At 59.7% G+C, this 88,799-nt stretch carries 65 protein-coding genes and 15 pseudogenes; 36 read left to right on the top strand and 44 right to left on the bottom strand.

What is annotated here, in order from left to right:
• Nucleotides 1-119: 119 nt before the first annotated feature.
• Nucleotides 120-596: a hypothetical protein gene (locus tag NKH80_RS25365; protein ID WP_352706209.1), complete on the bottom strand. Its 477-nt coding sequence runs from the start codon at nt 594-596 to the stop codon at nt 120-122.
• A gap of 176 nt (nt 597-772) precedes the next feature.
• On the opposite strand from NKH80_RS25365, the gene NKH80_RS25370 reads away from it, so the two are divergent.
• From NKH80_RS25370 to NKH80_RS25380, 4 genes and pseudogenes are all read left to right on the top strand, one after another.
• Nucleotides 773-1,111 carry a hypothetical protein gene (locus NKH80_RS25370; protein ID WP_352457937.1) on the top strand — a complete coding sequence of 113 codons (339 nt, stop codon included), beginning with the start codon at nt 773-775 and terminating at the stop codon, nt 1,109-1,111.
• Nucleotides 1,112-2,182: 1,071 nt separating this feature from the next.
• A pseudogene (locus NKH80_RS25375) lies at nt 2,183-2,336 on the top strand (diguanylate cyclase); the annotation flags it as partial.
• 143 nt (nt 2,337-2,479) lie between these two features.
• Nucleotides 2,480-2,692, top strand: a complete 213-nt coding sequence (locus tag NKH80_RS30155) for a hypothetical protein (RefSeq protein ID WP_502895030.1) — start codon at nt 2,480-2,482, stop codon at nt 2,690-2,692.
• Between the two features lie 308 nt (nt 2,693-3,000).
• Nucleotides 3,001-3,285, top strand: coding sequence for a DUF982 domain-containing protein (locus NKH80_RS25380; protein ID WP_023680323.1), 285 nt, complete (start codon nt 3,001-3,003; stop codon nt 3,283-3,285).
• 844 nt (nt 3,286-4,129) lie between these two features.
• On the opposite strand, the gene NKH80_RS25385 is transcribed toward NKH80_RS25380, so the two are convergent.
• Nucleotides 4,130-4,987 carry an alpha/beta fold hydrolase gene (locus NKH80_RS25385; RefSeq protein WP_352778304.1) on the bottom strand — a complete coding sequence of 286 codons (858 nt, stop codon included), beginning with the start codon at nt 4,985-4,987 and terminating at the stop codon, nt 4,130-4,132.
• A 252-nt stretch (nt 4,988-5,239) separates the two neighbouring features.
• On the opposite strand from NKH80_RS25385, the gene NKH80_RS25390 reads away from it, so the two are divergent.
• The 6 genes and pseudogenes from NKH80_RS25390 (at nt 5,240) to NKH80_RS25420 (ending at nt 9,508) form a co-directional block, all read left to right on the top strand.
• The gene (locus NKH80_RS25390; RefSeq protein ID WP_352706213.1) at nt 5,240-6,289 is read left to right on the top strand and encodes a YihY/virulence factor BrkB family protein; all 1,050 of its coding nucleotides are present in this window, start codon (nt 5,240-5,242) and stop codon (nt 6,287-6,289) included.
• A gap of 48 nt (nt 6,290-6,337) precedes the next feature.
• Nucleotides 6,338-6,881, top strand: a pseudogene (locus NKH80_RS30160) (transposase); the annotation flags it as partial.
• 237 nt (nt 6,882-7,118) lie between these two features.
• Nucleotides 7,119-7,466, top strand: a complete 348-nt coding sequence (locus NKH80_RS25405) for a hypothetical protein (protein WP_352457932.1) — start codon at nt 7,119-7,121, stop codon at nt 7,464-7,466.
• A 4-nt stretch (nt 7,467-7,470) separates the two neighbouring features.
• Nucleotides 7,471-7,866, top strand: coding sequence for a phage holin family protein (locus tag NKH80_RS25410; protein WP_352706221.1), 396 nt, complete (start codon nt 7,471-7,473; stop codon nt 7,864-7,866).
• The gene (locus tag NKH80_RS25415) at nt 7,863-8,747 is read left to right on the top strand and encodes a hypothetical protein (protein ID WP_352706224.1); all 885 of its coding nucleotides are present in this window, start codon (nt 7,863-7,865) and stop codon (nt 8,745-8,747) included. The genes NKH80_RS25410 and NKH80_RS25415 overlap by 4 nt, the downstream gene beginning before the upstream one ends.
• Nucleotides 8,744-9,508 carry a hypothetical protein gene (locus NKH80_RS25420; RefSeq protein WP_352706226.1) on the top strand — a complete coding sequence of 255 codons (765 nt, stop codon included), beginning with the start codon at nt 8,744-8,746 and terminating at the stop codon, nt 9,506-9,508. The genes NKH80_RS25415 and NKH80_RS25420 overlap by 4 nt, the downstream gene beginning before the upstream one ends.
• A 712-nt stretch (nt 9,509-10,220) precedes the next feature.
• On the opposite strand, the gene NKH80_RS25425 is transcribed toward NKH80_RS25420, so the two are convergent.
• Nucleotides 10,221-10,730, bottom strand: coding sequence for a ferritin-like domain-containing protein (locus tag NKH80_RS25425; protein ID WP_352457928.1), 510 nt, complete (start codon nt 10,728-10,730; stop codon nt 10,221-10,223).
• Between the two features lie 142 nt (nt 10,731-10,872).
• Between NKH80_RS25425 and NKH80_RS25430 the strand changes: the two genes are divergently transcribed.
• The 4 genes from NKH80_RS25430 to NKH80_RS25445 all read left to right on the top strand — a co-directional run bounded on the left by NKH80_RS25430 (nt 10,873) and on the right by NKH80_RS25445 (nt 13,802).
• Nucleotides 10,873-11,064, top strand: a complete 192-nt coding sequence (locus tag NKH80_RS25430; protein WP_023680339.1) for a hypothetical protein — start codon at nt 10,873-10,875, stop codon at nt 11,062-11,064.
• 320 nt (nt 11,065-11,384) lie between these two features.
• On the top strand, nt 11,385-11,738 hold the full coding sequence (locus tag NKH80_RS25435; protein ID WP_352706230.1) for a hypothetical protein: 354 nt from the start codon (nt 11,385-11,387) through the stop codon (nt 11,736-11,738).
• A gap of 997 nt (nt 11,739-12,735) precedes the next feature.
• On the top strand, nt 12,736-13,119 hold the full coding sequence (locus NKH80_RS25440) for a hypothetical protein (protein ID WP_352473695.1): 384 nt from the start codon (nt 12,736-12,738) through the stop codon (nt 13,117-13,119).
• Between the two features lie 395 nt (nt 13,120-13,514).
• Complete coding sequence (locus NKH80_RS25445) at nt 13,515-13,802, top strand: hypothetical protein (RefSeq protein ID WP_352706232.1); 288 nt, start codon at nt 13,515-13,517, stop codon at nt 13,800-13,802.
• 1,096 nt (nt 13,803-14,898) lie between these two features.
• On the opposite strand, the gene NKH80_RS25450 is transcribed toward NKH80_RS25445, so the two are convergent.
• Nucleotides 14,899-15,162 carry an SDR family NAD(P)-dependent oxidoreductase gene (locus NKH80_RS25450; RefSeq protein WP_352706234.1) on the bottom strand — a complete coding sequence of 88 codons (264 nt, stop codon included), beginning with the start codon at nt 15,160-15,162 and terminating at the stop codon, nt 14,899-14,901.
• Nucleotides 15,163-15,170: 8 nt separating this feature from the next.
• On the bottom strand, nt 15,171-15,569 hold the full coding sequence (locus tag NKH80_RS25455) for a DUF2231 domain-containing protein (protein ID WP_352706236.1): 399 nt from the start codon (nt 15,567-15,569) through the stop codon (nt 15,171-15,173).
• Nucleotides 15,570-16,300: 731 nt separating this feature from the next.
• On the opposite strand from NKH80_RS25455, the pseudogene NKH80_RS25460 reads away from it, so the two are divergent.
• Nucleotides 16,301-16,824, top strand: a pseudogene (locus NKH80_RS25460) (YciE/YciF ferroxidase family protein).
• A 201-nt stretch (nt 16,825-17,025) separates the two neighbouring features.
• Nucleotides 17,026-18,192, top strand: a complete 1,167-nt coding sequence (locus tag NKH80_RS25465; RefSeq protein ID WP_352994332.1) for a glycoside hydrolase family 1 protein — start codon at nt 17,026-17,028, stop codon at nt 18,190-18,192.
• 139 nt (nt 18,193-18,331) lie between these two features.
• On the opposite strand, the gene glf is transcribed toward NKH80_RS25465, so the two are convergent.
• The gene (gene glf / locus NKH80_RS25470) at nt 18,332-19,474 is read right to left on the bottom strand and encodes a UDP-galactopyranose mutase (RefSeq protein WP_352706265.1); all 1,143 of its coding nucleotides are present in this window, start codon (nt 19,472-19,474) and stop codon (nt 18,332-18,334) included.
• A gap of 2 nt (nt 19,475-19,476) precedes the next feature.
• A complete protein-coding gene (locus NKH80_RS25475) occupies nt 19,477-20,649 on the bottom strand; it encodes a glycosyltransferase family protein (protein WP_352994335.1) in 1,173 nt (390 codons plus the stop codon).
• A 399-nt stretch (nt 20,650-21,048) separates the two neighbouring features.
• Here NKH80_RS25475 and NKH80_RS25480 point away from each other — a divergent pair, with 399 nt between their 5' ends.
• A complete protein-coding gene (locus tag NKH80_RS25480; RefSeq protein ID WP_352473704.1) occupies nt 21,049-21,972 on the top strand; it encodes a glycoside hydrolase family protein in 924 nt (307 codons plus the stop codon).
• 187 nt (nt 21,973-22,159) lie between these two features.
• Here the strand turns inward: NKH80_RS25480 and NKH80_RS25485 are convergent, their stop codons facing one another.
• From NKH80_RS25485 to NKH80_RS25505, 5 genes are all read right to left on the bottom strand, one after another.
• The gene (locus NKH80_RS25485) at nt 22,160-23,080 is read right to left on the bottom strand and encodes an ArsR/SmtB family transcription factor (protein ID WP_352706242.1); all 921 of its coding nucleotides are present in this window, start codon (nt 23,078-23,080) and stop codon (nt 22,160-22,162) included.
• Between the two features lie 1,168 nt (nt 23,081-24,248).
• Complete coding sequence (locus NKH80_RS25490) at nt 24,249-24,689, bottom strand: TPR end-of-group domain-containing protein (RefSeq protein WP_352924217.1); 441 nt, start codon at nt 24,687-24,689, stop codon at nt 24,249-24,251.
• Between the two features lie 43 nt (nt 24,690-24,732).
• On the bottom strand, nt 24,733-25,185 hold the full coding sequence (locus NKH80_RS25495; protein ID WP_352803832.1) for a YidB family protein: 453 nt from the start codon (nt 25,183-25,185) through the stop codon (nt 24,733-24,735).
• 341 nt (nt 25,186-25,526) lie between these two features.
• Complete coding sequence (locus NKH80_RS25500) at nt 25,527-26,396, bottom strand: MBL fold metallo-hydrolase (protein ID WP_352706247.1); 870 nt, start codon at nt 26,394-26,396, stop codon at nt 25,527-25,529.
• 1,156 nt (nt 26,397-27,552) lie between these two features.
• Nucleotides 27,553-27,882 (bottom strand): alpha/beta fold hydrolase, encoded by a 330-nt coding sequence (locus NKH80_RS25505; protein WP_352706250.1) that lies wholly within the window; start codon nt 27,880-27,882, stop codon nt 27,553-27,555.
• A 374-nt stretch (nt 27,883-28,256) separates the two neighbouring features.
• Here NKH80_RS25505 and NKH80_RS25510 point away from each other — a divergent pair, with 374 nt between their 5' ends.
• Nucleotides 28,257-28,895 (top strand): hypothetical protein, encoded by a 639-nt coding sequence (locus NKH80_RS25510; protein WP_352994340.1) that lies wholly within the window; start codon nt 28,257-28,259, stop codon nt 28,893-28,895.
• Nucleotides 28,896-28,916: 21 nt separating this feature from the next.
• Here NKH80_RS25510 and NKH80_RS25515 read toward each other — a convergent pair whose 3' ends face one another.
• From NKH80_RS25515 to NKH80_RS25550, 8 genes and pseudogenes are all read right to left on the bottom strand, one after another.
• A complete protein-coding gene (locus tag NKH80_RS25515; RefSeq protein WP_352994381.1) occupies nt 28,917-30,578 on the bottom strand; it encodes a DNA polymerase/3'-5' exonuclease PolX in 1,662 nt (553 codons plus the stop codon).
• A gap of 108 nt (nt 30,579-30,686) precedes the next feature.
• On the bottom strand, nt 30,687-32,585 hold the full coding sequence (gene ligD / locus NKH80_RS25520; RefSeq protein ID WP_352994343.1) for a DNA ligase D: 1,899 nt from the start codon (nt 32,583-32,585) through the stop codon (nt 30,687-30,689).
• A gap of 541 nt (nt 32,586-33,126) precedes the next feature.
• Nucleotides 33,127-33,366, bottom strand: coding sequence for a DUF982 domain-containing protein (locus NKH80_RS25525; protein ID WP_352994346.1), 240 nt, complete (start codon nt 33,364-33,366; stop codon nt 33,127-33,129).
• 8 nt (nt 33,367-33,374) lie between these two features.
• A complete protein-coding gene (locus NKH80_RS25530; protein ID WP_352473718.1) occupies nt 33,375-33,620 on the bottom strand; it encodes a DUF982 domain-containing protein in 246 nt (81 codons plus the stop codon).
• A 474-nt stretch (nt 33,621-34,094) separates the two neighbouring features.
• Nucleotides 34,095-34,349, bottom strand: a complete 255-nt coding sequence (locus NKH80_RS25535; RefSeq protein ID WP_352492321.1) for a DUF982 domain-containing protein — start codon at nt 34,347-34,349, stop codon at nt 34,095-34,097.
• Nucleotides 34,350-34,704: 355 nt separating this feature from the next.
• Nucleotides 34,705-34,932 (bottom strand): hypothetical protein, encoded by a 228-nt coding sequence (locus NKH80_RS25540; RefSeq protein WP_352704262.1) that lies wholly within the window; start codon nt 34,930-34,932, stop codon nt 34,705-34,707.
• A 666-nt stretch (nt 34,933-35,598) separates the two neighbouring features.
• The gene (locus NKH80_RS25545) at nt 35,599-35,796 is read right to left on the bottom strand and encodes a hypothetical protein (RefSeq protein ID WP_023722969.1); all 198 of its coding nucleotides are present in this window, start codon (nt 35,794-35,796) and stop codon (nt 35,599-35,601) included.
• Nucleotides 35,797-36,448: 652 nt separating this feature from the next.
• Nucleotides 36,449-36,628, bottom strand: a pseudogene (locus NKH80_RS25550) (transposase); the annotation flags it as partial.
• 75 nt (nt 36,629-36,703) lie between these two features.
• On the opposite strand from NKH80_RS25550, the gene NKH80_RS25555 reads away from it, so the two are divergent.
• Both NKH80_RS25555 and eruA read left to right on the top strand, forming a co-directional pair.
• Nucleotides 36,704-36,955: a DUF6074 family protein gene (locus tag NKH80_RS25555; protein ID WP_352457909.1), complete on the top strand. Its 252-nt coding sequence runs from the start codon at nt 36,704-36,706 to the stop codon at nt 36,953-36,955.
• Nucleotides 36,956-37,862: 907 nt separating this feature from the next.
• Complete coding sequence (eruA, locus tag NKH80_RS25560; RefSeq protein WP_352975217.1) at nt 37,863-41,969, top strand: NACHT domain-containing antiphage protein EruA; 4,107 nt, start codon at nt 37,863-37,865, stop codon at nt 41,967-41,969.
• Between the two features lie 251 nt (nt 41,970-42,220).
• On the opposite strand, the gene NKH80_RS25565 is transcribed toward eruA, so the two are convergent.
• Nucleotides 42,221-45,691 carry an AAA family ATPase gene (locus NKH80_RS25565; RefSeq protein WP_352994351.1) on the bottom strand — a complete coding sequence of 1,157 codons (3,471 nt, stop codon included), beginning with the start codon at nt 45,689-45,691 and terminating at the stop codon, nt 42,221-42,223.
• Complete coding sequence (locus tag NKH80_RS25570; protein WP_352706254.1) at nt 45,688-46,947, bottom strand: metallophosphoesterase family protein; 1,260 nt, start codon at nt 46,945-46,947, stop codon at nt 45,688-45,690. Before NKH80_RS25570 ends, NKH80_RS25565 begins: the two co-directional genes overlap by 4 nt.
• Nucleotides 46,948-47,396: 449 nt before the next feature.
• Between NKH80_RS25570 and NKH80_RS25575 the strand changes: the two genes are divergently transcribed.
• The 4 genes and pseudogenes from NKH80_RS25575 to NKH80_RS25590 form a co-directional block, all read left to right on the top strand.
• Nucleotides 47,397-50,219 carry a TrlF family AAA-like ATPase gene (locus NKH80_RS25575; protein WP_352901790.1) on the top strand — a complete coding sequence of 941 codons (2,823 nt, stop codon included), beginning with the start codon at nt 47,397-47,399 and terminating at the stop codon, nt 50,217-50,219.
• 185 nt (nt 50,220-50,404) lie between these two features.
• Nucleotides 50,405-52,015, top strand: coding sequence for an AAA family ATPase (locus NKH80_RS25580; RefSeq protein ID WP_352994355.1), 1,611 nt, complete (start codon nt 50,405-50,407; stop codon nt 52,013-52,015).
• A gap of 1 nt (nt 52,016) precedes the next feature.
• Nucleotides 52,017-52,856, top strand: a complete 840-nt coding sequence (locus NKH80_RS25585) for an HNH endonuclease (RefSeq protein ID WP_352901796.1) — start codon at nt 52,017-52,019, stop codon at nt 52,854-52,856.
• Between the two features lie 237 nt (nt 52,857-53,093).
• Nucleotides 53,094-53,195 (top strand): annotated as a pseudogene (locus NKH80_RS25590) (nucleotidyltransferase); the annotation flags it as partial.
• Between the two features lie 72 nt (nt 53,196-53,267).
• Here NKH80_RS25590 and NKH80_RS25595 read toward each other — a convergent pair.
• The 4 genes and pseudogenes from NKH80_RS25595 to NKH80_RS25610 form a co-directional block, all read right to left on the bottom strand.
• Nucleotides 53,268-55,598 (bottom strand): DEAD/DEAH box helicase, encoded by a 2,331-nt coding sequence (locus NKH80_RS25595; RefSeq protein ID WP_352994358.1) that lies wholly within the window; start codon nt 55,596-55,598, stop codon nt 53,268-53,270.
• Nucleotides 55,507-56,829 carry an ATP-binding protein gene (locus tag NKH80_RS25600; protein ID WP_352706976.1) on the bottom strand — a complete coding sequence of 441 codons (1,323 nt, stop codon included), beginning with the start codon at nt 56,827-56,829 and terminating at the stop codon, nt 55,507-55,509. Before NKH80_RS25600 ends, NKH80_RS25595 begins: the two co-directional genes overlap by 92 nt.
• Nucleotides 56,826-60,482 carry a TerB N-terminal domain-containing protein gene (locus NKH80_RS25605; protein ID WP_352994360.1) on the bottom strand — a complete coding sequence of 1,219 codons (3,657 nt, stop codon included), beginning with the start codon at nt 60,480-60,482 and terminating at the stop codon, nt 56,826-56,828. The genes NKH80_RS25600 and NKH80_RS25605 overlap by 4 nt, the downstream gene beginning before the upstream one ends.
• Before the next feature lie 297 nt (nt 60,483-60,779).
• Nucleotides 60,780-60,998: pseudogene (locus NKH80_RS25610) on the bottom strand (hypothetical protein); the annotation flags it as partial.
• On the opposite strand from NKH80_RS25610, the gene NKH80_RS25615 reads away from it, so the two are divergent.
• The 4 genes and pseudogenes from NKH80_RS25615 to NKH80_RS25630 all read left to right on the top strand — a co-directional run bounded on the left by NKH80_RS25615 (nt 60,994) and on the right by NKH80_RS25630 (nt 62,845).
• Nucleotides 60,994-61,647 carry an SMC-Scp complex subunit ScpB gene (locus NKH80_RS25615; RefSeq protein WP_502900997.1) on the top strand — a complete coding sequence of 218 codons (654 nt, stop codon included), beginning with the start codon at nt 60,994-60,996 and terminating at the stop codon, nt 61,645-61,647. The pseudogene NKH80_RS25610 and the gene NKH80_RS25615 sit on opposite strands and share 5 nt — an antisense overlap.
• Before the next feature lie 61 nt (nt 61,648-61,708).
• A pseudogene (locus NKH80_RS25620) lies at nt 61,709-61,995 on the top strand (transposase); the annotation flags it as partial.
• Nucleotides 61,996-62,066: 71 nt separating this feature from the next.
• A pseudogene (locus NKH80_RS25625) lies at nt 62,067-62,222 on the top strand (ATP-binding protein); the annotation flags it as partial.
• A 266-nt stretch (nt 62,223-62,488) separates the two neighbouring features.
• On the top strand, nt 62,489-62,845 hold the full coding sequence (locus NKH80_RS25630) for a hypothetical protein (protein WP_352453730.1): 357 nt from the start codon (nt 62,489-62,491) through the stop codon (nt 62,843-62,845).
• Nucleotides 62,846-62,983: 138 nt separating this feature from the next.
• Here NKH80_RS25630 and NKH80_RS25635 read toward each other — a convergent pair whose 3' ends face one another.
• The gene (locus NKH80_RS25635) at nt 62,984-63,952 is read right to left on the bottom strand and encodes a glycosyltransferase family 10 domain-containing protein (protein WP_352453731.1); all 969 of its coding nucleotides are present in this window, start codon (nt 63,950-63,952) and stop codon (nt 62,984-62,986) included.
• A gap of 611 nt (nt 63,953-64,563) precedes the next feature.
• Between NKH80_RS25635 and NKH80_RS25640 the strand changes: the two are divergent.
• Nucleotides 64,564-65,612 (top strand): annotated as a pseudogene (locus NKH80_RS25640) (site-specific integrase).
• 242 nt (nt 65,613-65,854) lie between these two features.
• Here the strand turns inward: NKH80_RS25640 and NKH80_RS25645 are convergent.
• On the bottom strand, nt 65,855-67,516 hold the full coding sequence (locus NKH80_RS25645) for a tannase/feruloyl esterase family alpha/beta hydrolase (RefSeq protein WP_352509878.1): 1,662 nt from the start codon (nt 67,514-67,516) through the stop codon (nt 65,855-65,857).
• A gap of 190 nt (nt 67,517-67,706) precedes the next feature.
• Here NKH80_RS25645 and NKH80_RS25650 point away from each other — a divergent pair.
• Nucleotides 67,707-68,024: pseudogene (locus NKH80_RS25650) on the top strand (integrase); the annotation flags it as partial.
• Between the two features lie 2 nt (nt 68,025-68,026).
• Here the strand turns inward: NKH80_RS25650 and NKH80_RS25655 are convergent.
• From NKH80_RS25655 to nadE, 3 genes and pseudogenes are all read right to left on the bottom strand, one after another.
• Entirely contained in the window at nt 68,027-68,284 is a 258-nt protein-coding gene (locus NKH80_RS25655; protein ID WP_352453904.1) for an aminopeptidase, read from the bottom strand.
• Between the two features lie 661 nt (nt 68,285-68,945).
• Nucleotides 68,946-69,545 (bottom strand): annotated as a pseudogene (locus tag NKH80_RS25660) (histidine kinase dimerization/phosphoacceptor domain -containing protein); the annotation flags it as partial.
• 320 nt (nt 69,546-69,865) lie between these two features.
• Nucleotides 69,866-70,197: pseudogene (gene nadE / locus NKH80_RS25665) on the bottom strand (NAD(+) synthase); the annotation flags it as partial.
• A gap of 1,013 nt (nt 70,198-71,210) precedes the next feature.
• Here nadE and NKH80_RS25670 point away from each other — a divergent pair.
• The 5 genes from NKH80_RS25670 (at nt 71,211) to NKH80_RS25690 (ending at nt 76,987) form a co-directional block, all read left to right on the top strand.
• Nucleotides 71,211-73,277 (top strand): carbamoyltransferase family protein, encoded by a 2,067-nt coding sequence (locus NKH80_RS25670; protein WP_352994383.1) that lies wholly within the window; start codon nt 71,211-71,213, stop codon nt 73,275-73,277.
• Nucleotides 73,278-73,848: 571 nt separating this feature from the next.
• On the top strand, nt 73,849-75,033 hold the full coding sequence (locus NKH80_RS25675) for a glycosyltransferase family 9 protein (protein ID WP_352994363.1): 1,185 nt from the start codon (nt 73,849-73,851) through the stop codon (nt 75,031-75,033).
• A 533-nt stretch (nt 75,034-75,566) separates the two neighbouring features.
• Entirely contained in the window at nt 75,567-75,851 is a 285-nt protein-coding gene (locus NKH80_RS25680) for a type II toxin-antitoxin system TacA family antitoxin (protein ID WP_352453587.1), read from the top strand.
• Nucleotides 75,852-76,361 (top strand): GNAT family N-acetyltransferase, encoded by a 510-nt coding sequence (locus NKH80_RS25685; RefSeq protein ID WP_352502717.1) that lies wholly within the window; start codon nt 75,852-75,854, stop codon nt 76,359-76,361.
• Nucleotides 76,362-76,558: 197 nt separating this feature from the next.
• Nucleotides 76,559-76,987 (top strand): hypothetical protein, encoded by a 429-nt coding sequence (locus NKH80_RS25690; RefSeq protein ID WP_352994366.1) that lies wholly within the window; start codon nt 76,559-76,561, stop codon nt 76,985-76,987.
• Between the two features lie 626 nt (nt 76,988-77,613).
• Here NKH80_RS25690 and NKH80_RS25695 read toward each other — a convergent pair.
• The 13 genes and pseudogenes from NKH80_RS25695 to NKH80_RS25755 form a co-directional block, all read right to left on the bottom strand.
• On the bottom strand, nt 77,614-78,009 hold the full coding sequence (locus tag NKH80_RS25695) for an FMN-binding negative transcriptional regulator (RefSeq protein ID WP_352453596.1): 396 nt from the start codon (nt 78,007-78,009) through the stop codon (nt 77,614-77,616).
• Nucleotides 78,010-78,054: 45 nt separating this feature from the next.
• Nucleotides 78,055-78,855: pseudogene (locus tag NKH80_RS25700) on the bottom strand (class I tRNA ligase family protein); the annotation flags it as partial.
• 82 nt (nt 78,856-78,937) lie between these two features.
• On the bottom strand, nt 78,938-80,908 hold the full coding sequence (gene rlxS, locus NKH80_RS25705) for a relaxase/mobilization nuclease RlxS (protein ID WP_352502719.1): 1,971 nt from the start codon (nt 80,906-80,908) through the stop codon (nt 78,938-78,940).
• 193 nt (nt 80,909-81,101) lie between these two features.
• Nucleotides 81,102-81,788, bottom strand: coding sequence for a lytic transglycosylase domain-containing protein (locus NKH80_RS25710; RefSeq protein WP_352624434.1), 687 nt, complete (start codon nt 81,786-81,788; stop codon nt 81,102-81,104).
• Nucleotides 81,776-82,324, bottom strand: coding sequence for a signal peptidase I (lepB, locus tag NKH80_RS25715; RefSeq protein WP_352994369.1), 549 nt, complete (start codon nt 82,322-82,324; stop codon nt 81,776-81,778). Before lepB ends, NKH80_RS25710 begins: the two co-directional genes overlap by 13 nt.
• On the bottom strand, nt 82,321-82,785 hold the full coding sequence (locus tag NKH80_RS30165; protein WP_502900998.1) for a helix-turn-helix transcriptional regulator: 465 nt from the start codon (nt 82,783-82,785) through the stop codon (nt 82,321-82,323). Before NKH80_RS30165 ends, lepB begins: the two co-directional genes overlap by 4 nt.
• Nucleotides 82,742-83,067 (bottom strand): annotated as a pseudogene (locus NKH80_RS25725) (DUF736 domain-containing protein). Before NKH80_RS25725 ends, NKH80_RS30165 begins: the two are co-directional and overlap by 44 nt.
• A gap of 545 nt (nt 83,068-83,612) precedes the next feature.
• A complete protein-coding gene (locus NKH80_RS25730) occupies nt 83,613-85,337 on the bottom strand; it encodes a ParB/RepB/Spo0J family partition protein (RefSeq protein WP_352994371.1) in 1,725 nt (574 codons plus the stop codon).
• A 77-nt stretch (nt 85,338-85,414) separates the two neighbouring features.
• Nucleotides 85,415-85,834: a DUF2958 domain-containing protein gene (locus NKH80_RS25735; RefSeq protein ID WP_023800968.1), complete on the bottom strand. Its 420-nt coding sequence runs from the start codon at nt 85,832-85,834 to the stop codon at nt 85,415-85,417.
• 14 nt (nt 85,835-85,848) lie between these two features.
• The gene (locus NKH80_RS25740; protein ID WP_352502724.1) at nt 85,849-86,052 is read right to left on the bottom strand and encodes a hypothetical protein; all 204 of its coding nucleotides are present in this window, start codon (nt 86,050-86,052) and stop codon (nt 85,849-85,851) included.
• Nucleotides 86,049-87,011 (bottom strand): ArdC family protein, encoded by a 963-nt coding sequence (locus NKH80_RS25745; protein ID WP_352994374.1) that lies wholly within the window; start codon nt 87,009-87,011, stop codon nt 86,049-86,051. Before NKH80_RS25745 ends, NKH80_RS25740 begins: the two co-directional genes overlap by 4 nt.
• A 248-nt stretch (nt 87,012-87,259) precedes the next feature.
• The gene (locus NKH80_RS25750; RefSeq protein ID WP_352994377.1) at nt 87,260-87,679 is read right to left on the bottom strand and encodes a hypothetical protein; all 420 of its coding nucleotides are present in this window, start codon (nt 87,677-87,679) and stop codon (nt 87,260-87,262) included.
• Nucleotides 87,680-87,737: 58 nt separating this feature from the next.
• Entirely contained in the window at nt 87,738-87,965 is a 228-nt protein-coding gene (locus NKH80_RS25755) for a hypothetical protein (RefSeq protein ID WP_352783949.1), read from the bottom strand.
• Nucleotides 87,966-88,068: 103 nt separating this feature from the next.
• On the opposite strand from NKH80_RS25755, the pseudogene NKH80_RS25760 reads away from it, so the two are divergent.
• A pseudogene (locus NKH80_RS25760) lies at nt 88,069-88,674 on the top strand (IS1595 family transposase); the annotation flags it as partial.
• Nucleotides 88,675-88,799 lie beyond the last annotated feature (125 nt).

Raw genomic sequence — 88,799 nt, forward strand, 5'->3', positions numbered from 1 at the left:
TCCGGCGCATCTGCTCCGGCGTCAACATCAGCAAATCACTCAAGGCGGCACCTCCTGCCACCTTGAATCACCCAACAGAGATCAATTCAACAAATTAATGGGTCCTGACCCTAGCTGGACTATTGCTCGACCGGAAGCGGCTCGTGCTGCGGCTCAGCGTGGTGGAAGACCTGTCCAAGATCGCGCGCGTCGAACGTTTGGCCGCAGACTGGGCAGTAGACCAAGTGCTTCGACTCGTCCTCTACCGGCCCGTCATGCGGCCTGCCCTCATAGCCTGTCGCGATGTTGTCGGTTCTAATCCGGGGCAACGACAGTGCCTTTCGTCGTTTTGGCGGCCGATATTTCTCCATTAGCCGGACCTTGTCACGGTCGACCGTGACCAGCGGCCCGAGGTCGATAGTCACGGTGTCCTCGTCGATGCGCGTGACCTCGCCTTTCAGGTCGATTTGCTGGCCTCGGTTCACCTTGGTGTGGTCGATGATGGAATGTGGGAAGTCGTAACCTGGGATCGAGACCCTTACGCGGTCCTCTGTTACCCGCGTCAGAACCCTGGCCGTAATCGCCACCTGGTCACCAATGCCTATTCTCCGAGCCATGCCATGGATTCTGGTGCGGGCAGTGTCTTCTTCAAGAGGCCTCTAATATACGCCGGCCATCCTAAGGCTGACCTACGACCAGAGTTACAAAAGTTGAACTTCACCGGGGAACACTCCTTCTGTCTGCCTGTTCAATTTGCCAGGCGCATCCCGCGCATTCAGACAGGAGAAAGAAGATGAAACGCATCCTTTTGGCTTCGGCCGTGCTGGCGGTGTCGGCCGGGCTTTCCTTTGCCCAGACGACGAGCGGAACTTCGAGCGGAACCTCGACCACCACAACCATGCCCAGCACGACGGATCAGGGCACCGGCACGACGAGCAGCGGGACCAACATGTCCGGCGATCAGGGCACCGACACGACCACCACCAGCGGCACCACAAATCCGAACTCGGCCAGAGACTGCGCGCCCGGCCAGCAGACTGGCAGCGCTCAGCAGGCGGCGCCTGGTCAGCAGGACACGACAGCCAACACCGCCGCGCCGGGCCAGGTGAAAAAGACCGACGAAGGTTGCTGATTGGCACATCGGCTCAGGTTGGGAATCACCAGCGTGTGGCTGGCTGATCTCCCCCGACCACCGCCTGAACTCAACTCGGCTGGCGAGCAAGTTCCCGCCAGCTCAACGTTCTGATGCTGAAAATACTGGACCAGATCTATGCGGTCTCACCGTTAGCGCCAGCGAAGCGACGACACCGGGGCGGGACAGGCGGGGCCGCTACAGCTCCAGGCTTGTCTTCCCGGTGCGCACGGCGTCGACGACTTCGCGCATCGAGTCGAGGACGAGCTGCCGACGATCCGCATGCGGATCAGCAACTCAGGGTCGATCGAGGGACGGCCGACCGGGCAGGCCGCACCCTAATACCCAAGCGGAAAGGCCACGCCCACGCCTGGACACGGCCAGTGTATATCGGCGGGCTGCTTGCCAATGAGCTCTAGTGATGTCGAGCGCCCGCTGCGCCGATATGAGCGTGGAGGCCACGAACAGGCGTATCAAAGGTCTGGCCTGATCGCGCCGGCTGATGATGCGCATAAAGGCCTGGGGGCCAGGCATCAGCGGCTCGGCCGTCGCCACGATCTCGGCCTGCCGCCACTTGTAGAAGGGCGCCAGATACTGGCGGATGGCCTTTTAGCGTAGCGTCATGCTGGAGCGCCAACGGATCGGGATCGATGCCGTCAAAGGCGACAAGACCAAGTACCCAGGACGGAAGCCAGCAGCGATGGGGAAGCGCGACAAGATCGTGAAGTTGGATGCCGAGGGCATGACCAGAACAGCGATAGCCAAAGGAACTGGGGGTCAGTGAGCGGAGCGTTTATCCGGCGCTTCAGGGGACCGGTGAGCGCCTATAGGTGACCACTAGGACTACGAGGCGAATTAGGCCCCACCAGACTATGAAACGCTCCTCTCCTAAGCTGACCCGCGCTCTTCCGTATCTTGACCCTCAGCTTCAGACGCCTGTCGAGGAAGTGTTCGACGCTGGCCATCACCCGTGCGCCCGCACGCTCGCTGCGAACATAGAGGGCAGTCGTCGGCGTAGCGAACGAAGCAGTGCTTGCGTCGCTCCAGTTCCTTGGCGAGTTCGTCCAGCATTCCGACTTTGAAACATGGCTGATTTCCACACAGTCGCGGCGGGGCAAGACCGGCTTTTAAGCGGTTGAGACGGATCATGGATGGTCGCTGGCTCTGGATGACGGAAACGGATCAAAACGACGGCTGGATGCTCTGCATAGCCAACGAGATCACAATCTGCGGCTTCGGAAGCGAGGCTAGTCTCCATGACGTCAGGGCACGCCGCCGCTTCCGGTCTGCCAGTCTGGCGCATGTGTCAACAGTTCCGAGCCGAAGCACTGCACCGCCCTCCCAGCCAAAGAAAGTTGGCTCGCCCGACTGGCAGAAGAAGGCCTCGATGCTTCGCGCCTTCGCGGGGCCGTCAGCCAGACCATCGCCGGTGAGCCGCCGAAGGAACGTGGCATCCTTGCCGCGCTGCGCCGATCCCGCTGCCGGAGCCGATCTCCAGGTCAAGATCTGATGCGACATCTGCTCGATACAAACCGCCTCGGAGCCCCTGCTCTAAAGGACGGCCCAACGAAACGACCATAATCTTTTCATCTCCTCCCTCACAGCCGTCGAATTCGTCGCGGTGTGCTTGAGAAGCCGTCGGGCAAGCGGCGTGACGAGCTCGAAAAATAGTTCGCGGCGTCGGACGGTGCACAGATGCTTTTTGCCGGCCGGGTCCTGTTGTACGACGAGAGGATGGTCCGGCTAGGCAAAGTGCCGGGCCCAAGGAGAGCCAGCTCAGCCTCAATCGAATCGGCCAGCGGTTCTTTGAATTCGCGGTAATCCACATTCATGCAACCACTGCCCTTGTCTTCGCGTTTAGCTGCGTTCAATCGTGGGGAGCGACAAGAATGCGGGCCTTCAGTCCAATTACAATCTGCCTCAATCGCAACCTGACGGTGGTCGCGTCCATAGCCGACGCAATGAAGGTGCTTCAGCAACCATGGCCTAGAATGGGAAAGCCGGGGCGGCTCAACGCGATCCGAATGGTCGAGGAGTCCCTCGCCGGGCATTGCAGCCAGCAAGCTGCGCTCGAGGCCTTCAAGGCGGCGGCGGCTGAACAGGGACTCCTTAGAACAAGAGGGACCACCGCAGGTCTGGGGAAAATTGCGCGGATGGTTGAAGATCTGATGTGAGGTCATGCCGGCCTCGCTAACACTGAAGAGCCGCCCCACTTGAAGCCCGAAATACTGCCTTCTCCCGCGGCAGCCGAAACGCCTCAAACGGGCTATTAGCCTGGACGTGAGAAGGCCCTGGCTTCGTCCGGGACAGCCAGGACCCAAGTCGCGGCGGTGGCAACTAATCTGGTGGTGGCCGTCAGATGGTTCAGCCAGGTCGGCACGAGAACCGAAGATAACCGGGACTGTGCCGGCGTCGGCATTCGCAAAGAGGGGCACTCTGCATCGTTCTCGATGGCTAATCAGCAGGAAGGAACGTCTTGGCCTCTTTGGCAGCAGCCTCGAAGGCCTGACGGACCTCCACCGGGGTCAGCCGCCCCTAAAATGCGTCGGCGCAGGACTGGATCGCCAGCTTCCACTTCGGTCCCCTCTTCGGCCAACTTCATGTTCCTCGGCGGCTCCCTTGACGTGGCTCACCCCGTAGGTGAGCCCAGGTCGGTTGGCCCTGACGTAGACCGGAGGGGATAACCAGTAAAGTGCCATGAGGGGGAACTTAGGCGGGAAGAGCCCGTTGACCAACCCAGCTGTAGGCGCGGATAGGGGAACGATGTAGGCCCCTCGCGGGTTTAGAGGTTGCAGCGGTCGTTCTTCGGATGTGCAGCCGCTGTGGCGGGGGTCCGTCGCCTTGCTGGCGGCGGGCTCCGCAAAGCGCGGTGTTGGTCGGAGACAAGGGAACCTTATACCGCAATCCAACTTAGCTAGTTGTAATGTCCCCTCCTCTTTTGCAGCAGCCAGGAATGCCCTGCAGGCCTCCTCCGGCTCCATCTGACGCTGCCCCCAGTTTCTATCCATTTTTGAGTCCTCAGCCCTCCAGGAACGCCAGAAGCGCCGCATTCACCTCGTTGCTCTCTTCGCGTTGAACCCAATGCGTCCCCTTCTCGAAAGTCTGCAGGCGGCCATCGTCGCAAAGGGCGAGACTGCGCTTGGCCAGCCCGGATTCCAGAGCCTGGTCCCGCATCCCCCAGATTACAAGAGTGGGCGTCGTGATCCGCTCCTTCAGGCTCGGGCGAAAGCGCAGGGCGCGATACCAGTTGAGCATGTTGGTCAGCGCCCCCGGCCGCTCCCAGGCCTGCCGATATTCTGCAATCTCCTCTTCTTCGAAGGCGCCTGCCCGGCTGGATGTCCTGAGTGCTCGTGCGAGCAAGGCCGAGCGGCGCGCACCCAAAACGGCTTCGGGCAGCAAGGGGATCTGGAAGAAAACCGCGTAGCTGCTCCGCAGAAACTGCGTCGGAGATCGCTGGGCATGGGTAAACAGCACCTCGGGATGGGGCGCATTCAGGATGACGAGCTTGTCCAGGCGATGAGGCAAGTTTGCCCCGGCGGCCCAAGCGACGATGCCGCCCCAGTCATGGCCGACGAGGTGAAACCTTCCGATGCCGAGCGCGTCGGCCAGGGCGACGACATCGCCGAGGAGTTTGGGGAGCGTGTACTCGTGGATGCCCTCGGGCTTGTCGCTGGTGTTGTAGCCCCTCTGGTCGGGAACGATGACCCGATATCCGGCGGAAGCGAGCGTACGGATCTGCCGTCTCCAGCCGATCCAGAAGTCCGGGAACCCGTGCAGGAGCATGACCGGCTTACCCTCGGCAGGCCCGGCCTGAACGACATGAAGCCGAATGCTTCCGGCGTTGACGAACTGATGTTCAGGCGCGAGTGAGATCATGGCTGGCAACGTGGGCTCGTTAAAGTGATCCAGCGCAATGAGGATTTAGATCAGGCTGCGTCGTCCCGACAACATGCACGCTCAGCCGTCGCATCCTCCGCCAGATGGGCATGGGAGCCGAAGGGCCAAGTGGGGATGGCGCAGGTGTTGGTACAGGCGGCGGATCTTTATTTGTAAGCGCAGGTCTGCACCTGCATCCTTTGGCGCTATTATACGTTTGCCCCGCGAAGAAGATGCTCCGGACCGGCGGCCATGTCGAAGAAAACAACCGAGGACGCTTACGAAGGTCAAGTGCAACTTGAGCGGCGGGCCGAACGGGAGAGCCGCGGACGCAATGCCGAATGGCCGTCAGAGATTCCCAGCCGCGGCTGGAAGGACGTGCTGTGGCGGGTCTTCGCTGAGCTCACCGAGGACCGTGTTATGCTTATCGCGGCCGGGGCCGCATTCTATCTGCTTCTTGCCCTCTTTCCAGCACTTGCCGCCTTCGTGTCCATCTACGGTTTCGTCGCCGATCCTCAGACCATCGCTGAGCACATTGCGTTCCTTGGCGGCGTACTGCCTTCGGGAGGTCTGGATATTATCAGATCTCAGCTTGCGTCCTTGGCCGCTCAGAAGGCTGGCGCGCTCAGCTTCGGCTTCATCTTCGGCCTTGCCGTCGCACTGTGGAGCGCCAGTAACGGCATAAAGACGCTATTCGAAGCCATGAACATCGCCTACGAGGAGAGTGAAAAGCGCGGCTTCATCCACCTGAATCTCCTGGCCTTGGGCTTCACACTTGGCGCCATCCTCATTGGTATCGGCTTTATCATCTCGGTGGGGATTGTGCCGGCCATGCTTGTGCTGCTGAACCTCGGCGGCTGGACCGAAGCCCTTGTGCGGATCTTTCGGTGGCCGATGATGCTGATCATGGTGGGCGTCGGGATCACGCTGATTTACCGCTACGGACCCAGCCGGGAAAGGGCAAAGTGGCAATGGGCGACATGGGGCGCCTTCCTCGCCGCTGTGGTCTGGATCGCAGTCTCGATAGGCTTCTCCTATTATCTTGAAAACTTCGCCAACTACAACGCCACGTATGGAGCTCTTGGGGCAGTCATCGGCTTAATGATGTGGACTTGGATTTCTGTGATTATCCTGGTTGTAGGTGCGGAGCTGAATTCCGAGATGGAGCATCAGACAGCGATGGACACCACCACAGGTGCGCAGCAGCCGATGGGTGCGCGAGGTGCCACGGTCGCCGACACACTGGGCGGACCGGCCGATGCCGCCGACCAGCAGTCGCGTTTGGACGAGCGCAACGCGTAGCGCGCAGATCAATTTGCACGCCATCGTCAAGCGGCTGCAGCCGAGCGTGAGCAACGGCTCAAGGCGCTGGTCGCCCGGCTTGCCCAGGTGACTGGCGATCTCACCATCCAGAAGCAACGCAAAAGCATCGTCGCCGATGCCGAAACCTCGCCAGCCTCGACGAGGTTCATTGTTCTGCTCAAGCATCAGAGCCGCCGACTTGAAGGGCGAGATCGCTCGCTACTCGACGACGATCCGCTGTGGGCCTGTCTCGATCAGGTCTTCGGTTCGGTCAAGGGCCCCGCGTACTCCTGATGGCCGAGTTGTCCGAGATTGACACCTTTCCAATAAGGCCATCGCCAAACTCGTGGGCTTGGCGCCGATCGCCAATGACAGCGGCAGACGCAGCGGTCGAAGACCGGTGCGCGGCGGCCGTAAAGGTCCGCGCTCCATCCTTTTCCTCATCGCGCTCACCGTCGCCAGATATGATCCCCCCGCGCCTTCAGACAGGAAAGGAAAGATGACTATTCGCATTGCGCCCGCCCGCAAGCTACCCATCATTCCCAATGCAAAAGCACGCGATGCGCGCCACGAGTTCGCAAACGCAACTTGACACCCCAGATAGTCACTCATTGGGAACCAACGTGCCTTACCTCCGTTTGCTCCTCGAATGGAGGAAACCATGAACAACCGGAATTCTGAACGGCGTCCCCCGACTGCGGTAAGAGCTGGTGACGGTACCTCGGAAGACATAGGAGCGACCGTAAGCGGCACGTTATCCAAAGCGTCCGACATAGCGCAAGGGGCAGCGGAAACCGCCAAACGGGCGGCCGTTGGTGGCGCGTCCACCGTGACCAATCAGGTGAAGGAGATGTTGGACCGTCAGGTCGGCAGCGGCGCCGAGGTGATGGGCCAACTGGCGAGTTCGACCAAGCGTGCGGCCGAGGACCTCGACGCAAACGCACCGATAGTCGCTGGGGTCGTGCGCACCTTCGCGAATAGGCTTGATGGATACGCAGACGACCTGCGAGACAGGTCCGTCGATCAGCTGGTTCTTGCAGCGTCCGATTTGGCGAGGCGCAAGCCGGGTTTGGTGTTTGGGCTGGCCGCCGTAGCGGGCTTTTTGACGTTCCGCACACTGAAGAGCGCGCCTCCCGCACCAGAGTCCAACAAGGGAAGGCGGCAGGGAGCGAACTGATCTGATGGCACAGGAACAACTGAAGAATTCGCCTCTCCCTCAAGCGCTGTCGGCAGTGTTGGCGGACGTCGCGGACCTCTTTCAAAAAGAGTTGCGCCTGGCGCATGCGGAGCTGTCCGCCAACGTCTCAACGAAGCTCCAAGCAGGTGTGTGGATGTCTGCTGCTGGCGGGCTGGGAGTGGTCGCCGCTCTGCTTCTAGTGCAAGCCCTCGTACTTGGAATAGCCAGCTTAGGGATGGCCCTGCACTGGTCGTGTCTGATCGTCGCGGCCGCAACGGCCCTCGCCGCTGGTTTCGCCTACTATCGGGGCCGCGCTGATGCGCAAAAAGAACTTCTGCCGACACACTCCATAAGCCAAATAAAGCAGGATATTGCGACAACCAAGGAGCAATTAACATGAGCCGCAATTCACAGGTCCAGGATTTTGGAACGAAAGAATGGCTTCTCAGCTCCGCTAGGAACAATCCCGAAGGCCTTCTGCTCGTCGCAGCAGGGTGCGCGCTGCTAATGCGCAGCCGCAGTTCAAGTGCCGGGCATCGCGAGCAATCCCGTGCAACCGACGGGCGCCAAAATGCTCCGCACGTACGCACCGCCAGCGGCGGGGCGTCCAAAGCGCAGGAAGAGGCTAGCGAGACAGCAGAGGCCATGCGCGACAATTTAGCCGGCATTGGGGAGAAGGTGAGTGAAACCGCAAGTCAGTACGCATCATCCGCCGCGTCATACGCAGAACAGGCCGGTCGCTCCGTATCCGAGAAGTCAGGGCGCGTGGTGCAGCAAGCCCAATCAACGTTGCAAGACACGATTGGCCGCATGGTGGAAGAACAGCCATTGGCTTTTGTTCTGGCCGGCTTCGCAGCTGGTGCCGCTATAGCTGCTGCTTTGCCGGCCAGCGATGTCGAGAGGCGCACGCTCGGCCCAGCAGGAGAGCGATTGACGGATGCTGCTGAAAAAGCTGGGGAACGCTTGAAGTCCTCGACAGCAAAGGCGGGCGAACGGCTCAAAAGCGCCGCCGAGGAACATGGGCTGAATTCGGACGGCCTGAAGGAGGTCGCAAGGGACGTTGCGGGCGCCTTTGGAAGCGCCTTGTCAGAAGAGCAATCAAGTGAACCCGTGCAGCCGCCTTCGCCAAGCCCAAGTGGATCGAGCGGTTCATCCACTCCGGCCGCCAAGCTGCAGCCGGGCAGCGCCACCCCTTCGGAAGGAATAACGGCCAAATCGCAGCGGTCGGGCAACGCTCGGTCGAGCAAACCTGCCCGCCCCGGTGGCAAGAGAGATTTATGATGGCCGATCCGCAACTTGAGCATCTTGAATACGAAGTTGAGGCTGCCCGGGCTAAGCTCGCCGAGGACTTGTCGACACTTCGGTCGCCAAACACGCTCTCCGAATTTACCGATGATTTGAAACACGAAGCGCTTGAGGCAAAGGATGCGCTGGTGGAGAAAGCAAGAGCCTCAATGCAATCGGTGGCGCAGGCGATTATTGACGATCTCAAGGCCAAGGCGGCTGCCAATCCGAGCGCTGCTTTGGCGATTGGGGCCGGTTTGGGGTGGCGTTTCCTCCGCCATCCGCCGATCGCAACTGCACTCGTCGGAGCGGGATTGATCAGCTTGTTGCGGACCAATTCAGCCCGGCCACCCAGCGAGCAGCAGGTTGATCACCTATCGTACGCCAAGGAGCGCCTGAAGGAGCAATCTAGCGATTTGGCGGAAAGCGTCAGTGATTTCGCTCTTGAAACGGCTGGCAAAATAAAACGCGAAGCTGCCGAGTTGACCGGCGTGGCCAAGGAAACTGTTAAAGAGAAGACAGAACGTCTGGCTGCGGGTATCCGCCATAGCGGCGTTGGGCCGCACCAGGGCGAGACTGTCGCAAAAGCATCCGCACCCTTCGATGAAGCTTCGTTAGCTGTTCAAGACGCATCGGGCAATGAGCATACCGAGGACAAACTCCTTCTGGCGGCGGCGGGTTTGGCAGTCGCCGCGGCTGTCGGCTTTGCCTATCAACGACGTCTGAATGAGCAGATGGACACCGACCGAACTGGATGAGCGTAGACAGAGGTCATTGCAGAGAAACAGTCGTCCTGAAGGCAAAGTATGATGCCGCGCTCACATTTATCGAGTCCCGACGAGTTCAGCCATCGGATTGCATATTCTGGAACCACGGACGGCGCGATGACGATGCGCACGGCGGAGAAGATCGGACAAAGCGGTCAACCCCTTCGAGCATGATGATCGTCGGCCGGTCGGTCACGGCCTTCAGCGAAACCGCCAGCGACCGGCTGAAGCGGAATTCACCCCGAAAACCGTGCAAGTGCTGCCGACCCCATAACGTGAGCGCAACGGCGCGCTCTGTCCGCTGTCAGGACGAACTTTCTTCGATCCGGCTTGGCGCTGCCGGTGCCCGCGCACGCACTGCTCAGTGATCAGGGACGAGTGTTCTCGGGCATTCCGCTATCGCGACCTCGTTTCGAACGTTTTAACACGCCCCCTCAAGCTTGATCTCGCCGAGCGCTGCGCTAGCCCTTCCGATCTTGGCTAGTGCCAATGCGTATTCGACCAGGCTTGCGCAGACGAACGCTTCAACTCTCTAAGAAGTGACGACGCCGCAATATTAGCATCGCTCGTCGTTGCAATTTCTCGAAATGCGCAGCTCGACGACCGCCTGCTAGGCGTGTTCGTTGCCCAGCGTTCACGAAGGGGGACGCGCTAGCGGACGAATCCCGATCACCCAGTTCACGGTCACTACGTTCCTACCCGATCACCGCTTGGCGCTGTCGCTGTCCGCTTCGGCCCGCGCAAGGAACTGCTCGGTCGTCGAGGGAAGACGGGTTTTCAGCCAATCCGCCATCGCGACTTCCTCTCGCAGATTCTCTTCGCAAACCCGAAGAGCCTCCGTTTCGCCGAGCGATCGAGCAGCGGCAATCAGGATCGTGTAGGAGGCGATTTCCATGTGCTCGAACGTGTAGCTCGCGAGCGATCCTTTCATCACCTCGTCTCCAGCGAAGACGCCGCTCAGCGATTGCGCCATCGCCGTCAGCTTACCGCCAGCGTCCTTCATCGTGGATGAACCCTCGTCCATCTGATCGAGACAAGTCTTCAGCCGGGCAGCCTGCTGCTTCGTCTCGTCGAGGTGCTGTCGGATCCGGTCGCTCAGCTCGGGATAGTTCTCGATGCGACCCAACTGCCCGTTCAACATCGTTTCGGCCTGCTCTTCCATGGCATGGGCATCTCTAAGCCATTGGACAAACCATTCGCGGCTTTCTGACATCTCGAATCTCCTTTGCGATCTAAGGAAACTTTCAGAAGAGGACATTGTTCCGGAGTAGAGCCCGCCGAACGGGCCTTGACCGTCGCAGAGATCAGCGTCGTGGCGGGTCTCAATTCACCTCGCGAAAATGCTGCAGCGATGCGTGGAAAAGGCCAAGATCGCGGAAGATCGGCGCAAGGAAAACGGCCCGTGGACGCTCGCCGCTGCGCCGCTCCATCACAAAGTCCAACTGGCACTGGCCGCTTCCTGGCCATCCGACGCGGCGACATACGGCGACATATTGAAGGTCCCGCATGGCATACTGCGACCGCTGCATGTCGTTCCTGGCAAGTAAGAACGGCAAGCAGATGAAGCTACCAGCGCTCGGCGAAGCTGAAGTGGATTCTCGACGAGGCGCTGATCGCGGCCGCTGGCGCTCCGCATTGAGCCTTGTGCCTCACCGCGCCACCGCAGTCACAAGGAACGCGACGGCCTCTCCGCTCATTGATTGCTTTTCGACTCGAGCCGCCGTCATGAGGTTCTAATATACGCCGGCCATCCTAAGGCTGAGCTACGACCAGAGTTACAAAAGTTGAACTTCATCGGGGAACACTCCTTCTGTCTGCCTGTTCAATTTGCCAGGCGCATCCGGCGCATTCAGACAGGAGAAAGAAGATGAAACGCATCCTTTTGGCTTCGGCCGTGCTGGCGGTGTCGGCCGGGCTTTCCTTTGCCCAGACGACCAGCGGAACTTCGAGCGGAACCTCGACGAGCGGAACCTCGACCACGACGACCATGCCCAGCACGACGGATCAGGGCACCGGCACGACGAGCAGCGGGACCAACATGTCCGGCGATCAAGGCACCGACACGACGACCACCAGCGGCACCACAAATCCGAACTCGGCCAGAGACTGCGCGCCCGGCCAGCAGACTGGCAGCGCTCAGCAGGCGGCGCCAGGTCAGCAGGACACGGCAGCCAACACCGCCGCGCCAGGCCAGGTCAAAAAGACCGACCAAGGTTGCTGATTGGCACATCGGCAAAGGTTGGAATCACCAGCGTGTGGCTGGCCAGTCTCCCCCGACCACCGCCTGAACTCAACTCGGCTGGCGAGCAAGTTGCCGCCAGCCGAGCATCAGTTGAGGAACCTTTGCGCTTGCTTGTGCTTTCAGTGGGCACGCCTGGCTTCTGTTTGCTTTCGGTCAGATAGATATCCGCCTGCTCGCGCATCTTGCCTGAAGGGAGCTGCGGCCGCGCTCAGAGGAGAGCCGCGCTGTATTGCCGATAGCGCTAGAGCGAAGAAGCCCTACGGCACCGGCAGTTGGACTGACACCAAGTTGGCTCCGAGAGCGCTGGGAACAGCCTGGCACGGCACGTTGCTCAGTTTGGACCTTCGCAAAGGATGCATGGAATGGCGAAAGACGTTTCTCGCGAGGAAGAGCAACGCGGCACCGGAAAGGTCCTCATCTGGGGCGCCGCGATCGCCCTTGTTCTCTTTGTTGCCCTGCTGGCCATATTCGTTCTGGGGTAGTCCTGACTGCTGCAGCAGGATCTAACTTGGGTGCACGACGTTCTGAGCCTAGAGAGCTGCAGAGCCTACTTGGATCTTGAGCACCGTGGGGTTGAATGCAAGCTCCCGTGTGGTGCAACTGACTGCTAGGCTTTCGCGGTTTGGTGTCCTCTTCGGTTTAGATGCCGCGGGCCGACGTCACAGCAAGTGCGGCCTTCAGGCGCTGCTCCCGAAGCCGCGGTCTTTGCGTCTCGTGCCGCACGCTCAATGTCGGTCAATCCTCGTGCAGCATCCGAGGCGCGCTCGTCTCTGGCTTGTCTTTCTTTCTCGGTAGGCAACTTCCTACACTCCGATGTGCCAGCACAGTCGGCTGTCGGCACCCAACCATGGTCGCCATATCGTATTCCACGCCAAACAGAAAAAACCCGCCTCGACTGCCGCTGAGCGCGCGCATCCCCGCCTCTGGAACGCTTCAAATACTTTGCCGTTGTTAAAGGCACCTGCAGGAGCCAGGCATGAGAGTATTCCAACGAATTTTGCCGCTCGCCGTGTTCGCGTTGCAACTCTTTGCCGTGCAGTCATTTGCTCAGACCGAGCAGCAAGATCTTCCGGGGCAAGGCGCATCATCGACAACCGAAGATGCCGAGGATGTCGGCGTCGACGTTTCGCTTGGCAGGCACGAAGTGAAACAGCAGATCGCACGGGAGCTTGGAATCTCTGAGGTGGAAGTGCCTCTGGCAGTTCATGTGCCTATCGAGCTCGCCAAGCGGGTCTGCGAGAAAGAGGTATTCGACGCACGCGCCAATGTGAACCGAAGCTGCACCGCGACGAAATACATCCCGGAAATTGCCGAAGCAGCACGAAATCGTCCGCAAACCTCTGCCGTTCCGGAGCAATAGGCGAAGACGAATACTATGGGATAAAGAAGGGGTGCTTGGCTACTCTGGGCGATCGACAAAGCGCCGCCCCGAAAGTGTGGAGCGCTTGCGCGTAAGTTTTCAGGCAGCGTCGATACCGCTTGGCTTCCCCAGAGGATGAATCAGTTTGGGGCCGTATGCTTCGACAAAAGGCGCACACCAGATTGCGAAGGCAACCTTCGACCGGTAGAGGCGGACACTGCTTGTTAGCAGCATCTTGAAGATCGCCAAACTGACGAGCTTCTCTGGTCAGCATAGTAGCTTTTTGAGACTCCCGGCCCTTTTAGGTATACTTTCCCCTGACTGTCGGCAATTGTTAGGGCGTCGTCAGCTGTGAGCGACCATCGCGCTTCCGCCCCGATCGGGAGACAGCGCAGATGGAAACCTCGTTCAAGAACGAACTGTTGCGGCGCCTGAGCGCGCCGGATCTGACATTGCTGCAGCCTCACCTCGAAGGCCGTCACTTGGGACTGACGACGCACCTGGAGCAGGCCTCGGTCCCGATTGACACCGTCGATTTCTTCGAGAGCGGTCTCGGGTCAATGGTGGCGAAGCTTCGGGCTGAGGTCGAGGCCGAGGTTGGCCTTATTGGCTTTGACGGTATGACCGGATCAGCCCTGGTCGTGGGTGAGGACCGGTCCCCGCACGATTGCTTGTTCAATTGAAGGCTGAAGCTATTGCTATAGACGCGCGTTGGCGGATCGTTCTTATGGGCAGCCCGAGGCGGAATACATCCGACTGATCGGGACGCCCCGTTGCTCATGATGTCACCCGTGCTGCCCTCTCTCCCGTCGCTGACCACATTCGGGAGGTGGCGATTGGCACCTGTCAGGACGTTCTGGCAAGGGTTGTCCAACGGTATGAAACCGCAGTGTCGATTCAGGACAGGATCGTTGAACATTGCAAGGAGGTCGGATTAACACTGCAAGCAGATGAAGCTTTTTTGCAGGCCTTGTGGTTGTCGCTGGCGAAGGCCAGGACGGCCTTGGAGCGTGAGGTCCCCCCAGCACCGCTGCATGCGCACCTGGCCGGCCGCTCTAGTCCTGGACAATTGCCGACCTCGTCGCTGGTCAGCATGCCAGAATGTCGATGCCGGAAGCCATGAGGACCCCGATTGAATGTTCTCATTCGTTTGTGATCGGGGGTGCAAGGCAATCCGGCTCCAGCGCATGTTGGCCTCAGGAACAAACCGCGGTCGCATCCGTTCAGCATCGCGAAGGACGAGACGGCTGTCCACGGCCTTTCCGGTACTGCAAAGGAGACATGACGTGCTCGGTCCGCAGAGGGGGTTTTCGAAGACCATCTAAGGCTTCGCGCCGCTGGCGACATCGAGGAGGATCTTAGGCGCAACTATGCTGTGGACGTGGTCCCCTTGACCGCGAATTCGAATTTAGAGGCCATGATGCCGTCCGCCTGTCGTCCAAACGCCTGCGCGAGCAGCTGCCTCAAGGTGAGTTCAACTACATCGCAAAACAGGTCCGCGGCCCCTATACACTGCTGATCTGGTCGGCAACTTCGTCCAGGTTCGACGCCATTGAGGGCGCCGACAGTTCCGTCATTCAGGACGGCAAGATTGTCTTCCAGTCCATTCACTACAGGTTGCACCCCAAGGGGGCTGGGGAAGCCGGCGGGCTCTTCCACTCACCGCATCCGACTGGTCACAAGCTTTGTTCAGTACCGGCGCCATCCACCAGAAACGTCCTGATCACACATGCGGCGGGATTTCCTCGAAGCGGCCGAAAAGCAGGACTGCGGCGCAATTCACCCACACGTCGATCCTGCCGAAACGCGACACGGCAAAGCTGCGCATTCTCCACGGGCCGCATCGTCCGCCATATCGGTGGCAAAGGTCAGCGCCTCACCGCCCAAGCCGGCGCACTCCTTGGCGACCTTGTCGAGTGCGTCCGCGTTTCTTGAGACCAGCACTAGCCGTGCGCCTTTGCGCGCCAAACCCAGAGCAGTCGCTCTGCCGATGCCGCTCGAGGCGCCGGCGACCACGACGACGGCTCCCCGCAGTTCGGCCATTCGTCAACCTATCGGGATAATTCCGGGCGGGAGTTGAGATCCTCACCCTCTTCGGGATGGACGCCTACCCTGTGTTCGTAGACAAGCGTTCCGCCTTTCCAGCCGGTGTAGACGAGCAGCAGAACGACAATCGTTGATAGCGCCAGGCCCCAGGGCAAGGCGCCCTCGGCGGCACCGGCGCTTAGGCGCAGCATGAAGCTGGCCAGCGCCAGCACCACGGCCACGACATTGCCGACCATATGGTGCCACGCTGCATTGATGGACCGCACCCTTGAATTTCCAAGAAAATCGGTAAAGCCGGCCAGCGCCGCGGCAGCGCTCATCAACAGGACAAAGCCGGGCAACCAGAAGGATGCTTCGGCCCAGAATGCATTTCCGGTGGACCAGATGCCGCCGACGCCGTGCAAAACCGCCGGCCCTACTTGTTCTTTTTGAGGAGACGAGCTTCCCTCAGGATTGAGCCGCGATCGAAGCCGACCAGCGACATTATCTCGCGTATGTGGTGTCGGATACGCCTGACTCTCGCGCGAGCTCGCTGACGATTTCAGATTTCGGGCCGAGCCGCCCTTGTTCTTCCGCCATTACACCAATGCCTCGTATTGGGCCAAGAGTGCGACAGTCGCTCGCAAGCGTCAGCGGCCATGTTGTATGCTGACGATTTGCTATTGTACGGTTCCGGACCAATTCTAGCCAGGGGATTCGCTCAGGTCTGCACTTGCCGTCCAAGCGCCTGCCGGGAAGCCGACAGTAGTTCTTCCTCGTCCACTAGTCCGGCCATGTAATTTGCAATGATCCGGGACGCCAACGCCTTAAGCGCTTCTCCAACCCTCTCGAACTCCGAGAAGAGATCGGGAACCTTGATCAGGTGCGGGCAAAGGTCCGTTGCGAAAAATGCGGCCGCAAGGACTCGATGACAGCGGAAACCCTGCAGGCAGACGATCCTCATACCGGAACGTCCGCAATGGACGCGGAGCCGAGATGCTCAAGCGGGCCGCTGTGACGCGGCGGACTAGAATCAGGGGTCAACCGACCGTCGCTCAACCTGTTGGCTGCCGGTGTGCCGTGGCCGAAGGAACAACAAGAGACTGGTCCAGTTAGAGCCATGGATGCGTCGATAGAAATGAAAGAGGAGATGACAATGGCGACGAAAAAAAGCTCTCAGGGCAGCTCCAAAGGTTTGGAAGACCTTTTCCATGATGGTCTGAAAGACATCTACTACGCCGAACGCAAGATTCTGACGGCGCTCCGGAAAATGGCAAAGGGCGCGGAGTCCGAAGAGTTGAAGGCGGCGTTCGAAAAACACGTGACGAGACGGAAGGTCAGATCGAGCGTCTGCAGCAAGTTTTCGACGCCTTTGGCAAGAGAGCCCAAGGGAAAACGTGCCCGGCGATCGACGGCATCATCGAAGAAGGACAGGAGATTTTGGAGGAATTCGAGGAGGCTCCGGCATTGGACGCGGGTCTCGTGGCTGCAGCCCAGTCCGTCGAACATTATGAAATAGCGCGCTACGGGACTCTTGTCACATGGGCCGGGTTACTTGGCTTGAAAGACGCCGTCCCGCTACTCGAACAGACGCTCAAGGAAGAAAAAGCAACCGATGAGGCGCTCACCCGACTAGGCGAAACAGGCGTCAACGAACGGGCGATGCAACAGGCCGCATAACTTCGGATCGACTCGACGCGACCGCGGCCAAGGCAGACGAGATTGGAGCTTGGTTGTATTCGCCAATCCTGGCACACGCGTATAGGCCGCCGAGCCGTCGACGTGGTTGGTAGCCGACCGGTTTCGACTAGCCACCGGAACTGACAATGGGGGACTGCGAATGCGATTACTTGCCCACGTCTTGGGCGACAGGATGTTGGTATGAACGAGGATACCGCTCGTCGGCCCACGGCAGGCTCTTCCGGGTTCGACAGCTTTTTCATGGCTGGTTTCGAGTGTTCCTCCCACAGGCGCGCCGACGGGGCCCGTCTTGATCTGATCCGCGCGACCTCACATGACATCCATGCACATGGCGACTATCGCCGTTGTGCCGAGCTTGGGCTTCGCACGATCCGCGACGGCTTGCGCTGGCACCTGATTGAAACGGCGCCCGGAGTCTTCGACTGGTCGAGTTGGACGTCGGCGATCGAAGCAGCCCAGGCGGCCGGGGTGCAGATTATCTGGGATATCTTCCACTATGGCTCGCCAGACCATATCGACCAAGGTGGCCCGGGGTTTATCAAGGCCTACGTCCGTTTCGCCGCGGAAGCTGTTCGGGTTCATCGCTCCGCTACCGGGGTGGCTCCCCTGGTGTGCCCGATCAACGAGATTTCGTTTTTTGCATGGGCTGTGGAGGTCGGCTATTTCCCCCGCGTCGGGCCGAACAAGCGTGGATGGTTCAAACGACACCTTGTCAGGGCAGCGGTCGCCGGCGTGAGGGCCATGCGGGAGGCCGAACCCGGCTGCAGGTTCATCTGGGCTGAACCGCTGATCCATATTGCTCCTCGTGACCGTACTCACCCCGAGCGGCGGCGCGCCGAAAATGCTCGCCAGGGCCAATTCGAGGCGTATGACATGCTGATCGGGCGCGTGGAACCGGAGTTGGGCGGCAGCGAGGACGTTGTGGACGTCATCGGCCTCAACTTCTATCCGCACAACCAATGGTACTTGAATGGCCCAACGATACCGATGGGGCACCACGAATACCGTGCACTTTCGGAATTGCTGGTCGAGGTCGCCGAACGATACAAGAAGCCGATGTTCATCGCCGAGACCGGCGCCGAAGGTTCAGGGCGGCCAGCCTGGCTTCACTACGTTTGCGACGAAGTGCGCGATGCGACGAGCCTCGGTGCACCTGTTCAGGGTATATGCCTGTACCCGGTGACGGCCTACCCAGGTTGGGACAATTCGCGCCACGCCGAAGTCGGCTTGTTCTCCACCATTCATGCGGACGGCTCGCGCACTGTTCGCAAGCCACTTGCGGACGAGTTGGAGCGCCAGCGCCAATCGTTCTCGGCGTTTGAGGAACAACAAGCAAGCGCGCTATAGCCTCGCTGATACGAACAGTGCGCGCTTTTCAGCTGCATCAACAGCACAGCATATCTAGAGCTGTTCGCCGAGAAGCCGAGAAACATCGTTGGTCTCTTTGGCCGTGGGTCGCCCGACGCCGGTCAGGCCGGCGCATCATTCACTCGGCCGCCTCGCGCTGCGTCGGCGTGACGAGCATCCCGTTTGCTGGCAGGCGTGTCTGAATGCGCCCGAACGTAGCCAATGCCTGGCCGACCACCTGATCCATATTGTAATAGCGATATGTTGCAAGACGTCCGACGAACCAGACCTCCGGGCACGCCGCGGCCAAAGCTTCGTATCGTTTGTACAAAGCCTCGTTTTCGGCCCGCGGCACCGGGTAATAAGGATCTCCGACGTCGGTGGGGTATTCGTAGGTGAGGCTGGTCTTCGGACTCTTCTGTCCGGTCAGATGCTTGTACTCGGTGATCCGTGTGTATTTTTCCGTCTGCGGATAGTTGACGACGGCGACCGGTTGAAACTGCTCGCAATCAAGCGTCGTGTGCTCAAAGCGCAGCGAACGGTAGGGCAAGCGACCAAGCTTCCAGTCGAAATACTCGTCGATCGGACCGGTATAGATCATCTGCTGGAAGGGGATCTTGTCGCGAATTTCGCGGTAGTCGGTCTGCAGCATGATCTTGATCTTGGGACTATCCAGCATGCGCTGAAACATGCGCGTATACCCGCCTGCCGGCATGTTCTGGAAGCTGTCGCCAAAATACCGATCGTCGCGATCGGTCCGGGTTGGGACTCGCGCCGTCACTGACTTGCTCAACTGGGAAGGGTCGACACCCCACTGCTTCCTCGTGTAGCCGCGGAAGAATTTCTCGTAGAGCTCTCTGCCTACTGTGCTCACCACGACGTCCTCGGCGGTGCGGACTTCTTTGACCGTTTCGCGTCGGAAAGCGAAGAAGTCCTGCAGCTGCTCGGACGTCAATTCAAGGCCGTAGAGGCGGTTTATGGTGTCGAGATTAATCGGTATCGGCAGCAGCTTTCCATCGACAAGCGACAGCACGCGATGTTCGTAAGGCCGCCATTGCGTGAATTGCGACAGATAGTCGACGATCGATTGGGCGTTGGTGTGAAAGATGTGAGGCCCGTAACGGTGAATTAGTATTCCCGCCTCGTCGTAGCAGTCATAGGCATTGCCGCCGACGTGATTTCGTCGGTCTATAATCAGGACGCTTTCCTGCCGTTGCGATGCGATACGCTCGGCCAGCACACTGCCGGCGAAACCGGCCCCTACGATCAACCAGTCGAACACGCTCACGCCCTCCTCAGGAATGGGACGACGCTCTTCATCGCATGGGCGCGCTCGATGTGGGCAGCCATCGCGCTCCAGGTCTTCTCCCAGGACATGTCGGCGAGGTAGGCGTCGGCCTTCTTCACCAGGAAATCGCGGGGGTGGGCCAGGATCGAGCGAAGCTTGGCCTCGATGTCCTCCGCCTCGACAATCTCGACAAGGCCTTCGACGCCGTAGGTACGCACAACGTCGACGATCGCCGTGGACAACACCGGCAGTCCTGCCGCAAGAAACTCGGGAGTCTTGGTCGGGCTGATGTAGCGGGTCGCTTCGTTGAGCGCGAACGGCATCCAGCCGGCACTCCAATGCCTGAGATAGTTCGGCAGGTCTGCATAGGACTTGCCGCCCAGCCAATGCAGGTTGCCTGCCGTGGGAAGGCTCGCCCGATCGATCTTGACGACAGGGCCGAGCATGACAAAATGCACGTCTGGCATTGCCGCAGCCGCATGCGCGATAAGTTCAAGGTCGAGCCGTTCGTCGATGACCCCGAAGTACCCCACCCTCGGGTGAGGTATGTCGGCCTGATCGAACGGGTCTTCACCTGGCGCCCTAGCCTGATGGAAATGGGTAACGTCGATGCTGCTCGGGAAGGGAAAGATCGCCCGATGCAAGCTGCGCTTGGCCTCGTAGAGGCTCTGCCCGCCCGTGAAGACGACATCGGCACGTTGCAACAGCGCCTTTTCCAACTGCGTCAACTCTGCGGGAGCGTCTTTGAACGCGGAGAGTTCATCCATGCAGTCGTAGACGCAGACGTCACAGGCGAGATGATCGCTGAAGCGTAGCGCCATGGGCGTGTAATACCAGGTCGTCAATCGGTCATGCGGCGTGGAGGCGAGGATCTGATCGACGAACCTGCGCTGGATTGCGTCCGCCCTGGTCGCGGAAGTACCAACTGGGATCAGCGGCGTCACTATTCTGATCTTGGGGGTAATATTGTGCACCCGCATCGAAGGGTGGCGCCTCTCATCGAAGATCGGCTCTTCGAAGTAAATTAGCTGTTGCTGTTTTGACGCCAGGGTCATAACGTGTTGTGGTCTCTGATATACGAAGTTCCATCGGAGGTGTGAAAAGCAAATTAAAATAGACGGTTGTACAGGGTTTTTTGGTGTTTTGGCCCGGCCCGCCGCCATTTCCATGTAGATTATCCTTCGATATAGTTACAAAATGCCTCGACTAACAAAAGTCAATCGAGGCAGCTTTGACATGAAGTTCGCAGCCTTCTATATAACTTCCATCCCGATAAGTTGTTCCATAGCTCCAAACTGTCTCGGGCGAGACCAGCCGTCCGCTCCACTTGCGACGGCTCGACAGAGAAGGGGCGAGCCGGCCGCCCCCATTCGATCCACATGATGAAGCCCCTCGCGTCAGGTCGGGCTCCCCAAATGTGGCCCTTTGCCACAGAGCGGTTCAAATCCTTCAATCGTTCAACAACCGTTCATCAGCGGAGCTATAAATACGCTTGGAATCGATTCATCTGAGTCGCGCCGGTGGTTCATTTGAATGGAGACCGAGACGAATCGAGGGATGGCTGGCGAATGAAGATCGACTTTGAAACCAACGTCTTTCCATTGTTTCACCCGCAGGTTGTGGATGATCTGAAGGACCCTTGTCCGGTGTTCGACGGCACGCTCTGGCACGTCTTCGGCTCCAGCGGCACCGTCACAACAGAGAGCTGGAAAATCCTCCACGCCACAGCGCCGGATCTTTATGGACCCTGGACAGAGCACGAGGCGATCGTTTTGCCGGTAACCGGATCTGGCATTGCGGCGCCCGGCGTCATTCATGAGTGCGGCGTCTTCCACATGTTTATCCAGACCGAATTCATGAAGTCCGGCGGACGTTGCGAGCACGCGGTGTCCAATGACGGCTTTCATTGGGTGGTGCTCAATCCGGCGATATTGTCGCTGCCCGACACCGATGAGGACGGCATCTACGATCCCCACCCCGCAATCGTCGGAGGCAAGCGCTATATCGTCTATTCAGGCATGCCCAAATTCACCAGGGTGCCCCAGCCTGATGTCTATCTGGCGCGCAGCCAATCCGATTCCTGGTTCGGGCCTTGGAAACGTCTCGGCAAGATACTCGATCATCTCGACGTGCCACATCACAATGCGCGCGAGCACCCCGATTACGAATGGGGGATCGAAGGCGCGCAGCTCGTCGAGCTGCCGGACGGTCGTGTGCTTCTCAACGCCACCTGCTTCCTCCCCGAAGGTCCGCGCGGCAGCCGGCAGCGCGTCTTCTTCGCCATCGCCGATGACGTCAAGGGCCCCTACGTTTCCGTTGGCCCCGTTCTCGACCCTGGTGAGCCCGGCGAGAATGGCCATTCGACGGTGATGATCGACGGCCGGCAACTGACTTTGTTCTACCAGAGCAGGCGTGAGGCGACGAACCATCGCTGGCGGTTCGGGTTGGCAAAGTGTGACCTGGATCGGCATATACTTTCGAGAGTTGCCTAGATGGTAAGTTCCGGCATTTGCCGGAACGGAGGATGAACGCTCTGGCTAGTAGGTGATACGCAGCCAGTCGGCGAAGCTTGCGACGGGGCATCTATTCACCTCAGGCAAGCGGTCGCCTCATAGACGACGTTGCCAGCTGCAAATCTGGCAGTGGACCGTAATTGCGCGCAGCACGCCGCCAGTGGATTCACGCGGTTTTGATCCTGAGCAGGATGTCCTGATCGTAGTTTCCAAAGCCCTTGCCGAAAATGTTGATCCCGCCGGGGCGCTTGGCGTCGTCCTTGACCCCGATACGGACGCGGATTGAATGATGGCTCTTCAGATCGAGTGCGGCGAGGCCGGTTTCGGAAATCCTGAGACCGTCGACATAGGTGCCGTCTCTGGCAATTCGCCAGTTCTTCAGCTTGCCGTATTGCGAGCCCTTGAGCTTCCACCAGGAGGGCGTGAAGACGCCGCGCTTGTCGCCGAAATCCCCCGGCGACGTCCAGGTGCCGACATCGACGCCATTGATTGTCAGCGTGATGTCCGAGGGCCAATCGGCGCTGGTGCCGGGCACTTCCGAGGACAGCTCTAGCGCCACTTCGAGTTCGGTGATCTCGGCATTGGCGAGCTTGGCATTGTTGGGGAACTGGTATTCGACAAAACCGCGCGTGAACCATAGCAGACCGGCTTTCATGCGGTCCGGATCGAGGAAAGTGTTCGGCACATCGAGCAGACCGATGATGCCGTCTGGCGAACAAAGGCCGCAGGGCGCGGTAACCTCGAAGCCGGTATAAAGCCCGATCGGCATCGACACTTCGATCGCGTCGTTCTTGACCGCACGATATTCGCTCTTGAACACGACGAGCACTTTTTCGGCGGTCGGATAGCAGATTTTCCGGTTGCCTTTCTTCGCTCTCTCGGTGCGGATCAGCCCCGCATCCTCCAGCACCTGGATGTTGGTCGAGACGGTCGACTGCGGAAGCGACAGCACGGCAGCGATTTCGTTGACATTCATCGGCCCCTTCTCATGCAGCAGTTTCAGCATCGAGATCCGCGCCGAGGAGGCAAGCCCCTTGAGCACGGCAATGCCTTCCTCAGGTTCGATCACCAGAAAATTGCGATTCATGAAATCGCCAGTCTATGCTCGTGACAGAGGTTATGGCTTCGCTCATTGCAACGGCGCTGACCGAAACGCCGAGCCGTTGATTTGGTTACATTAAGCCCTCGACCGTCAGTATGCATCGCAAGCCGTACCCGCAAGGATGGTGCGACATGTCTACATTTGTTCTCCGACCGCCAGCTCCTTGTAGTGCGGGGGTGCTTGTCAGTCCGTGGCCTCGATTTGCAGACGACTAGATGCTGGCAGCCACAAAGAGAGGCAGAAGCCGAACACGGAATTGGGGCCGTTCCCCTGGCCAAATCCCCCAAGATACGGGACCTCGACGTCGATGTTAGCCGAACCGGCGCGGATGGATGCACAGGATGCGGTTCGCTGAAGTGCGTGCCGCCGTGAAGTAAATCATCGGATTCGCCACCCGATAGAGTCGGGACGGGGTTCTACCTATTGCTTTTGAGCATGATCTTTTCCGAAAATCGCGATTCCACTTCTTCGGGATCGCGCCAGTGCCGGCCTACTTCACTGCTGGCCGCGGCAGCGACCCTGTCCACCATGGCGAGAACAGCTAGCGGTGCGGTGTGGTGGACCATGTGGCCGGCCTGCGGGATGATATCGACAAAGGAACCAGGAATCTCCGATTGTAGTTAGAGCCTCGGCTTTCGCATCGAACAACCGGTCGCCGGCCCCGGCAATAATGCCGGCAGGCATCAACAGGGTGAAGCGGCCGCCGGCCAGCGCGTCGGCCAGCATCAATCCCGATTCGGCCGCGATCGACCGCAGCTGTGAGGCCAGCTGGCGATGTCCTTTGCCGACGAAGCAAACCCCGCAGAGACGATGCCGGGGCGAAATACTTGCCCATGGCGAGCGGCCAGGTGAGCAGCACAAGCAGCGGCAGCAAAATGTGGGTGAAAACACCACCGGCGACAGGCAAGGCCGGCAGCCCGCCAGTGCAAGGCCCAGGCGCGGCGGCAAGAACGGACCGATGAAGACTCCCGATCGAATCGTCGTCCGATCGAGCTCATCGACTCGCCCGCCTGCCATCGAACCCAAATCTCAGGCGCTGAGCGGCCGAGTAGTAGATGCGACTTCGCTGCTTCATGGCTCACACTCCATCTTTCAGAAAAGAGCGTGTGTTGCTGCGATCAGTTGAATCCGCCACCCAAACCGAACGCGGCTGCTAGGCAGGCCGAAGCTTGTGCAAGTACAGCTGTGCGTCACAAGGCAAGTGAACTAAGAAGCTGCACGAACCGCGGGTGATCGCGAATGGCGTCGAAATGACTTCGTGACGGATTCGTTCCAATACGTTCTGACTCACGCTTCCTCCGACGGCTCTTTCCAGGTACCGCACCGCTTCCTCCACTTCCCCGAGCACGGAATACATGCAAGCGGCGTTGTACTGCGTCACGAAGTCGTCCGGATCGATCGCCAGCGCTCTGGCCAGCCAGGAACGCGCCTTCTTCCGCTCACCGATATACGCGAGCGAGGGCGCCGCGATGCAGCGGTGCCGCATTTTCAGGATGGCGGCCAGTTGAGCGTTCGGCGCGCTCGAAACAGACCCTTGGTTCGCGAGCGGATGAAGGCGATCGCGCAGGAGCGTCCCCCCGTGTAGAGTTGCCACCCTGGATCTCGCCTTGGGCCGGCTGCATTCCTGGCTGTGTTCCCTAGGATACATTGTCGAGCAGGGTCGACTTATCCAAGCCATGTGTCGGCTCAGGCGGCCATTCACCATTCGGCGTCATCTCGTTGACTGTCTCGGGTAGATCCCGCGCAATCCTTCTGATTAGCTCGTCGCGCGAAAGACCCGTGTGCATCAAAATGGACGTGAGTGTACCTTCGTCCATTGCCGCTTCGACGTCCCTTGGCTCGATCGGTTGGTTTGGCCCGCTGCCAACCCACGAGTCGACCTTCGATCCTGCCCCCACCTCCCTGAACCGGTCGAGGATCTCACCAAGGTCAGCCCTCGACACGCCATTCGTTATCTGAGCCAGAATTCTGCGTTGCGGGTCGTTTGGGTTAAGATACCCCGCTCCCGGAATCAATTCACAGAGCTTGTCGCGATTTTGGTATGCCAGAACGCCAAGCATGGCGATCGCCAATCTTCCCAGATTTGCCATTTGGTCTCCTCCACGGTTGAGCGAATCGAAGCCAAGTCTCGGCGGATGCCGACGCGTGTGGGCTCGAACAACTTCTTGCCGGTCGGCTCGCCGGCGGAGAGGGCGCGTCCTCGGGTACTCTTTTCCATCTGACGTCTTCTCCTGACGCAGAACTTCGGGGCGCTTGGCCGCTGTCGCCTGCGCCGATCGAACGCCCTAACCCGGCGCCTTCCGGGTTTGTTCCGCTTGTCAGAGTTTGTCGGCGACGGTAGGGGCACGACCCGACGGGTAACTCTACCGGCTCGAGAAATAGAGTCTGCCCAACTTGACCATACTTCAGAACGACGGCGGCTCGGTTAGCCTCAGCTACCTTGGACTGCCGCCGGCTCGCGCACAAATTTCAATTTCGGCGGGACGGCGAACACCCTGAACCGCTCAGCCAGGCTGTCAAGAGCGTGACGCATGCCCACTCCCGCAGCAGCCGCACCGTGTCCACTGATGACCATCCGCGGGTTCAGGGCAGCCAGGTGCTTCACGGATCTTTCCGCCGCATCCCAGTCCGGCGTGAAGTAGCGCGGCGGACCGTGCATCTCAAGATCCTGAACGGCGACCTCATAGACTGACTCCTGACCGGTGGTGATGAAAGCGTCCCCTACGATCAGCGAGCGGTCCTCCTCGCGCCAGAGCGAGATATGCCCAGGCGCGTGCCCGGGTGTGTGTAGCCATCGCCATCCGGGCATTCCGGGGATCGATCCGTCGGCAGGTAGGAGTTCCAAACGGTTGCCAAGATCAATTGGCCCCCGTGGAAAAAGCGGCGAAAGCAGCGCCATCAGTCCACCCCCGACCCACGGATCCGGTGGCGGATAGGACGCGGTTCCGTCCAGATAGGGGCGCTCGAGTGGATGCGCGAAGACAGGCACGTCCCACCTATTCGCGAGGTCTAGAACCGTTCCCACATGGTCGAAATGGCCGTGGGTCAGGATGATCGCGGCCGGCCGTGCGTTCGTGCCAAACCGCTTTTCCGCGACCGCAAGAATGCTGCCGCGGGACGTCGGCAACCCGGTATCGATCAGCATCCAGTTCCGATCTCCGCTGCCCGGTGCGCCGAAGAACACGACATTGACGATTGCTAGCCGCAAATAGCCCAAGTCCGGTGCGATGCTCCAAGCGCCGTCGCCACGATCCTCGCGCCTGGCGTGGTCGATCTCGGAAAGTCGAATCTGAACGGTCATGTGATCCCGTGCCTCTCTTGTTGCTGAGCAGCCGCTCGAGTCGATCGGCGGCGGTGGTATATCGCCCCGAACTTGGCACGGCCCTCCTTGTTCCTCCTTCGCCACCCAGCTCCGGACAGTCCACCACAGGAACAAAGGCTCGACCAAATCGGTTCGGCATTACCCGGTCGCGCCAGGACGAGCTGGACTGAGCAACGAAGATGGCGCGCGCCCCATTGGATGCGGTATTTCGCCAACGCGGTTCCCGGTCCTAACAAGGCGGCCGAGTTCGAAGCCGACTGCTGAAAGAAGACTTCGAATGAGCGAAGTGGGGCGTATGGACGAGCACCAGGTGGAGGCTCCGGTTCCGCAAGCTTCGCCTATGACTGGTCAAGTTGGGCGCCAATGGTCGAGGCGGCCCGATCGGCAGGTGTCCAGGTTATCTGGGACATCTTCCATTACGGATCTCCAGACCATGTCGATCAGCGATCGCTGCATTTCATCGATGCCTATGCCTCGTTCGCGGCAGAAGCCGTGAGCGTACAGCGTTCGATCGCCGGAACACCGCCTCTGTTGTGTCCCATCAACTAGATCTCCTTTTTCGCATGGGCTGTTGAGGTCGGCTATTTCCCGCGTGGGGCCGAACAAACGTGGATGGTTCAAGCGGCATCTCGTGAAGGCTGCCATCGCGGGTGTTCGTGCAATGCGGGAGATCGACCCCGCCTGCAGATTTGTCTGGGCCGAGCCCCTTATCCAAATCGCTCCTCGTGACCGGACCCGCAGCGAACGGGGTCGGGCCGAAAACGCCCGTCAGGGGCAGTTCGAAGCTTACGACATGTTGCTGGGCCGCGTCGAACCTGAGTTGGGCGGGAGCGAAGATGTTGTCGATGTCGTGGGCCTGAATTTCTAGCCGCACAATCAATGGTAAATAAACGGGCCGACGATATCGATGGGACACCATGAGTACCGCGCTTTGTCGGAAATGTTGCTCGAGGTTGCTCATCGGTACGGTAAGCCGATGTTCATTGCCGAGACCGGCTCAGAGGGATCCGGCGGGCCGGCTTGGCTCCACTATGTATGCCGCGACGAGGTGCGTGCCGCTATGGGTGTCGGAGCATCGATTCGAGGGTATTTGCCTGTACCCGATAACGGCCTACCCGGGCTGGGACAATTCGCGTCATGCAGAGGTGGGGTTATTTCGGCCATCCACCCGAATGGCACACGCCGCCTCCGTCAGCCCGTCGCGGACGAACTGGTGCATCAGCAAGATCTGTTCACGGCAAACCGGACGCGCTGATTGTGTTGCGACACACCGCAAGGGCGAGCACCGAAGACCAGGGCAAATTACGGTGTATTCCTCAGCCAAAATCGGCGCCACGCGATCCCAAGTGGCATGGGTGCGAGGATGACCGTGCAGCATCAGGAAGCGGTGGCCCCTTCCACCAACCCGCACTCTGAGCGTCGCTTCCGGAAGTTTGATCTGCTCCAGCGAGAAACCTTCAAACATGCAACTCCCTCCATTCGCAACATTTGCCAAACGTGTAAACGGAGAGGCAGTTCAATGTCGGCTTCCGCGGGATCTGAACTTGCCTTGTATTCCGCGAAGAGGTCGTGAGCCGAACGGCGGCTTTAACTGGTCCCTCGGCAATAACCGGACGGACAGCAAACGGCCCCCAAAAAGCCGCCAGGCGGCGACGCGCCTGATATCGCACTTCGAGATCAACTCTGCCGTTTCCTGTTAGCCGAAGTTGCAAACGGCCCCGCTCACAATCGTGGTTGCGCCTTTGGGCATCGTGGTTCAGACCGCTGGCGGATTAGAACTCATATTGGCTTTGCGATCGGCTCATCGCTGCCGACTATCGGGGACCTATATAAAGGGGCATGTCCACGCGCCGTAAAATCAATGCAACAGCGAAGCTGATTGGAGAATGGCCTTTGACCCCGGCTGCAACGCTTGGATCGTCCGTCAGAGCGAGGAGTATTTTTCTCGAAATATGCGCCCGCCTTCCAACGGAGTTCAGGAAACTGCTCAATATCGAGTCCCGCGTGCTTACCCTGCGCCTGTCTGAGGGCGCCGAGAATGATGTGCAGGTGGTATTCGGGATCGTATCCAAAGCACTGCAGAATATCGAAGAACTGCCCGTAATCCCCCGTGAAATCGAGGACATTCTGACGATCTCGACGGCCGAACGGCACCGCTGGCTGAAAGGTGGTCGCTTGCAGAGCGCCGGGACGAAAACGGTGAAACTCCGCGGGCGGGCAAGGAACATCACCTTTCACGTGTTCGACCCGCAGCACGTGGAGGATGTGCTTGACCGCGACCTGGTTACGGTCTGGCGCGAACAGGACGCAGCGACAGCTGCAGACAATAGGCGGCGAGCCGCGGGGAAGGCCGCTATGAAACGCGCTCAAAGAAGCGGTCGCGGAACTGCAGCTTCAGCTGGCTATGGCCCCGATGAGAACTCGCACTCCAGTTTGCGCGGCTGGGAAGATTTTGAGAAGGACGGACTACTGCGCTGATAGGCCGGGCGCACAAGCAGTTTAGGACGTTTGCCTGCGCCGTGCGAGATGCGCAAGGAGGGCCGTCAAACGCATCGCGTTCAGGACCCGCTTCGCAGGGACACCGCCCTTGCGCGCCATCTCGACACCCCAATGCATGTGGTCGAGCTCGCGGATCGAATGAGCGTCCGGATTGATGCTGAAGATGCAGCCCTGATCGAGTGCCTTTTGATGCCAGCGCCAGTCGAGGTCGAGTCGCCACGGATGTGCGTTGATTTCGACAGCGACGCCGTGTTTCGCACACGCTTTGAGGACTTTGTCGACGTCGAGATCATAACCGGGCCGGCGCAACAGCTGGCGACCGGTCATGTGCCCGATGATTGTCGTCCGAGGATTTGCGATCGCCTCAATGATACGCCCCGTCTGTTCCTTCTTGGGCAACTTGAAGCGGCTGTGCACGCTCGCGACGACGAAATCAAAGTGCTCCAAAATATGATTCGGGTAATCGAGCGAGCCATCAGCCAGGATGTCCGCCTCGATGCCCTTCAGTATGCGAAATTTTCCATTGTATGCCTTGTTCAGCCGGTCAGCTTCGCGGTGCTGTTCAGCAATCTCCTGCAACGAAAGGCCGCCTGCGTAGTGAGCGGACTGCGAATGATCGGCGACACCATAGTATTCGAAACCGCGCTTGCGCGTGGCTTCAGCCATTGCCTCAAGCGTTTCGGTGCCATCGGATGCGGTCGTGTGAGAATGCAGGATGCCATGCAGGTCTTCATCCCGAATGAGGGCGGGTAGCTTCTGCTTTGCCGCCCGCTCAATCTCGTCCCTGCCTTCGCGCAATTCAGGCTCGATAAACTGCAAGTCTAGAGCTTGGTAGATTTCTTCTTCTGTCGCTGACGCGATCAGCTTTCTCCCGCGATGAAGCCCGTCGGCGTTTAGGGTGAATCCCTTGTCGGCCGCGAACGTCTTCAGTTGCTCAAGGTGATCTGCCGAACCGGTTGCTTCGAGCAGGCTCGCGCCAAAGTGCTTCCTGTCCGTGACAACAAGCCTGAGGGTCGTATCCTCGATTCCAATCGACTTTCTGCCCTGCGCTACCAGAACGAAGTCGGAAACGAGCTCGCAACCGCGCCGGAAGTCACCTGCAATTTCGACGCGCGAAAACTCTGGATGCTCTTGCTTCACCGATATGACCGCATGTTCGAGAAGAGCGGCGGCCTTGTGCAGGTGAAGTTGCGTTTCGCCGCTTCGCACGATGGCCAGGTTCTGCAGCAGCTTTGTCTGAAGCGCGGCGCCGAGGCCTTTGATTGGGCGGATGCGGTCTTCTCTTGCTGCGGCCTCGAGCTCCGCCAGCGAGTTCACGCCGAGCGCCTGATGAAGCTTCAGTATCTTATCGGGACGAAGCCCAGGTATGGCAAACAGCTCCATCACGCCCGCTGGAACATCCTCGCGCAGCTTCTCAAGGCTTGGGTGCGTGCCGGTTTGGTAAAGCTTGGTCACGATGTCTGCGATCGCGTCACCGATCCCCGGGATCTTGGTGAGGGCGCCGGCAGCGATGATCCGATCAAGCGGCTGCGACAGCGCCGTCAGACTGTCTGCCGCGCGCAAGTATGCCTTTGTGCGATAGGGATTGTCGCCGCGCATAGACGCCCGTTGCGCGTATTCCCTCAAAAGACTGGCGGCGGTCCTCGGATCGATTTTTGCCATGGCTTCAGCCAAACGAGGCCGATCTCCGCAGGTTCCAATCAGGCAAGGCCATGAGCGCCGCGTTGCCGTTTAAATCCCGGCTTTACTGCCTTCTTCCCGCGTCGGACGCTACAGATTGGGCAAGGATTGGTCAGCGCGACCCCATCCCGCCAGAGCTTTGGAGGCTGCGCGTTTCTTTAATTCAGGAGCATCGCCCACGTGGAAATGAGAGGGCGCATCTATTGTCTTCATCTCCGCCCACGTGATCGGTGCCGCGACAGGAGCGCCCGGACGTGATCTTGCGCTGTAGGGCATGATCGCGGTCGCCCCGCGCTGATTGCGTAGATAGTCCACAAAGATGCGACCCTTGCGGCGCGCCTTTGACAAGACGGCCGTGAAATGGGCCGGATCGCTCTGGGCGACCGCCTGCGCCAGGCGAGACGCGAAGTCCTTCACCTCTGGCCACTCGGCGCCAGGGGTGAGGGGCGCGATGACGTGCACTCCTTTGCCTCCCGTCAGCATCGGGAAAGTCGTAAGTCCCAGCGATTTAAGGATAGCACGGAACTGAAAGGCAGCGGCGCGGACAGCCTCAAAATCGAGGCCTTCATCGGGGTCGAGGTCGAACACGAGGCGGTCGGCCTTTTCGACATCCTCGATCCGAGCTCCCCATCCATGCACCTCAATCGTTCCCATCTGGACGCAAGTCATGAGTCCATCGGCATCGTCGACATAGAGATATGGTTCCTCGTGCCCGTCCTTCTCCGTGATGCCGACGTGGTGGACTTTGTCGCCAAAGCTGCCGGCGTCGTGTTTTTGGAAGAAGCACTTCTTCGCGCGGCCCTGTGGGCATCGAACCAGACTGATCGGCCGGCTGCCAACCCAAGGAAGCATGATCGCCGCGACCGCTGCGTAATGGTCCGCAAGCTGTCCCTTGGTGATGTTGGACTCCGGATAGATGACGCGGTCACGGTTACTTATCGCGATGGCGGTTGTCGCAGACGCGGCGAGATCGGCTGCATGACGTTCCGTCTCGAGCACGACCGCCTCGGGGTTCTTGTCTTCGCGGAGACCAAGATAACTCGGATGTCGCAACGTCCCTTCGTTTGTCATTTCGGTGAAGGCAATCTCAGCGACCAGTTTCGGACGGAGCCAGTGTGCGCCGCGCACTTCGGCGCGTGGTGCGTCGACGGTGGCGGCCTTCTGCTCGAGCGGCGCCATGATCTTCAAGAGACGAAGAAGTTCAGCGGTATCGAAGCCGGTGCCGACTTTCCCGGCGTAACGCAGCTTGCCGCCGTCATGAACGCCAAGGATCAAGGACCGAAACGCGCGGATCTTGTCGGACGGCGTCCAGCCGACAATCACAAATTCCTGCCGCCTGATGCATTTGATCTTCAGCCAGCTTGCGCCGCGGGCCGCCACATAACTCGAATCCGCGAGCTTTGAGACGACGCCCTCAAGGCCGGCTGCGCAGAAGCGGTCGAGCAGCTCTTCTCCGCGGCCGAGAATATGGTCGGAGTAACGAAGGACCGGATTTTTCGCAGGCAAGATCGCCTCCAGCTTCGCCTTGCGCTCAACAAGAGGAAGCCTTGTCAGATCTTCGCCGTCGAGCTGCAGCAGATCGAACGCATAAAAGTCGATAGTCGCCGGGGCACCCTTCAATGCATTTTGAAGCGCCTGGAAGTTAGATCTTCCTTCCGCATCGACAACCACGGCCTCGCCGTCAATCAGGGCGGAGCGCACCTTGAGCTTGCGAGCCTCGGAGAGGATCGAGGGAAAACGCCTAGACCAGTCCAGACCAGATCGTGTGTAGGCTCGCGCCTCGCCACCGCCGACGGCAACGAGAATACGATAGCCGTCGTATTTCATTTCATGGATCCAACGATCGCCGGCAGGGACCGTGTCCACGAGCGTTGCGAGTTGGACCGGCCGGAAGGCGGGCGGCGCTAAAGTGACCTCGTCACGAGCGGGCGACTTCGCTTGACTAGCGCTCGACGCATTGATTGCCTTACGCGACGTTGCCTTGACCACTCTGACCTAAACCATGCTCAGAGACGAAACAGCGTTATCCGCCGTCCAACGCGCGACTAATTCTTTAGTTTCGCTGCCGCCGTTTTGAGCTTTTCGGGATCATTGCCGACGCGCTTGATTAGCGCCTCGGCCTGAGGCCGTGCTTCCTGCCTCCGGCCCTTCCATTCCCGATTTTCGCGCACAGCTCACAGGCAACAATCAAGAGCAGGAACGTGCCCTCAAATGCCGCCACAGCGTATCCGGTTTCTGCCATCGGCTTTAGAAGCCTCATATTCCGGTTCCGGTCCATATAGTGTGCGTTCGGTTTTGAATCTTCTCGTCGAACCCATATTCGATTGACGATTAGTCGACGTGCCCCATTGACGCCAAGTACCTCGCCCAGAGCAGCTCCGATGCCAGTTTCAAGAAGTGCAAAATGGCCCATAAATGCGCCGACCAGAGTGAATGCTCTCGTATCCGGGTCTATTTCGAGCAGCGCGGACTTGGTCAGCATTAGACAGCCTAACGGGTCCTTCCCAACATAGCCATGGGCACCGGCCTGCTACTCACGCAGCACCCTCTCCTCCTTGGCAGCAGCCTCGAAAGCCTGACGGACCTCTTCCGGAGTCACACGGTCCTGAAGGGCGTCGGCGCACGGTTGCACAGCCTTCCGCCACTTAGGTCCCCTCTTGGTCCACTTCATGAGTTCCTCGGCGGCACCCTCGACGTTGTTGCACCCGTAGGTGACCCCAGGTCGGTCGGTCTTGACGTACACCGGAGGGGAGAACCAATGGGTTGCCACGACAACTCCTACTCAGGGGAGAGATACACGTTGGCTTCCTTGGCGGCAGCCTCAAAGGCCTTTCGTATTATGTGGGGGTCAATCGAATCGCCCTCCAAGGCTGACAGGCAGAGGGTCACCGCCTTGTGCCAGCGAGGCCCTCGCCGGGTCCACATCTTGAGCTGCTCAAGGGCTTCCTTCGCATTGTTGCAGCCATGCCTGACACCGGTTTCAGTCTTCACGAACACCGGAGGGACGAACCAGATGGGCGCCATGATACCTCCTACTCAGGGGAGAGATACACGTTGGCCTCTTTGGCAGCCGCCTCAAAGGCTTCACGCACCTCATGGGGGACATCCTGCCCTCGAACGCGTCGACGCAGGATTGGACCGCCTTCGTCCACCTCGGGCCCTTTGTGTCCCATGCCAGGAGTTCCTCGGCGGCTCCCTCGACGTGGCTGACCCCATTGCGAATGCCCGGACGTTTCGTCTTCACGTAGACCGGGGGAGCGAACCAGAGGGGACCCATAAGAGGGAACTTAGAGCGGGAAGAGCCCGCCGACCAACCCCGCTTTAGCTGCAGCTAAGGGAACGATGTAGGCCCTCGCGGGTTTAGAGGCGGCAGCGGGATTACTTCGTGGATGTGCAGCCGCTGTGGGGGGGTCCGTCGCCTCTCATCTCCATGCTTGGCGGCGGGCTCCTTTCGCGAAGGCGGTGTGAGACACCTAGAACCTTATACCGCAATCCAATTTAGCTGGTTGTCATTGGGGGGAGTAATGTCCCCTCCTCTTTTGCAGCAGCCAGGAATGCCTTGCGGGCCTCCTCAGCTTCCATCTCGTCGAAAATCACGGCCATGCAAACGCGCACCGCGAGGTCCCACCAAGGGCCACGCTTGGTCCACTTCATCAGCTCCTCGCCGGCTGCTTCGGCGTTGTTTACGCTGCGGATGATCCCGGGACGCTCGGTCTTGACCGGGACCGGAGGGTTGAACCAGTGGAGAGCCATGCGGTCACTCTTTGTCGGCCCGATCAAGTTCCTCCAGCAAATACTTTTGCTCAGCCCAGTTCCCGTTCTACAGGCAGAGTGAGCAGGTTGCGAAGGTAATTACGGATTACCTCTGACTATTGAAATGGCGCAGGACGGGCGCGCTTCCGTTGCGATGCCACAGCGGCTGAAGTTGGCTGACAGCTACTCGCGACCGTCGATAGCCACGCAGAGGCCCATGGCAGTTGCTGCCTCGACGATCGCCTCGGTTAGTTCTTCGTTGGAGGCCACCAAATAAGACGCAGTCTCCCGAGCTTCGCGTAGTGCCGCTTTGATCGAGACCGTGTCGCCACGGTCCGCCCTGTTGAGGAGGCGGTTATTCGCGAAGATCGAACCCGACGAACAGGCCAAAGGCTGGGGCAAGATCGACAATAAACTCCACCAGCTCGCAGTCAGTTTCCGCCAGATGTGGCCCGTCTCGGCGCACCGCTGCGATAGTTTCTTTGACGGAGATGATTTGACCGCGACGGGCTTGTAAGATCAGCTCGTGAACAAGGTGTTTGGCAGTCACCTTGTCGGGTCGGCAGTTCGTCCAAACGTTCATACAAGGCCTCCCACCTCAGCGAGAACCCAAGGGAACATTCATGATCCTCCGTCGAGAAAAATCAAGAAGAATGTTTGATAACTTCTGAGTGGGAATCAGGGGGACAAGCACGAAGCGAGCCTCTATACTCTTTGACCCGACGCTCAGCCAGCCGGCTAGGGACCTTCTTCCGTCGGGCCCTGTTTGGCCCGATCAACAGCCGCAAGTAATGACTGTAGGGTTGGCGGCAGTTCTGGTTCGACCTCCAGATTTAAGAACGTTTGTACGTGATGACGATAGCCTTCGGAACGGATCAGTTTCCGAAACGCTTCGGAGACAGACTGATGGTCTGCTTTGTTGCTCGTTGTCATGTTCGGGAAGTCCGTCCCAATGAGCCGCAACTCGCCCGCAACGAATGGGTTCCATCAGGAGGTCGGAATATTTGGCTGAAATTTCTGAGCGGGAGATCGGATAACTGGCTCGCGCGAAGACCCCCCGTGCCCCTTCGTTTGCCGCAGCATTAATCCTCGCTCTTTGAACTGAAGATTCGTGTCGATCTAGCGTCGGTGTTGCACATCGTGAACCTTGGAATGCTTCTGTCCAATGTTTGCTCACGCTGTGATGCCAACGGGCAGGCTCTTGCGGCAGGGTGCCGCAAGGTCGCGACGAATGAAACGCCGGCCCAGTTCAGCCCGCGCGACGTCCTTCAAAGCTGGGGGGATCGATCTTCACCAAGCGGTCTGCGGCCTCGACCGCAGTTCGTATCCTGCTGCACAGCGCGAGATTTTCCGCCAGCATTTCTTCAGTGCGTTGAAGCGCGAGCTCGGTCCGGTGGATGCGCTGCCTGGCATTGGCAACTTCCGATGTCAAAAGATCGGCCGCCATCCCGTGGCCGTGGGGTTGCATAGTGTCCATCACTTTCTAATACATGGGGGGCGATATCGTTCCTTGATGTCGGGCGAAACGGCGGGCCGCAGAAAAGCGCGATGTGCCGAATGACCAAGGCTCCCTGTCAAAACAGCGCCAGAAACAGGCGAACGGCTTCGGCCGCTCTACATCCCACGGCAGAGGCGATCACGGGTCAGAGGGCCATTGATCTGTTCAGGTACGACTACAACGCAAGCGAAGACACACTCAGGCGGCTGGTGATCAAGCATCGTCTTCACAACCAGACAATGCCCGGTGCTCCGTGGAGAATAAGCGCTCCCGGTTTGGCTATGGCGCTCGCCGGCGATGATGACGCGCTTGCGCGGTTGAGGCGGGACGATCGCGAGCATCCGGACGTAACTCGGTATTTCAAGCGGCTCGGCATCCCGCGACCCTGACCTGTTATCAAAAGTTGTGGTCGCGGGACTGTCTAAAATAGACATTAAGTAGATGTCGCGGCCCGACAGGGCTCCAAGAGCGAACCGTTGCTGCCTTGCGCATCGCCCTCTAGGCCGCCGGCGTCGAGTTCATCCCGGAGAACGGCAGCCGCGCCGGCGTGAGGCTCCGCAAACCTTAGGCGTAGACTCGTTACTGCGCAGCCACACACCTACTTTTGCCATCGGACGAAGCGGTTGCAACAGGTGGTGCGCGGGCCATAGCGCTGAGGCAGGTCGCGCCATGGAGCACCGGAGCGCAGCACCCAGAAGATGCCGTTCAGCACGCGCCGATCATCAACACGTGGCACACCTCTTGGCTTGTTGGGTAGACGCTTTATTCCATTGCTGACCATTGTCCAAAAGCGCTGTTAACCAAATTTTCTCACCCGCCAATGCTTATTCGCGCGACTGAAGGGGTGAGGTGATCGATGTGTGATTCAAACATAAGCGCGTTTCCGCTGCATCGGCGGCGGAAGTTGGTCGAAGGGATCGCCCGGGTCCTGGAATCCAAGAACGGGAAGGACGCGAACGCCTTCTGGCGCAACACCGCCAAGGCAATTCTCGTTCAACTGTCCGAATCAGGAATTGCACCCGGGGTCGCCGAACAGGAAGTTGGAACGCTTCTTCATGCTGTCTTGGGCGATATAGCCACCCGGAGTGCAGCGAAACTTGCGCAATAGCATCGGCTCACTACGATATCTCCGCGTGGAGACACCCCGGGGGCTCCGCAAGCGTAGCACCACTGTATCCGTCAAATGCAAGGTTTCTCAGTGCGGATGAAAAGATCACCGCGTTCGTCGAAATTATGCGCGCGAATGTGCTCTCGGGCGAGATACGGTCCGCCTCGCCTGTCCGGCGGTCATCGACCAAATCGAGGTAGGCGATGCGGAAACCCGCATTCACGAAAGGCCGACGGACCTTTTCCACGAACTGAACCCGCAAAACCAATGAGCCGCCGTTGAGTTCCACACTGCCATTTTATGCGACTTTCTAGGCACAAACCATGAACACTGCCGCGGCGTGGTTATTGACTTGCATGTTCCGAAATGACCGCATTTGGGGCCGTGAGCCGCCGTCGAGGAAGGGTTTCATCAACGGCGGCTTGGCGCCGACATTGTTGAAAAAGTCCGACGCACCGCAAAGTCGCCACCGATATTAGAATCCAGTTCCACCCCGGCGCGTTGCACGGAAACAGGATTCAATTTTGGGGTCTCTGCGGAACGCCATTCTACGAAAGTGCCGCAGGCGACCGAGGCGCGGACTTTTTTCAACACTATCAAGCGGACTTTTCCTTGAAAGGAATGGTGATGGCCGCTTCTGATGCGAGCTGATCGGGAACATCGAAACATCCCGTTGGCTTCACGCAGCTTCATTGGATCGGGAGGCCGTTCTTTAGGGACCGGCCCTGCTTCTACCGTTGAGTAGGATCGGGAGGCGCTTCCGGTTTGTGGGGGATAAGGTTGCCGAGCCGGAATAGCTTTTGTTATTGTTTTGTCCTTTTGCAGTTTGGCGGGCTAAATGCCCAAATCTGTAGGGGCCTTGTGAATTGGCGTTCCAGCGTGGATCGTCCTTGTTTTTGGAGGAGCATTGCCGGTTTACATCCCCCGCTCTCTGTCGGTCGAAGACCGTACCTTCACCGAAGAAGCGCTGCTTCGTGAAGGGAGAGTTTTTGTTGTCTTGGCGGAACCGGGCGCGGGGAAGACCGAGCTCTTGGACAAGCTGGCTGAGCTCCTTCAGACGACCCGTGTCAGGGCTAGCGTCTTCAGGAACAAGCCAGCCGCGACAGGCAACGGTCCGCTCGTTATCGATGCCATGGATGAGGTTGCTCGCATCGACACGCTTGCAACCGACAGGATTATTGCCCTGGCCAGTGAGAACAGCATTTCCACTATCGTCTTTGCCGGGCGCTCTGCTGAATGGGACAAGAGCCGCACCGCCTATGTCGAGGAGTGCTTCGGCGTAAAGCCGGTCATTGTTCGGCTGGAGCCGTTCAACGAGGACGAGCAGCGTCTCCTGTTCAACGCAAGGTTTCCGGGAGAGGATTTCGGCGCGTTCGCGCAGGAGGCACGCCGGTTCGAACTTGAGCCGCTGTTGGGAAATCCGCAATTTCTGCAGCTGCTCGGCGATGCGTACCTCGAAAGCGGCCGTGTCTTCATCTCGAAGGCGAAGATATTTGCGGACGCAGTGCGCAGGCTGGCGCACGAGACCAATGTCCAGCAGCCAAGGCAGAAAGATAAGCCACCCACCGATGAGATCGTGGCCCTTGGCGAGGAGGTGTTCGCGAAGCTGATGCTCTCCGGCGCCAGCGGCATCGCGACAGTCGAGCCTCTGGCGGATCGCGACTACCCCTATATCAACAGCCTTTGCGGTGAGGGCGCTTCTGCCTCGTATCTCATCGACACGCGCCTGCTGAAACCCTCCGGGGATACTGACAGGCACGAACCGGTGCACCGGATCGTCGCGGAATACTGCGCAGCGGGTCATCTGGTGAAGCGGATCGAAAACCCTGCTGATCGATTGTCGCTAGACCGCGTTCTGGCCATAGTGGCGCCAAACGGCGTCATCCGCGACGAACTTCGTGGCATGGCAGGTTGGATGGCTGCCATGGGCCACGAGCCATTGCAGCTTACTGTGATCAAGCTCGATCCCTACGCCGTCCTGGCGAACGGCGATCCGAGTCAGCTGACGCCCAGATCCAAGAAGGAGTTGCTGGTGGCGCTGGATGCGCTCGCCGACCGTGATCCGTTGTTTCGTCGCAGCGATTTGTGGCGCCGATTCAACGTCGGACACTTCTTCACTGCTGATATCCTCGACCGCGTGAAGACGATCCTTGCAAAAAAGAGCACGTTGCAGGCCTTAGTTCTGGAGCTGCTGATTGGGACAGAGGCGGCTACAACACTTGCTCCCGAGCTTTCCGCGCTGGTCACCAATGCCGGTGTTGACGTGGACACGCGAAGGCTTGCGTCTGAAGCCCTTCTGAGTGTCACAACTTACGATCCGACCTCGGATTTCACTGCGCTGCTGGCGGAAGGATCGCCCGCATCGCTCGAAGTTGCAGCAAGGACCGTGACCAGACGCGGTGTCCAGCCGGTCGGTGCGACGTTTGTAAGTTCGCTTCTTGAAAAACTCACCGCGCTCTATCCGCGGCCGAATGTGCGCGACCGCGATGGGATTTCGCTCTATTTCATTGACCTGCTGATCCGGTCGTTCGAGTTGGCCGATGTAGAGCGTTTCCTTGATGATCTGACGACAAGTCTCAAGTGCACCTGCACCCCAAAGCATGCGTATAGCTGCACATGCAGGCACGGGAAGAGTAAGGTCGCTGCCAAGCTGCTGGATCGGAATTTCGAACTCAGCGAAGGCAGAACGCAAGATCCGGCTCATATCTGGTCCTGGCTGAAGGCTCTGCATTTTCAGGGCCAGGTCGGAAGTGATAGTAGCGTGGCAGTCAAGCATCTCTCGCAGGATACCGAGCTGCGTAGGACGATGCAGCGCATGGACGTGGATGGGGTCACCGGCGAAGATGCAGCCCACGAAGCGGTCATGCGGCTATATTCAAGTCATGTGCATTCCGGACTCCGCATGCATGAAGGCGATGCGGAGGCCTTGAGCCAGCACGCGTTCGATATCGGGAACGCTGATCTTTGGGGTGCGCTTCTAGTCGGTTACGACCGCTGGAGCAAGAACAAGGGCCCGAACCCGCTGCGAGCCCTGCAGCGACAACAGAGCCGAACCGCACGGGCTTTTCTCGCCGCACGCTCGCTCTTAGAACGGCGACGCCAGAACTACAACCGGATCGAGCGAAGAGGCCTCCATGTGCGTAACCGGAAGCGGTGGCGGCAGCGTGAAGAAGACGTTGTAGGCCAGAACCGTGAGCATTTGCGTGCTAACATCGCCGCAGTGGAAGCGGGCCGAAACTGGTTTTGGCTGAGGCAATTTGCGCAGAAGTATTTGCTGGAACCGGATGAGTTGAACGGTCTGGTGGATGATCCGGAAACGCCTCTCAAGGCTTTGCGCAACTGCTTCCCGTTGCTCGACGCATACATTCCTACTGTGGAGGCGCTGGGCCTGCGTAAGCGTCCGGACATAGCCGAGGTGCTTCTCGCGGCATGTGTCGTGCTCTATCGCGACGGCAAGGACCTGAAGGAAATCGATCCGCGTATAGTAGCCGCAGCGAAGGCGGAAGCATCATCCTATCCGACATTTGCGGAAGGGGAAGCTGAGGAATTTGAGGCCGCGCTTGATGCCGCGCTGTTCACCGCGGACGGATCGGCCGAAGCTTTTGTCCGAGCTTATATCGAGCCGCAGCTTGTCGCAGGCGAAAACCATCCTCAGCGTTGCTACAGGCTGGATCAGACGCGAGCGTTTCAGAATCTGCGCAAGACATTACCGCTAGAATGGCTGGAGCGCTTTCCGCAGACGTCATTCGAAGCGGCAAGCACCCTGTTCAACATGGCGTCGAAACACGGTGACGACTCCGAGCTAATCGCGCTGATCGACAAGCGTCTTGCTGATCCGGTCATTGAGAACAAGGAAGACCCGGAAGTTGAAAAGCGCAGCAGAGCCCGGCACACCTTCTGGCAGCTCAACGCTTTCCTCTACGACACGCCGGGCCGAGCGGCCGCGTGGGACGAACTCAGGCGCGATCCCAAGACCATCTTCGCTCTTGAGCATCGATTGGGACGTTTTAACGAAGACAACGACGTCGACAAAGCGCCTGTGACGGCTGAAATGGTGTTCAAGATCATGGACGCCTATGTTGGGGTCTGGCCCAAGGTTCATCTTCCGAGCAGTTGGGGCAGTGACAACCCTGAAGAGGAAACCGCTTATCGGTTCCTGCGCGACCTTATCTGGAAAGTGGCTGAGGACGCTCCAGCGCGTCGCATCGAGGTGCTGGACCGAATGATCGCCGATCCGCGATTTGTGGACTTCAGGGGGGCCGCCCTTACTCTTCGTGCCGAAGCCGGACGGAAACTTGCCTTGCAAGATTTCCGGGCTCCATCGCCAGCCGATATCAATGCGCTTCTCGATCGTGGCGACGTGGCCTCCGTCGAAGACCTTCGTGCGTTGATGGTTGAGCAGTTGGGCCAGCTTCAGCAATGGCTGATCGGTTCGGAAACCAACCCGCTGGATTCCTTCTACGACGGTGGCAAGCGGCTGGATGAAAATACGGCTCGCAACCGTATTGTCGATCAGCTTCAGTCATCGATGAAGGCACTCGGCCTTTCGGTCAACATCGAGCGATATATGGCTGGCGGTAATCGCTGCGATATTACGGCGTCTGCGGTGTTCGGCGGAGCCAATCGCCTTCTCGTAACCGAGGTGAAGGGACAGTGGAACGACGAGCTTTATACGGCTGCATCGGCGCAACTCGATAAGCGTTACGCGATCCATCCGGACGCAGCCAAGCAGGGTGTTTATCTCGTGCTGTGGTACGCCAACGGGGAAAAGGTCGCGAAAGTCCTCGATCCGACCATTACGACCGCCACCGAGCTGAGAACGCGAATCCTCGAGAAAATGTCCGACGATCTCAAAGCGAGAATCGATGTCGTTGTGCTCGATCTGTCGCGACCCCTGGCGGGGCCTAAGCCCGCAAAAAAGGCCACAGGCAAGACCGCACCCCATCGCAAAGCGACGCCGAAGTCATCTTCGCCCCGGAAGAGGTCGGTTCCGAAGCCTGCCGGGGATAAGTAACGTTCGTTGGCCTCGAAGCGCTCAGCGCCTTGAGCGCTTCGCAGGCAGCGGTATCCGGAGAGCGCCCAAGGAACGCGGCGAAGCGCCGGACATGACGAACGTGGTCCTGCTGCGTACGGCCGCGAAGCGAGGTTCGTGCATGAGGCGCAAAGCGGATGCCAAAGCCGGCGCTTGGAATGTCGATTTGTCTAGCTAAGGGGAAAATATCGAACAGCACGGTATTTCAGCAACGCATCAAGTAAAGTCCAATCTCATCCGAGCTCATGGATCGCCACGCCCGGCACTACAGTCTTGGCGATCTCGCACAGGTGCTGGTGATGTGTCAGGTAAATAACCTGTCCGGCACTTGCCATCTTCCCAAACAGCCGGAAAACCTCCTCGGATCGGAAATGGTCGAAGGTTTCCATTATGTCGTCGGCGATGAATGGAACTGAGGGTCGAAACTGAGCAAACTCGTAGTACCCGGCCAGCCTGAGCGCCAGGTAGAGTTGAAAACGCGCACCCTTTGACAGCGCGTCGGCAACCTTGGATTGCCCATCGCGCTGTAATGCGATGAGTACTTCCCCACCCTTCACCGGTTGAGTTGTCAGGCCAGAGTACTGGCCGCGCGTCATGAGAGCGAATGCGTCTGATGCGCGCTCCATCATCCCGGAGCGATGACGCTCGCGGTAGACGCGCAGAGCATTTCCAGCCGACAATATTCCCAGTTTCAGCTCGATATAGCGGACGGCCTTTTCCTCGATTTCCAGAAGGACGGTGCGCCGTTCGGCATCTATCCGGGCAACAGCGCTGTCGCCGCCAATGGCGTCCAGCTTGTCAGTCGCGCGCGTCTGCCGAATGAGCTGTTGCTGTATCGCCTCGTCAGAAGCGCGAAGCCGTTGCTCGGCTTCAGCCTTCTCGACTGCGAGGCTGTCGAAATCGACAGCATCCAATATTGAACGCGCTTGCTCGAGCCCTTCCGCAGCGAGCTCGGATGACATTTGCTCCTCAAGTTCGGCCACGGCTGTGCGCAGGCGATCCCTGTCGCGCAGCAGTTCGTCACGTTCCACGACCTCGGCTAGGGTGGCCACGTTAAAAACACTCAGGACCTCGTTCTTGCGGCGCTCATGTGCGGAAATTTCAGCATCGAGGATCTCGCGACTATCCTGCAATCGCTTCAGGTCATTGACGAGGCTTGCCTTGGCCTCCCGCGTGCGCTCGGCGCGCTCCAGGCGCTCGGCAAGCCGAATCGCCAGCTGTTCCGGGTCGTGGTCATCGGCTGCCTCGCCCGCTTCGGCTGCAACGGCGGTAACCTCGACCAGGAAATTGTCCCTGTCGGCCTCCATCTTCTCGATACGGAGTTGCATGGCGTCCCGGTCCTGAAGACATTTGGACAGTTCAGCCAATTGATCGAGGACGCCGCCGACGCCGGGCGCCGAGATGCCGCTCTCGAGCCAGGTGCCCTTGAGCGCTTCGGCAACGCCGGCTAGCCATTCATCCCCATGCCGCTCTGCGACTTCGATGGCTCGGCGCCTGGCGGCCAGATCCTCTTGCCTTGTGCCAACGGTATTGAGCGCCTCGGCACGCTCAGCGTCCACCTTGAATTGCCTGTCAAGGAACAGCTCTGCCACGGCCATGACCGTCTCCAGGCTGTCACCAGGGTCCGAACTGACGCCGACGCTCGCCAGCGCGCTGCTCAGCTCCCCGTGTATTCGGCCTCCCTCATCAACTGCCCGCTCGGCCTTCTTGCGTGAAAGCTCGACCTCCTCCCAGGCCGCGAGCCCATCGATGTAGGCAGCAATGCGATCCTCGATCAGTTCGATCAGCTGTTCGGGGGATTTCTCCGGAATTTCTCCAAGCAGGGGTCTTGCGGCTGCAAGAATTTCCGAGAGCACGGCCTCCCGATCTGACCTGTTGCGTTCAAGTTGGTCGCGCCCATGCGCGATGGTGGCAGCGGTTTCTGCGAGGTTGCGGTTTGTGCTGCGAATCTCAGCGAGCTCCCGGGCGTTGGCCAGACGGCCTGCTCCGGCAGCGTCGTCTCGGGCCAGTGCTGCCGCGAAACTATCCGCCGTTTCGCCAGTCAGGTCATCGCGATGTCTTGCCCAGGCCTCGTCCCGGGCACGCCGAATGGCGTCCGCCGCGTCATCGTCGGTGACATCGACTGAGGCACGAAGCGCATCCAGCCGCGCCGCAAGCAGGTCGTGGTTGCCGTGGTGTTCGGCAAGGCGTTCGGAGAGAACGCCCCTGCTCTTCCCGAGCTCTGCTGCCAGCGCCTTCCATGCGCCAAGTTGTCCGGCATTCGGAATGGCGAGCCTGGCCAATGCCTGAGCATCGCCCGACCAGGGATGCAAGCGCGCGATCGCGGCCTCCCATCGAACTGCACCCGCATCCGCGGCCTCGCGTGCCGCCTTGGTTTCCCTCATGTACCCGCTGGCCCTTGCCGTCGACAAAGCCGAAACCAGCCTTGCCCTGGCAGGCTCGGGCACGGCCCGTTCTTCGCCGACCCGCTCGCGTGCCGCATGAAGTGCATCAGCAGCAGCCGCAGCCTCCTCGCGCGCAACGCGCACGCTAGTAACGATCCCGGATCGCTGCTCGACCATGATGCGCACAGTGCCAATGGTTGCAGCAGGCAAGAGCAGCTTGGCAGGATGTGGCTCCGAGGACCTTCCAAGCGCGGCAAGGCAGGTCGCCACGGTATTGTCGAGGATTTGCAGCTCCGTCCTGCGACTTGGAAGGTCCAGGCCGGCCGAGACGTGGCGCACCTTGCGGTCAGTCAAGCCGCGAACCCGTTCGGAAATCGCAAGTATCACCGCGTCCACATCGACCGAGGCGATTTTCGTCGTCACCCGCGCGAGCTCGTCCACACTTGCGGATAGCCGCGTTCTCAGACTGGCATCGGTCTCGATCATGTCGGCGACGCTGCCCGTCCAGGTCCGTGACGGGGAAGCGATTTCAGGCAACTCGGCTAGTTGGGCTTCCTTACGTCGGATATCGGCAAGGATCGGGATCGCGCGAAGATATTTGGCGATGGTATCGAGCCGAGTCGACAGTACCGACCGTTCGGCGATGCTGCGGTCGTATTTTTCTGTCGCGTCCAGGCGCTCTGTCTCGAGAGTTTCGAACGTCGACGCCAAGGTGTCGATCGCCTCCTTCCCGGACTTCAGTTCCGCAAGCCGCTTCTTGAGCAGTGCAAGCTCGGTTCCGTGTGCCTGCTTGCGATAGAGCCGGTCTGCTTCGGCCTCGAGTACGCTCAGTATATCGCTTGCGTGCCCGAGCCCGGCGCTGGCGGTGAACAACAGCTTGCCCAGGTCGCCGCGCGATTCCAGGATTGATTTTCCACCTGCTTCCAGCGTTTCGTCGTCCAACGAGAACATGGTCTCGTATGCATCGCGAGACAGCCCGGCGAGATGTGCTGATATCGCCATTTCGCTGACTGGTTGGCCATTCGCGTTCAACAATGAGTTGGTGCGCTGTTTCGTGCGTGTGAACGTGTGCTCCGCGCCGCCGAGTTCGAGCACCCCGCCGATCCGCATCGCGCTGTACTCGTGCAGGAAATTGTAGCGGCTGCGTTCCTCGATGCCAAACAGCAGGTCGAGATAGCCGGAAAGCGCGGTCGACTTGCCGGCCTCGTTCAGGCCGAAGACGATATGCAGGTCGGGACCGGATTCCGGTTTCGGCCCGAAGTCGATCGCTCTGTCGGTGAATTTGCCATAACGGATGAGCTCAAGTCGCCGGAGCCTCATTGTGATCCACCGGCCTTCAGGCGGGCGGTGACCAGGTCGGCGCCGTTGGCAAGCACCCTGTCGAGGAACAACTCCAGCTCAGCCTCGTCCTTACCCGCGAAATCGCGCCCGTCAGGCGGAAGATCCGCGATCATCTTCTGTACCAACGCCCTCGCCTCGGCACGGAAAGCTTCCGAGCTGGCATCGGCACGCATGGATTGAGCGAGTTCGAAAATCGGATCAGCGACGCCCTCAGATGTTTCGGCTGCGGGTGGCGAGACGTTAAGTTCGAGCTTCTCCACCCAGGTTTCGCCAACCTGTTCCGCGACCTGCTCAGCTTCCGCGAGCAGCAGATCCCGGTCGCGGATCAGTGCCCACGACAAAGGCGACATGCCGCTCAGACCGAGGCGCACCACGGCATGGCGGGATCTGACGGAGGCCCGGATAGCTTCGAGCGCGGATCGGACACGCCCGACGACTTCGGACCATTCCACCGTTACGGTCAGGTCAACGCTCACCCGCTCGAATTGCGCGATACTGGTCAGCCTTTCCTCGATCTCGATGGTGCGGTCGTCTCGTATCGTCACCAGCGTAACGGATTTCTCTCCGTCCTCGTTGATGTCCCTGCCCTGCGGAATTCCTGGCATCACCACGGTGCTCGCCCCAGGATGGACGTGGCGGACATGGATGTGCCCGAGCGCCCAGTACTCGAAGCCATGACTGTGCAGGTCGGCGACGTTGCAGGGCGCGTAGACGTCGTGGCCGGGCGATCCGGCCAGGCTCGTATGCATGATGCCGACATTGACCGCGCCTTCACGCGGAGCTGAATACTTGGGAAGCAGACTGTCCGGCGCCTTTGGGCTCGCGAAGCTCAAGCCGTGGAACATGACGTCAAGCCCGCCGGCTGTCTGCAGCGCTGACTGGGGACGGCCGCCGAAGATCGTGACCGTGTCCGGGAACACGAGCTGTTTCGATATCCGCGACATTGCGTCATGATTGCCACGGATCTTGAAAACCCTGATGCCGGCCTGGTGAAGTCGTGTCATCTGTGACGCCAGAAACCGCGCCGTTTTCATCGACGTCTGGTCGCCATCATAGAGATCGCCGGCAATGACCAGGGCATCGACACGTTCCGCAAGGCAGAGGTCAACTATGGAGATGAATGCCTGACGGCTGGCGTCTCCGACAAGTTCGGCAAGGTCGGGGTTTCGCATCGCCAGCGAACGCAGTGGCGAGTCGAGATGAATATCGGCCGTGTGTACGAATCGAAATGCCATCGAGCGGTCTCCGCCCACGAACATATCGATGTTCGATCGCGGTCCGATAGAAGAATTTCACGACACGCGGTGTTGGGTGTCCAGACCAGGTTACTGTCAATGGGCGCTTCCGCCGCTATCGTGTTAGAGGGTGCGGTGGTCAAAATTCGACACGCTATCCCGGCAACAGCGAGCGGAGTACGGCGGCGAGCGTTTCCTATGGACACCATTCTGGCTCAGCCAACTTCAAGACGTCCTCTTCGTCCTTCCCGTCGACCAGGAGGAGCGCGACGAATAAACTATCTCAAACCTCTCTCTTTTAGGGGGATTATTTTGTAGAGGGCTAGTAAATTCGGCTCCTTTAGTTGAAAGAGCCATATAGGCGAATACTGTCGCGGGCAATCTGCGTACGCTTGTTTGATCTACCGGCAATATGTCCCGGCGCTGGTACGCTTGGCTAGGGAGGGAATATGAGCTTTGCCTCATGGAGAAAGTGTGATTTTCAAATTCATACGCCCCGCGATCCTGCTTGGGTCGGGGTAAGGACTGTTGGGTTAGGCGAACCCACAAAGGGAACTGGCGCCCCAGCAACGGCGCAGGACGTTGATGTAGCGCGCAAACAGTGGGCGAATGAATTTCTGGATCAATGCTTCGCCGGAGGTTTGAATGCCATCGCCCTCACCGATCACCATGAGATGGTGTTTGTCCCTTACGTTCAGCAAGCAATCGCGGAACGAAAGGCGGCCGATGCCCAATTTGACTTCTGGCTTTTTCCAGGAATGGAGCTCACAGCGGCTGGTGGGAAGCAATGCCTGATCATCTTTGACGCCGACATTTCGGAGGATTGGCGCAGACAGGCACAGGGGAAGCTTGGCATCGTCTATGCCGATCTTGACGAAAAGCACGCCAAAGGTCCAAAGGTCACCCAACTCGCCTCCCACTACGCCGATATCGGCGCCGAGTTGGATAAACTCGAAGGGCTTCGCGGCAAGTACATCGTTCTACCGAATGTCTCCCAAGGCAACAGCCACACAGTCTTGACCGACGGGGGCCACGCGGATTTCCGTCGTATGCCTTATGTCGGCGGCTATCTTGATCAAGGCCAAACGCACTCCACGCTGGGGAGCAAAAACCAAAAACGGCTTTCCGGTCTCGACAAGACTTGGTGCACGCGGGAGATTTTCCCGCTTCCAACTTCGGACAGCCGATCGGCCGATTTTTCGATGGTTGGGTCAAACAGTACCTGGATAAAGCTCGCAGCTCCGACAGCGGAGGCAATCCGCCAAGCATTCCTTGGTCACAAATCCCGTATCACCATCAAGCCACCCCAACTCCCTTCCCTCGTGGTGTCTGAGATCGAGATCGACGGCTCCGCAATTTTGGAGAAAACTAAATTCCCTTTCAGCCCCGAGTTCAACTCCGTCATTGGCGGACGGGGCAGCGGGAAGAGCTCATTCCTTGAATATGTGTCCTTTGGCTTAGGCCGCAGCTGCTATGATGTGGAGCGCGACCATTATTCGGGAACACAACGCATGCGTGATCTGATCAACGACACGCTCATTGCAAAGGGTGCACGGGTCAAGCTAACTGTCACACAGGACAATGCGGCTTTTGAGATTGTTAGGGGTCCTGCCACCGCCTTTCAGCCGACGATTACCTATCCCAACGGCTCGAAGCAGACTGCAACGGTCAAAGAGCTTCGGGCACTATTCCCTGCCGTAGTGTATAGCCAAGGCGAGCTCGCAGAGATTGGAAAGCAGGCAGGCAAGAAAACCCAGCTTTCGGACTTACTCCAGTTTGTAAATCCGGATTACAAGCGCGAAGACGACCGCCTGACCCTCGACATTGAAGCTGCCAAGGTCACGGTCAAGGGCGGCGTACAAAGCCTCGCTGCGCACTGGATATTGCAATCTCAACTGCGCAAGCTCACCACGACCAAGGCGTCGCTCACTCAGCGCGTCGAAGCACTTGAAAAGACGCTTCCGGCCCTGTCCGAAGAAGATCAGTCCATTGTCGCGTATTTCGATAAGGCGAATGACTTTGAATCGAAGCGGCTCCAGGCGTCAAAACACGCGGACCAGATAGTCGAAGAGCTGGACAAATCGATCACGGAGCTCGTTAACGAACGCGATCTAGCGACCGATTTGGCAGATGACTCGGCGGCAATCCGCAAAGGCTATGGCGAATTGTTTTCAACGTTCAGCGCCGGCATAAAACAGTTCAAATCCGATATGAGAGCCAAGCGCTCAACATTGGCTGCTGCTGAAACCGAATGGGCGGCAAATTTCAAGGTGGCAAGGACAGCAAGAGACGAGGTTCTCGAAAAGCTGGGTGCACACAGGACCGCTACAAGCCAGATCATCAAGCTTCGCGAAGAGATCACCGACCTGACCAACCAGATCGGCGATTTGGACGCGAAAATAAAGGCCAATGGAGACCCGGCCGCCGGTTTAGATGAAAAGCTCGTTGCCCTCAGAGCACTAAATGATCGTCGTACGGAACGGACGCAGGAGTGGGCGAAAGAGATCGAGCGTCTGTCGAACGGGAAAATCAAAGCGATCGTAGATGCGGCGGGCGACGTTTCGGAGATCAAAGACGCAGTCGATCTTCTCGCCAATAAAACCGGATCACAAGAGGCAACCCGTCTCAAAGAATTGGATGATGCGGTTGCCAAAGACACGCCCATAGCGTTCCTCGACAAAATGCGCGCCGATAGCCTTTCGCTGTTGTATTGGCGTCAGATAGGCGCGGCTAGCGGTGAGAAGCAGCCAGATAGTGCAGTCTTGTTCGGAGTGCTTGGTGACACAGATCGCATTCGCGCGGCCTTGAGCGAAAAACTGGACACGACACGGGTAGAAACAGTTGCGGCCGCACTTCCGAAGCCCATGATTACCCTCTCCTATTCAGATGGCGCTAAGGAAATTGCCTTCGAAAAGGCTTCGGAGGGCCAGCGTGCGGCGGCGTTGCTCTTTATGCTTCTAGAGCAACCTGGGGGGCCGTTGATCATAGACCAGCCCGAAGGCGATCTCGATAATCGCATCATTGCTGAGCTTACTGACAAGCTGCACACTGCAAAGCAAAACCGGCAGCTCATTTTTGCCAGTCACAATGCAAACATTGTCGTCAATGGATCGTCAGAGTTGGTTGGCCATCTTGACGTAAAAGATACAGGCGAACGCCAGTTTGAATGCGCGGGTGCAATCGATACGCCATCGATTTGCAAGGTCATTACCTCCACCATGGAGGGCGGTGAGAAGGCATTTAAAGACCGCCAAAACAAATACGGGTACTGATTTTGGAGGCCGCCGTTCAGGTGTGTCTGGTGTAATCCGAACTCACCTGTTTCCCATCGTCGATATACTTCACTCGGCTCCATCACCTTCGTTGCTTGAGCAAGAGGGCGACGCAGAAGCAACTGATAGAAAAGTGCCTCAGCTATTGCGAGGAAGATGGCCCTCGCCTCGGAGCTTTCCTGACCATGACCGACTTTACAGTTTTTCCTCCTTCACGTGGTGATCCGCCGTCCTTCACAGGAGTGGCATTGCTGCAGGACCGGTGGAACGACTACAGTTTTATGACTCAGTACCACCTTGTGGTTTCGGTGCCGGAGTTCAGCGGCCTGATTGGAGCAGTGAAGATATTACGCCGCAGTCAGACCGAATCTGACGATCTGCAACTTCCAACTGGGCCTCTCTCGCCACTCGGTGACGACTTCGTTTCGCTCGGACAAGAGCTTGACTACTACGAAAGACTGGCCGGGTTGCCCGAGACGCTTCGCCAGGAGATTCTGGCCTTTCTCCGCGATGCGCTAGCATTCCCACAGCACGCTGAGACGTTCGCTACGGAAAAAGGATGGAGTACCTCCATCCTGCGATATGTTGACTGGGACAGCTTCCGCCGTGACGCTGCGGTTCTGCTGAACCGCGACTACGATCGCGTCGCGCGCCTTGGCCTAGAGGTTTCCTTCCACGTTGAGGGTTGGGTCGATCCGCTTCGGATCGATTTCAAAGCGCCCGGTGGTCATTTGTTTTGGGACACGAGCGTGCTGCCCGAGAGAGTTGCGGTACTGATAGGTCGTAATGGTTCGGGCAAGAGCACACTGCTTTCGCGGCTTGCGCGCGTGCTCCACGCCTCCCAGCGCGAACGCGCGAGCGAGCCGCTGAAAGCACTCGGTGCGATCTCACCTCTCGGGATCGGCTTCACGCGAATAGTCAACGTCGCCTATAGTGCGTTCGATGCGTTTCAGCTCCCCGGGGTCGATTATCGTGAGCGGAAACAGATTGTCGACGACCTAGAGCGTGGCGTTGGCCGCTATCACTATTGTGGCCTTCGCGACATTGCATCGGAAGTTCGTCAAGCGGAAGGCATAGGTGACATCGATGGCACGCCCATCCAACCGCAGGACCTTGATCGGCAAGAACGTATTATTCTCAAGACGAGTGAGCAGCTGTCTAAGGAGTTCGGAGCCATTGTTCTTCGCATCAAGGAGAGCGGCCGGCAAAACCTCTTCAACGAAGTCTGTCGCGTTCTGGGTTCAGACTCATCGTTCTTCGATCTCGGCTCCGATCCTGCTGCCTCAATTTTCGAGTACGCTGTTCCTTGGTTTCGTGTCTGGAGCACCGGCCATAAGATAGTTATGCATGCCGTCGCGTCGCTCGTCGCCTATACCGAGCCTAAGTCAATCGTCCTAATTGATGAACCCGAGAGCCATCTCCATCCACCGCTACTAGCAGCCCTCATGCATGCGGTACGCATCATTCTACGGCAGAACGATGCGTTCGCTGTTGTCGCAACACACTCACCTGTGGTGGTACAAGAAACGCTCGCTCGCCATATTGCGATCGTTCGGCGGTCGGGAGCGGAAATAAGGATATTCTCACCTCGCATAGAGACTTATGGCGAGAGTATCGGCGAGGTCACCAACGAAATCTTTGGCCTCAACGTCGACGCGACGGATTTCCATAGCGTGCTGTCTCAGCTTGTAGACACCGGGCTTTCCCTCGAAAGCATTGAAGGCCTGTTCGAGCGTGGGTTGAGCCTGCAGGCTAGGGCCTTTGTGATGACGAAGCTTGCGAGCAAAAGGACCTGAAATGTGGGTCATCACTCCCCAACAACTCGGCGACGTTGATGAAGCGCTAAATGCCGCCCTAACACTGACGAACGGTGCCGCAGTCTACGCGATGTCACCTGCCGAGCGTGCAGCATTGCATGAGGTCTACCAACTATACGACGCGTGTCTCGGTCAACCACATTTGGACCTTACTCCAAACGTGCTCGATACCGCTCGTCCCCACATGCGCTCGGCATACGATCAGGTCCAAATTGGTGGGCGCCTGGCAGCGCTCCGTGAGCAACTCTTAGCGTCGACCGATCAGTGCCCCTATTGCGGCTTTGGGGAACCGCGCGACCTAGATCATTACTTACCCCGCAGCGTATATGGTGAGCTCGCGATATATCCTCGCAATCTGATTCCAAGCTGCAGTCCATGTAACAATGCAAAGAGAACGATAGTTCCTGGCCTGGGCCCAGCGCACGGCCCTGGATTAATACACGCGTATTTTCAAGATTTGCCCGATATTGAGTTTCTGAAGGCGCAGATAACGTTCGAAGGTGGTGCTCTAGAAGTACGGTTTTGGATCGACAGCCCTGATTTAGAGGCGGATCTCGCAGCTAAACTCGAATTTCAACTCGGTCGACTAAAGTTGAATGAGCGGTTCCGCAGCCAAATTAATAAATTCCTCTCAGAGCAGCGTACCGCTATGCGCATGTTCAACGAGATCAGCCCTGAACTTTTCGCACAGTACCTTGGTCGCTGCGCAAATAGTCTATCCGGATCGTTTGGGCGGAACGATTGGCGGGTTGCACTGTTGCGCGCGCTATCCGAACATCAAGAATTCTGCACTGCGCCAGAGCTGTATATTGGACTATGAGTTCCTCATTGTCGTCGGACGCATCCGGCTAGGTTGCTACAACTCACCTGCAGCATTCTTCATCCGCTCCAGATGCTCCACACAGATTTGTTCCGCAGACTTCTGAAGCTCCTCCGTCCGCTCGCCCAACTAGACAAGCGCTTCCTCGGTTATCTCGGAGTGCTCGGAATACCGAGCTTTGACATAGGCCTCGTTTAGGTTGTTGAACCGCGCTGGCGCATTTTCACAATCGCATGCGAGCCACTGACGATGAAGGGCTATCGCAGCGATTTTGATCTGCTGGCAGTCGTCAACAACAACAAGCTCGCCGACTTCGCTTACTGGTACAAGGCAGTCGACGTGTCCGTTATAGCAGCCTTCGACATATACGAAAGGCTGCCAGATCCGAGTGCGAGCTACCGATCCCGGCGGTTACGCGACTTCATGCGGCGTATGACTTCCCAGTGTGTTGGAGGCGATCAGGGGCAAGTCCTTGGCGCTGATTCTTTCCACCATTGTGACCAGTGTCATTAGGTCGTTTGTGAGGAAGTTGTCGAACTTCGCCAATGCGGGTTGCGCTAGTCGTACAGCCAGGTCTTTTCCGTGTGGCGCCGGCGAACCGGCTATGTCCTGCAGCGTTTGCATGGCCTTCTCCGCTTCGCATTCCTGAAGCTCAATGGCATGCCCGAAATGCGATGCTCTAACCTCGCGCGACAGCAGTGCCAGGGTCAGCGTCTGCAGTTTCCTGGTTCCGACCCAAGGGAAAATCAGGACCCCCTCTCCATGCGTAATGATTGAACGACGATTCAGCTGCAGGTCCAGGAACGAACTGCGCGCCTCATCCAGCAGCCGCTTTGCGGCGGGATCGAGATATGGATAGGCCTCGTCGGATGCGAGAACCGTGCGCATCGTTGCCACCACATGATCGTGGATCGCCGCCCCCTTGCCATTGAAATGCGGTGGCTTTCCCGCCCGTGTCGGCTTGACCATGATGACCCGAGCGCGATCGTCGATTTCGCTGACTTGCCAGCGGCGCCCCGCAAAAATGATGGTTTCGCCACGTGCAACCGGGGAATTCAGCGGGTAGGTGCCGAGTGTGCGTGCATCGTGAATGATGCGGTACTCTCGTTCCGTGGCGAAAACAGCATAGAATTCGTACGATTCCGTGATTTTTTCCCCGGTCGATCCGATCATGAGCAAGCCTTCCGGAGACTGCTCAAGCAACTGGTTTTCAGGTGTGGCCATGCACCGGAGCAATTCGGCAAACAGCCTCCTGTCCACGGCTCGGAAGGGGCCGCGCTCGCATAACAGTTTCCAGGCGACCGTCGGGCTTACGCCCCCCGTCTGTGCTATCAGTGCCATCACTTGATGGAGGAGCGTTGAAAGATGCAGGCCAGCTGGCAATGGCGGCTCACACCATCCCCCCCGCAGGCACTCAACCATTGCAATCGACTGAACCAGATCCAGGCGTAAGCGATCAATTGGGTGTCGCCCCTTACCAATGGGGGGCTCGATGACGAACATGCGCAGCGTTGCGGGCTTTCCGGCCCTGCGGCCGGATCGGCCAAGGCGCTGGCGAAGTGATGCGACCGAAAAACCGGGCCCGATCTGGGCGATTGTCTCCACCTCGCCAATATCGATTCCGAGTTCCAGGGTGGTGGTCGCGACCGCCGTGGTCGGGCGCGGATCGTCTCGAAGTCGCGCTTCGACCTCCTCGCGCATTGCCCTTGCGAGATTGCCATGATGCGGGAAGAACTCATTTGGAAAGCTCGCTTCGTCGCACATCGAACGCAGCATGTCGGCATAAACCTCGACATTGGCGCGAGATCCGGCAAACAGCAGATTGCTCTGGCCGCGCAGCAGACGAAACAAGTCGGCCGCAAGCGCCGCTGGGACCGTCGGTTGTTCGAAAGGTTCGGCCGACTTTCTGGGCGGATCGCCATCGTCTGATGTGACCGTGAGATCGCCCGGGGCGGTGCCGTCCAGCAGATAACCCCGGATCTGCAAACGGACCCCGTTTCCCTCGTCCTCGCCTTCCACGATCGTGACGCTGGTCCCTTTGCCGGGCCGCAGCGCCTCGGCAGCCAGGCTCATGTCGCCAAGTGTTGCCGACAGCCCAATTCGATCGATGCGGTCTCGCGCGGTCGCCACTTCGATCCTGTTCAGGATCGACTGCAGCTGCATGCCACGCTCGGTGCCGATGAAGGCATGCAACTCATCGATGACCACCGCATCGAGGCGCGAAAACAGCTGCGTAACCTCACCGCCCCTGCGAACGAGCAACGCCTCCAGCGATTCCGGCGTGATCAGCACGATACCTGACGGGCGTTTCCGTGCCCGGGTTTTGGCGTCCGCCGATACGTCGCCATGCCATTTGTGCAGGAGGACGCCACTGCCCTCGCACAGGCTCTCCAGCCGCCGGTGCTGATCGTTGATCAATGCCTTCAGTGGGCTGACATAGAGGATGGCGAACCCATCGGCGCTGCCTGCGTGCTCGGCATACCGGGTCAACAACGGCAGGAAGGCGGCTTCAGTCTTGCCGGCGGCAGTGCGTGCGGAGATCACGACATCGCCGCCCGCGAGGATGGCCGGAATGGCTTTTTCCTGGACATCACGCAGGGACGACCATTTCCGCTGCCATATCCAGCGCCTGACCGGCTCGGAAAGCGTGTCAAATGCGGAGGGTTGCAAGCTCGTCGTCCGATCCGCCTTCGACGTCGTCGATCGCCTGGTCGCCAGCACTGCCTCGATCTTCCGCGACATCCATTGCGCCGAGCATCTCTTTCCAATCCGTGCCGGGGTTTTGCTGCAGGATCGCGAGCAGATCGACGAAGGCCTTCACCGTGTTGCGCGGGGTACGAAAATAGGCCTCGCCGATCCGGTTGGCGCAATGGTCCATGAATGCGTGGAGCGCCTCATCCGGTACGAGCCATTTTTCCTGATCGCCCGCCGCAAAGACGTCGCGTAGCCGCTCCAGGAGATGGTAGAGTTCTTCCGGCGTCAGGTTCGGCAGATTGACCACCGGACCGGAATAGTCGGCAAGGCCATTGCCGGCAAAGCTGTTCCCGGCAAGGCGGGACTGCAAGGCCTCGTAAGAGTACAGGCCGCGCCGCGTGTCGAGCAGGAATTCCGGCGTCCCGCCCAATATGAAGCCGATACCCTGCGTCGTGCCCTGCAGAACATCGTTGAAGATGCGCAGAATCTGCTCGTAATTCTGTTTGCGGGCCTGGGCGCTCTGCAGCTTGTAGAGATTGACGAGTTCGTCGAGACAGATCAACAGGCCGCCGAAGCCAGCGAGCCTTGTGAAACGGGCGAGCAGTCTCAGGCCATCATAGAAGGACGCGTCGTCGATGATGGTACGCACGCCCAGGTCGGCCCGCGCCTCTGTTTTGGTCGTGTATTCGCCGCGCAACCAACGCAGCGCCGCGTCCTGCAAATTGCCATTTCCTTCCTCGTAACCGCGCGCATAGGCAACGATCACGGTTGCGAAATCATATCCGCCGACCATCTCGCGAAGGTCGCCAAGACCGTCCTTGATCGCGGTTTCGATGGTCGTCCCGCTGGAGGAAGCCCGCTCCGACGCTTTCTGGATGTAGCTTTCCAGAATGTTTCTGAGCGCCCCTCCGTCTGGAGCAGTGCGGGTCGCCAGGCTGGTGGCAAGCTCGGCATAAAGCGTTCGCGCCTGTCCACCGGTGGCATGGATGCGTCGGTCCGGAGAGAGGTCGGCCTGGCAGACGGCGAGCTTGCGCTGAAGTGCGATCTGCCTGATGAGGAACAGGAAGAAGGTCTTGCCGGCACCATAGGCGCCAATGACGAGACGGATGCTCGAGCCGCCATTGCTGATACGCTCTATGTCCTGAATCAGCGCTTCGATCTCGCGCTGGCGTCCGACCTGGATATGCTGGAGCCCGATGCGCGGTACGACGCCGGCACGCAAGGCACTGATGATGGTGTCTCGATCTCTCGGTTTGATCGGTGGGGTTTTTGTCGTCATGCTGACATTCCTTCGACAGACACGGTAAGCGACGGAGGCTGGGGAATAGTCTCGGGAAACAGGCTGGTGTTGACGGTGACAGGGTCCTCGCCGTCCAGGACGAGTTCATCGAAGCGGTCGAGCGACCAATCGTTCAGTGCTTGCTTCGCCGCGCCCGGCATCAGATCGGCACCACGCACCAGACGCTCGAAATCCGAAGCTGTCCAGTTGTCCTGCTCGATCAGTTGCGACAGAAGCCACGCATAGCGTCGCTCCAGTCCGTCGAAGCGCGCGTCGCCATTGGACGTCTCGATTTCCTCGATCGCGGGCGGAAGCTCGATCGGCGGCTCTGCTTCGTCGACGAAGATATCGGCAAGGACGCTGGACGTGCTCCGTGTTTCGCGTCGGATCGCTTCCAGACGCGAGATGTCGACGCGCATCGCAGGCGCTCCAGGAGGCGCCAGCGACACCGGAGTGCCCGGCGGCTGGATCCCGGCGGGGATAACCAGGGGAAGATCGTCACTTCCGTCACGCGGCTTGTTCTGCGGCGCAACACTCCCATGCAGTCGCGAATACAGGGAGTTTTCGTCGAGATCCATCAGCCTGAACAGTTTCTCCAGCTGCGACACTTCTCGTGCGTGAAGGGTTCCGTCTGCCGCGGCGACAGCCACCAATTCATCGGCAAGGTCTTCGCGGCGGTCCTCTGGCACGTCTCCTATGCGTTTGGTCCAATCCACCACGCGGCTGGCATCGGCTGCGCAGACGGTGAGTTCGGCTTTGAGGCGTACACGTTCGTCCCTCGACAGACCGGGCGCTTCGTTAATCCTGCCGAAGAGCCTGCGTTCCTCCAAGGGGTGAAGGAGACCGTCGGCGAAAGCGATCACCATGCCGAGCATGATTGACAATTGCATGGGACGGTAGTGGTCGCCGGGCTCGAGGTCAGCTTCGGCTTCACGCTCCAGAGCAAAGACCATCGCCAGTTCGTCTGGCTTTGCCGACTTCAGGGAAAAGGAAGGGTCGGCGGTATGGCCATAGCCAAAGGCGGCCAGAATTGCTGAGAGTTCCTTCTGCTTCGCCCGCGCGGAAATTTTGTTGGGCTCCATCCCGGCCAATTCAGCGAGTTGTCGCATGGGTATCAATATTCCATCACGCGCTAGTTCCTGGAGCCGGCTCAATGGGCGACCAGCGAGTGTTTCACAATTCTTCACGCGCAAACCCAAGGGCAGCTGAGCCGCAGCCGCAAGGCTAGGCCTCAGTCCCTCCGAACGGCCGAGCATGCGGCTGTAGTTGTCGAGCCGATCCGTGCAGTCGTCGAAGATGCGGCGTGCACCGCCTATCGGTTCGCTGCGGTTTGTGATGTCCGGCAGGTCACCGCCAAAGGCGCGGATTGCAAGATCGAACGTCCCGCTGCAGGCACGGTAGTTGACCTTCAGTTTTCGTACTCCGGCGGCCGGAACGCGCACACCATTTGGATATTGCTTCTCCACCGCTTCCGCGAACAGCTCTCGCAACAGAGTCTGTGCCCGTCGCGCCGGCGTTCGCACCCTCGTTTCGGGGTCGGCTAGGACGTAAGCCAACAAAAGGTCCGGCTCGATCGCCTCTCCGCTGCGCACCCGCATCCCGAGGGCGACCTTCAGCATTATCGGGATCTCGTAGCTATTTTCCTCGACCTCCAGATCAAACTTTTCTGGCAACCGAGCCGATTTTAGCTGGTAGGCCGAAAGCAACGCACCAGCATAACGCTTGAACGAACCATTCCCTCCATACACCTGCAATAGCCGGCAAACCTCGGCAACGACACCATCGGCGTCGGGTGGGCTTTCTTCCAACATGAGGCGGCGTTCGAGACCGTAGAAGTAGAGGAACACGTATCCGATATAGGCGTCGGGATCGGATCGCGATCCGGCAAGCCAGTCCAGAAAGGATTTTCGCGCCGGGGGCGAAATGCTCAAGTAGGACGGCCAGTAGCCCATCGTCTGACCGAGCGGATCGCCGTGAGCGCCCACGGTCAATCTCGGGTCGATCAGGCAGTTCTCCGGGTCGGTTGAAGTGCCCTGCCTCGGCAGGTGCTCGCCTACATAGATCATGCCCCCGGGAATGTCATGGCTTCCCACCATTGCTGCTGTATTCGCAGGAATCCAATGTGCCGACTGGCGGGCGGTGGGGCTCGCTCGCACTGCGGGTAGCCGGTCGAACCACCGCGGCTGGTCCGTTCGGGCCGTGTTGGGAACAAGCATAGGGCCGCGTTGCCGAATGAAATCCGAAACCTGAGCATTGTCCGATGCGAGCGATCCATCGGTTGTGGTCGTTACCGGGGTGACCTTGGTGGTTTCAATGCTTTGCCAACCCGTCTTTGCGGGAGCGGCTGAAGGATTGGGCAGTGGTTTGGGCGGTCTAATGGCTCCGCGTTGTCTGATGAAGTCGTGGACAGCTCTATTATGTGCGGCGACAGAAGTCGCAATATCTGATGGTAAGGCTTGTTTCTGTTCGACCGGTTGTCTTGCAACTGCAATATTGGCTGGAGCGATCAGATCGTTCCGAACCAAGAGGTGCCTGTTGCGTCTGGCCGATTGGTAGAGACCGCTATCAAGTTGGCTGCCCTTGCTTTCGGAACCCGACGGCTGCGTCTGATCCGTTGCGGCCGTAGGGGGAATGAGAACAGGACCGCGTTGTCGAATGGATTCCGCTATCTGAGCACCATGCGATGCGAGCGATCCCGTTGTCGTTACCGGGGTGACCTCGCTGGCCTCTATGCTTTGCCAACTCGTTTTTGCGGGAGCGTCCGGCTGCCTGGCTGAAGGATTGGCCCCTGATTTAGGCCATCGGATTGCTCCTCTCTGTCGGATGAAATCGTGGACGGCGGCGTTGTGTACCGCAAGAGAAGCCGCAATATCCGCCGGCAGGACCAGCTTTTGGTCGACTGGCTGCCTTCCAGCAGCATTGTTGGCTGGAACCATGCGATCGGTCGGGCCATGGAGGCGATGCCTATCGGTTCTGGCCGACCGGTTGGGAGTGCGCTCAGGTTCGCTGCGCTTGCTTTCGGATGCCGTTGGAACCGACTCCGCTGCTGAATTTCTTCGGCGTCGCCGCAGGAAGAAGAACGCGGCTGCGATCCCTAGCAGGCCCAAATAGATCAAACGTGGCGTTGGGCTGGTTGGCCTCTCTCTGACCTTGTTGGGCTCCGGCGCCAAACGATCGGATTTGGCTGAAGCCCCCTCCGTATGCGTCAGCAAAGGCGGTGCCTGGCCGACATCGCCACCAGCTTTCCCGGCTTCCACGTTACTTGTCTCTGGAGTTACCGTCGTTGGAACACCAGGCTGCTCCAAACTCGAAGGGCGCGCATCCGTGGCTATGGGCGTCAACGGGCCACGCGCCACCTTGGGTTTCGGAAAAAGCGCCGCTGACGTCGCTTCGTCCAAAGTACCCGTCTGAGGAAGATTGCTCGCTTTCTGGAATGCCTTGAGCGCACTGATGGACCGACGTCCCCAAATTCCATCCGCGGTGCCGAGATCGTACCCATGTTCGGTAAGGGCCTGTTGAACCTGCCGCGCAGAGTATCGGGATTCCTGGGCAGTGGCGGTGCCTGCAACACTCAGCACTGTCGCCAAGGCGACAGCCACCGTCCAAGGAAATGGCAACCTCATCCCGTTTGCCCCGCCGCCCCGTTTAAGCATAGCTGGGATAAGTTCCTTTGAGAACTCGCGCTGTTACATTTCCTCCAAATGAGAACGGAGGTTCAACAGCAGAAACTGCCGATCTCTTTGATTGCACTCTTCCCCCCTCGAACTCGTCCTCGTTCAGCCCGAACAGAAGCTCCATTCACGATAGCCGATCTGGACAACGGATGGCTCTAAGGCCGGGCCAAACGAGGCCGGGCTGAATTTCGACCGATGTCCGAAATATGCCCGCAAATTTCGGACAATGCGCCACCTGTCGGCCTGCCCACTGCCTATCGCCGATCGATCTATTGATCATGTACATGCAAACGCAGCGGTCGTTCCGTCGTCAGCGTCCAGGTATTCGTCGGCCTCGACTTCAACGGCCTCTTTGAGGCTGGCAAAGTCGGACATGATGTCACCAGCCAGCAGCTTCTCCTTGCTCAGCAGTCCGGCATCCTCCAGCGCTTCGAAATCCGGCAGGTCGCGCAGCGTGTCGAGACCGAACTCCAGCAGGAATTCTTTGGTCGTGACGCATCTGACGCGGCCGGCCTATGCCGATGCCATCGGTGCCGCGGTCGGCGGAAACGAGCGAGCCGTGGATCTGACACAATCTGAAGTGCTGGTGCTGATGTGTGTGGCGTACTTCCAGCCGATCACCCCCGCCGAGCTATCTTCCTTCTTCGGCAAGGAGATCAGCCGCGATCTCATCGGTCATCTGCGCGGCGCGAAGCTGATTGCGTCCGGTCCGCGCAGCCCGACGCCCGGCGCGCCCTACACCTACGCCAGCGGCCTGATGACCATGCGCGCGCTGGAGGCCGCGAAGGCGCTTGAAGCCGACAGGATCGGCTGCGCCGTTCTGCACGTTCCGACGATCAAACCTCTGGATACGGAGGCGATACTCGCTGCCGCGCGCCGTTCGGGACGGCTGGTGGTGGCGGCGGAGAACCACACCATCATTGGTGGCCTTGGCGAAGGCGTTGCCGCGCTGCTGATGCGCGAGAGAGTGACCCCAGTCTTTCGCCAGATCGCCCTGCCCGACGAGTTCCTCGACGCTGGCGCGCTGCCGACGCTTCACGATCGCTACGGGATCTCAACTTCCGAGCTCGTGCGCCGCGTCCGCATTTGGAGCGAAGGAGAAGTAAGAGCTCTCCCCACACAACAGTTGAGTCATCGACCTTGACCTTGCCCCTCTTATCTAATCCGGTTTGAAGTTCGTTCTGGCCCATCGAGAGGACCAGGACATGAAACGTAGCCGCTTCTCTGAAGAGCAGATCATCGGAATTTTGAAGGAACATGAGGCCGGGGTATCGGTTGCCGATCTGTGCCGCAAGCACGGGGTCAGCGACGCCTCGATTTACAACTGGAAGGCCCGCTTCGGCGGGATGGATGTCTGCGAGGCTCGGCGACTGAAGGCTCTGGAGGACGAGAACACGCGGCTGAAGCGGCTTCTGGCCGACGCCATGCTCGACAATGCCGCGTTGAAGGATCTTGTGGGAAAGAAATGGTGACGCCCGCGGCCAAGCGGAAACCTTTCCAGCGACCAGATCGATCAACTTCAACGCCGACTGCAACGGACCAGGCGATCAAGGAAAGGTGCATCATGAAGCATTCGCGGAGCCGACAATAGCCGACGCCATTCTCGACCGGATCATCCACAACGCCCATCGCATCACCCTCGAAGGCGACAGCATGAGAAAGCAAAAAACACCGCCGCCCTTGACCGGCGCCGAAAACGGCGAAATCAATCGCAAATGACTTCAACCAGGCAACCGAGCGCCGACCCCATCCTGCTGTCCGCGAATTAGTGAAACTGCTGTCCGCGATTTAGCGGAACGACTGTCCCGTTTTTGCGAAATACGCACGTCCGACGCAGCTTGCGTTGACAGAGGCGGTTTTACGCGCAGTTGCAATAGCACTTCCGCCGGCCTATTTTTGTGGAGTTCAATTGTGGTTCGGCCAAGGGCGCTTTGGGCGCCGGACCGGCCCCGTGTAAACCTCATTAAAGAGAGACGAACCCTGCCATGGAAGAATTCTTATCGCGCATCGCCACTGGTGCCGGCATCGGCCCGGCTCTCGCAGAGAAGGCCGTTGGGTTAATGCTGGGTTTCCTGCAACGCCACGCGGCCGACGGTCCCGTTGCGCGCATGATCGCGGCCATTCCCGGAGCTTCGGAATTAGTGGCGAAGTATCATGGCAACGACCCAGAGGGCGGAGGCGGCCTCATGGGGCTCGGCCAGCAATTGATGAGTGAGGGTCTCAGCATTCTAAAGATCGCCGCCATCGCCAACGAGACGATCGCCTTCGCCAAGGAACATGCCGGCGACGAACTCGTGGACGAGGTCCTCAATTCCGTTCCTGGCCTTCCCCAGTTCGTCTGATCAGCGGCAGCCGGGGGCGCATGACCTCGTGCGCCCGTGCCGGCCCGTCTGCGCAGGTAGGCATTCTCCGCCGAGCGCTCCGTACCGATCTCGCCAGACCACCAACCGCCGGGCACGCGAAGCGAGCGTTGGAGTACTTCATTCGTCTGTCCCAAAATCGACCGCAGGCGAACCGATGTGTATAACTTCCGGCGGTAAGGGTTTATCGTGAACGCTTTCGATGAAGCCCGCGAGATAAGCAAACGTATTGTATTTCTCAAGAACCAACCGCTTCGCCTCTTGTATTGCGCCGCGACGCTCCTTCCAGAGGTCCGAGTCGATGATTTCTTGAATTTTTTGGATTACGTTCTTGTCCTCTGGGTCAATCAGAACCATTGAGTCGGAAGGGAAGAACCTCGTGATTGCCGGGCTGCCGTAATAGATCGGCATTGTTTCAGCAACGAAGCAGTCCATAAGCTTCTCTGTAAAATAGTAATCAGCACGAGTATTCTCGAAAGCTATACTGTAACGGTACGGTGCGAGTGCGTCCCATTTATCTCCAATCAGCCGAAAACCTCGGCCGAACAGGTCAAAATCGAGCTCCTCTCTCAGCCGTTCCAGAAACGCCAGCCGATATCGATGCCCTTTAAGCAGGGCGATGTTACTGGTAATCCATGAGAGCCGAAGCGGCTTGTCCACGACTTCGCTGACCAGAAGTTGGTCATATGTCTTTGTTACAGACCAAGACCGAGTGATAGGTGGAGACAAAACGAATCGGCGCTCTGCATTCTGCCGAGCAGCCAGCTCTGCGTCAGACGTCAGGACGATGGTATTTTTCCCCTGCCCTTCATGAAATGCGCGATGAGCTTTCGTCGGCGGTTCGCCGATTGCAAAAATTGTCCTGTTTGGACTCGCCTCGATATCAACAGGGAGCCCAAAAATAGAAGCAGAGTTAAAGACAATATGCCAATCGGGCGCGAAGGATGTCCTGCGTACAAAAGCGACATTGTTCCAGATTCCACTGCCCTTTGGAGTGAGATGGTGGATTGCATCATCCAAAACGCCCCAAGAATCCAGACATGTAGCAACAATGGGCGCCGGACGTTCCGTCAACAATTTGGTCGACAAAGCAGTTCCACCCCATTCACTTCCGTTGGACCGGGAGCAACTCGTGCATCGGGCGCAAGACCTCTCTGCACCTGAAATAGCTCGCGATCCTGATCGGTATCAAACACACGATTCTGTGCGACTTCGCGATTCTGTGCGACTTCGCGCCATTCGACAACTCATCTCTAAGACCGCGGGAATCCCTTCACTCGTGAAGGTACTCAATCGCCATTTCGGATTGCGGTAAGATTGGGCAGCATAAACCTTCCGGGACCCGCTGTCGAGGCAATTGTCGCTTTGCACCTAACCAGGTTCTTCCTCACTTTGTGTGGTGATCAGGCCGGTTGAGTGGCAGCATGCGTGCCCTCTAAAATATGGAAGTTGACTACATTCTTATTATTAATCGGGATATACGACCAGTTTAGAGGCGGCTCGCCTCTCACAGGCGACGTTTGCAGCGGCGACGGCAGATCGAGATATTGGCGGGTTGATGCCGGGGCTTTGTCCGAAATCTGTGGTCCGATTTCGGACGAAGTGACGGTCAAGATGTCCGAAATATGCTACGAATTTCGGACAAGCTTCATACACAAAGCGCCGCGGCTTTGCCCGACATCATCGATATCGTCATGCAGATGGGCGATGCCGACCTAGCCTCGTCCCCTCCCCTTCCAGCCATTGGCAATCCCAGCCTGCCTGCGCATCTTGAGGCGCTCGCCGGCCGCGCGCGCGATTATATCGAGGCGGCGAGTTCGGCCAACACGCGCCGCGCCTACGCAGCCGACTGGAAGCATTTTTCGAGCTGGTGCCGGCGCCAAGGCATCGAGATGTTCCCGCCCGATCCTGAGGTCGTCGGGCTCTATATCGCCGCCTGCGCGTCAGGTACGGCCACTGGCGACAAAGAGCCCAACACCGTTTCAACCATCGAGCGCCGGCTTTCGTCGCTCTCCTGGAATTTTGCCCAGCGCGGCCAGCCGCTGGACCGCAAGGACCGGCATATCGCCACGGTGATGGCTGGCGTTCGCAACACCCACGCCTCCCCTCCCCGGCAGAAGGAAGCGATCCTGCCCGAGGATCTGATCGCATGTTCGAGACCCTCGACCGCGGCACGCTGCGTGGTCTGCGCGACCGCGCCATGCTGCTTTTGGGCTTCGCCGGCGGCCTTCGCCGATCCGAAATCGTCGGCCTCGACGCCGGCAGGGATCAGACCGACGACGGACGCGGCTGGGCCGAGATTTTTCCCGAGAAGGGTCTGCTTGTCACATTGCGCGGCAAAACCGGCTGGCGCGAGGTCGAAATCGGCCGCGGCTCCTCCGACGCCACCTGCCCTGTGGTCGCTCTGCAGACCTAGCTAAGACTGGCGCGCATTGCGCACGGACCGCTGTTCCGGCGCGTTGCTGGTCAAGGCAGAGCCGTCGGTGCCGATCGCCTGAACGACCAGGAGGTCGCACGCCTGGTCAAGCGCGCGGCCCTGGCCGCCGGCGTGCGCGGCGATCTGTCGGAGGGCGAACGGGCCAAGAAATTCGCCGGCCACTCACTGCGCGCCGGCCTCGCCTCGTCGGCCGAGGTCGACGAATGCTATGTGCAAAAACAGCTCGGCCATGCCTCCGCGGAGATGACGCGAAATTATCAGCGCCGGCGCGATCGTTTCCGCGTAAATCTCACCAAGGCGTCCGGGCTCTGATGCCCCCGTTTTGTCCGCTGGGATGAGGCGGTCAGATCTCAGGCGATAACAATTACCTCATCGAGCACAGCGAGCGCTGTGTCCAAACTATCGGCGGCCGACGCTTCGTAGTCAGGCATGATCATCAACTGCGTTATGGCACGGCCCACAAATTCCGGGTTTAGCTTTTCCAACCGATCCTTGGTCCGGGAGACCTGTTCCGGGAATGCGCGCAGATTGAAGCGAACTAATGACGAGGTCTCTTATCCCCGACACGAATAGCTCGCGATCTCATCGGGATTTCCCTTACCGCCATAGGCAGCTTGAGTGGGATAAGCGCAGATCGGCTGGTGCTTGCCGGGGAATGCCTTGCTGCCAGCCGCGAGAGAATCCGGAGCCTTGTCTTGGTTTATCCAGCCCTCGATGGCGGCCAAAGGATCAAAGTCGTCGAAGGCTTGGCCATCGCCGCAGTGGGTCATCCCCGGGATTATGAACATGCGCACGAAACGGCGAGTCGCTTCCAAATCGCCGCCGCTTGTGACCTCGACGACTTGCTTGTACCAGCGCACCAGATCGTTGGCTGAGAAGACCGGATCGGAAAGTCCCTGAAACAAGAGCAGCTTTCCACCGTGGGCAGCGAAGCTGGCGAGATACGTGCCGGTCGCATCATTGAGCTTGGCCGTATCCGCAACGCGTGCCGGATCCTTGTCGAAGTCGAACTTCAGGGGGTCAAAATTCGGCGCCGGGGGCGTCATGAAGTAGTATTGAAGCGAGCGGGCTCCCAGAACGATGTTATTTGCATCCGACTGGGAAGTGGGGGAATTGCCCAGCTTCCACATTCTCCAGTCCGCGCCCGCAACGCCCGTATCATATGGCCAATCGCTGTAAAGCTTTTCCCCATCGGAGCTTTCCGGACCCGCGAACGCGCGGCTCATGGCCTGCACTTGACCAGCCGTGAGGCAGCTGTCCGTCTTATCGCCTTGGCAGGACAGGACCTTTGGGTCGAACCGGCACTGCTGCCAGGCGTTGATGACGCCATCCTCAATGCCATCGCGGGCATCACAGGCAGCGAGAACCGCCTTGGCGACGATGTTCAGATCCTGCTGGGAGAAGGCGCGGGATAGAATAGGATGGCCGGCCTCATCCTTGGGAGCGATGCTCATGTACTGGCGAGTATCCCAGGCTTCGGCAATGTTGGCGGCACTGAGACGAAAACCCGGGCTACCTGCAACAATGCCGTCGAACTCGAGCGGATATCGCTGAGCCGCTATCAACGCCTCACGACCGCCATTCGAGCATCCCATGAACACCGACTTTTTCGGAGCCGCCCCATAGAACTTGGCAATCACCTGCTTCGAGACCGAAGTGACTTTGCCAATGGAGGCGTACGCAAAATCAATGCGTGCGGCTTGATCGACCCCGAAAGCCGGATCGGGGCTTGGGTGCCCGCCATCCATGCTTACAACAGTGTAGCCGCGCAAGAGCCCGGGAGCCGCGGTCGAGTTCCGGCAAGGAATGGTCCCGACGGCCGGCGCCAGGAAGCCATCAACTGCGCCGCCGCCCTGGAAAAGGAACATGTCGTTCCAGGTCGTCGGAAGACGCACCTCAAACCGGGTGCCATATGATTGACCATCGACCCCCTGGCGTTTCCCGATAACACCTCGGACAAGGCAGTGCCCGCCCACTTTTACCGCCTGAGGCGAGGCGCCGGTGAATGCAGTGAAGGGATCTGCGGGGATCTCCTGCGGCTTTTGAAGGCTAGCCTCGGTAAAGATCACGCTTGGAATTTTGAGCTTGGCGATGGACCGGCACGCCTGATCCGACGCGTTTGCCGCCAGTGCAGGCGCACATACACATATGATCGCCAACATCAGTGCCAGCGTGCACCCGCGGTCCCGCAGCTTGAGCCCGTTAGCCAAGAACATACCCATCCTCCCTGGATGCGCCCGATAGCCCGAAAGCTGATCGCATTGGTAGCTAGTTGTGAGCTTTCAGTAGCTTGTCCATCCGGTCCGAACCGGGAAAGCTGAGATTGTCGAGCTTCAGTGACTCCAGGGGGACCGGATGAACATTCATAAGAATACCGGTCTGACGCCGCTCGGTCGAGAGCGGATTTTTTGCGCCTGGGCGCGCCGGCAGCACCTCGGAGGTGTTGCCGCCTGATCCGCAGACCGTCGGCCTCTACATCACGGCCTGTGCATCCAGAAAGGTTACAGAGACAAGAAACCAAACTCTGTGGCGACGATCGAGCGCCGTCTCTCCTCCCTGGCGTGGAATTATACGCAGCGTGGCGAGCCGCTCGATCGAAAGGACCGCCATATCGCCACCGTGCCCGCCGGCATCCGTAACAGCCACGCAAAACCGTCTGTGCAGAATGAGGCCATACTTCCCGAAGACCTGATCGCCATGCTGGAGACGGTGCTCCGCAAGACCCATCAGGTCGCCCCAGGCCAGAGCAACCGGCTCGTCCCCGGGGAGGACGAAACGGTCGACCACTCCGCTTGTTCGACTTGTGTTCGGGCGACTATCCCGGCTTCTATGCATCGCGCTTCGGCGCGGCGAGCTTTGTCCAACGCGCCAAGCCTTTGAACCGAATCGCTGTAGACGGAAGTCGCGGCGAGCTTCGCGTTGTTGATCGGAGCATCGAACCAGGCGTCGTATCCGCGGTATCCACCCCATCGTCTGTCGCGCAATCTGTTGGCGAGCGCGTCCTCAGCCGTTCGATCGCGGCCGTCTTTGCCGCAAACTATTATATGGCGGCCGCCGATGCCATTCGGGCGCGCAATATCTCAGGGGTTGAAGGATCGTCGATCAGTTTTCCGATGTCTTGGCGGGCCGCGATGATCTGCACATGACCCTACAAAGATTGCGCGTAGTAGGAAATACTGGTGCAACTGGTCACCCCAGGCGTCAGGATAATCGTAGAACCAATCGAACGAATGCACGCATCGCGGTTTGCCTACAGCACTGCTCTCCTGTCCCGATAGCGCAAATTCGCGGTTACCTCCGGCCACGAACAGTCGGACCAATTTTATTTGTAGGTTAGACCTTCGTCCTCGGCAAGATTGGCCAAGCGATGACTCGCTGCTGAATTGCCGGCCCGCGCGTGATGAGCGCGAAGGCGTCAGGTGCCCCCGCCGTCAAGACTCAAGCCGCAACGTAATCAGGCGGGAGTGCCTTCCGCTAGGTGGGGATGGACTGGCCGCCGAAGTCAGAAGCAGCAAGCCTGGAGCATAATGGAAGACCTCGACCATGTGAAGCAGGCCGTGAAGGGCGACCTAGCCTATTTGCAGCCACCTGCTCAAAGCCGCGACATGAAGCCAGCCGCCAGCCTGCTAGTTCGACAGCAACCGTTCAGCTTGCTGCCGCCGACCGCTTGAAAACGATGGTCACCTTCGTCCCTTTGTTGGCGCTGGACTCGACGGCTAGCTGCGCCTTGGCGTTCTCGGTTAGCGATCGCGCGATCAGCGCTCCGAGCTTGCCTGGTTTGGGCCACACCTCGCCTTCCGGCAGGCCGATTCCGTCGTCCGCCACTATAACCCGGCAGCCGTCGCCATCGACGACGCTGTGCAGTGTTATCGTGCCGCCATCGCGGCCCCGGAACGCATGCTTTAGTGAATTGGTCAGCAATTCGTTTACGACCAGCCCGGCCGGCATGGCGACGTTTATTGACACGGGATATGTATCCACCTTCATATCCAGCCGGATCCCCTCGACTGCATGCGAGCTCATCACCGCGGACGCGATCTGGCTGAGATAGACGCCAAGATCGACCTCCTCCTTCGGCTCGTCGGCCGTTAGCGTCTGGTAGAGGATCGCCAGAGCGTCGACGCGACCGGCGAGCCGCTCAAACCGTCTCCGGTCGGCCTCGGTCGCGTTGCGGCTTTCCAGCCGGATCAGCGCGGTGATCATCTGCAGGTTGTTCTTCACCCGGTGCTGCAGTTCGCGCAGCAGTCACGCATCTGACAACCAGCTCTGCATCGCGTAACGGCCGCACGTCCAGCATTGCGACCGGCCGAAGGAGAGCGGCAAGGATCGGCTAGAATCCAGGTGCCTGGAATGTCGAAGCGACCGGTCAAGTGGGTACGCTGCGGAAGATCGATAGAGCAGGCATTCAGGGAGAATGAGTTCGCGTGCCGGCCTCGGCGATACGTGCCGACACTGTCAACCTCATGACCGCATGCGGGCTGAAAGAGCAGCGCTTCGCTCCAGCGGTAATTCAGGCCGCTAGCTGCCTAACTGCGGCAAGCCCATCGATCGTGTATGTTGAGACGCTATTGCCGATGCCTAAATATCGAACCCGTCATGGCAATCGTTGTGACGGGAAGCGCTCGCTTATGGGCTGTGCTGGAATGCGCATGAAGTATACGCCTGTGCGCCGCCTCGTTGATCTCTTGGCCTTCGAGGAAGTCGTCAATCTCATCGTATGTGAGACCGGGACGAGGTTCTCCAGGTCGGCGGTCGGGATCTTTTCAACAAGATCAGACGGAGCGCCCAGATACACTGCCAAGGCGCGAACTCTGCGCTTGTTCAGCCCGGAAAGAGGAAGAATGTCTGCGGCACCATCGCCGAACTTGGTGAAGAAGCCCATCAAGGCCTCGGCTGCTTCGAAGCGACTTCTGAAAAAGAAGTGTGGGTTTGCTCTCATACCCTTTGCTGAAAAATGTTGTCATAGAGCGCATGGAATGCCACGCGCTTCGAATCGGAGTAGCCATCCGGGAAGCCTGAAGCCCCTTTGAAGCGCATGTCCGGCAGCTATTCATAGCGTGGATGACTTTGATCGAAACAAACGATTTCATAACTCTTCGGAAATCTTGCATGGACAAAAGCACGTCCGCACCGGTCACCCATCCAAAGGAGAAAATCTTCCATGCGCCCTGACGTGCAGTGGAGGTCGTGCCGAGAAGTGAGTTGCAACTGGCCGATCATGTCGGCGGTTCGACGCTAGTCGTCCCCAATGTTCCTGAGCTGCGAAGTCTTGCAGGCGAGCCAGCTGCCCAGCGCGATTCTGCTTGTGGCGGGCTTTTTGCCGCAGGCAGTCCGCTCGTTTGGGCAGCGGATTGGAGACCCGGCCGGCAGCGCTACCATACAACATCAGCGCACTTTACATCTACGCGGTATTGCCGGGCTTCCAGTCGGTGCCATGTTTGGCCGACGAATGACGCGATGCGGCCTCCTGCACAAGCGAAGGCGTTATCGGATGTGCGACCGGGAAGCAGGCGGACAGTGCAGCACATGTCAGTCGCCTGTGCGACGGTCTTTCGGGGAATGAAATCGGGCCAGTTCACGGCGCGGCATTATTCGTCAACAGCCGCCCCTTCGCAAGGATATAGGCAGCCCGCGTCACAAGTTCGTGCTGCAGATGAAAACGGCATCGCCGGCATGCAAGTCAGCAGCCGCTCAAGATTCGATGATCCAGCCAAGCTCTCGGCGTCATGGAATGGCAGGCGCCACGATCGAAGCATCTCATGTTGATTCAGGCGGACCCTTATGAGGCGTTCTTTGATGCCGGTGATGCCTGACAGGCGGTTGCAGCTGCAAGCGACAACGCGGCCTATTTAGTTGGAAACGGTCTGAGGCAGGCCAATTTGGCTTGCCCGTCACTATGTGGAGAAAGAAATGCTGTGTCTAGGAATTAGCGGCGGACTTGACCAAGTCCATGAAAACCGATTCGAGCTTCGGAACGCCTTTATGCACGATGGCGCCGCGGTGCTCGTCCGAGACGGACGGGTGATAGCAGCCGTCGAAGAGGAACGCCTCAATCGGATGAAACACTCCAACAAGCTCCCAATTCGTTCGATTCAATACTGTCTGTCAGCGGCGGGGGTTCAGCTCAACGACATTGATCGTGTCGCGCTCTACGCCAGCGAGCCCTATGCCAACGCCATGCTTGAAGGTATGTCCGCATCCCACCCGGACATTCTCTCCATTCCGTTGGATGCTAAAACGTTGGTGCAGGATCTGTTAACGCGTGAGTTCGGCACTAAGTTGGACAGTTCGCGTATTTCATTCGTAAGTCATCATCAGGCGCACGCCGTGAGCGCCTTTGCAATGTCGGGCTTCGAACAAAGTCTCATTCTAGCGATTGATGGCTCTGGTGATTTCCTATCGGGCCTCTTGGCGGTAGGGTCTGGCACAGAAATTACGCAACTCGAGGCTTTCCCCGAGAACAATTCTCTTGGGCTGTTTTATCTCGAGACGATCCGCTATCTCGGCTACGGCTTGTTCGACGAGTATAAGGTAATGGGACTCGCGCCCTACGGCGACCCCGCTCCCTATCGCGAGCTCTTCGAGCAGTTCTACGAGCTCTCCGCCAACGGCGGTGGCTACCGTGTTCACCTCGACCGCATCGGTCCGGCGTTGCTCCGCAATATCGAGGTCAGGCGAAAGGGAATGCCCTTCACCCAGCAGCATCGAGATGTGAGTGCGTCACTGCAGGAAGCGCTTGAGCGGATCGTGTTCCACATTCTCCGGCATCACCGTGAGGCCACCGGCATGAAGCGGTTGTGCCTGGCGGGGGGGGTGGCCCACAACTGCACGATGAACGGTAAGCTGCTGTATTCAGGGCTTTTCGAAGACATTTTCGTGCAACCCGCGTCTCACGACGCTGGCTGCGCATTGGGAGCTGCGCTGATAGTCTCTAACGAGATGGGCCGCCCCGCGCCGTGTGAGCGACTGCAGGGGGTCTATTGGGGTCCTGATCTCGGGAGCGAGCGCGCCGTGCAACAGGAACTGAATGCATGGGCCGGACATCTCGAGGTTGAACGCTCTGATGACGTGGCAAGCAGTGCAGCCGACTGGATCGCCAACGGCGCCGTGATCGGCTGGGTGCAGGGTCGTTCGGAGTTTGGGCCACGTGCGCTGGGCAACCGCAGCATTCTTGCCGACCCTCGGCCCGCCGCAAACAAGGACCGGATCAATGCGATGGTCAAGAAGCGCGAAGGCTATCGGCCCTTCGCGCCATCTGTGCTGGAGGAGGATGCGAGCGAATTTTTCGACCTCCCGGACGGTAGGCACGAATTTCCATTCATGAATTTCGTCGTTCGCGTGCGTGACTCAAAGCGCGCCTTGCTCGGTGCCATCACGCACGTCGACGGTACCGCTCGCCTGCAAACAGTATCGCGCAACGCCAATCCCGCGTACTGGGAGGTCATCAATGCGTTCAAGAAGCGCACAGGCACTCCAATTCTGCTCAATACGTCCTTTAACAACAATGCCGAACCGATCGTGGATTCGGTTGCAGACGCGATTGCCACCTTTCTGACGACAGAGCTGGATGGACTTGTGGTCGGGCCCTTCCTGGTAAAAAAGCGGGCTGCAACGCTGCAGGATTGGACTGCGCTTGCGGTTTCGTTGCCGCCCTATGTGTCCCTCCATCAAACCCGCGCTTACAAAGCGCCAGATCGTCGGGAGACTCACTGCGAGATCAGCACGACCCACTTCAGCAGTGACAGTGTACGAATTTCACACGACTTGTTTAATCTGCTGATGCGGATTGAGGGCGAAGCCGTGTTGGGAGATCTCCTCAATACAATTGCGCCGGATCAGGATAAGCGTGAAGCTCTGATGGAGGGCCTGCGACGGCTGTGGGAGCAGCGCCTCGTTCGATTGCATCCCTCACAAGCTGCTCGCATGGATCAAGACTGCGATCAAACGCTGGACCAGCATAACAGGCTCTCAGCGTGATAGAGGTGCCGCTATCCAAGCTCGGCGAATAATGGTGTTCATCGATGCCGCCTGCCACCTCACCGCTGGCAGGCAGTCGACTTCATCACAGGGTTGATTCGTCCACTTCACCTTGGACGACCGGACGCGCAGAAAAAAGCGGCTGCGGCGGGTCCTTGCTAGCGACCGTGATGCGGGACCACGTGCCCGAGACGGTCAATGCGGCCGGCGGTGTCGTCGCCGGCGGCGACGGTCGCATTCAGGATCAGCATCGACCAAAGAGCGAGGCCACTGCCGTTATGCTCCGAGATCTGGGGACGGCGGCTTGGCGATCACCGTCTACTCGGCGTTGCCGAACTCACTGCATGCGAGACCGTGACGAAGCCCTTCACATTGCGGGTCGGGACATAGCTGGCTTTCTTGGCGCGCTACCATCGCTAGAGATGCAGACTTCGCCCAACAGCTCCTGCTGGAGCGCGGCTTGGATCTGATGGCAGAATTCTTGCGGAGACGCGGACAAAGTGGGGAGCACTCCAACCTACACACGCGTCACTGGGCTATCAGTGTTGACCGTATAATCTTCGGAATGGCAATGGCATATTTTACAAAGCACGACGGCAATCAAATTGTATACCGCAGCTGGGAAGAGCCGGAACAGTCAAGCGCAAGGATGAGAATTTTGGTCCTCAAGCTTGATCATGTCGGCGACTTTTGGATGTCTCTAGGGCCTCTAAAGGACCTTCGTCAGCGTTTTGCGCATGCCCACATTACGCTGGTGGTGGGAAGCTGGAATATCGCTACTGCAAAACAGTTCGACCTCGCCGACGATCACGTTGCTTTTGACTTTTTTCCTCGCAACCCAAAAGTCAAAACGCGCAAAGAAGCCGCGGACATAAGGCCGCTGCTGACCGGCGAGTTTGATCTTGCCATTGATATGCGTGTTCCGGAAGAAACAAGGCCGATCTTGCTTGAAGTTCCCGCCAGGCACCGTGCGGCGATAGTTGATCCGTACAGCATGCATCAGATCGATATTGCGATAGCGCCATTCAATCTGAAACTGCGCAGAACCATTTTCTACAAGCTGGTCCAAAAAATAGGGCTTGCTAACAAAATCCCCCGTAGATGGCTTGATTGGTTCATTGACCGTAAGCAGGTGCGTCTCCAGCATGTGTCAGAAATCCTCCTCTTTCTGGTCGCAAAGGCAGCTGCCTATTTCGAAAGCGGAGCGGGTCACCCACAGAATTCGACTACAGGCAATGCCCCGATTGTCGTGGCTCCGTTCTCCAATTCCAGCCTGCGAGATTGGCCGATTGAAAGTTTTGGCAAAGTTGTCGCTGCTCTTTCGACCCGTGGTGAGGTGGTCCTCGTTGGCCGTGGCGAATGCCTGGAAGCGCTTGAGGAGGTTGCGAGGATCGCTAGGGAACGTGGGGCCGCGAACATTCGGACGGCTGTCGACTTGTCAGAATTGGAATTCAATTGTCTCGTGAATTCGGCCGCCCTCGTCGTTTCGAACAATTCAGGCACCGGCCATGTCGCTGCCCAGCTTGGCCGCCCTACTATCGGCATTTTCACGGCGTCACATCTACCGGAGATTTGGGGGTTTCGAGGTCCCTTGGTCAGCATGCTTATGAGTGTTATTGAATGTCGCGGATGTGGTCTGGACCAAGTGCGGCATTGTCCGGTCAAAGTCCGATGCAAGTTCGACATCACGCCGGATCTCGTGATTGCCGAGGTAAACGCCTTGATGAATCATTGTAAGGGTACGGCACAAGCTTAGTGGCTCGCGGTCACCACAACCGCGATTGCCCAGCCCTTGTCGCTGATTCAATCGCTACAATCATCTAAAGGCCGAAATTCAGAATCGAATCGACTTGTTCGAAGGACCGCAGTGGCGATGTCACATTGGCCGACAGGTGGCATAGAGCGGCGCCTGAGAATGAAAGTGCCGCCGCCCAGCCTTCATAGCCGTTCCTCCTTTGTGGCGTGACGGCCCGAAAGTCGCCATCGCGTCAGATGTTCATCAGCTTCGGGATAGCCGGGGCTCGTCCGGCGACAGTCATGGCAGCGACTTCGCTTCTGGACCCGCTCATCCGGCCGCCAAAAACAAATGCGCTTTCTAACTAATTGATCCGCCGGAGCTGACCAAAGCCACCTTGCTCTGGGTTGCGGCAATGGCGACTGGGGCGAGAAGCCGAGAAGAACCGATGCGGCGAGAAATCCTGAGACCATCCGCCGAGACGTCGCCAGGGAACGTAGTATTGCGTTCCGCGTTACACTAACGTATATACGTCCGCAGCACAGGAGCGCGCCATGGCCACCACACCCACCAGGAAGGAAGCACCCGTCTCGATGCGGTTTCGCGACGATGATCTCACCATCATCGACCGCGGCGCGGAGCTGCTCGGCCTGTCGCGCACGGAGTTCATGCGGCGCGCCGCGCTGCACGAGGCGCAGGCGGCCATCCTCAACGAAACCGTCATCCGCGTGTCCCCGGAAGCCTATGACGCCTTCATGCAGGCGATCTCAGCCCCGGCCGCTGCGCCCCCGGCGAAGGCGGCCGAGCGGCTGCGTCGGTCCCCGCCCTGGGACCGCTAGGTGGCGCTTTCAGGCATCGAACTCCTCGACCACGCACACCGCCTCGACAGCTTCGATTGCGGCAAGCCGGCGCTCAATGCTTGGCTGGCCGGCTTCGCGCGAACGAACCAGGCCCGCGGGTTTACCCGCGTCCTGGTCGTTCACGACGAGGGAACAGTCGTCGGGTATTACGGCCTCGCGCCGGGCGTGATCCAGCCAAATAGCGCACCGCGCGCCATCCGCACCGGACGCCCGCCCGATCCGATCCCCTGCCTGCTGATCGGACAACTCGCCGTCGACCACCGCTATGCCGGACAAGGCGTCGGTAGCGGCTTGGTCAAGGACGCGCTGTATCGCTGCGTCGCCGGCGCCGACATCGTCGGCGGCCGCGCGGTGGTGGTGCGGGCGATCGACCACGAGGCAGAGCGCTACTGGCAGAGCTGGGGCTTCATTCCCGCGCGGGACAATCCGTCGGTGCTCATGCGCTCGATCCAGGACGTGAGCCTCTGGCTGGCCGACAAAGGCCACTAGCTCCGCGCGCGTAGCGCCTCCGGAAACGGCAGGTCTGCGCGCCGGCCTGCCGCCGACCGGGGTCTAGTTGCGGCGTCCCGCCGCTCCCCGAGCCGGCTTCGCCGTCTCGGCGTTCGGGTGACCCCTCACGCAGGGCCAGAGGGAGACGGCGGTCAGAGCGAGGGAGCCCTGGAGAGAAGGGAAAGTCATGAACGTCGATGATATTCATAGGGGGTTCACGCGAGATATTTGAGCTGACGGAACCTGCCATCGCTCGGATCCGCCCAATCGTTGTTGCCGTGCACGGCGTGCTGATTGGCGACGCGTCTGGAGCCGATGCCGAGGCGCAGGGCCTGCTCGCGGGCTACGGCTACAAACATGTCGGGGTCTTCCATGCGGCCAAGGAACCCCGCAATGATCTGGGCGACTGGGCTGCCTACCGGGTCCCGTCTCCTGAAGGTGCTAGAGGATACTGGATCTACGCCGCCAAAGACCGGGAGATGGCGCGCGCCGATTTTGGGATGATAGTCTGGGACGGCGCATCACCCGGCACGGCCATCAACGTGCTTCGGCTCGCCATGGCGAACAAGCCGAGGTCATCTACGATCTGGCCAGGGGCAGCATGGCGACTACGCACCATGTCGTAGACTGGTGCGCCATTGCTCCGCGATGCCGGTCCAGACATTCGGCGCGCCAAGCCGAAGCCCGCATGACGCGAGGCGAGCGCCTGGCGTTGCCGGGATGATGTACGCGCGGTCCCGGCGGGTCCAACGCGATAGGCTTGATCCGGCCCCGCGCCCCCAACTCCACTTGTATGAACGGCCGGGGCCGGCCCTTTTCGAAACCGGCTCACCGCCGCGTGGCGTTGTGCAGGATGATTGTCTTGACCCGTCTCGCATCTGAAGCGGGTGCAAGCCTGCCGCACATGCCGCTGCTTGGTCATGCGAGGCATCGCTACCGTGGGGCGTGGCGTTCGCCGATCTCCAAACCGCTGTGCCGCCATACCGAACACGCAAGGCGGTTTAACCGCCAGGCTGCTGTTCAAGGTATTAACGACGCAGGCGGCATGACCGGAGAGACTGGCGGGGTAAGCAGCTTCCATCGATCCGGCGGCATTGCGGATGTGGCTGGCGATGGCGGCCTGAGTTCTTGTCCATCTGCCGCATAGCGGGTGGTCAGATGCTGGTCGCGTTTCCGGCGAGCCGAAGCATTTGTCTCTCAAGGTCACCCGTTGGAAATCCAGCACCAGCGGCTTGTCGGGACAAGATAGTTGCTATTGGGATTTGGCCGCCGCAACCGCGAGCATCGCTTCTCCCATCCCATTGACGCCTCGGGCATTCAGCATTTCACCAGCGTTCTGAATGTCGCGCACCTCTTTGTTCTGGCTGAGTTTTGATTTACCAACCAGGCTGGTGATCTCGATTTCCAGGGCGACGATCGCCTTCACCATCGTGTCAATGAAGTCCTTCGGCGCGTCGCCCATCTTCCACGGGGCAGGCTGCGAGGCTTCATGCATGTGAGTGAGCTTCGCCACGTTACGGCGCACATAGCGCTCATCATCCCGGACAGTGATGCGTCCGTGGGCGTGGACGACGAGATAGTTCCACGTCGGCGCCTGGTTATGGAATTCATGCTTGCTTGGACCAGTTCGGCGAGATGTAAGCGTCAGACCGTCGAGCTCGTCCCGGACCGCATGGCGCTACGGCGCCACCTCCAGCCCGGCGAGACAGTCGTCATTGTCCGTGAGGGTGACCGCCCCTCTATGGTGAGAATATTGATCGCCGGCAACTTCTGGCGCCTGCCGACCTCAAATTCGTTGAAGTCGTGCGCCGGCGTGATCTTGACCGCGCGGCTGCCTTTCTCCGGATCAGAATACTCGTCCGCCACCACCGCGATCCTGCGGCCGACGATCGGCAGAGGATGAGGTTCTTGCCGACAAGATGCCGGAAACGCTCGTCGTCGGGATGCACCGCCGACCGCCATATCGCCCAGCATCGTCTCCGGGCGGGTCGTCGCCACGGTGATGAAGGTTTAGGATTTTCCGGATCCAAAACCTCGCCCTCGACGGGGTAGCGGAAATGCCAGAGATTGCCGTTGACCTCCTGCTGTTCGACCTCAAGGTCGGACTCGCGGTCAAGAGCTTCGGGTCCCAGTTGACAAGCGCTTGTCCTTGTAGGTCAGGCCTTTCCTTGTAGAGCGTGACGAACACTTCGAGCACCGCCCTGGACAGGCCCTCGTCCATGGTGAAACGTTCTCGGCTCCAGTCGGCCGAGGCCCCCAGCCGCTTCAACTGGTTGAAGATCGCGCCGCCGGATTCGGCTTTCCACTCCCAGACTTTCTCAATGAACTCGTCGCGCGTCAGGTCACGGCGGTGGATCTGCTTCTCCATAAGCTGGCGCTCGATCACCATCTGCGTGGCGATGCCGGCGTGATCCATGCCGGGCTGCCACAGCACGTTCTTGCCGCGCATGCGCTCGAAGCGCACCAGAATGTCCTGCAGCCATTTATCCCTCGCCAAATCAATGCCGCGGGCAATTAGCAGGCGAACTCCGTCCGGACTAAGTTCAACGCGGGCAAAAGAAGTTGTGTAGGCCATGTCACGAAATGCTTGGTCCGCTTCTCTGCCGGCCGATGGTCCATGAAATCCCCTCTGCACGCACGACGCCGGAAACCTCCTTGCCGATATGATGCTCAAGCACCGGCCGCCATGGCACCAGCGTGAACTCGCGCGATTTCTCGATGACAGCGTATTTTCCGCCGGCGAGCTCGACGGAGCGGCGGAGCGTGCCTTCTATTCGATCTCCACTCTGGGCTTCAGAATAGGGCAGACCGAGTTCGTTCGACAACTGGCCGGCCACGCGGTTCAACTCGCGTTGGCGCAGCATCGAAAGCATGTTCGCGCGATAGATGACCCGATCCTGGGCTTCATGCGCGAGACCTTGCGCGATCAGCCACTGCTGTCGACGGGCCTGGACCTGACGTACTTCGCGACCGAACCCAGAGTCACGCAAGGGCTCAGGATGAGCTGATACGAGCTCCTGGTCGATCCAGGTGGCGCCGTCGAAGCTGACTTGGCTCTCCAGCAGCATTGATGAGAGCTTGTCGACGACAACAGGCTCGGCCCTCGCTCGCTGACGCTCGTAGCCCGCGACGCGGTCGAGATGGTCCGGCGCGATAGTCCATGTGCCGTCCGGCTCGCGCTCGACACCACCGGTCGCCCGGCGGATCGCCTCCAGTCGCCGCACGTGCGTTTCGGCAAAGCGTTCGGTGGCCGACGGGTCATGCTTGAGATGGATATCGATGCTGTAGCGCCCGTCATGGGCTGTGGCGATCTCGGCAATTGTGCGGTCGACTCGCCTTGGCCCGGTGTCGCTCGGCGTGACCCGCACTATGCAGCCCTCTGGCGTCGGTTGGGTGGCCTCGCCTTTGCCGATATCAACATAGTGGCTTTTGCCGTCCACGCCGTCGACGACGAGGTAATGGCGGTCAGTGATTTCGTCGGCCAGGCCGCGCGCAATGATGCGGCCGACGACAGGCTGCATCTGCTCTGCAGATCGATCATGGACAACATAGTCGGCGGCACTGCGGGCGAGCCCCTTGCCGGTCAGTTCGCGGTGCATGGTCTTGATGATGTCGCCCCGCTCGCCGATGCGGCGCAGTGTCGCTTCAAGCTCGCCATCAAGGCGCCAGCGGCCCGAGCCGACTTCCTCAGCCAGACCCATCCGCTCGAGCTTGCGCAGGCGGCCCTGGTGCAGCGTCTGGCGAAACGTGTCTCGGCTGGCCGGTGAGACATGCCCCTCATGGTCGCGCATGCGGAGCAGCTGCCGATCGATGCTGGTGAAGCGTTCCCGCTCCATTTCCTGGCGCAGGCGTTGCTCGATCTCGCGGTCCGTTCTCGGGCCAAGGTCGAGGCTGACCAGCTCGGCCGCCCGTTCACGGATTCCAGACGAGATGTAGTCCCGCGCGATGACGAGGTTTTCGTCGCGGTCGTCCTTGCCGCGGACGATAATATGGGTATGCGGATGACCAGTGTTGAAATGATCGACGGCCACCCAGTCGAGCCTAGTGCCGAGGTCTTCTTCCATCTGCGCCATGAGGCGCCGCGTGAGCGGCTTCAGGTCATCATACTCGATGCCGTCTTCAGGGGCGACGATGAAGCGGAACTGATGCCGGTCGCCATCGGCACGATCGATGAAGGCCTTGCCATCGACGCGGTCGCTGTCGGCGCTATAGAGCTCGCCAGGCTCGCCTTCGCGGGTCACGCCGTCGCGCTGGAGGTAGCGAAGGTGTGCACGTGCCCCGTCAACACCCTTGCCGGCCAGCTTGACGATACGGGCCTTGACGACGGCGCGCCGCTGCCGAAACGCCGCGTGGGGGTCGCGCGCTCTGAGAACGGCGGCAGCAGCCCCGCCGCGCCCCGCCCGGCTTCCGATGAAGCGGCCACGGCGACCGCTGCCGCCGCCGGCTCGGTTGATCGCGGCGCGGATCTGGCCGGCGAAACGCTTGCCTGCCTTCGAGCCGCGCGATCCGATTTTGCCCAGGCTCGGCTTGAACTCTTCATCCTGCATTGAGCCTCCTAGTAATCTTAAGCAATATCAGAGGTTTGTCGGCTGCAGCTCTCCTGACGCTGAAGGCAGCCTCCGTGGAAAACGATGTGCAGACAAAGACTTCGCCGCCTCCAGGAGGCGATGCCTTTATCTTGCCTTCCGCGGACCTGCCTCCCTGCATCCCTGCCCCGCCCGACCCACGGTACCCCTGCCCTCACCTGCGATCCGGCCGGCCTGACCTTGCTCGCTCCGATCCGAGCGGCACCACAATTTGGCCATTCGGATCGGTCGCGGAAACACCGTTTCGCAGGAAAAACAGCGACTGCCCGGACGGGATTTCCGGCGCTTTTCCGGAACGGGATTTGCCGGTGAACGCGTCCATGTCGGCGGCCGAGATCCCCGCCGCCTTGAGCTCTTCCAGATACGAAACCGTCTCGCTGGGCAGCGGTCGCCCACGCTGCAAATGCTGTTCGTAGCGGTCCGGCCCAGCGTTATAGGCGGCAAACAGGCCGGGAAAGCCGAAGCGGTCATACATGGCGCGCAGATAGGCAGTGCCTGCCAGAATGTTGTCGCGAGGGTCGTGCGGATCGGCCCCCAGGCCAAGCTCTGCGCGCATCTCCTCGTAGGTGCCGGGCATCACCTGCATGAGGCCAATGGCGCCGGCGTGTGAGGCGATCGGCCGTCCGTCCAGCATTGTCTGCCCCCGGCTTTCGGCATCCATGACGGCATAAATCCAGGGCTGTGGAATGCTGAAACGCCGGCTTGCTTCGGCTACCAAGGGCTGCCATCTTGCCAGCTGCGGACCACGGGAGATGGCGGCCGGCTGAGCGTCGGTCGCGGCGGAACAGGCGCATGGCGCTATCGCGACCATGCCCAGCATCAGGAGGGTTACTCGGTCCATAGCGGCACCAGCCTCCCGACAATATTTTCGGCCGGCACCGGCCCGAAATAGCGGCTGTCGAAGGAGCGGTTTCTATCGCTGCCGAGCAGGAAAAACTCGTCGGCGGCGAGCTTGCGGCAGGCATTCCACCAAGGCAGCGGACGGTGCTGCGTGTCGGTTGCCAGCCGGCGCGCGACAATCTCGCCGCCGATGATGATGGCGTCGCCGAAGGCGCAGACATGCTCGCCAGGCAGCGCGGCAAGGCGCTTGACCAGCGGCACGTTGCTGGGCAGATAGAAGCGTTCGGCGGCGAGATCGGCGACCGGTTTTGGCGGGCGGACGAGCACGAGATCGCCACGAGCCGGCGATCCGGACGCGACGCGATAGAGGCCGACCGGCGCACTGGCCGAGGCGTTCCAGACCAGCCAGGGCGATGGGTTGTCGAAAGCGGCGAAGCCGATCAGGCTGAGGCCTATTGTGGCCACGGCGATCGTCTTGCGCGCCCGAATGCGCCGCAGATGGCTGCCGATCAGACGGATAGTGGGACGCCGGCTCATGAGCGGCCTCCCTCACCGGCCGAGCCGGAATTGTGCCCGCCATCCTCGGGCCTGGTCTCCTGCGCGCGTCCCTTCGACCAGTCGTCGAGCTCGTCGATGTGATAGCGGACATAGCGGCCGTGCTTGCGAAATTGCGGGCCACCGCCCTTGAGCCGCATCTTCTCCAGCGTACGCTGGGATAGCCCGATATAGAAGGCGGCCTGCGCGGTGTTGAGAAACGGACTGCCCTTCTTCGCGCGGGCCGCGCGTTCGTTTTCGTCGTCCATGATGGTCCTCGTTTCGTTCCGGACAAGCGAAGGCGAGGATCGGCGAGGGAGATCGTTTTGGGGACGGGCGAAGAGTGGGGGGCGAGTTTTCGCCGCCCCTTCTTGAGAAGAGCCCCGCGCCGGTTGCGGCGCGAGGCTCGAGGCAGGCGGTTCAGTCGACCGGGTTCCAGATGATGGCGTATGTGTCGTCATCATCCTGGCCGGCGGCGCGGCCGAGATTGGCGTAGAGCTTGCGCGCGGGCCGAACTCCGGGGCGGCAATCGACAGGCTCACATATTCCTTGCCGGAGGTCTCGCCGGTGCGGATCCAGCCGGCCCCTACTTCGACCCCTTGCGTCAGCACCCGGAAGTCGGGATGGGTGTCGGCGCTCTTTGCCTGATTGGGCACGATGTCGATGTCGGCGCGCACGCTAAGCGTCCTGAGCTGGCCCTTGTAGCCGCCGTTTTCCTGTTTGGTGACGTATCCGATCGCGGTCATTTCAGTCTCCTTTTGGTGCTCGCCGGGGACCATTCCCCTGCGATGGCGAGACCGTGATGGGCGCGTCCGGACCGCCGGAACCGGGACGGCCGCAGCGATAGCGGAGGACCCGAGCGGGCAGCTTTTTTGAAGCGAAGCGGCGCGAGGAAGCCGCCGCAGGCGGCGGGGAAAAAAGCTGCTGGCGAGGGTTTCGGGCGGGCCGGATCCGCCCATAGGTCGTCAAGCCAGCCGCAGGGGAATGGTTCCTGAGACACATGGAGACAGGTGGCGCGATCCGATGACACAAACGAGCAGGCGGCATTACAGGGCGCTGGCTGCGGGGGCTCTGTCGCCAACCGGATCGGTAATTGGCCCATGCGCGGAGCGCCTCGGCAAGCAACCCGGCGTGGTGCAGGGCTGCCGAAATGGGGGCGAGTTGGCGTCGGGATTTCTCGCGCGCGGCACTGGCTCGACAAGACGACCAATCGGCAGCCGGCGCCGTCCGGAGCGGCGCGCGCAACCTGAGCGGCGGCACTCGAAAGAACCGCCGCTTGGGTCCTGATCGATTATTCGCGGACGAACAGCGGCTGCACTTGTGCCCACTGATCGGCGGTGCGGAAACCGCCGCGGCTGGTGTAGCTTTCGGCCGGGAATTTCATCCAGCGCGGCAGCCAGGTCTCGACCCTGAGGCGGCCATTCTCGCCCGCCAGGAAGTCACGGATGATCTTCTTTTGCGTCTTGACCTTCTCGGCGACATTGCCATCCGCGACCAGCTTGCCGCCGACCTCGGCCAGCATCGAATTGGCGATTTCCTTGTTGCGCAAGAGGTCGAAGAAGGCGTCGTCCGGTTGCCACCATGCGCCCATATCGACATTCAGATGGTTGCCGAGCGCCTCGATGACGGCGCTGCCGGCTGCAAGCGTATCGGCCATGACAAGGGTGAGAACGCGCATGACATCGTCGTCGCAGAGCGCCAAGAGGCGCGAGAAGACGCCGGCGATAGCAAAGGCGTCGCTATTGCCGCCGGCGACCACGCCACCATCCTCATCCGGTGATCCGAGCAGGGCCAACACCTCGCGCCGCTTTTTGCCGAATGCAGCTTCGGCCTTGCAGCCGGCAAGGCTGGCAGTCACCGTTTCGTTGACTGCGCGCTGTGGCTCACGGCGCACCTGCCACAGGCCGGAACCGGTGATGGCGTGCGCCACCACGAGGCGCAGCGCCACGGCGGGATGGTCGAGCATGGCCGCGCGCACAGCGGCATGGCGATGCAGATCGACATAGTTCTGCATCGGGCCGGTGACTTCAGGGCGCGGCGGCTTGGCGGCTGTTTCTTCTTGCTCACCGCCCTCGCGGGCGCGGCGGGCTTCCTTGCGTGACAGCCAGCCCTCGTGACACTCGACCTCGCCGCGATACGTGACCGCGATGAAGACCTTGCCGCCCTTCTTCTTCGGGGTCTTCTCGTGGTCCCATGGGTGGAAATACTGGCCCGGTTCCAGCAGCACCACCTCGCTCCAGCCGTCGTTGAGATAGGTGTCGCGTCTGGCGGCAATCGCTTCGTTCTGCTTTTGCCAGAACAGGTCGGCATCGGCGAAATAGCTGTCCTCGCCGAACAGGTCCGAGGTGATCAGGCCGGGGTATTCGTCGATGGCAAACAGCGCCACCTTGGTGGAAATCGACTGGCCGCCGAACAGCCATTGCTTCAATTGAAAGCCACGCGGCGCGTATTGATCGGGATCGGCACAGAGTGCCAGCCAGTCCTTCTGCTGCGCCTTGGACGCCATGGTGAGATGGCGCACCGTCTCGGCGTCGATCTCCTCGCGGCGATAGGCTTCGCGGATTTTGGGCAAGAGGTCGCCAAGCGCCAGAATGCGTTTGACCTTCAGGTCAGTGATGCCGAAGGTCGCAGCGATGTCCGGAACGGTGCGGCCTTGCCTGACGAGCCGCGAAAACGTCTCCCATTGCGATACTTCGTCAGGATCGAGGCGGGCGAGGTTTTCGATCAGCGAAGCTTCCATCGCATCGGCGTCATCACCGTCCTCCATGATGGCGCAGGGCAAGGGATCGCCTTCGCCGCGCTCGTCGGCAAGCGATTTCGCGGCGAAATAGCGCCGCCTGCCGGCAACGATCTCGAAGGTTTCCGGCTGGCCGTTGGGCCGCACAAGGAGAGGCACCAGCACGCCGCGCGCACGCACTGACGGCAGGATGTCGGATATGTCGGGCGCGCGTTTTCCATGGCGCATGTTGAGCGCGGAAATATTGAGCTGATCCAAGGGGATGTGGGCAAGCTGCATGGTTACTCTCTTTCGCTTTGGTTGAGGTTGTCCCGCCGCAGAGGCCGAAGGCCGGCGCGGCGGGACGGTTTTTGCGCCTATCGGCGCTGCTGTTCCGCCGTGTCGGGCGGAAGCTCGGAATGGGGCTTTGACAGGGCGTCTGCTGCCTGCCGCAGAAGTCGCTCGGCCTCGGTGATGTGGCCGCAAATGCGGGCGGCTTCGGCATAGACGGAGAGCGTAAAGCGCGCCTGGAAATGCAGGTCGCGCTCGATGCCGAGGCCAAGCGGACCTTTTACGGATGCAAGCTCGGCCAGACTGACGCTGCCGAGTTCGGGGAAGCCGAAGCCGAGATCGCAAAGGCCGAACAGCGTGTCGCCATCGGCGTCGAGTTCGCTCAAAAGCCACGTCGCGGCACCTGTCGGATTAAACAGTTTCACAACGGGAAAATGGTCGATGTCGGCGTCGGCGGCGCCATTGGCGAGCAGTCGTGCGCGCAGTGGATCGGTGATCAGGATCATGGAAAGACTCCTTGTCAGAACAGGTCGAGTTGATTTCTGCTGGCTTCATCGAAGAGGCCGATATCGAGCGGTTTTTGCGCCGCGCGCGGACACATCGGCGCGTCCATCAGGAGGGTGAGCCGATCGCGCGTGGTGATCGGCCGAACGCCGGGAATGAGCAGCTGCTCGCCTTGCGGCGTCGGCTCGGTCGCGGTCAGTTGAGGATCGCGCATCGTCATGCCGCAATCCCTTCCTGCGACTCGCCTTCGGCATCGGCCTGAAGGCCAAGCAGGAAATCGGCGGCCTTGGAGGCAAGACTGGCGGCACGGAAGATCGCGCGGTTGTCCTCGCGCAGCACCTTTAGCCATGAGCCGATGTAATCGGCATGACGCACGGTCGGCTCGATACCGAGATTGCTGCAGACGAAGGCGGCAGTGATTTCGGCGACCAATTCTTCACGCGCGTAAGCCTTGGAGCCGAACGAGCCGGAGAGGTCGCGAGCAAGCCGCGTCGGGTGGCCGGTCCAGTGGCCAAGCTCGTGAAAGCAGGTCCGGTAATAGTCGATCTGGTGATGGAACGCCGGCTGCGGCGGCACCTGAATGTGGTCGCTGCCCGGCATGTAGAAAGCGCGATCGCCGCCGACCCTGAAATCCGCACCGCTGGCGCGAATGAGCGTCTCGGCCTGCGGCACGATCTCGCACTGAGGCAGCGGCTCGGCGGCGGCATAGAGGTCTTCCGGAAGATTATCGCACTGCGCGACATTGAAGACGGTGAAGCGCTTCAAAAAAGGCACGGCCTGTGGTTCATCGCCCTCGTGGCGTGCGCGCTCCTTCTCGTCCTTGGGGACAAAGCGGTCGGCATGCACGATGGTCGTGCCGCGCTCGCCCTTCCTGACATTGCCGCCAAGCACGAGCGCCTGCCGGAAGGTGAGCCAGTTCTGGCTGGGATAGCTGCGCTCGATCACCGCGCCCCACAGGATGAGGATATTGATTCCGGAATAGGTGCGCCCCGTGGACGCATTCTTCGGCAGGCCAAGGCCTGCCTTTGCCCTGCCCCATGGCTTGACCCATGGCACGGTGCCGCGCTCCAGTTCGGCAATGATGCGGTCGGTGATCTCCTGATAAAGGCTGGCGCCGGGGCGCCCGCCCTTGCCTGCGCCAGCCTCTCCGCTGGCGGAACGCTTGCTGTTTGCATGCATCGTCTCATCCTCCGCTCGCCAATCGCCGCGCCTTTCCCCGGAAGCGGGGTGGGCGGCGAGTCGCGACCGGAAAGGCCCGCCGTGGGAGGCGGACCGCATCCGAAGGACCGGAACGAAGAGGAGGACCCTGAGCGGCACGCGAAGGGTTGCGGGCTGCCGCGGCGGGCCTAGAAGGGAGTGCCGCCCACCCCGCGCCACCGGGAAAGGCCAACAGACAAACCCCGCCGCCCGCAAGGGCGGCGGCCGTCTCAGCCCGAAGGGCTGCCCACGCCAAGGGGCGAAGCCGAATGGCCGAGACCGCCTGAGCTTGCCGAAGAAAAGCGGGCTCGGTTCACGAGCACCTGGTGCGCGTCGTCAGGCGCGCGGGCGCCCGCCAGGACGGCAGGCTGGACAGATTTTTCGCACGGATCATCGTCAAGCGCCGCAGTTACGTCGAGAAACTCGACGACGTCGCCGCCGTGCGCGCGGTTTCCTCCGAACAAAACCAGCGCTCGCCTTTCAACAGGTTGAGGCGCATGTCCCAGTAATAATTCCTGTCCGGGATCATGATCGATGCGCTCGCCCGTTTTGTGGCTTATATCGGCTTTGATCTTGCGCCGACAGCGGCAGGGTCGATTCGAAGGCAAGAAAGCCAGCCAGGAGTTGTCTTGATAGCGATGGTTGCCCACGCCCCTTCCCTCCGAAGAGAGAATGCGACGTTTGCGGCCTGGAGTCTACAAGTCGGGTCTAATTCACCGGTCCTGTTCCGAACCATTGAATGAACGGCGCATCCTTACCCGTGATATCCTTCACCGTCTTCAACAGCCCTTCATGGGTGCGTTGGAGAGCCCGGTAATGGTTGCTGGTAGGTGATAGAAGCGGCTGGACGATGCTCTTGTGCAGCCGTTCCGCCTCCCCCAGAAAGCGCTCGATTTCAGCCTGTGAAAGCTGCTTGGAAAGTTTGGTCCTAGCCATTGCGATCTCCGTTGAGGAATCGCCCCACCTAGGATTATCATCCTAATTATATACATGACAAAGTATGAGCCGTCTGCTACAAACATGGCAGGGACACCCAGCCATGAAACTCGACAGCCCAATCTTCCAAGACGCCGACGCCGCCCGCATCCATCTGGAGGCGCAGCGCTGGCCCTATGGCCCTAACTGCCCGCATTGCGGCAATGCCAATCCCGACCGTATCACCAAGATGGTAGGCAAGGCGCACCGTCCCGGCCTGTACAACTGCATGGAATGCCGTGAGCAATTTACCGTCACTGTCGGCACCGTATTCGAGCGCTCCAAGATCGCTTTGAACAAGTGGCTTCTGGCAACGTTCCTCATGGCTTCGTCCAAGAAAGGCATGAGCGCTCACCAGCTACACCGTATGCTGGGCGTCACCTATAAGACCGCTTGGTTCATGGCGCACCGCATTCGCGAAGCGATGGCGGAAGACGTGAAGTCGGCTGGCCCACTTGGTGGCGAAGGCAAGACCGTCGAAGCCGACGAGACCTACATTGGACGCGTCGACCGCGATTACCTTTCGCCCCAGCGCAAAGGCCAGCCGCGCTTGAAGCGCAAGATGAAGCCGAAGCGCACCGTTATCGGTCTTGTCGAGCGTGGCGGTAAAGCCCGCATGGTTCACGTCCAGAATGCCACCAAGGCTGTTGTGCGCGATATCCTAGAGCGTCGGACATTCAGGTTGAATCGCGAAGGATTCCGCTAACGTGGGGTTTGTGATTCACTTCCTTAAGGAGGTGATTTGCCATGCCCAAGCCCTATTCGCTCGATTTGCGTGAACGCGTTGTGCGGTTT

Source organism: Mesorhizobium sp. M0904 (genome assembly GCF_040319475.1).
Lineage (GTDB): Bacteria > Pseudomonadota > Alphaproteobacteria > Rhizobiales > Rhizobiaceae > Mesorhizobium.

Excerpts from the sequence above, each read along its gene's own strand:
- NKH80_RS25365 (WP_352706209.1), bottom strand. The coding sequence starts at position 596 with ATGGCTCGGAGAATAGGCATTGGTGACCAGGTGGCGATTACGGCCAGG.
- NKH80_RS25370 (WP_352457937.1), top strand. The coding sequence starts at position 773 with ATGAAACGCATCCTTTTGGCTTCGGCCGTGCTGGCGGTGTCGGCCGGG.
- NKH80_RS25380 (WP_023680323.1), top strand. The coding sequence starts at position 3,001 with ATGCGGGCCTTCAGTCCAATTACAATCTGCCTCAATCGCAACCTGACG.
- NKH80_RS25385 (WP_352778304.1), bottom strand. The coding sequence starts at position 4,987 with ATGATCTCACTCGCGCCTGAACATCAGTTCGTCAACGCCGGAAGCATT.
- NKH80_RS25390 (WP_352706213.1), top strand. The coding sequence starts at position 5,240 with ATGTCGAAGAAAACAACCGAGGACGCTTACGAAGGTCAAGTGCAACTT.
- NKH80_RS25410 (WP_352706221.1), top strand. The coding sequence starts at position 7,471 with ATGGCACAGGAACAACTGAAGAATTCGCCTCTCCCTCAAGCGCTGTCG.
- NKH80_RS25415 (WP_352706224.1), top strand. The coding sequence starts at position 7,863 with ATGAGCCGCAATTCACAGGTCCAGGATTTTGGAACGAAAGAATGGCTT.
- NKH80_RS25420 (WP_352706226.1), top strand. The coding sequence starts at position 8,744 with ATGATGGCCGATCCGCAACTTGAGCATCTTGAATACGAAGTTGAGGCT.
- NKH80_RS25425 (WP_352457928.1), bottom strand. The coding sequence starts at position 10,730 with ATGTCAGAAAGCCGCGAATGGTTTGTCCAATGGCTTAGAGATGCCCAT.
- NKH80_RS25435 (WP_352706230.1), top strand. The coding sequence starts at position 11,385 with ATGAAACGCATCCTTTTGGCTTCGGCCGTGCTGGCGGTGTCGGCCGGG.
- NKH80_RS25440 (WP_352473695.1), top strand. The coding sequence starts at position 12,736 with ATGAGAGTATTCCAACGAATTTTGCCGCTCGCCGTGTTCGCGTTGCAA.
- NKH80_RS25445 (WP_352706232.1), top strand. The coding sequence starts at position 13,515 with ATGGAAACCTCGTTCAAGAACGAACTGTTGCGGCGCCTGAGCGCGCCG.
- NKH80_RS25450 (WP_352706234.1), bottom strand. The coding sequence starts at position 15,162 with ATGGCCGAACTGCGGGGAGCCGTCGTCGTGGTCGCCGGCGCCTCGAGC.
- NKH80_RS25465 (WP_352994332.1), top strand. The coding sequence starts at position 17,026 with ATGAACGAGGATACCGCTCGTCGGCCCACGGCAGGCTCTTCCGGGTTC.
- NKH80_RS25475 (WP_352994335.1), bottom strand. The coding sequence starts at position 20,649 with ATGGAAATGGCGGCGGGCCGGGCCAAAACACCAAAAAACCCTGTACAA.
- NKH80_RS25480 (WP_352473704.1), top strand. The coding sequence starts at position 21,049 with ATGAAGATCGACTTTGAAACCAACGTCTTTCCATTGTTTCACCCGCAG.
- NKH80_RS25485 (WP_352706242.1), bottom strand. The coding sequence starts at position 23,080 with ATGAATCGCAATTTTCTGGTGATCGAACCTGAGGAAGGCATTGCCGTG.
- NKH80_RS25495 (WP_352803832.1), bottom strand. The coding sequence starts at position 25,185 with ATGGCAAATCTGGGAAGATTGGCGATCGCCATGCTTGGCGTTCTGGCA.
- NKH80_RS25500 (WP_352706247.1), bottom strand. The coding sequence starts at position 26,396 with ATGACCGTTCAGATTCGACTTTCCGAGATCGACCACGCCAGGCGCGAG.
- NKH80_RS25505 (WP_352706250.1), bottom strand. The coding sequence starts at position 27,882 with ATGTTTGAAGGTTTCTCGCTGGAGCAGATCAAACTTCCGGAAGCGACG.
- NKH80_RS25510 (WP_352994340.1), top strand. The coding sequence starts at position 28,257 with ATGTCCACGCGCCGTAAAATCAATGCAACAGCGAAGCTGATTGGAGAA.
- NKH80_RS25515 (WP_352994381.1), bottom strand. The coding sequence starts at position 30,578 with ATGGCAAAAATCGATCCGAGGACCGCCGCCAGTCTTTTGAGGGAATAC.
- NKH80_RS25530 (WP_352473718.1), bottom strand. The coding sequence starts at position 33,620 with ATGGCGCCCATCTGGTTCGTCCCTCCGGTGTTCGTGAAGACTGAAACC.
- NKH80_RS25535 (WP_352492321.1), bottom strand. The coding sequence starts at position 34,349 with ATGGCTCTCCACTGGTTCAACCCTCCGGTCCCGGTCAAGACCGAGCGT.
- NKH80_RS25540 (WP_352704262.1), bottom strand. The coding sequence starts at position 34,932 with ATGAACGTTTGGACGAACTGCCGACCCGACAAGGTGACTGCCAAACAC.
- NKH80_RS25545 (WP_023722969.1), bottom strand. The coding sequence starts at position 35,796 with ATGGCGGCCGATCTTTTGACATCGGAAGTTGCCAATGCCAGGCAGCGC.
- NKH80_RS25555 (WP_352457909.1), top strand. The coding sequence starts at position 36,704 with ATGTGTGATTCAAACATAAGCGCGTTTCCGCTGCATCGGCGGCGGAAG.
- NKH80_RS25565 (WP_352994351.1), bottom strand. The coding sequence starts at position 45,691 with ATGAGGCTCCGGCGACTTGAGCTCATCCGTTATGGCAAATTCACCGAC.
- NKH80_RS25570 (WP_352706254.1), bottom strand. The coding sequence starts at position 46,947 with ATGGCATTTCGATTCGTACACACGGCCGATATTCATCTCGACTCGCCA.
- NKH80_RS25575 (WP_352901790.1), top strand. The coding sequence starts at position 47,397 with ATGAGCTTTGCCTCATGGAGAAAGTGTGATTTTCAAATTCATACGCCC.
- NKH80_RS25580 (WP_352994355.1), top strand. The coding sequence starts at position 50,405 with ATGACCGACTTTACAGTTTTTCCTCCTTCACGTGGTGATCCGCCGTCC.
- NKH80_RS25585 (WP_352901796.1), top strand. The coding sequence starts at position 52,017 with ATGTGGGTCATCACTCCCCAACAACTCGGCGACGTTGATGAAGCGCTA.
- NKH80_RS25595 (WP_352994358.1), bottom strand. The coding sequence starts at position 55,598 with ATGTCGCGGAAGATCGAGGCAGTGCTGGCGACCAGGCGATCGACGACG.
- NKH80_RS25600 (WP_352706976.1), bottom strand. The coding sequence starts at position 56,829 with ATGACGACAAAAACCCCACCGATCAAACCGAGAGATCGAGACACCATC.
- NKH80_RS25605 (WP_352994360.1), bottom strand. The coding sequence starts at position 60,482 with ATGCTTAAACGGGGCGGCGGGGCAAACGGGATGAGGTTGCCATTTCCT.
- NKH80_RS25630 (WP_352453730.1), top strand. The coding sequence starts at position 62,489 with ATGGAAGAATTCTTATCGCGCATCGCCACTGGTGCCGGCATCGGCCCG.
- NKH80_RS25645 (WP_352509878.1), bottom strand. The coding sequence starts at position 67,516 with ATGTTCTTGGCTAACGGGCTCAAGCTGCGGGACCGCGGGTGCACGCTG.
- NKH80_RS25670 (WP_352994383.1), top strand. The coding sequence starts at position 71,211 with ATGCTGTGTCTAGGAATTAGCGGCGGACTTGACCAAGTCCATGAAAAC.
- NKH80_RS25675 (WP_352994363.1), top strand. The coding sequence starts at position 73,849 with ATGGCATATTTTACAAAGCACGACGGCAATCAAATTGTATACCGCAGC.
- NKH80_RS25680 (WP_352453587.1), top strand. The coding sequence starts at position 75,567 with ATGGCCACCACACCCACCAGGAAGGAAGCACCCGTCTCGATGCGGTTT.
- NKH80_RS25690 (WP_352994366.1), top strand. The coding sequence starts at position 76,559 with ATGATATTCATAGGGGGTTCACGCGAGATATTTGAGCTGACGGAACCT.
- rlxS (WP_352502719.1), bottom strand. The coding sequence starts at position 80,908 with ATGCAGGATGAAGAGTTCAAGCCGAGCCTGGGCAAAATCGGATCGCGC.
- NKH80_RS25710 (WP_352624434.1), bottom strand. The coding sequence starts at position 81,788 with ATGGACCGAGTAACCCTCCTGATGCTGGGCATGGTCGCGATAGCGCCA.
- lepB (WP_352994369.1), bottom strand. The coding sequence starts at position 82,324 with ATGAGCCGGCGTCCCACTATCCGTCTGATCGGCAGCCATCTGCGGCGC.
- NKH80_RS30165 (WP_502900998.1), bottom strand. The coding sequence starts at position 82,785 with ATGATGACGACACATACGCCATCATCTGGAACCCGGTCGACTGAACCG.
- NKH80_RS25730 (WP_352994371.1), bottom strand. The coding sequence starts at position 85,337 with ATGCAGCTTGCCCACATCCCCTTGGATCAGCTCAATATTTCCGCGCTC.
- NKH80_RS25735 (WP_023800968.1), bottom strand. The coding sequence starts at position 85,834 with ATGATCCTGATCACCGATCCACTGCGCGCACGACTGCTCGCCAATGGC.
- NKH80_RS25740 (WP_352502724.1), bottom strand. The coding sequence starts at position 86,052 with ATGACGATGCGCGATCCTCAACTGACCGCGACCGAGCCGACGCCGCAA.
- NKH80_RS25745 (WP_352994374.1), bottom strand. The coding sequence starts at position 87,011 with ATGCATGCAAACAGCAAGCGTTCCGCCAGCGGAGAGGCTGGCGCAGGC.
- NKH80_RS25755 (WP_352783949.1), bottom strand. The coding sequence starts at position 87,965 with ATGGCTAGGACCAAACTTTCCAAGCAGCTTTCACAGGCTGAAATCGAG.